Annotated in this window: 87 protein-coding genes and 1 pseudogene (1 of these 88 running past the window's edge); 55 read left to right on the forward strand and 33 right to left on the reverse strand. The window is 44.2% G+C overall.

From position 1 onward, the window contains the following. Positions 1-182: 182 nt before the first annotated feature. From R7P64_RS16970 to vctC, 5 genes are all read left to right on the forward strand, one after another. A complete protein-coding gene (locus tag R7P64_RS16970) occupies positions 183-863 on the forward strand; it encodes a Crp/Fnr family transcriptional regulator (protein WP_042522565.1) in 681 nt (226 codons plus the stop codon). Between the two features lie 163 nt (positions 864-1,026). Further along, entirely contained in the window at positions 1,027-1,935 is a 909-nt protein-coding gene (locus tag R7P64_RS16975; RefSeq protein ID WP_065275234.1) for a siderophore ABC transporter substrate-binding protein, read from the forward strand. Positions 1,936-1,957: 22 nt separating this feature from the next. Beyond that, a complete protein-coding gene (vctD, locus tag R7P64_RS16980) occupies positions 1,958-2,893 on the forward strand; it encodes an iron chelate uptake ABC transporter permease subunit VctD (RefSeq protein ID WP_017820306.1) in 936 nt (311 codons plus the stop codon). Then, positions 2,886-3,836 carry an iron chelate uptake ABC transporter permease subunit VctG gene (gene vctG / locus R7P64_RS16985; RefSeq protein ID WP_005376631.1) on the forward strand — a complete coding sequence of 317 codons (951 nt, stop codon included), beginning with the start codon at positions 2,886-2,888 and terminating at the stop codon, positions 3,834-3,836. The genes vctD and vctG overlap by 8 nt, the downstream gene beginning before the upstream one ends. A 2-nt stretch (positions 3,837-3,838) precedes the next feature. Further along, positions 3,839-4,594: an iron chelate ABC transporter ATP-binding protein VctC gene (gene vctC / locus R7P64_RS16990; RefSeq protein ID WP_017635379.1), complete on the forward strand. Its 756-nt coding sequence runs from the start codon at positions 3,839-3,841 to the stop codon at positions 4,592-4,594. Between the two features lie 42 nt (positions 4,595-4,636). On the opposite strand, the gene cueR is transcribed toward vctC, so the two are convergent. Both cueR and R7P64_RS17000 read right to left on the reverse strand, forming a co-directional pair. Beyond that, positions 4,637-5,023, reverse strand: coding sequence for a Cu(I)-responsive transcriptional regulator (gene cueR, locus R7P64_RS16995; RefSeq protein WP_171343174.1), 387 nt, complete (start codon positions 5,021-5,023; stop codon positions 4,637-4,639). An 87-nt stretch (positions 5,024-5,110) separates the two neighbouring features. Further along, the gene (locus R7P64_RS17000) at positions 5,111-6,079 is read right to left on the reverse strand and encodes a helix-turn-helix domain-containing protein (protein WP_171343175.1); all 969 of its coding nucleotides are present in this window, start codon (positions 6,077-6,079) and stop codon (positions 5,111-5,113) included. 116 nt (positions 6,080-6,195) lie between these two features. Here R7P64_RS17000 and R7P64_RS17005 point away from each other — a divergent pair, with 116 nt between their 5' ends. Together R7P64_RS17005 and R7P64_RS17010 are read left to right on the forward strand one after the other, a co-directional pair. Then, complete coding sequence (locus tag R7P64_RS17005; RefSeq protein WP_005382608.1) at positions 6,196-8,202, forward strand: TonB-dependent siderophore receptor; 2,007 nt, start codon at positions 6,196-6,198, stop codon at positions 8,200-8,202. 41 nt (positions 8,203-8,243) lie between these two features. Continuing rightward, entirely contained in the window at positions 8,244-8,525 is a 282-nt protein-coding gene (locus tag R7P64_RS17010) for a DUF2218 domain-containing protein (RefSeq protein WP_005376622.1), read from the forward strand. 88 nt (positions 8,526-8,613) lie between these two features. Here R7P64_RS17010 and R7P64_RS17015 read toward each other — a convergent pair whose 3' ends face one another. Continuing rightward, positions 8,614-8,865 (reverse strand): YgjV family protein, encoded by a 252-nt coding sequence (locus tag R7P64_RS17015; RefSeq protein WP_005376619.1) that lies wholly within the window; start codon positions 8,863-8,865, stop codon positions 8,614-8,616. An 861-nt stretch (positions 8,866-9,726) separates the two neighbouring features. Between R7P64_RS17015 and R7P64_RS17020 the strand changes: the two genes are divergently transcribed. Continuing rightward, positions 9,727-28,347: a retention module-containing protein gene (locus tag R7P64_RS17020; protein WP_318123739.1), complete on the forward strand. Its 18,621-nt coding sequence runs from the start codon at positions 9,727-9,729 to the stop codon at positions 28,345-28,347. A gap of 184 nt (positions 28,348-28,531) precedes the next feature. Here the strand turns inward: R7P64_RS17020 and R7P64_RS17025 are convergent, their stop codons facing one another. From R7P64_RS17025 to yccS, 3 genes are all read right to left on the reverse strand, one after another. Then, the gene (locus R7P64_RS17025; protein ID WP_318118941.1) at positions 28,532-28,834 is read right to left on the reverse strand and encodes a hypothetical protein; all 303 of its coding nucleotides are present in this window, start codon (positions 28,832-28,834) and stop codon (positions 28,532-28,534) included. An 80-nt stretch (positions 28,835-28,914) separates the two neighbouring features. Then, positions 28,915-29,145, reverse strand: coding sequence for a hypothetical protein (locus tag R7P64_RS17030; RefSeq protein WP_005376575.1), 231 nt, complete (start codon positions 29,143-29,145; stop codon positions 28,915-28,917). Between the two features lie 189 nt (positions 29,146-29,334). Continuing rightward, on the reverse strand, positions 29,335-31,488 hold the full coding sequence (yccS, locus tag R7P64_RS17035; RefSeq protein ID WP_053303489.1) for a YccS family putative transporter: 2,154 nt from the start codon (positions 31,486-31,488) through the stop codon (positions 29,335-29,337). A 324-nt stretch (positions 31,489-31,812) separates the two neighbouring features. On the opposite strand from yccS, the gene helD reads away from it, so the two are divergent. Then, positions 31,813-33,882, forward strand: a complete 2,070-nt coding sequence (gene helD, locus R7P64_RS17040) for a DNA helicase IV (protein WP_213898393.1) — start codon at positions 31,813-31,815, stop codon at positions 33,880-33,882. Positions 33,883-33,959: 77 nt separating this feature from the next. On the opposite strand, the gene R7P64_RS17045 is transcribed toward helD, so the two are convergent. Both R7P64_RS17045 and torT read right to left on the reverse strand, forming a co-directional pair. Next, positions 33,960-34,415: a methylglyoxal synthase gene (locus tag R7P64_RS17045; RefSeq protein ID WP_005376571.1), complete on the reverse strand. Its 456-nt coding sequence runs from the start codon at positions 34,413-34,415 to the stop codon at positions 33,960-33,962. Positions 34,416-34,479: 64 nt separating this feature from the next. Beyond that, complete coding sequence (gene torT, locus R7P64_RS17050) at positions 34,480-35,529, reverse strand: TMAO reductase system periplasmic protein TorT (protein ID WP_080960073.1); 1,050 nt, start codon at positions 35,527-35,529, stop codon at positions 34,480-34,482. A 43-nt stretch (positions 35,530-35,572) separates the two neighbouring features. Between torT and torS the strand changes: the two genes are divergently transcribed. Continuing rightward, complete coding sequence (gene torS / locus R7P64_RS17055; RefSeq protein ID WP_136977175.1) at positions 35,573-38,536, forward strand: TMAO reductase system sensor histidine kinase/response regulator TorS; 2,964 nt, start codon at positions 35,573-35,575, stop codon at positions 38,534-38,536. Between the two features lie 50 nt (positions 38,537-38,586). Here torS and R7P64_RS17060 read toward each other — a convergent pair whose 3' ends face one another. The 3 genes from R7P64_RS17060 to R7P64_RS17070 form a co-directional block, all read right to left on the reverse strand. Beyond that, entirely contained in the window at positions 38,587-38,778 is a 192-nt protein-coding gene (locus R7P64_RS17060) for a hypothetical protein (RefSeq protein ID WP_005376565.1), read from the reverse strand. A gap of 18 nt (positions 38,779-38,796) precedes the next feature. Beyond that, complete coding sequence (locus tag R7P64_RS17065) at positions 38,797-41,151, reverse strand: fatty acid cis/trans isomerase (RefSeq protein WP_170960431.1); 2,355 nt, start codon at positions 41,149-41,151, stop codon at positions 38,797-38,799. 80 nt (positions 41,152-41,231) lie between these two features. Next, positions 41,232-41,618 carry a winged helix-turn-helix domain-containing protein gene (locus tag R7P64_RS17070; RefSeq protein WP_053349174.1) on the reverse strand — a complete coding sequence of 129 codons (387 nt, stop codon included), beginning with the start codon at positions 41,616-41,618 and terminating at the stop codon, positions 41,232-41,234. Between the two features lie 306 nt (positions 41,619-41,924). Between R7P64_RS17070 and R7P64_RS17075 the strand changes: the two are divergent. Then, a pseudogene (locus R7P64_RS17075) lies at positions 41,925-43,456 on the forward strand (arylsulfatase). A gap of 134 nt (positions 43,457-43,590) precedes the next feature. Here the strand turns inward: R7P64_RS17075 and R7P64_RS17080 are convergent. Further along, positions 43,591-44,448 (reverse strand): LysR family transcriptional regulator, encoded by an 858-nt coding sequence (locus R7P64_RS17080; protein WP_025767859.1) that lies wholly within the window; start codon positions 44,446-44,448, stop codon positions 43,591-43,593. A gap of 141 nt (positions 44,449-44,589) precedes the next feature. Here R7P64_RS17080 and R7P64_RS17085 point away from each other — a divergent pair, with 141 nt between their 5' ends. The 11 genes from R7P64_RS17085 (at position 44,590) to yegS (ending at position 56,695) form a co-directional block, all read left to right on the forward strand. Beyond that, positions 44,590-46,116, forward strand: coding sequence for an arylsulfatase (locus R7P64_RS17085; RefSeq protein WP_318123744.1), 1,527 nt, complete (start codon positions 44,590-44,592; stop codon positions 46,114-46,116). Between the two features lie 106 nt (positions 46,117-46,222). Further along, a complete protein-coding gene (locus R7P64_RS17090; RefSeq protein WP_213971544.1) occupies positions 46,223-47,524 on the forward strand; it encodes an anaerobic sulfatase maturase in 1,302 nt (433 codons plus the stop codon). An 85-nt stretch (positions 47,525-47,609) separates the two neighbouring features. Beyond that, a complete protein-coding gene (locus R7P64_RS17095) occupies positions 47,610-48,593 on the forward strand; it encodes an AAA family ATPase (protein WP_033906480.1) in 984 nt (327 codons plus the stop codon). A gap of 12 nt (positions 48,594-48,605) precedes the next feature. Next, positions 48,606-49,568 (forward strand): DUF58 domain-containing protein, encoded by a 963-nt coding sequence (locus R7P64_RS17100; protein ID WP_213971543.1) that lies wholly within the window; start codon positions 48,606-48,608, stop codon positions 49,566-49,568. Further along, on the forward strand, positions 49,569-50,147 hold the full coding sequence (locus R7P64_RS17105; RefSeq protein WP_213971542.1) for a DUF4381 domain-containing protein: 579 nt from the start codon (positions 49,569-49,571) through the stop codon (positions 50,145-50,147). It begins immediately after the preceding gene. Next, a complete protein-coding gene (locus tag R7P64_RS17110) occupies positions 50,140-51,210 on the forward strand; it encodes a VWA domain-containing protein (RefSeq protein ID WP_318122015.1) in 1,071 nt (356 codons plus the stop codon). Before R7P64_RS17105 ends, R7P64_RS17110 begins: the two co-directional genes overlap by 8 nt. Continuing rightward, positions 51,203-52,933 carry a vWA domain-containing protein gene (locus tag R7P64_RS17115; RefSeq protein ID WP_318123746.1) on the forward strand — a complete coding sequence of 577 codons (1,731 nt, stop codon included), beginning with the start codon at positions 51,203-51,205 and terminating at the stop codon, positions 52,931-52,933. The genes R7P64_RS17110 and R7P64_RS17115 overlap by 8 nt, the downstream gene beginning before the upstream one ends. Next, positions 52,930-54,231 (forward strand): BatD family protein, encoded by a 1,302-nt coding sequence (locus R7P64_RS17120; RefSeq protein ID WP_318118955.1) that lies wholly within the window; start codon positions 52,930-52,932, stop codon positions 54,229-54,231. Before R7P64_RS17115 ends, R7P64_RS17120 begins: the two co-directional genes overlap by 4 nt. 49 nt (positions 54,232-54,280) lie before the next feature. Beyond that, positions 54,281-54,706, forward strand: coding sequence for a bifunctional diaminohydroxyphosphoribosylaminopyrimidine deaminase/5-amino-6-(5-phosphoribosylamino)uracil reductase RibD (locus tag R7P64_RS17125; RefSeq protein ID WP_318118956.1), 426 nt, complete (start codon positions 54,281-54,283; stop codon positions 54,704-54,706). A 172-nt stretch (positions 54,707-54,878) separates the two neighbouring features. Continuing rightward, positions 54,879-55,784 carry a LysR family transcriptional regulator gene (locus tag R7P64_RS17130; protein ID WP_005376541.1) on the forward strand — a complete coding sequence of 302 codons (906 nt, stop codon included), beginning with the start codon at positions 54,879-54,881 and terminating at the stop codon, positions 55,782-55,784. Between the two features lie 8 nt (positions 55,785-55,792). Beyond that, complete coding sequence (yegS, locus tag R7P64_RS17135; RefSeq protein ID WP_318118958.1) at positions 55,793-56,695, forward strand: lipid kinase YegS; 903 nt, start codon at positions 55,793-55,795, stop codon at positions 56,693-56,695. An 81-nt stretch (positions 56,696-56,776) separates the two neighbouring features. On the opposite strand, the gene R7P64_RS17140 is transcribed toward yegS, so the two are convergent. The 4 genes from R7P64_RS17140 to R7P64_RS17155 all read right to left on the reverse strand — a co-directional run bounded on the left by R7P64_RS17140 (position 56,777) and on the right by R7P64_RS17155 (position 60,854). After that, entirely contained in the window at positions 56,777-57,112 is a 336-nt protein-coding gene (locus R7P64_RS17140; RefSeq protein WP_042520734.1) for a YgiW/YdeI family stress tolerance OB fold protein, read from the reverse strand. Positions 57,113-57,127: 15 nt separating this feature from the next. After that, the gene (locus R7P64_RS17145; protein WP_005376538.1) at positions 57,128-57,775 is read right to left on the reverse strand and encodes an AcfA family outer membrane beta-barrel protein; all 648 of its coding nucleotides are present in this window, start codon (positions 57,773-57,775) and stop codon (positions 57,128-57,130) included. A gap of 165 nt (positions 57,776-57,940) precedes the next feature. Continuing rightward, positions 57,941-59,554, reverse strand: a complete 1,614-nt coding sequence (locus R7P64_RS17150; RefSeq protein WP_213886108.1) for a VRR-NUC domain-containing protein — start codon at positions 59,552-59,554, stop codon at positions 57,941-57,943. A gap of 67 nt (positions 59,555-59,621) precedes the next feature. Then, entirely contained in the window at positions 59,622-60,854 is a 1,233-nt protein-coding gene (locus R7P64_RS17155; protein WP_213866385.1) for an OFA family MFS transporter, read from the reverse strand. Positions 60,855-61,430: 576 nt separating this feature from the next. Between R7P64_RS17155 and R7P64_RS17160 the strand changes: the two genes are divergently transcribed. Beyond that, entirely contained in the window at positions 61,431-61,787 is a 357-nt protein-coding gene (locus R7P64_RS17160; RefSeq protein ID WP_005376535.1) for a hypothetical protein, read from the forward strand. Between the two features lie 103 nt (positions 61,788-61,890). On the opposite strand, the gene dcuC is transcribed toward R7P64_RS17160, so the two are convergent. Then, positions 61,891-63,258 (reverse strand): anaerobic C4-dicarboxylate transporter DcuC, encoded by a 1,368-nt coding sequence (dcuC, locus tag R7P64_RS17165; protein WP_005376528.1) that lies wholly within the window; start codon positions 63,256-63,258, stop codon positions 61,891-61,893. Between the two features lie 359 nt (positions 63,259-63,617). Continuing rightward, positions 63,618-64,742 (reverse strand): acyl-CoA desaturase, encoded by a 1,125-nt coding sequence (locus R7P64_RS17170; RefSeq protein ID WP_017821552.1) that lies wholly within the window; start codon positions 64,740-64,742, stop codon positions 63,618-63,620. 271 nt (positions 64,743-65,013) lie between these two features. On the opposite strand from R7P64_RS17170, the gene R7P64_RS17175 reads away from it, so the two are divergent. Beyond that, positions 65,014-65,562 carry a GNAT family N-acetyltransferase gene (locus tag R7P64_RS17175; RefSeq protein WP_005376525.1) on the forward strand — a complete coding sequence of 183 codons (549 nt, stop codon included), beginning with the start codon at positions 65,014-65,016 and terminating at the stop codon, positions 65,560-65,562. Between the two features lie 89 nt (positions 65,563-65,651). Here R7P64_RS17175 and R7P64_RS17180 read toward each other — a convergent pair whose 3' ends face one another. Further along, on the reverse strand, positions 65,652-66,269 hold the full coding sequence (locus R7P64_RS17180) for an HAD family hydrolase (protein WP_256896097.1): 618 nt from the start codon (positions 66,267-66,269) through the stop codon (positions 65,652-65,654). A gap of 371 nt (positions 66,270-66,640) precedes the next feature. Between R7P64_RS17180 and R7P64_RS17185 the strand changes: the two genes are divergently transcribed. Further along, positions 66,641-68,686 carry a response regulator gene (locus R7P64_RS17185; RefSeq protein ID WP_262579158.1) on the forward strand — a complete coding sequence of 682 codons (2,046 nt, stop codon included), beginning with the start codon at positions 66,641-66,643 and terminating at the stop codon, positions 68,684-68,686. A gap of 103 nt (positions 68,687-68,789) precedes the next feature. Here R7P64_RS17185 and cqsA read toward each other — a convergent pair whose 3' ends face one another. Both cqsA and ylqF read right to left on the reverse strand, forming a co-directional pair. Then, a complete protein-coding gene (cqsA, locus tag R7P64_RS17190; protein ID WP_237306315.1) occupies positions 68,790-69,971 on the reverse strand; it encodes an alpha-hydroxyketone-type quorum-sensing autoinducer synthase in 1,182 nt (393 codons plus the stop codon). A gap of 337 nt (positions 69,972-70,308) precedes the next feature. Then, positions 70,309-71,253, reverse strand: coding sequence for a ribosome biogenesis GTPase YlqF (ylqF, locus tag R7P64_RS17195; RefSeq protein WP_005376521.1), 945 nt, complete (start codon positions 71,251-71,253; stop codon positions 70,309-70,311). A 447-nt stretch (positions 71,254-71,700) separates the two neighbouring features. Between ylqF and R7P64_RS17200 the strand changes: the two genes are divergently transcribed. The 5 genes from R7P64_RS17200 to R7P64_RS17220 all read left to right on the forward strand — a co-directional run bounded on the left by R7P64_RS17200 (position 71,701) and on the right by R7P64_RS17220 (position 79,530). Then, positions 71,701-75,366 (forward strand): ATP-binding protein, encoded by a 3,666-nt coding sequence (locus tag R7P64_RS17200; RefSeq protein ID WP_262579160.1) that lies wholly within the window; start codon positions 71,701-71,703, stop codon positions 75,364-75,366. Continuing rightward, a complete protein-coding gene (locus R7P64_RS17205; RefSeq protein WP_262579162.1) occupies positions 75,350-76,516 on the forward strand; it encodes an EAL domain-containing protein in 1,167 nt (388 codons plus the stop codon). The genes R7P64_RS17200 and R7P64_RS17205 overlap by 17 nt, the downstream gene beginning before the upstream one ends. Continuing rightward, positions 76,509-77,105: a response regulator transcription factor gene (locus R7P64_RS17210; protein ID WP_017635347.1), complete on the forward strand. Its 597-nt coding sequence runs from the start codon at positions 76,509-76,511 to the stop codon at positions 77,103-77,105. The genes R7P64_RS17205 and R7P64_RS17210 overlap by 8 nt, the downstream gene beginning before the upstream one ends. Positions 77,106-77,114: 9 nt before the next feature. Beyond that, positions 77,115-78,485 (forward strand): GGDEF domain-containing protein, encoded by a 1,371-nt coding sequence (locus R7P64_RS17215; RefSeq protein WP_318123750.1) that lies wholly within the window; start codon positions 77,115-77,117, stop codon positions 78,483-78,485. Positions 78,486-78,642: 157 nt separating this feature from the next. Continuing rightward, the gene (locus tag R7P64_RS17220) at positions 78,643-79,530 is read left to right on the forward strand and encodes a LysR family transcriptional regulator (RefSeq protein ID WP_033906494.1); all 888 of its coding nucleotides are present in this window, start codon (positions 78,643-78,645) and stop codon (positions 79,528-79,530) included. Here R7P64_RS17220 and R7P64_RS17225 read toward each other — a convergent pair. Further along, complete coding sequence (locus R7P64_RS17225; RefSeq protein WP_017821556.1) at positions 79,527-80,135, reverse strand: response regulator transcription factor; 609 nt, start codon at positions 80,133-80,135, stop codon at positions 79,527-79,529. The genes R7P64_RS17220 and R7P64_RS17225 overlap by 4 nt on opposite strands. 684 nt (positions 80,136-80,819) lie before the next feature. Between R7P64_RS17225 and R7P64_RS17230 the strand changes: the two genes are divergently transcribed. Beyond that, positions 80,820-81,800: a chemotaxis protein gene (locus R7P64_RS17230; RefSeq protein ID WP_025998672.1), complete on the forward strand. Its 981-nt coding sequence runs from the start codon at positions 80,820-80,822 to the stop codon at positions 81,798-81,800. A gap of 49 nt (positions 81,801-81,849) precedes the next feature. On the opposite strand, the gene R7P64_RS17235 is transcribed toward R7P64_RS17230, so the two are convergent. Continuing rightward, positions 81,850-82,380 carry a prepilin-type N-terminal cleavage/methylation domain-containing protein gene (locus R7P64_RS17235; RefSeq protein ID WP_054576031.1) on the reverse strand — a complete coding sequence of 177 codons (531 nt, stop codon included), beginning with the start codon at positions 82,378-82,380 and terminating at the stop codon, positions 81,850-81,852. Positions 82,381-82,824: 444 nt separating this feature from the next. Between R7P64_RS17235 and R7P64_RS17240 the strand changes: the two genes are divergently transcribed. From R7P64_RS17240 to R7P64_RS17255, 4 genes are all read left to right on the forward strand, one after another. Next, positions 82,825-83,547: a sulfite exporter TauE/SafE family protein gene (locus R7P64_RS17240; RefSeq protein ID WP_042520743.1), complete on the forward strand. Its 723-nt coding sequence runs from the start codon at positions 82,825-82,827 to the stop codon at positions 83,545-83,547. A gap of 102 nt (positions 83,548-83,649) precedes the next feature. After that, a complete protein-coding gene (rarD, locus tag R7P64_RS17245; protein WP_318118968.1) occupies positions 83,650-84,555 on the forward strand; it encodes an EamA family transporter RarD in 906 nt (301 codons plus the stop codon). A gap of 209 nt (positions 84,556-84,764) precedes the next feature. After that, positions 84,765-85,151 (forward strand): MAPEG family protein, encoded by a 387-nt coding sequence (locus R7P64_RS17250; protein WP_005376510.1) that lies wholly within the window; start codon positions 84,765-84,767, stop codon positions 85,149-85,151. Beyond that, positions 85,145-85,678, forward strand: a complete 534-nt coding sequence (locus R7P64_RS17255; RefSeq protein ID WP_054574616.1) for a hypothetical protein — start codon at positions 85,145-85,147, stop codon at positions 85,676-85,678. The genes R7P64_RS17250 and R7P64_RS17255 overlap by 7 nt, the downstream gene beginning before the upstream one ends. Positions 85,679-85,963: 285 nt before the next feature. On the opposite strand, the gene R7P64_RS17260 is transcribed toward R7P64_RS17255, so the two are convergent. Continuing rightward, complete coding sequence (locus tag R7P64_RS17260) at positions 85,964-87,328, reverse strand: endonuclease/exonuclease/phosphatase family protein (RefSeq protein ID WP_258670321.1); 1,365 nt, start codon at positions 87,326-87,328, stop codon at positions 85,964-85,966. Positions 87,329-87,722: 394 nt separating this feature from the next. Between R7P64_RS17260 and R7P64_RS17265 the strand changes: the two genes are divergently transcribed. Further along, positions 87,723-88,037 (forward strand): DMT family transporter, encoded by a 315-nt coding sequence (locus tag R7P64_RS17265; protein WP_005376506.1) that lies wholly within the window; start codon positions 87,723-87,725, stop codon positions 88,035-88,037. Between the two features lie 79 nt (positions 88,038-88,116). Here R7P64_RS17265 and R7P64_RS17270 read toward each other — a convergent pair whose 3' ends face one another. Then, a complete protein-coding gene (locus R7P64_RS17270) occupies positions 88,117-89,022 on the reverse strand; it encodes a DMT family transporter (RefSeq protein WP_005376505.1) in 906 nt (301 codons plus the stop codon). Between the two features lie 168 nt (positions 89,023-89,190). Here R7P64_RS17270 and R7P64_RS17275 point away from each other — a divergent pair, with 168 nt between their 5' ends. The 3 genes from R7P64_RS17275 to R7P64_RS17285 all read left to right on the forward strand — a co-directional run bounded on the left by R7P64_RS17275 (position 89,191) and on the right by R7P64_RS17285 (position 91,864). After that, positions 89,191-89,649, forward strand: a complete 459-nt coding sequence (locus R7P64_RS17275; protein WP_318118974.1) for an NUDIX hydrolase — start codon at positions 89,191-89,193, stop codon at positions 89,647-89,649. 104 nt (positions 89,650-89,753) lie between these two features. Then, positions 89,754-90,326, forward strand: a complete 573-nt coding sequence (locus tag R7P64_RS17280; RefSeq protein WP_047101443.1) for a GNAT family N-acetyltransferase — start codon at positions 89,754-89,756, stop codon at positions 90,324-90,326. Between the two features lie 125 nt (positions 90,327-90,451). Then, positions 90,452-91,864 (forward strand): coniferyl aldehyde dehydrogenase, encoded by a 1,413-nt coding sequence (locus tag R7P64_RS17285; protein WP_132937213.1) that lies wholly within the window; start codon positions 90,452-90,454, stop codon positions 91,862-91,864. A 175-nt stretch (positions 91,865-92,039) separates the two neighbouring features. Here R7P64_RS17285 and R7P64_RS17290 read toward each other — a convergent pair whose 3' ends face one another. Then, complete coding sequence (locus tag R7P64_RS17290; protein WP_005376501.1) at positions 92,040-92,519, reverse strand: aminoacyl-tRNA deacylase; 480 nt, start codon at positions 92,517-92,519, stop codon at positions 92,040-92,042. Positions 92,520-92,675: 156 nt separating this feature from the next. On the opposite strand from R7P64_RS17290, the gene R7P64_RS17295 reads away from it, so the two are divergent. The 4 genes from R7P64_RS17295 to R7P64_RS17310 all read left to right on the forward strand — a co-directional run bounded on the left by R7P64_RS17295 (position 92,676) and on the right by R7P64_RS17310 (position 97,668). Continuing rightward, the gene (locus tag R7P64_RS17295; protein ID WP_318123753.1) at positions 92,676-94,217 is read left to right on the forward strand and encodes a glutamate synthase-related protein; all 1,542 of its coding nucleotides are present in this window, start codon (positions 92,676-92,678) and stop codon (positions 94,215-94,217) included. A 186-nt stretch (positions 94,218-94,403) separates the two neighbouring features. Next, positions 94,404-96,578 (forward strand): catalase/peroxidase HPI, encoded by a 2,175-nt coding sequence (katG, locus tag R7P64_RS17300; RefSeq protein ID WP_318118978.1) that lies wholly within the window; start codon positions 94,404-94,406, stop codon positions 96,576-96,578. 165 nt (positions 96,579-96,743) lie between these two features. Next, positions 96,744-97,196, forward strand: a complete 453-nt coding sequence (locus R7P64_RS17305; RefSeq protein ID WP_318118980.1) for an antitoxin Xre/MbcA/ParS toxin-binding domain-containing protein — start codon at positions 96,744-96,746, stop codon at positions 97,194-97,196. Position 97,197: 1 nt separating this feature from the next. Next, the gene (locus R7P64_RS17310; RefSeq protein WP_005376497.1) at positions 97,198-97,668 is read left to right on the forward strand and encodes an RES family NAD+ phosphorylase; all 471 of its coding nucleotides are present in this window, start codon (positions 97,198-97,200) and stop codon (positions 97,666-97,668) included. A 79-nt stretch (positions 97,669-97,747) separates the two neighbouring features. Here the strand turns inward: R7P64_RS17310 and R7P64_RS17315 are convergent, their stop codons facing one another. Next, positions 97,748-99,598: an acyltransferase family protein gene (locus R7P64_RS17315; protein WP_318118982.1), complete on the reverse strand. Its 1,851-nt coding sequence runs from the start codon at positions 99,596-99,598 to the stop codon at positions 97,748-97,750. Positions 99,599-99,839: 241 nt separating this feature from the next. Here R7P64_RS17315 and R7P64_RS17320 point away from each other — a divergent pair, with 241 nt between their 5' ends. Further along, positions 99,840-100,115 carry a nitrogenase-stabilizing/protective protein NifW gene (locus tag R7P64_RS17320; RefSeq protein ID WP_017820985.1) on the forward strand — a complete coding sequence of 92 codons (276 nt, stop codon included), beginning with the start codon at positions 99,840-99,842 and terminating at the stop codon, positions 100,113-100,115. A 117-nt stretch (positions 100,116-100,232) separates the two neighbouring features. Here the strand turns inward: R7P64_RS17320 and R7P64_RS17325 are convergent, their stop codons facing one another. Beyond that, positions 100,233-101,333: an alkene reductase gene (locus tag R7P64_RS17325; RefSeq protein ID WP_318118984.1), complete on the reverse strand. Its 1,101-nt coding sequence runs from the start codon at positions 101,331-101,333 to the stop codon at positions 100,233-100,235. A gap of 11 nt (positions 101,334-101,344) precedes the next feature. Further along, the gene (gene gloA / locus R7P64_RS17330) at positions 101,345-101,731 is read right to left on the reverse strand and encodes a lactoylglutathione lyase (protein ID WP_005376490.1); all 387 of its coding nucleotides are present in this window, start codon (positions 101,729-101,731) and stop codon (positions 101,345-101,347) included. A gap of 211 nt (positions 101,732-101,942) precedes the next feature. Here gloA and R7P64_RS17335 point away from each other — a divergent pair, with 211 nt between their 5' ends. After that, entirely contained in the window at positions 101,943-102,371 is a 429-nt protein-coding gene (locus R7P64_RS17335) for a PaaI family thioesterase (protein ID WP_017820983.1), read from the forward strand. A gap of 26 nt (positions 102,372-102,397) precedes the next feature. After that, positions 102,398-102,787: a MazG nucleotide pyrophosphohydrolase domain-containing protein gene (locus R7P64_RS17340; RefSeq protein WP_005376487.1), complete on the forward strand. Its 390-nt coding sequence runs from the start codon at positions 102,398-102,400 to the stop codon at positions 102,785-102,787. 43 nt (positions 102,788-102,830) lie between these two features. On the opposite strand, the gene R7P64_RS17345 is transcribed toward R7P64_RS17340, so the two are convergent. After that, positions 102,831-103,706, reverse strand: coding sequence for a universal stress protein (locus R7P64_RS17345; protein WP_213907689.1), 876 nt, complete (start codon positions 103,704-103,706; stop codon positions 102,831-102,833). A 215-nt stretch (positions 103,707-103,921) separates the two neighbouring features. On the opposite strand from R7P64_RS17345, the gene R7P64_RS17350 reads away from it, so the two are divergent. The 5 genes from R7P64_RS17350 (at position 103,922) to def (ending at position 109,392) form a co-directional block, all read left to right on the forward strand. Next, positions 103,922-105,265 carry a magnesium transporter gene (locus R7P64_RS17350; protein WP_005388752.1) on the forward strand — a complete coding sequence of 448 codons (1,344 nt, stop codon included), beginning with the start codon at positions 103,922-103,924 and terminating at the stop codon, positions 105,263-105,265. 289 nt (positions 105,266-105,554) lie between these two features. Next, a complete protein-coding gene (locus R7P64_RS17355; protein WP_318118987.1) occupies positions 105,555-106,097 on the forward strand; it encodes an AAA family ATPase in 543 nt (180 codons plus the stop codon). Between the two features lie 107 nt (positions 106,098-106,204). Further along, the gene (locus R7P64_RS17360; protein WP_318118989.1) at positions 106,205-107,650 is read left to right on the forward strand and encodes an AGE family epimerase/isomerase; all 1,446 of its coding nucleotides are present in this window, start codon (positions 106,205-106,207) and stop codon (positions 107,648-107,650) included. A gap of 536 nt (positions 107,651-108,186) precedes the next feature. Continuing rightward, positions 108,187-108,651, forward strand: a complete 465-nt coding sequence (locus R7P64_RS17365; RefSeq protein WP_318118991.1) for an ABZJ_00895 family protein — start codon at positions 108,187-108,189, stop codon at positions 108,649-108,651. 234 nt (positions 108,652-108,885) lie between these two features. Next, complete coding sequence (gene def / locus R7P64_RS17370) at positions 108,886-109,392, forward strand: peptide deformylase (RefSeq protein ID WP_318118992.1); 507 nt, start codon at positions 108,886-108,888, stop codon at positions 109,390-109,392. Positions 109,393-109,464: 72 nt separating this feature from the next. On the opposite strand, the gene R7P64_RS17375 is transcribed toward def, so the two are convergent. Further along, on the reverse strand, positions 109,465-109,872 hold the full coding sequence (locus R7P64_RS17375) for a helix-turn-helix domain-containing protein (RefSeq protein WP_031778925.1): 408 nt from the start codon (positions 109,870-109,872) through the stop codon (positions 109,465-109,467). A gap of 84 nt (positions 109,873-109,956) precedes the next feature. Here R7P64_RS17375 and R7P64_RS17380 point away from each other — a divergent pair, with 84 nt between their 5' ends. The 4 genes from R7P64_RS17380 to R7P64_RS17395 all read left to right on the forward strand — a co-directional run bounded on the left by R7P64_RS17380 (position 109,957) and on the right by R7P64_RS17395 (position 113,599). Next, positions 109,957-110,460 (forward strand): DUF2938 domain-containing protein, encoded by a 504-nt coding sequence (locus R7P64_RS17380; protein WP_005376471.1) that lies wholly within the window; start codon positions 109,957-109,959, stop codon positions 110,458-110,460. 226 nt (positions 110,461-110,686) lie between these two features. Further along, complete coding sequence (locus R7P64_RS17385) at positions 110,687-111,715, forward strand: phospholipase A (RefSeq protein ID WP_005376466.1); 1,029 nt, start codon at positions 110,687-110,689, stop codon at positions 111,713-111,715. A gap of 93 nt (positions 111,716-111,808) precedes the next feature. Then, entirely contained in the window at positions 111,809-112,267 is a 459-nt protein-coding gene (locus R7P64_RS17390) for a hypothetical protein (RefSeq protein WP_005388759.1), read from the forward strand. Positions 112,268-112,594: 327 nt separating this feature from the next. Further along, positions 112,595-113,599 carry a metal-dependent hydrolase gene (locus R7P64_RS17395; protein WP_318118993.1) on the forward strand — a complete coding sequence of 335 codons (1,005 nt, stop codon included), beginning with the start codon at positions 112,595-112,597 and terminating at the stop codon, positions 113,597-113,599. Between the two features lie 40 nt (positions 113,600-113,639). On the opposite strand, the gene R7P64_RS17400 is transcribed toward R7P64_RS17395, so the two are convergent. Then, on the reverse strand, positions 113,640-114,032 hold the full coding sequence (locus R7P64_RS17400) for a hypothetical protein (RefSeq protein ID WP_005376463.1): 393 nt from the start codon (positions 114,030-114,032) through the stop codon (positions 113,640-113,642). Between the two features lie 481 nt (positions 114,033-114,513). Continuing rightward, positions 114,514-115,343, reverse strand: the 3' portion of a protein-coding gene (locus R7P64_RS17405; RefSeq protein WP_318123757.1) for an ABC transporter ATP-binding protein/permease. 931 nt of this gene lie beyond the right edge of the window; the window shows 830 of its 1,761 coding nt (coding positions 932-1,761); its start codon lies off the right edge, out of view; it ends in the stop codon at positions 114,514-114,516.

Genomic DNA, 115,343 nt, shown 5'->3' on the forward strand with positions numbered 1-115,343 from the left:
GTTCTTTTAGTTGTTGATTTCATAACACTCTCCAATTTTGGGGGGTGGAAAGTGTCAACCTTATTTAGGACGGCACACAGAATAGATGTAAAGCGACAGGTCACTGTCGCTTTTTTATTTGGAGTTACGGGGTACAATCCACCTTAAATAGTTGTCCGTAACTTTTTCTGAGAGAGCAGAAAATGAAAATCAGCCCTTATCCGACTGGTCGCTTCAAAACATACCTTGAAGAAAAGAGTGCCACCTTTCGCGATTTGATTTATCAATGCCAAATAAATTCGCGTTACTTTGATGCTGGGGAAGCAATTCTCCGCCAAGGTGAGCAACTTCAGTACTTGTATGTTGTGCCAGTAGGTCGAGTCTCGATGAACATATTGGCCGCAAATGGACGACGTTTTCAATTAGGGGAAGCTAACTGCGACTATCATATTTATGGTGAAATGGAGTTCTTCACTCAGACCCCTTGTCAATGGAATGTGATAGCAGATGAACATATGCAGGTTGATGTTATCTGTATCCAAAAACTAACCGAAGCTCTGCAAAATCATCCTGAAATGATGGTGTTCTTCGCTTCAGCATTGGCTGAGGATTATCAAGACTCCATGGATATCTACACTAATCGTTTGTTGCATCCCATTACTTACAACATTGCCTATGATCTTCTCGTCCGTAATCAGACGGATAAGCTCCTTGGTGGCTTTGATAAAGTGAACCAAGAGGCTGAGCGGTTTGGCACCTCAGGCCGAGTCTATCGACGTGCAGTTAAGGACTTGATTGAAAAGGGATTGATTACCAAAACAGACAACGGTTTGGAGATTATTGATGAGCTGGCACTCAAAGCGTTTATTGAAGCGCATGAATGATACGCCCAGGTATTGAAACTAATGGGTTTTATAAGTCTTTGATATATCTAAGTCTTGAGTAAACGTAACTAATGTAAAGTACCTTAAATTTTGTTGAATGCATTAAAGAGTAGCGTTATATTGCGAACGCGTATGATAATAGATCTCATTAAGGCTTAACAAAATGAAAAAATTCGTCGGTGCGGCTATGCTGTCGTTATTTACTGTTTCTCCTTCTTTCGCTGCTAAAGTTGTGATTGACCACTACATGGGTCAAACAGAGCTAGAACAATCCCCAGAGCGTGTGGTTGTGATTGGCTTTGGCCCGCTAGATGCGCTGGACAACTTTGGTATCGATCCCGTTGCAGTATCTAACTCTTCTAATCTTCCTAGTTACCTTTCAAAATACAGCAAAGATAACTACACCTCTGCGGGTAGTTTGTTTGAACCTGATTTTGAAACCATCTACATGCAAAAACCGGATTTGATTTTGGTTGGTCCGCGAGCGTCTGCGAAATATGAAGAGCTGAGTGAAATTGCCCCTACAGTTGTTTTCGCGGCGAAAGAAAACCAAGGCTATTGGGAAGGCACGCAAGCGCAATGGCGCAATATTGGTAAGATCTTCAATATCGAAGAAAAAGTAGAGCAGAAAATTGAAGCGTTAGATACTCAATTCAAAGCAATCCGCGACTACAACCAATCGAACAAAAATGATGCATTAACGATTTTAAGCATGGGTGACAACATCAGCGCGTTTGGTGCCCAGTCGCGATTTGGCGTCATTTATAACGACTTTGGCTTCTTGGAAACGGTTGAGCACGTGAAAACGGGCACTCACGGAGATGTCATTTCTTATGAGTTTATTCGTGAAGCTAACCCGAAAAATATTCTCGTGGTTGACCGAAATTCTCTGACAGGTACGCCGGATAACGATATTCGTAAATCCATGGATAACGACTTAGTCAAAGCGACTGCGGCATATAAAAATCATAAAATCACTTATTTAGATGTGGACGCGTGGTACTTGTCGATGTCTGGTGTGACAGCAACAGAAAAAATGGTCAGTGAGATAAAGCAAACCGTTGAACTGTAATCCAAGATAGCAGAGGTTAACTTTGAAGAAGTTATTGCTAACCCTTGTGGTTTTAAGCACGGTTTCGTTATTTGTTGGGGTGGCAAACATGACACCCCAACAACTCTTTTCAGGTGATGAGAAAGCATTAGAACTTTTCTTTACCAGCCGTATACCACGTTTATTTGCCATATTGCTTGCTGGTGCTGGCTTGAGTATTGCGGGTCTTGTCATGCAGCAAATCAGCCAGAACCGATTTGCTGCACCTTCTACAACTGGTACGATCGAATGTGCCATGTTGGGCTATGTACTGAGCGTGGTTTTCTTTGGTAACGACAATCACCTTTGGCTCGTATTCGGCATCTCGGTATTTGGGACGCTGGCGTTTGTTTTCTTTATTCAGCGCATTCAATTTAAGAGCGTGGTTTTTGTGCCGCTTGTCGGGATTATTTTCGGCAATGTCATCCAATCCATGACTACGTTTATCGCTTACAAATATGATGCACTTCAAAGTCTGAATGCTTGGACAGTCGCAAACTTCGCTAACATCTTGCGTGGTGATTTTGAACTGCTGTACATCGCGGTACCAATGGTTATCCTCAGCTATCTTTTTGCCGCAAGGATCTCCGCCGTAGGTATCGGAAAAGATTTCGCGATTAACTTGGGTTTGAATTATCAGCAGGTTGTGACGATTGGCGTGCTATTGGTGTCCATCATGTCAGCAAGTGTCGTGATGATTGTTGGCCAGTTGCCATTCTTAGGGCTGATTGTACCGAATCTCGTGAGTCACTTTTATGGCGATAACCTCAAAAAGAACATTCCGCTTACGGCCATGTATGGGGCCATTTTAGTGTTGTGTTGCGACTTGGTGAGTCGTTTAATTATTTTCCCTCATGAAATGCCAATCTCTATCGTGATCAGCATATTGGGTGGAGTGGTATTCATCGCTATGTTGTTGCGAGGTAAGCAACATGCGTGATTCAACGAAAATCCTGCTGCTAGGTGGCATTGCGATTCTTTTCGCGTGTCTGTTTATTGGTATTGGGCTAACGGCTGACAACTACCAATATTTTTTGTCTCGTAGAGTTCCTAAAGTATTGGCGATAGTGCTAGCGGGTGTGGCCATTGCTCAGTCTTCACTTGTATTTCAAACCATTACGCACAACCGAATTTTAACGCCAAGTATCATGGGTTTTGATGCGCTGTATGTGTTAACCCAAATTTTGATCGTGTTGATTTTTGGTGGGTTGAGTACCTTAGTTCTTAACTTGTACGTCAATTTCGCGATTGCAGTCATTGTAATGGTGTCGTTTTCGCTACTGCTGTTTGGGTTTTACTTTTCAAAAGGCAGCAAGAACTTGATTACGTTGCTATTGGTCGGCTTGATCTTTGGTCAGCTATTTTCCAATGCGGCGTCATTCTTTTCTTTGCTGATGGACCCAAACACATATGCAATTGTTCAGTCGAAACTGTACGCCAGTTTCAATAATGTCAAAGTGAACTTGGTTTACTTTAGTGCTCCGGCTTTGATGTTTGCATGTTGGTTGTTGTTTAGGATGCATCGCACTTTAGATGTGTTTTGGCTCGACCAAGACAATGCGAAAAGTTTGGGTGTTGATGTACCTAAAGTGACGAGAAATGTGTTTATTATCTCGGCGGTTTTGATTGCTATTTCTACGGCTTTGGTAGGGCCAATCATGTTCTTTGGTTTACTAGTGACCAACTTAAGCCGAGAAATGTTCCGAAGTTACCAACATAAAACGCTATTGGTCGGATGTTCGTTTCTATCCATCAGTTCATTACTTGCTGGGCAATGGATAATCGAAAACGTGTTCAGTTTTGAGACGACGTTGAGTGTCGTAATTAACTTTATCGGCGGTGCGTATTTCTTATACCTGCTGCTGAAAAACAAAGTTGTATAAATATGATAGTAATAGACAAATTAACGAAGGCTTTCGGTTCAAACAAAGTCGTAGACGAGGCCAATACTCAGTTTGAAAAGGGCAAGGTAACATCGATTATCGGTCCAAATGGCGCGGGAAAGAGCACGCTGTTATCTATGGCCTCGCGCTTAACGGAGCGAGATGGCGGTAGTGTTATCATTGATTGCAAGGAAATCGCGGAATGGGACACAAAAGAGCTAGCGAAAAAACTGGCAGTACTTCGCCAAGCTAACTCGATTACAATGCGGTTTACCGTAAAAGAGTTAGTCTCTTTTGGTCGTTTCCCATACTCTAAAGGAAATCTGACTAAAGAAGATCATGAGGTCATAGAACAAGCGATCGACTACTTAGATTTGCAAGATATTCAAGACAAATACTTGGATGAATTAAGTGGTGGTCAGCGACAGCTTGCATTTATTGCTATGGTGATTGCACAAGATACAGATTATGTCTTTCTTGATGAACCTCTTAATAACTTAGATATCAAACACTCTCTTCAGATCATGAAAGTTGTGCAGCAGTTAGCCCATGACATGAATAAAGCCATGGTGGTCGTGATTCATGATATTAATTTCGCGGCGTGTTACTCAGATGTCATATTGGCGCTTAAGAAAGGCAAGGTTGTGGCGAGTGGTGCGGTTGAAGAGGTTATTCAAGCGTCTACGCTAGAGGACATCTACGAAACGCCATTTAACATCATAGAATTGAACGGTAAGCGCATGTGTACTTATCATTAAGCGAGCTAGTTCGTTTTTAACGAGACCAATAGATAGGCGGGCTTACTTGGTGAGCTCGTCTATGATTGGGCATCGGCTCTCTGCATCTCCAGGACAAGAAGAAACCCAACCTTCAAGTTGCGTTTTGATCTCCATGAGGTGTGCAATTTTTTCTTCAACCTCTCTCAGTTTGTCCATGGTTCTTGCTTTTACTTCACTACTTTTGCGGTTGGGGTTATGAGCAAGTTGTACGAACTCTTTGCATTCTTGCAACGAAAAGCCTGCGCTTTTTGCGCGTGATACCAAGTTAAGCTCTTGAATATGATTATCTGAATATTCGCGATAGCCAGAGTCGCTACGCGCTGGTGGAGATATGATCCCTTTGTCTTCATATAATCGAATCGACTTAGATGAAAGCCCTGTGAGCTTCGCGATAGCACCAATATTCATGTTTAACCTCCATAACGTTTAAGGCGAGTATATACCGATGTTGTGGATAAGACACTCCTAAATAACAGTCAGTTACCTAGAGTCCCCTTACTCTTTAATCACTTCATGTGGTGGCACACCAAATGCCTTTTTAAAGGCATAAGTGAAGTTAGAAGGGTGGTGGTATCCGGCTTCATAGGCGGCTTCTGTTATCGTCACTAGGCCACGTTCCAAATGTTGCTTAGCAATCTCAAGACGTCGAAAACGAATGTAGCCGTTTATGGTCATATTAAGTGATTGTTTAAATCGGCGCTGCAGGTTTGAAACACTCATTGAGAATTGGCTCGCCAACTTTTCCAAGCGTAGTTCTTGATCAAGGTGAGTTTCAATATAGCTGACAATATCCTCAATCCGACCATCAATGTGTCGTTCAATACTGCTGTTTTTAGCACTGAAATTCTTAGGAATTTGCTTGGTGGCTTGATGTAATATTTGATAGATCAAGCTTTCGACCTCTAGCTTCTCTTGAAACTCTTGCGGTGTTTCTCTATTTGTTAACGTTTCAGCCAGCTCGCATAGCGTCTGGTTAAGCTCCAACTGTTGAAACGCCTGATGAGAGTTAAAAAAGGCTTGATGACTACAATTTTGCTCAAGGCGGGCCTCTAGCCATTGGGGCTTAACCAATATGTTGATCTTATTAATGAGGTTATCTTTGAGCAGTGAACGACGAAAATTTGCAGGTTTGAGTAAGTTCACCACTACACCCTTAGGGCCGTCGCTCGCGTCTAAATCAAATTGCAAATCGTCGTAGCCAAACGAGAGTCTACCTTCTAAAAGAATAGTGACCAGCAGTGAGGCGTGTGCAGTAGAAACAATATTCGAATCAATAAGTTCTAGACAACGCCCGCCATGAACAAAAATTTGATCATTATACTGATATGATAGGAACTTACCTTCGGCCAGTTGAGTTTGACAAGGTTGGCCTTGCGTGACAATCCATTGTTTCTCTGTCGCCTCTAGTCTTTGGGTTAAAGCTATCTTGGCAATTTTAGTTCGTTTTGTTGTGACTTCCTGCATTTGACACTTCCTCATAACACTTGTGCGATTTCGCATAACCAAATCGCCTTTGTATTTATAAAACTCATGCTTATTATATCTGAGAATTATTATCATTAATATTTAGGAATGAAGTTATGGAAAGCCCTGCTTGTTCACCTATCAAGCTTTCAAGCCTTTGCCTTGCAGTGGGAATGGCGCTATCAACCCCTGTTTTAGCTCAAGATACTGAGTCACATTTTGAAGAGGTCGTTGTATGGGGAACGAAAGTTTCCAGCAACACTGAGTCGATGTTTGCGGACGACATGTCACTGAAGCAAGCGGATCATATGTCTGATTTACTGCGCGATATTCCCGGTGTGGATGTTGGTGGCACACACTCTGTGAATCAACGTATTACGATTCGTGGTTTGAGCGAAACCGATTTGGACATTCGTCTTGACGGTGCTTCTCAGCATGCGAGCATGTTCCATCATATTGGTAACTTGACGTTGAACCCTGACATTCTCAAATCTGCGGACATTCAGGTAGGTAATAACTCTGTGACTCAAAACGGGTTAGGCGGTTCGGTCTACTTTGAAACGAAAGACGCTCGTGACTTACTTCGTTACGATGAAAAGTTTGGTGCGCGTGTTTATGGCGGCTATGCATCCAACGACAACCAACAAGGTTCGTTGACACTGTACGGACTTTTGTCCGAAAACATTGATGCGATGGTCTATGGCCATTACGTTACGCGTGATGATTTTGAAGATGGTGATGGCAATAAAACCTATGGTGCTGCAGGTGATGTTTACAACATTCTGGCTAAGCTGGGGTATGAACTAAATGACATCCATCGTTTTGAGCTCTCTTATGACATGTACCGAGACAGTGGAGATTACAGTCCGCGTCCTGATATGTCTGGTAGTGCAAATAATAGCCTGTCGAGCAAGTTACTTATCCCTACGGATTATGACCGCGATACCGTTACTTTGAGTTACGAGTTGCGAGGCGAACAACACCAAGGAAACGTCACTCTTTATAATACCGAGACAGAAATTAAACGTGACGAAACGGTGATGGCCCCTCGTTGGCCCTCGAACCGTTTATCAAAGAACACCGCCAAAAACCAAAACTTTGGTTTGAATGGCAAATTCCAGTCAGATGTTATGTTAGGTGAGTTTGATAATCGAGTCACTTATGGCTTCGACTACATGGATAAAACGTCTTCGAGTTACTACGGTAGTCGTAAGTTTATGGACGAATCGGCGATTTCAACCGCACTGTTTGTAGAAGATCAGTTCTTCTTCTCTGATGCCTTCTTTATTACCGCAGGTATGCGCTTTGATGATTACAAACGCAAAGCTGAGACAGGAACCAGCAATTATGATGATGTGACTTGGGCTCTAGCTGCAGAGTGGGCGGTGACTCAAGATTGGACGTTGTTTGCGAGTGCACGTTCTCTATTTAAAGGTCCAGAGCTAATGGAAACCTTTATTGCTTACCAAGACGTTGCATTTTTAGAGGATGGGCTAAAGCCAGAAACGGGATTGAACACGCAGGGTGGTGTTCGTTTTGATAAAACCTTTGATAAGCATTTCTTTGGGGCGAATATTACGGTATTCCAAACGGAAATTGATGATTACATTGCAGACCAGTACCAAAACGCGACTCAAACTTACCTGATTTACAACTTAGGTGATGTTGAGATTAAAGGCTTTGAGGCAAGTGCTTCTTATGGTTACGACAAGTTTAACAGCAAACTTTCTTACTCTAAGTCGGACACCAAAAACAAGAATACTGGTGGTCCTGTTGCTGGGGGTAATGGGCGTAGCATTGATATGGGTGATAGCATTGCTCTAACTTTGGATTACCAGTCAGACGCTTTAGAAACGATCTTCGGGTGGAACTCAATGTTTGTTCTAGAGGAAGACAACGTCTTTGATGGTCAGCCAAAGAAAGCAAGTTATGATGTGCATAATCTATACGCTCAATGGGTGCCGTCTGATATTGATGGACTGTCCGTGACCTTTGGTATTGATAATGTATTTGACGAGTTGTACAGCTCTCATGCGTCTCGTTCGGGGACTGCACGTGGCTTCACGCTTGATGACTACGAGCCGGGTCGCAACTTCAAGCTCTCTGCAGCTTATCAATTCTAACAAGGTTCTTCATAGGACGTTTCAAAGTAACGAGTAAGTTCATGATTAAAGAAAGCACCAGAATAGATAGTGAACACGCTGACAAATACTTAGTGACGCTTTGTCGGCATTTTGGACGAAAGGTTCCTGCTACTTGGAATGAAAATAGCGGTTTGGTGACATTTCCGACGGGAAAAGCGGAGTTTAACCTTTGTGCATCTAGCCTAACTATAACCTGTGAGGCGGATTCAGAAGAGAAACTGAATACGGTTAAGGCGATCATTTCATCGCATGTGGACATGTTTTCTCGTCGAGAAACATTAGCACTTAGCTGGGTTCGTTAGCGCTCGTTTAGGGATGCTGTGATAGAAATGGAATATTAAAAGCAAAAGCCCGCAATCTTATGATTTGCGGGCTTTTATTGTTTGAATGCTATTGCGCTTTCTCAGGCTCTAGGCTTTTTTTTTCCTGCTGCATTTTTGCTAGGAAGTAGATGTTAACGCAAGCAATAAAACCGTTAGTTAATACTACAGGCCAAGAATCAATCATTAGTCCGTAAGCGGTAAATAGCGCACAACCAATAAAGTTAAGGATACGAAGCTTAACAATATCTTTCATAGTTAGCGAAATAGCGACCATTATTGAAGCTGCATAACCTAAAATCTCAACCATATTCATGTCCATTTTTTGACCCTCTTAAAATCTGCCGAATTTTGTCGGTACCAATTCTTCTCATCTTGAGATTAATGAGGAAGCTCCATGCCTCGAATGGTCTTTTTTTGTTGTATGGACGCACTATATCAATGGAAAAACCGTGATAAAAGCCTCAAATCAAGGTTAAGAGAAGGTTAGCGATTACGCAAACGTTTAGGACTGGAATTACTGATAATTTTACTTATTGTGTTGATTGATAATAACGATGACATTAATAGCTCAAACACCATTGAAAGTAAGGGAATATTTACATATGATTGAAAATGATAATTATTTTCAAGTGCTGTGTTTATGTATTTTATTATTAGCTTGCTCGTGTTTTTTTTGCTGTATATCAGAACAAAACCGAACTCGTGGTGTGCGGGGATTCATATCGTAAGCCACTTTTGTATCGTTGCATTTTGTCCTGCAATTTATGTTGTTCAATATTTAATCGTTACGTTTTTTTCGTCACCGATATTGATTAAGCTGTCATCACGCTCCGGTGTATACAACATTCTCATTGCTTTTCTTCCATTATTGATCGCAACCGGCAGTCTGGCGTTTAGCTGAATGATTTCATCTCTCTTCTTTTCTTAAAACAACTACACTTAATTAGAATAAGGTATCAATTTCATATAATTATTCGATATCTACGCGTCAGCACATGTGTCACATTTCTGTGACTACGAGTAAGTTTTACTTATGTTGCTCGGTAGTAGGGTATTTATCGATTGTTTAATGATTCAATACTTAGTTTAATCGCATAAAGGTGTGCAGTATGCCGCACTAAATTAATAAGAAATTATCTAAAAAGGTTAATGGGAAACGTAAGCCATTAGCGGAGGTCAGATGAGTACGCACACGGTACCGCAGAGCGCGATTGTAAATGCTGTCAAAGGTGAAGTTTTGGTTTTGGGCCTGGATGGAAACGTTAAGGTCATAAAAGCGGGGGATGAGTTAAGACCTGGCGAGATTATTATCACAGAAAATAATGCTTCTCTCGACGTACAGATAAATAATGAGCTTTATCTGGTCGATGCAAATTGTGTTGCTTGTCTTCCTGTGCCTTCTTCTGAATCACTAGAACCAGTATTGGTACAATCTCCAGTTAATGGCTTGGTGACTTTTGACCCAACGGCTATTGGAAGTGCTGACTTCGACGCCAACGATATTGCCGCTATCCAGCAAGCTATTTTAGACGGAGCTGACCCTACCGCTATCTTAGAAGCAACAGCTGCTGGCGCAGGTGCTGAAGGCTCGGCTAATGCTGGCTACGTGACGGTTGAATATAATAACCCGGAAGTACTCGCGTCTACTTTTTTTGAAACGTCTGCGACTCGCAGCGGAGAAGATGATCGCGACGAAGATGACGGTTTGAATGTCACGATCTTTGCTGATGGTGGGCAGTCACTGCAATCTAGCGTAACAGAAGGCTCAATTTCTCTATCTAGCTACCCGCAAACCATTTCTTCTAGTGTGCTGGTTGAAGCAGGGGATCTCGCACTTGATACTGCTTCATTTGTACCTGAAACGTCCTCATTAGAGTCTTTGTTAACCGAGTTAAATAGTGACATTACCTCTGGTGGTCAGCCAGTAGCGTTCGTTTACGACGAAGCGCAAAATGCCATTATCGGCACTCAAGGTGGTAACGAAGTGCTTCGTATCGAGATCGAAGTGACATCTTTAGGCCGTGATTTAGAGTTAGAGGTCGTTACCACGATTAGCCAGGGTATTGACCATGTTGCGTCTGTTGCTGATGGCCAAGTATCTATCGTCGGTGATCAAATCAATATCGCTTTTGACATTACAGGCGCAGATATTGGTGGTAATAGCATTCAAGCGCCTATCGATTTTACGACAACCGTTATTGATGGCGATGATCCTGCGCCGCAGAACGTTACTTTTGAAAACGTTGAATCTTCTTCTACACCAATTACTGGCACTTTTGTTGATATTGGTAGTGATCAATTGGCAACGGTCACGTTTAATCAAGAAGGACTTAGTCAGTTCGATGGCCTACTGAGTGATAATCAGGCGACAGAAGCGGTACTCTCTGAAGACGGCAGTACTATCACCTTGTCCATTGCGGGCTCGAATGAAACCGTCTTAACCATCAGTTTGAATACTGATGGTACCTACCAATTTGAGCAATTTAAGCCGTTAGAACAAACAAACGGTGAAGATACGATTGAGCTCTCTTTGCCAACCACAATCGTCGATTTCGACCAAGATACGGCAAGCAACACCTTTACGATGACCATCCTCGATGGCGATAATCCAGTGATTGAGAACGTGACGGGCTTGTCTTTAGACGAGGCGGGGGTTGACCAAGGTTCACAGGAAGGCGCGGCAGTAACAAGTGGTACTGGGTCGATCACGACAGCGGTCGGAAGTGACATCATTGATCACTATGAGTTGGAACCTACAGAGTTCAATGTTGGTGGAGAACTCCAATCTCAAGGGCAGGTTGTTCAACTAGAACTAGCGTCCGAGAGTAACGGCGTACGTACTTACGAAGGCTTCATCGAGCTGGATGGTGTGCGTATTACCGTATTTGATGTGGCGATTGATGCACCTGCATTGGGCGAATACCAATTCAACTTGTATGAACAACTTGACCATACGGGTGCTAACGATGACTCGCTCACTTTCTCACTGCCAGTTTACGCGGTAGATGCGGATGGTGACCGCTCCTCTATTACCGAAGGTTCGAACACACCAGAAGCTGCGCAAATTGTCATTCAAGTTCAAGATGACGTTCCTACGATTGATGGCGTTGAGGCACTAGCCGTCGATGAAGACGATTTATCAAGCATCGGCTCCGATCAAAGCGATTCTGTGCTCGCGCAAGGCAGCTTCACGACGACTCAGGGCTCAGACCGTGTTGTAAGTTATCAATTAGAGAGCGGCACTGATCCACTCAATGGGTTGGAATCACAGGGTCGATCTATCTCTCTGACGGAAACAACTAACTTAGATGGCAGCTTTACCTATTCTGCAACGGCAGAAGGGGACGCTATCTTCACCTTACAAGTGAACCCTGACGGTTCTTATTCATTTACCCTTGAAGGTCCAATAGATCATGCTGTGGGTAGCGATAGCTTAACGCTAGACTTCACTATTGTCGCAACGGACTTTGACGGTGACACCAGTGCACTTGTTCTACCGGTTACCATTACTGATGATGTGCCAACCATTAACGACGTTGTTGCTCTTACTGTTGATGAAGATGACTTAAGTTCGGTAGGCTCTGACCAATCACAGCCGACGTTGGTTGAAGGTCAGTTCACGACGACTCAGGGTTCTGATGGCGTCGTACAGTATCAGTTGGATGTAAGCGCTGATCCATTAAATGGCCTGCAATCTCAAGGTCAAACCGTTTCCATTGCCGAAACGCAAAATGCAGATGGCAGTTACACCTACAGTGCAACGGCAAATGGCAGCGCAGTCTTCACATTAATTTTGAATACTGATGGCTCGTACAGTTTTGAGCTGCAAGGTCCAATCGACCATGCGTCAAATAGCGACAGCTTAACCCTTGATTTTAGCGTTATTGCTACCGATTTCGATGGTGACACAAGCCAAATCGTATTGCCTGTTACTATTGTGGATGATAAGCCGACCATTACCGATGTCGATGCGATTACCGTTGATGAAGATGACCTAGGCACGATTGGTTCGGACCAGACTGACCCGATTTCTATTGATGGTAGCTTCACCACCACACAAGGCTCTGACCGAGTGGTAAGTTATCAGCTTGATGCTTCTGCAACACCAGTTGACGGCCTTACATCACAAGGCGTGGCAGTCACACTGACTGAAACCGCAAATGGTGATGGCAGCTTTACTTACGAGGCGACAGCGGGTACTGAAGCGGTCTTTACGCTGACAGTGAATACTGATGGTAGCTATAACTTCACGCTTGAAGGTCCAATCGACCACGCAGTAGATAGTGATGAGTTGACACTGAACTTCCCAATCATCGCAACCGACTTTGATGGCGACACCACAAACGCTACGATCCCTGTGACGATCGTGGACGATAAGCCAGTGATTACTGACGTCGACGCAATCACGGTTGATGAAGATGATCTAGCGTCAATCGGTTCAGACCAAAGCAATCCAATTTCTATTGATGGTAACTTTACCACCACGCAAGGTTCAGACCGAGTGGTGAGCTATCAGTTAGATGGCTCATCAACACCAGTTGACGGTTTAACCTCGCAAGGTTTAGCGGTCACGCTAACAGAAACCGCAAACGGTGACGGCAGTTTCACTTATGAAGCGACAGCGGGTGGCAACCCTGTATTTACTTTGATAGTGAATACTGATGGCTCTTATAACTTCACGCTAGAAGGGCCAATTGATCACGCTGTTGATAGTGATGAGCTGACACTCAACTTCCCAATTATCGCAACCGACTTTGATGGCGACACCGTTACTGAAACCATTCCAGTCATGATTGTTGATGATGTACCGACCATTACAGCGGTGGATGCGTTGAGTGTCGATGAAGATGACCTTAGCGGCGTGGGCTCAGACCAAACTGACGCTGTGTTCGTTGAAGGCGCGTTTACGACCACTCAAGGCTCTGACCGAGTGGTGAGCTATCAACTGGATTCAACCGCTGATCCTGTTGCGGGTCTGACCTCTCAAGGTGAGGCGATTACCTTGGTGGAAACCGCGAATGGTGACGGTAGCTTTACCTATGTGGCGACCGCAGACGGCAATCCTGTCTTCACGTTGAATGTAGCAACAGATGGTACGTACGACTTTACGCTGCAAGGCCCGATTGACCATGCAGCAAACAGCGACAGCCTGACGATTGATTTCCCAATTATTGCCACCGATTTTGATGGTGATACGACTTCGGCAACCATTCCAGTCACGATTACGGATGATGAGCCAATCATCGATAATGTTGTGCCTCTGGCTGTAGACGAAGATGATTTATCAGGTATTGGCTCAGACCAAACTGACGCTGTGTTTGTGGAAGGCGCGTTCACGACCACTCAAGGCTCAGACCGTGTGGTGAGCTACCAACTTGATTCAACTTCGGATCCTGTCGCAGGTTTAACTTCTCAAGGTGAGCCTGTCACTTTGGTAGAGACTGCGAATGCTGATGGCAGCTTTACTTACGTGGCTACCGCGGATGGCAATCCTGTCTTCACCATGAATGTGAATGCTGACGGTACATACAACTTCCGTCTGGAAGGGCCGGTCGATCACGCGTTAAACAGCGATGAATTAGTACTGAACTTCCCAATCATTGCTACAGACTTTGATGGCGATACGACGATTGCGACCATTCCAGTCACGATTACTGATGACGTTCCAACCATCGATAACGTTGTTCCACTCACGGTGGACGAAGATGACCTTGCCTCAATTGGCTCAGACCAGAACGATGATGCGTTTATGTCGGGCTCTTTCACCACAACTGAAGGCTCGGACAGCGTTGTTAAATACCAGCTTGATGCAACCGCAGATCCAGTAGCAGGGTTGACCTCTCATGGGGAGCCTGTCGTGCTTGCTGAAACTGCTAACGGCGACGGCAGTTTTACTTACACAGCCACAGCAGATGGCAATGCCGTATTTGAATTGGTGGTGAAGCCAGACGGCAGCTACACCTTTACTCTGCAGGGCCCACTAGACCATGCGGTGAATAGCGACAGCCTGCAAATCGACTTCCCGATTATCGCAACAGACTTTGATGGCGATACGTCGACAGAAACACTACCTGTCACCATCGTTGATGATAAACCAACCATCACTGACGTAGACGCAATCCGTGTGGATGAAGATGACTTAGCGACGATTGGCTCTGACGGCTCAGATCCAATTTCAATCGATGGCAACTTCACTACAACGCAAGGCTCTGATGGGGTAGTAAGCTACCAATTAGATACTGCTGCAACGCCAGTTGATGGTCTAACATCACAAGGTGTGGCCGTCACGGTGGCTGAAACCGCAAACGGCGACGGTAGCTACACTTATGAAGCGACAGCAGGAACTGAAGCCGTATTTACGCTGACCGTTAATACGGATGGTTCATACAACTTCACGCTGCAAGGTCCAATCGACCATGCGACAGACAGTGATGAGCTGACACTGAACTTCCCAATCATCGCAACGGATTTTGATGGTGATACCACCACAGAAACGATCCCAGTCACCATCGTGGATGATAAACCGACCATTACCGATGTTGATGCGATTACTGTTGATGAAGATGATTTAGGCACGATTGGTTCGGACCAGACTGACCCGATTTCTATTGATGGTAACTTCACCACCACACAAGGCTCTGACCGAGTGGTAAGTTATCAGCTTGATGCTTCTTCAACACCAGTTGACGGCCTTACATCACAAGGCGTGGCAGTCACGCTGACTGAAACCGCAAACGCTGATGGCAGCTTTACCTACCAAGCAACAGCAGGCACTGAGTCGGTCTTTACGCTGACAGTGAACACTGATGGCTCTTATAACTTCACGCTTGAAGGGCCAATCGACCACGCGGTAGATAGCGATGAGCTGACACTCAACTTCCCAATCATCGCAACAGACTTTGATGGCGATACCACAAACGCCACGATCCCTGTGACGATCGTGGACGATAAGCCAGTTATTACTGACGTCGACGCAATCACGGTTGATGAAGATGATCTAGCGTCAATCGGTTCAGACCAAAGCAATCCAATTTCTATTGATGGTAACTTTACCACCACGCAAGGTTCAGACCGAGTGGTGAGCTACCAACTCGATGGCACATCAACACCAGTGGACGGTTTAACCTCGCAAGGTGTGGCTGTCACGCTAACAGAAACTGCAAATGGTGATGGCAGTTTTACCTACGAAGCAACAGCGGGCTCTGAAGCGGTCTTTACGCTGACAGTGAATACTGATGGCTCTTATAACTTCACGCTAGAAGGGCCAATTGATCACGCGGTTGATAGTGACGAGTTGACACTGAACTTCCCAGTTATCGCAACCGACTTTGATGGCGACACCGTTACTGAAACCATTCCAGTTACGATTGTTGATGATGTACCGACCATCACAGCGGTGGATGCGTTAAGTGTCGATGAAGACGACCTTAGCGGTGTGGGCTCAGATCCAGGCGGCGATCTATTCGTAGAAGGGGCGTTTACGACCACTCAAGGCTCTGACCGAGTGGTGAGCTATCAACTGGATTCAACCGCAGATCCTGTTGCGGGCCTGACATCTCAAGGTGAGGCGATTACCTTGGTGGAAACCGCCAACGGTGATGGCAGCTTTACTTATGTGGCGACCGCAGACGGCAATCCGGTATTCACGTTAAACGTAGCAACAGATGGCACTTACGATTTTACGCTGCAAGGCCCGATTGACCATGCAGCTAACAGTGACAGCCTGACGATTGATTTCCCAATTATTGCCACCGATTTTGATGGTGATACGACTTCGGCAACCATTCCAGTCACGATTACGGATGATGCACCAATCATTGATAATGTCGTGCCTCTGGCTGTAGACGAAGATGATTTATCAGGCATTGGCTCAGACCAAACTGACGCTGTGTTTGTTGAAGGCGCGTTTACGACCACTCAAGGTTCAGACCGTGTGGTGAGCTACCAACTTGATTCAACGGCTGATCCTGTTTCAGGTTTAACTTCTCAAGGTGAGCCTGTTACTTTGGTGGAGACTGCGAATGCCGATGGCAGCTTTACTTACGTGGCTACCGCGGATGGCAATCCTGTCTTCACCATGAATGTGAATGCTGACGGTACATATGACTTCCGTCTGGAAGGGCCAATCGATCACGCGTTAAACAGCGATGAGCTAGTACTGAACTTCCCAATCATTGCAACAGACTTTGATGGCGATACGACGACCGCGACCATTCCAGTCACGATTACTGATGACGTTCCAACCATTAATAACGTTGTTCCACTGACAGTAGACGAAGATGATCTCGCTACAATTGGCTCAGACCAAAACGATGATGCGTTTATGTCGGGGTCTTTCAGCACAACTGAAGGCTCAGACAGCGTTGTTAAATACCAGCTTGATGCAACGGCAGATCCAGTAGCAGGGTTGACCTCTCATGGTGAGCCTGTCGTGCTTGCAGAGACAGCAAATGGTGATGGCAGCTTTACTTACACTGCCACAGCAAATGGCAATGACGTATTTGAATTGGTGGTGAAGCCAGACGGCAGCTACACCTTTACTCTGCAGGGTCCACTAGACCATGCGGTGAATAGCGACAGCCTGCAAATCGACTTCCCGATTATCGCAACAGACTTTGATGGCGATACGTCGAAAGAAACACTGCCTGTTACCATCGTTGACGATAAACCAACCATCACTGACGTAGACGTGATCCGTGTGGATGAAGATGACTTAGCGACAATTGGCTCTGACGGCTCAGATCCAATTTCAATCGACGGCAACTTTACTACAACGCAAGGCTCTGATGGGGTAGTGAGCTACCAATTGGATGCGGCTGCAACGCCAGTTGATGGCCTAACATCGCAAGGTGTGGCAGTGACCCTGACTGAAACTGCAAACGGTGATGGTAGCTACACTTATGAAGCGACAGCAGGAACTGAAGCAGTATTTACGCTGACCGTTAATACGGATGGTTCATACAACTTTACGCTGCAAGGTCCAATCGACCATGCGACGGGTAGTGATGAGCTGACACTGAACTTCCCAATCATCGCAACGGATTTTGATGGTGATACCACCACAGAAACGATCCCAGTCACCATCGTGGATGATAAGCCAACTATTACCGATGTCGATGCGATTACCGTTGATGAAGATGATTTAGGCACGATTGGCTCAGATCAAACTGACCCGATTTCAATCGATGGCAACTTCACCACCACACAAGGCTCTGACCGAGTAGTGAGCTATCAGCTTGATGCTTCAGCAACACCAGTGGCTGGACTCACATCACAAGGCGTGGCAGTCACACTGACGGAAACCGCAAATGGTGATGGCAGCTTTACTTACGAGGCGATAGCGGGGAGTGAAGCGGTCTTTACGCTGACCGTGAATACTGATGGTAGCTATAACTTCACGCTTGAAGGTCCAATCGACCACGCAGTAGATAGTGATGAGTTGACACTGAACTTCCCAATCATCGCAACAGACTTTGATGGCGATACCTCTGCTGAGACAATTCCTGTCAAGATCGTTGATGACAAGCCGACACTTGGTGGAATCGAAGCAACAAGTGTGCAAACGGTTGATGAGGATGATATCCCAACAGTCGGATCTGATGGTACACAGTCGAACAGCATTGCCGGTAACTTCATCGCGACTGATGGTTCTGATGGCATTGTCGAGTACAGCGTTTCTGACCTAACGACGCCAGTACAAGGCCTGACCTCTGGTGGTCAATCTCTGGTTATGGTTGAAGTATCAAACGCAGGTGGCGTTTCAGTTTACGAAGCTCGTATTGATGGCACGACGACACCAGTATTCCGTGTAACCCTCGATGCCTCTGATGACAGCTACACGTTCGATTTGCTCGCTCCTCTAGATCATCCAAATGCTGATGGCCAAAATGAACTAATCATCAATTTGCCGATAAACGCGACGGACTTTGATGGAGATGTGTCGAACAACATCACCTTACCAATTACGGTTGTGGATGATGTTCCGACCATTGATGGTTTACTAGCAGGCAGCGAACAAACCGTTGATGAAGATGACCTACCAGCAGGTACGGATGCTGCAAGTACAGAAGATACTGTTATTTCAGGTACTTTTGATATCACCGAAGGTGCTGACCAAGTTGCTTCTATTCAGCTGAGTGACCTGACCACGCCTGTTGCGTCACTGACTTCAGATGGTGAAGCTATCACCTTAGTTCTGTCTTCTAGCGCAAACGGCGTGAACGTATACCAAGGTGTTGCTGGCAATCCTGCTGAAGTGGTTTTCGAACTGACGCTGGATGCAACGAACAACTCCTATGAGTTCGATTTACAGAAGCCGCTTGATCATCCCGATGGTAATCAGCAAAACGAGATTGTTATTAACCTCCCTGTGACGGCGACAGATAATGATGGTGATACTTCACCAGCCTTCACATTGCCAATTACCGTTGTGGATGATGTTCCAGTTGTTACCAATATTGAAAGTCTACGTGTCGACGAAGATGACTTACCTCTTGGTTCTGATGGAACGAAAGAGCCATTAACGGTATCAGGTGAGTTCGAAGTTACTAGCGCAGATGGTATTGATGCTTTCGAATTGGATCTAAGCTCAAATCCTATCCCGAATCTGAAATCGGGTGGAGAAGAGGTAACACTTTCTCAAGACGTTGGTGCTTCAACTGCTGACGCGCTTGTTTACGTGGGACAAACTCCGGGTGGAGTGACTGTCTTCACGTTGACACTTCATCAAGATGGTAAATACGACTTTGAGTTATCTGGTCAGTTAGATCACGCGGTTAACTCTGATGAGATTTTGTTGAATCTACCTGTGAAGATCACGGATGGCGACAACGATATCATCACTGCGACCTTGCCAGTGACGATCGTAGATGACAAGCCAACCATTGATGCTATTAGCTCTGGTAGTACCTTGTCTGTGGATGAGGATGATATTCCGAGCCAAGGTTCGGACGACACGCCAGAATCCAATATCATTGGTGGCAACTTTGACGTTACTGATGGTGCCGACTCTATCGTTAGCTTCCAGTTGGATAGCTTAACGTCGCCTGTTTCTGGACTTACCTCAGGTGGTCAACCGCTTGAGTTGGTTGAGTTTTCAAATTCAAACGGTGTGATTGAGTACCGAGCTTATGTACAAGGTACGACGGACACCGTCTTTAAACTGACGCTAAATGGTTCAGCAGACAGTTATGAATTTGAACTGTTGGGTGCACTTGATCATCCTGCGGGTAACGATGAAAACTCGTTAGTCATCAACTTCCCAGTCAACGCGACCGATTTTGACGGCGATGTGTCCAATAACATCACCTTGCCGATCACAGTAGTGGACGATGTTCCAGCGATTGTGAAAGTGACAGACTCAAGCCAACAAACCGTTGATGAAGATGATCTTGCTGGTGGCTCTGACACGACAAGTAGTGATTCAACGGTATTGAACGGCGGATTTGAGGTCGTTGCTGGTGCAGACAAGATTGTCAGCTACCAAGTTTCAGACCTCGATGCAGTCGTGTCTGGCTTAACGTCGAACGGCAGCAGCATCGAGTTGAATCTAGTAGGCACGAATGGTGGAGTAACCAGTTACGAAGCGGTTATTACTGGCACATCAACTAAGATCTTCACGCTGTCTCTTGATGCGAATAATGACAGCTACCAATTTGAGCTGTTGGGACCAATCGACCATGACGCTGTTCAAGGTGAAAACAACCTTGTCATTGATATTCCAATTACAGTAACAGACTTTGATGGTGACACGTCATCATCACTGAATCTTCCAATTACCGTGGTTGATGACATTCCCGAAATTAAATCAGCAGATGCTTTGGCTGTTGATGAGGATGACCTTGCCAACGGCTCTCAGGCAACCAACAAAGACAGCCTAGAAGCAACGGGCAATTTCGATACGGTGGAAGGGGCAGATACCGTTGTCTCTTACCAGTTAGATCTTACTTCTAACCCGATACCAGGAGTAACTTCAGGTGGTCTTGCGGTGACGTTAGTTCAAACCGCGGTAAGCAACAACAACTTTACTTATCAAGGTCAAACACCTGATGGTAAATCAGTGTTCACGCTAGTTTTGAACGCTGACGGCTCTTACAAGTTTACGCTTGAGGGTGCGCTAGATCACTCAACTCAAGGCGAAGATACACTCATACTTGATCTCCCAGTCTTTGCGACCGATGTCGATGGCGATACGGCCGGTATTAACTTACCAGTGACGATTACCGATGATGTTCCAACCTTGCACGATGCGTCTATTTCACGTGTTGAGGGACAAGGCAGCCGCACGGTTCGTTTATTCCGAGACCCTGTAGAGGGGGATGATGACCTTGGTGCTGACGGCGCACAAGTGACTTCATTCTCGGCTGATGATTCAGGCATTTACTTTAAGCAAAACGGTGTTGATTCTGATTCTGTCGATTTGAACGGCAGCGACCAAGTCGTATTTGTTCACAAGGTTCTTGACGGAGTGGATACTGAAATCGGTCGTTTGGTTGTTCGAACCGATGGCAGTGTGTCATTCCGTCCGAATGACGATCTTGACCATACCGAAACCGACTCGATTGATTTCACCATCAACGTTGTTGCAACCGATGGTGATGGCGATATCGCAGATGCCGATGTGGATATCTCGATAAGAGACCGCAATGCGCAAATTGACACGTCTACCGTTACTGCGTTCGAAGACCAAGGGCGTGATGGTGTCGTTGTGGGCGTTGACTCTGCAAACACTCAGGACAACTTGTCGACGCTGGATGTTAGCCCTGCGAAAGTCGACTTGGTTATCAATTTACATGATATCGACCGTAACGAGAGCTTAGGTGACATCACTATTCGAGATGCTGATACTCACAACGGTACGTTCTACTACCGAGACGGCAGTGGCAACTACATTGAATTAACATCTGTGGGCAATACGGTTGTTCTCGACGCATCAAATGTTGAGCAGTCATTCAATGGTGAGCTTGTCTCGTTAGATAACTTGTACTTCGTACCAGATCGTCATACATCAACCGATGCTTCTGGTATCGATCCTCGTATCCGCGTGGAAATTCTTAACAATGGTACGCCAGATCATACGATTAATGGTCGTTTAGACATTGAAGTTGCTGCCGTCGCAGATATTGCAACGTGGACGGCAAGCAGCGAATTTAACTACTCGGTTGATGAAGATGGAAACAATGTCGCACTTAACATCACGGCTGAAACCCAAGACACTAGTAACCCTGAAGGCATTGTGTACGAGCTTGTCTTTACACAAGGAGAAGGTAACGCAGAGTTAGTCTATTCAGATGGTAGTGCGATACCAAAATCCGGTGGTGTTTATCTGGTGGATGCAAGCCGAATTGATGAAGTTCAAGTTGATCCGATAGATAACTTCTCGGGCGAAATCAGAATTGATGTCACCGCTATTACGACGGAAAACAACAATCCACTGCTTGGGAAAGATACCGCTCGCTCAGAAACCGAAACCATCATTATTGATGTAAACCCAGTTGCGGATAAAGGTAGTTTTACTGTAAATCGAATTAATGTGTTTGAGGATAACGCTCGAACTCAAAATACGGTAGACCCTGTCACTGATCACGACCCACTCCAATTAAGTGAAGTGATCACCATGAAACCATCAGCGGACTTAGATGGTTCTGAAGCGTTATTTGTGCGCATTTCTAACTTCTCAATTGATGGGGTTACTCTGGTGTGGCTGGACTCAGCAAACCCAAGTCAGATAGTAGAAGTGACCGATTCAGGCGGCAATATACTTTATTACGAAGTGCCAGAGTCTGAATTAGCGAACGTCGAAGTTCTTCCTCCGTTGCACAGCAATGATGACTTTACTTTCAATGTCGAAGGCATTGTGAAAGACACAGCATCATTGTCTACCGGTACGACAGAAGATGTGTTGTCACTGGGCAGTAAGACCGTCATCGTTGGTGTAAAAGGTGTTGCTGACATACCAGACACGGTATTAATTGACGCGGGGAACGTTTGGAACCGATTCGTAGACGGAGATGTGGCCGGGATAGAGACGACTATTGAAGAGAATGGTGTTGTAAACCTCAACTTCTCGGTTGTATCAGGTGAAGTTGCCGATAGACCACAGGATGATTCAGAAGCCATTACTGTTATCCTGTCCAACATCCCCGACGGTGTTCGTGTCGTAGATTCAGACGGTTCAAGCGTTGACCTCACCTTTGTTGGCTATGATGGTAACGGTCAACCGATTTACGAAGCAAACATCACTGGGCTGAATTTTAATTCCGGTATTCAAATTATTCCAGAAGCCTCTTCAACCGAAAACATTGCGATTACAGGGACGATCATTGTTACCGAAAATGATGGTCATAGTCGTGTGATTGAAAGAGAGGTAAGGATCAAGGTCGAACCCGTTATTGACGCTCAAGATAACTACGTTGTTCGATCGGAGGGAGATGAAGATACGCGCTTTGACATCGATTGGAAACCGACGCTCGTACAAAGCCCTGATACCGATGAATTCTTTAGTGATGTAACCATCTCTGGATTTCCTCCAGGCAGCACGGTCTATGTAGATGGTGTGGCACAAGCGCTTGTTTCTGGAACACTAACGCTTTCACCGCAAGCTGGTGAATCAGAGCAAGATTTTTCCGCTAGAATCTCTCAAAGTGGCTATGTTCAAGTCCAGTTGGAGCAGGATTCAAGTACTGACTTTGACTTGACCACAACCGTCACTGTGAAAGAGATTGACCATGAATATGTTGACGCTTCGAATCCCGGTGAAGGTATCGCAGAGAAAACCATCAATGGTACGGTGAATGTCCAAGTTAATCCAATCGTTGAGCCAGAGGATAAGACGGGGGCAATAGACGACCAAACCCGTCTGCTTGTCACTGAAAGTGGTGGTGGTGCTACCGATATCGTGAAGTCAGACGATCAAGGTAACATTGACTTTACGATCAACACTTCTATGGGGGGCGAATCTGGTGCTCATATCATTAAATATCAAGAGTTTGATGCGTCTTCAGATGAAGTGGTGACTCAACTTGTTGTTCAATTTCACAATGTGGACCCTGAGATCCTCAACCAATTGGTTATCGTCGGTGCACTAAATGAAGGTGGAGGTCGTTGGACAGTAACTAATGAAGACAACTTCTCAATTAAAGCGCCGTCTGGACTTGATTTAACACCAAACGATGACAGTGACGATGGCGATAACGGTGGTCTCTCTCAAATTGGCTTAACCATTTACGCAGAAGTGAATGATTTGGGCGAAGATTTGGGCAACGAAAAAGATGCGACGGTCATGCGCCAAACGGATGTGACACTTGAATTTCCTACCGTTCTCACACCGCAAATGAGTGTAGCGGCAGAGATTCAGGTGGCTGATGATGTCCAAATTCAAGCGTTGGAAGACAATTCTATTAACCTTGGTGCTCAGTTAACGTCGAAAGTTGATGCGATTAATGCAGATGGCGTGGAGGATGTCTTGACTATTATCGTCGATCCTTCAGCTCCTGGTATTCCTCCTGGTTTGGTGATCACGGGGACGGATATCGACTTTGTCAATGGCAAATACGTGTTCCAAGCCCATATCGATGCGAGTGGAAATATTACTGGCCTTGATGGTTTGACGATGCACTTGGCAGAAGATTACGCAGGTGATTTCGAATTACCAATTCGGTTCGTCACTAAAGACACTGAGTCCGGTGATGAAAAAGAAAATAATGTTCAGTTTCCAGTTCAGGTTTTACCGGTTGCAGACGTTCCGAGTTCAGCCGGGGATCAGCCGTTGGATAGCGATGTCACACCAAATGTAAGAGTAGATATCGTCGGTACTTTCGGCTTGGATGCAAACAAACAACCTGTGACTGATCTAAATAACGACGTTCCCACGGCGGATGGTGTTGGTTACGAAGATGGCTTAATCCAACTTAACTTGAGTGTTGATTTTGCCGATCAATTTAACAACACTCAAGGTGGTCGAGAAACACTAACGAACATCAAGTTAGAGCTTGATGACACAACATTAGGTGAGTTTGTTGATGCCAATGGTAACAGCTTAGGAACCAGTATTGAGTTTAATGAAGCTGAGATTTTAGCTGGTGCGCTTGACAATGTTCTGTTTAAGCCAAAAGAAAATTACCCCGTAGGTGGTGGCCAAAATACCGTCAAGATTAATATCGAGGGAGAAATTACTGATGAAGCTGTGTTTGATCAGTCTATCTTGAATAACTCTGGCGATAATATAGATGTAAGAACTTTCACTGACGATGTCACATTTGAAGTTACGCCAGTCGTTGATGACATTACCATTACAGGTGCCGATCCGACGCAGCCAATCACGGTGATTGGCGACGAAGATACTTTAATTTCGCTTAATCAATCAGGGTCTGGTGTTTCGATCAGCCTGAACGATAATGACGGTTCTGAGAGTTTCGTTTCACTCAAGTTAACGGGGCTTCCTGATGACTTTATCGTTAAATCCAATTCCTCTGATTATGTTGTTAAGAACAACGGTGGGGGCGAATGGAGTATTCAACTAAAAGATCTCACTCAGACGTCCATTGACCTGAGTGACATCCAAATTAAACCGCCAAAACACTTTAGTGGCGAGGCTGAGATAGGTATTACGGTCTTCATTCAAGAGGAGTTGCTACAAGTTCCAACGGAACGAAACAACAACTTTACGCTGATTGTTAATCCTATTGGTGATGATGTTGATGTGAATCCCGATACTTCGGCTGCAGGTAATGAGGGCGAAGACATTGTTATTAATGTAAATGCGTTAGTGGTTGATAACAAAGAGTCCATCGGAGATGGTGCAAACTACCAGGAAAATGATCCAGAGACGCTGAGAGTTGAGGTCTCCAATGTCCCTGATGGGGCGAGTGTTTCATTACCTGATGGGACCGTGTTTACTGACCAAGGCGGCGGCATTTTTGTCTTAGAAATCAATACTCAAGACTTGGATCAAGTGGTGTTTAATTCTGGGGATCGCAACGATAACTCATGGGATGGTTCGCTGCATTTCAAAGTGCAAGCCGTTGATACTGGGCTCGATGGCAGTCAAAGCTTGGGCTCCGCAGAGGAGTTTGATGTCACTGTTGATGTTGAAGCAGTGAACGATCGTCCAGAGTTCGTCAATACCGTGGATGTGGAAACACCAGAAGATACGCCAATGCTGCTTGATGGTTTCAGCATTACCGATATTGATGCCGTACTCGATGATCCGAATGCTGAATATGTACTCAATGTGAACGTCGACAGCGGTATCTTGGAGCTTAATCCAACGCTCATCGCTACTTACAACCTAACCGTGAGCGGTGATGGTACGGACTCCGTTGAACTGAAAGGTACAGTGGCCGATCTAAACAATGCCATTGCAGACGGTCTGATTGAGTTTAATCCAGACCTGAACTTCTTTGGTGACGTTCAGGTGGACGTGACAGTCGATGACCAAGGTAATGAAGGTATCGTAATTGGTGGGGTAGATGACACCCTAAATACCAACAGCAGCAGCTTCAATATTGAAGTAACAGCGGTGAATGATACCCCAGAAACTACGCCAGTGACGCTACCGGATATTGAAGAAGACAGTGGTGTGTTCTCCATCTCTGAAGCGGATCTTATTGCGAATGCGACAGACGTAGAGAACGATAACCTCACGGTCAGCAATGTTCAGTTAACGGATCCGAATTCGGGCAGCATTACTTTCAACAGTGGCACGGGAGAGTGGGAATTTACCCCAGCACCAGATTACAACGGTCCAGTTGAAATCACGTACACCATTACAGATGATGGCACGACAAATGGTGCATCCGATCCTAAATCGGTTAACGGCAGCGCATCGTTCAACGTAACGGAAGTCAATGATGCTCCAACGACGTCTGAAGTGACACTTTCTGATATCGCAGAAGACAGTACGGCGGTTGATATTACCCAAGCTGATTTGTTGGCGAATGCGTCTGATATTGAAAACGACACCTTGATGGTGAGCAATGTCCAGTTGGTTGATCCAAGCAGCGGCACATTGGATTTCGACAACGTAACAGGTACATGGTCATTTACTCCTGCGCCTGGCTACAACGGCAAGGTCGATTTGACCTACGACATTACCGACAACGGTACAACGAACGGTGTTTCAGATCCTCAAACGGTGTCAGGAACGGCGACCTTCGAAGTCACTGAGGTGAACGATGCACCGGTAACATCAGAGGTAACGTTGAGTAGTACCGAAGAAGATGGTGGTTCGGTAACTATTACGGCTACTGAGTTGCTGAGCAACGCAAGTGATCCTGAGTCAGACAACTTGACCGTCGATAATGTTGCGTTAGTGGACCCAACTTCCGGCACGCTGACTCAAGTGAGTGCGACAGAGTGGACGTTTGAACCCGCAGCAGATTTCTTTGGTGACGTTAATTTCACTTATGAAATCACAGATGACGGAACCACTAACGGCGCTCCAGACCCAATTACAATCGCGGGCACAGCAGTGTTGAATGTTGAAGCGACCAATGACGCACCTGAAATCACTGCAACGTCGGTAACGGATACGATCAACGAAGCCAATGGCCAGAAAATAACGGGTATTAGTGTGAGTGACGTCGACTTTGCGGGCGCACAAGCAAATGAAAGCATGACCGTGACTCTTACAGTTACCGAGGGCGACCTTCGTGTCGAGCCGCCAGCAGGTAGTGGTGTGACTGTTGGGGCGGGGATGGCTGGTGAAATCACCCTAATGGGCACACCAGATAATATTAACTCCGTTCTTGGAGCAACAGACGCTTCTGAGGGTGTATTTGTGGATGCAGGAGATGTCAACGCAGCTTCAATCACTTTATCGGTGAAAGTCGAAGACAACGGTGTGTACTTCGAAAATGCATCGGGTTCCGCATTGGAGGCGAATCAAGACTTCACTATCAATGTGACACCTGTAGCTGATGCACCTACATTGAATATCAATCCTCAGTTTAATTACATTCGTCAAATTGCGGCTAGCCAAACCGCGAGCAGTCAAGGTTTAGCGATTGTCGGAATCATGGCGGCGCTTACTGATATTGACGAGGTGCTGTCTTTGGAGCTAACGGGCGTACCAGCTAGTGCTGAGGTAACAAGTGGCGTTTCTCCATCAGGTATTAGCTTCGATGGTACCACTTGGACAGTACCAAGCGATGAAATTGATACGCTAGAAATTGTCGCAACAGATACTAACAGTGGTATTGATGTCGGTTCTTACGATATTTCGCTTACGGCGATATCAACGGAATCTAATGGCGATGAAGCGCAGTCTTCACCTGTCCAAATTAGTTTGGATGTGAGTAGTGATAGCGACGATATTGACCAGTCAACCGCAGTGGACGACAGCTATTTAGTCGGCGGAGACACAGGTACCAACTTGATTGGTGGAGACGGTGACGACGTTATTCTGGGTGGTGATGGTGATGACGTGCTTATCGGTGGCTTAGGTTCAGATATCTTAACGGGTGGAGACGGCAGCGATATCTTCAAGTGGACGGTAGATTCCGTTGATGAAGGGGCAGTGGATACCATTACTGACTTCACTGTTAACGAAGACAGTATCGATTTACGTGAAGTTATCTCTGATCTCAATAACTCAATGATCGACATGGATGATCTGCTTGGTCACATTTCAGCAGACTACGATGCATCGACGGAAAGTGTTTCTCTGAACATTACGACGGATGCAAATGTTCAACAGACTATTGTCGTGGAAAACTTAGGTACTTCAATCGACTTCAACGGTCTCAGCTCCAATGAGATTGTAGAGTCATTGCTGAACAACGGTGTTATTGATAACGGATAAACCTGTATATAACACAAAAATGGGCGGCGCTGATAAGCCGCCCATTTTTTTCGGGAACGCTTGATTTTAAACAGGAGATATTTGAATCGAAATAGAAAGCAAGAACGAAGCAAAGGGGTTATCTTGTTACGACGTTATAGTGATAGTTGGAAATTAAAATAGCGATAATTTGACGTTAAATCGCCTAAACGTGGATGTCTAGCAAGCTGCCAATGATTTCATTGTTTTTCTCTATGACAGACGCGCCAACTCGGTTATAACCAGCGGCTTGTGCGAGGTTGATGAAAGATTCAACTTTTTGAGAGGGAAGGCTAGGTGTTGAGGCTGTTATTGCGACATCCGCAACCGCAGCTAAATCGATGTTGTGATCAGAAAGCTCTTCTTTTACCTTACTTACATTATTGCTAATGCCATGTGCAGCTTTCTCGGCCATTTGTTGTGACATCTGAACGATGTGGTATCCAGATTGAATTCCCGATACAGGCATATCACTACTCCCAACATTATGATAGTGAGAGCATAGGTGGAGTTTATAAAACGTTCAAGTGTTTTATATCAATGACTTGATTAGGCAAACAGTTTGGCAAGCATTTCTCTTTCTTCACCAGATAGAACCGGTTTTTGCGCTTTATTTAGTTTCACGCTGATCTCACCTTGTAATGACTTTAACTGACTTGCCGTTAAATCACTGAGCTTTTGCTTAAGTTCATTAAATTGTTGTGCGTTCATCTCAATACCTTCGTCGTGATTCGGTTTATCCGTCGTTGCCCGAAATTCTTCATCCTTTGGATACAACATATTTATTCAACCAAAATAGATTAGAATTTGATCGATTGCTTTTTGTCCGAATATTGTCAAGGTGTGTTAAGTGATACGTCAGATTTTTCCTAAGAAGGTACATAATTACCCACTTTGGGGTAGATGGAAACGTAAAAAGAAAAAGGGAAGCGATATAGCGCTTCCCTCTTACATATGGTTTGAATGTTACTAACTTACCCTGACGGCAAACTTACTAGCAAGTGAATGAAGCTCTGGGAGCATGCGATAGATAAGATGAAGTTGCTGCAATACCATGCGGGCAGAGCTGTCGTCTTCATCGCGCCATTCGTTTAAGCGTTGCTCGAGTCCAGCATCATCAATATTAGATAGGTCACACTCCTCACAATGCTGGTGAAGCTGTTTATGAAGTACATCCAGATGCTGATGAATACAACGGTGAGCATCTAAAACGAGTTTATGAATTGACTCATCTTCGATGCGAGTTCTGTGCGCGCCTAATGCAGAAATATAGTTCAACATTGCGTGATTTAACGTTAGGAAGCGAAAACTTTCATCAACAGCTGCGCGATATTTGCCAGGCTCCGCCAGCATCGTACTAATCGCAGAAGATAGTGAGGCATCATTATTGTGGGCCTGGCGGCGAGCGATACGGTAACTCAAATTGTCTTTCTTGCCGATTCTATACTGACCAATGATCTGATCGAGATACTGCTTGTTCGCCTCTATCGCATCCGACATAACTTTGTGAAGCCTTCTCGACTGCCAGTCGGGCAAAATAACTAATACAGCTCCTACTGCAAGCACACACCCGATGAGGGTATCTGCTAGTCGAGGAAGGACAACTGCGTAACCTTCACCTAGTTGATTAAATAAGAAGAGGACGAGCAGTGTAATAAAACCAGTCGCGTACCCATAGTTGTTCATCCGGAAGGCGAAAAACATCACACCAGAGATAACGATAAATACTAACTGGCTTTCTTGAGAAGGGAAAAAAGTCAGCAATGGTACACCAATCAACAAACCAGCTAATGTACCTATTACTCGCGCAGTCAATTTTTGGCGAGTGGCACTGTAGTTCGGTTGGCATACGAATAAAGTGGTTAAGAGTATCCAGTAACCTCGGTCGATGTTGAATATTTGAATGATTCCATAGCCAATCGTTAAGGCAATTGACATACGTAATGCATGCCGAAACAGCATCGAATCTTTGTGTAAATTTGCTGATATACGCTGCCACATCGCCTTTAGCGTGTGTGGGTTGGTATCGGCGAGGGTATCTTCTTCTAGGCCTTCTACATCTGGGTTGTTAATGTTATTAAGTTGTTTTTCTACCGTCGCTAAGTTGTTGAATAAATATGTTAACTGCATCAGCAGACGTTTCCAGTGCCCTTGCTTTTGTTCTTCTAGATAAGCAAGAGAGTTCTGTACTTCAGCTAATGCCAGAATAGATTGATCGGTATGGGAGTATTCATTTCCTAGCTGAATGGCTAGTGCAATATCACGACACGCTTGGGCTTGAGACTCCAAAAGATATTTAAAACGAAACAGCACATCAGAACGTTCAAATTCGGTCGCTAAATCCTGATAGCGATAATGGCTAGAACTGACGCGTTCGTGAATGTCTTGAGCGATGAAATAAATATTTAAAAATCGGTCACTAGGCCCATCAATGTGACCCCGTTTCGATCGGTTAAGTAATGTGGTTTTACAAGCGTTTAGTGCCGTAACCGTGGCAGCATTGCATTTTGCAGCTTCAATCCGTAGCGGTTGTGGCGTCAAGTTGGTCGCAGGGTGAAAAAGCTTGGCTTTCGCATCAAGATAATTCGCCATTTGGAAGAACACATTGGCTAGGCTTTGTTGCACAGGTTGAAGGGGCCAAAATATCTGCCAAATCATGGACATGAAGTAATACCAAGCGGCACCGGTTAAAAGCAGTAGTGGCTGAAACCAAATGTTGGTGCTTTCATGTGCGCCAAGCATAGTATAAATAGCGATCAGCAACGAACCAAAAGCAATACTCGCGTACTTAGGACCTATCGCCCCAAGAATGATGAAGCCGAAGGTTGAAATAAATAATCCCAACGCAAAAGCCCAAGGGGTATCGAACAAGATTTCAATTGAAAAAGCAGCAAGCGCAAAACAGAGAAAGGTGAGAATCAGAGCCTTGATGCGTCCAGTGAAACTGTCATCACTTTCAGCCAAAGCAGCAGCAATAACGCCTAATATTAATGGCGTTATCAGCGTGTTTTGCTCGAAGTACCAAGTTGGGATAACCACACCCAGTAAGGTAATGAGGATAAGAACGCTGTAATTTATCGTCTTGTTTGCCCAATATAGCCGAAATTTAGAAGTTGCTTGCACAATGCGCCTTATGTTTCCGATGAAGAACAGGGGGAATACTACCAGACCCACTATAGCGCGTTTATGATTTACTTTAAGAAAAATTCGTGGTTGCTGATAAAATCAGCAGGGATGTCATTGACTTATATTAAAGCTACCATGTCATGTATTTAGGATTGTAAAGCCAGCTTCAAATAACCTCAGCTTTAGGTTATTAAATCGACAGTAATGTGAATTTTATTAAAGAATAGAAGAAGAAGCTTACTTAGGAGCTCGCCGTTGCTACAATTTAGCGCCTTAAAATGATATAAATCGACAACTTCTAAACTAAAAGGCGCACGTTTCATGCAGCTTACTGCCACTAGCAAAGCACAGTTTTTTATTCAAAATGAGTACCATCACGTCGAAATAAAAGAGAACAGTGTTTTATTAAGCTCGATAGGCAGTGAAGAACATATTCCTTTTACGATCTGGAATGGCAAAGTTAGCGTAAAGCGTGGGTTATTATGGAGCTCTTTACAGTTTTTTGCTCATGAACACGAAGGCAAACAACAAAGCTGGCTAGTCCAAGGTTTACCGTGGCCACAATGCCGAAAGTTCGCGCTTGAGGCCGTTCGTCAATATCAAGAGTGGCACAACACTCAGTGCCGAAAACTGGCTGAGTATCTACCTAAGTGGGAAGAAGAGCTTTACAAATTAAAGCACTTGCCTGCTTACTTATCGCATTCTCAAGTGGTCTCCTGGGTTGAAAGTCTTAACCAAGAGTTAAGCGAGATGAAAACCACCCTAGAAGAAGCCAAAATGCGGATGCCGAATCGTATGTCGCAAATAGAGCCTTGGCTCATTGATACCTCTGAGGCGCTTGGTGAACGTAATCGCGATTGGCTAGAAGCAGAACGTCCAAATTGGGAAGTGCTGTTTAATCAAATTGAATCCTCTCCTTTGAATTTATCCCAGCAATATGCGGTATTACTCAACGACGACCACAACTTAGTTCTTGCTGGTGCCGGCTCGGGCAAAACCAGCGTTTTAACCGCACGAGTTGCCTATTTGTTGCAAAGCCATCAAGCTCAAGCAGAAGAGCTTCTCATGTTAGCGTTCGGTCGTGATGCGGCGACTGAAATGAAAGAACGCTTAGTAGATAAAGTGGGCATGGCGGCAGACGGTGTGCGCGTAAACACATTCCATCAGTTGGGTTTGTATATTCTTAAACAAGTCGAAGAGCAACCTGTCGAAATTAGTCCTTTAGCGTTGGACGAAAATCAACGAACAGCATGGTGTGTAGACTGGTTGAAAAAACATTGGATGACACCCACCAACTTTAAACGTTGGCAAAAACATTTAGACAAATGGCCGATTGCGTACCTAAAAGGGGATGATGAGTTAGGAAGCCATTCAGAAAATCCAAAACTGATCGCTTGGCTAGATTCGCAGCTGTCTCATTTAGCGTCGGTAGGGTTGACCAAAAAGCAAGTACAAGAAAAGCTCGTAAACCACCAAGACTATACGCGTTTAAATAGTGAACTCGCCTTATGCTGGCCATGTTTTACAGCGTGGCAAAAAATGCTTAAAGAAAGCAACCAAGTGGATTTCCCAACCATGATCAGTCGTGCGACAGATTATGTGAATAAAGGAAAGTTTGTCTCGCCATGGCGCTTTATTATGGTCGATGAGTATCAAGATATCTCTCCAGATCGTCTGGCATTGATTGAAGCACTGTGTGAATCCACTCAGAAACAAGCAGGTGCCACGTTATTTGCTGTTGGCGACGATTGGCAAGCGATCTATCAGTTTGCAGGAGCGGATGTCGATCTTATCACTGGCTTTAAAGAACGCTTTGCTCACTCTACCGTTCATCACTTAGATACAACTTATCGTTTCAACAATCAGATTGGTGATGTAGCGAATACATTCGTGCAGCAAAACCCATCGCAGTTGCCGAAAACACTAAACAGCCACAAACAACGCAAGCAGAAGAGCGTACATACCGCGCCGAGCAATCAAGTGGAAAAGATCTTGGATCACTTGAATCAACAAGCCAAGCAAACCAAGTCAGTTTTATTGCTAGGACGTAACCATTATCATAAGCCCGATTTGTTCGACGATTGGTTGCGACGTTTCCCTAATCTCGATATTCGCTTTATGACTTGCCATGCGAGTAAAGGACGCGAAGCTGACTTTGTGATTATTCTTTCTGTGGATGAGGGGCAATTCCCCGCTAAGAAGAAGCAAATTCACATTGATGGTGCGTTGACGGAGTCCAAAGACAAATTCCCTTACGCAGAAGAGCGCAGGCTATTTTACGTGGCGATTACACGTGCGAAAGAGAAGGTTTGGATCACGCATACTGGTGCGGGGTCTGCATTCGTTCAAGAGCTCGTTAATGGTGACTATCCCATCGTGACTTCCCGTTAAATGCAACGTTTAGAATGTTAAAAACAGCAAAGGCGATACTTGGTATCGCCTTTGCTTTATTTGGTTGGCATCAAAGCTTACATACGCTCAGCAAGATAGGCTTCGTAATCCGGCACTTCGATGTCTACTTCTTGCTCAAGAAGAGGGGAGTTAAACAGGAACTTAGCGGTGGCTCGGTTCGTTGCTACAGGAATATTCCAAACACTAGCAATACGAAGAAGCGCTTTAACGTCTGGGTCGTGAGGTACGGCATTCAGTGGATCCCAAAAGAAAACGAGAACGTCGATTTTGCCTTCTGAAATGAGAGCGCCTAGTTGTTGATCACCGCCCATCGGACCACTGATCATGCTCTTGATCGCAAGTCCAGTTTCTTTACTTAGCATGTGTCCTGTCGTGCCAGTTGCGTAAAGGAAGTGACTCTGTAGCTTTTCTTTGTTTTCTTTTACCCAGCGAAGTAGCTCAGGTTTGCAGTTGTCGTGAGCAACCAAAGCCACATGTTTATGGGTTGGCATGGTACGAATGGTTTTTTGCATCAAGATGTTTCCGTTTGTATGATTTTAAAATTGTTGTGACTCAATAGAACACGTTTTTGGTCTTTCAATCAACAGCCTTAACACGGAATGTCGGCCTATATTCTGACGGAGATAACGATTCTTCGATCGTGTCATCATGAAGCGTCTTCGGAGTCAGTGGTTTGATGGTTGGTGAGGCATGTTTGTCATACGCTTCACCTCTTAAGTAATGCGTTGCTTGCATCACGGAAAGCCGACCTTGCTGCACCATTTTATCTGTTGGTGCGAAGAGCACTTTGTTACGTAACAGGCCTCGATATACACCATGACTTAAGTACACAGAAACTAAACCGATCTCCTCAGCTTTGCCTGCACTGCGCAGCTCACTGATGGCCGCTTCAATCGCCACTGCACTGCCAACAATGTAATCTATATTTCCCATATCGATCACACGTTGAACCAGGTTACGTTGTAACTCCTTGTCGTTGTCTGCCCAAAATGAGTCAACAATGTTGATATCACTTCCTTGTATCGCTTCATAAAATCCGGCAGTAACGGGTTTCGTACCACCACGAGTTCGCGGCCCCAAAAGTAAGGCAATGTTGGTCTTTCCTGACCCCTTTGGATGACGAGCTGCCAAATATTGACCCGCTTCGTATCCCATCCAATGCCAGTCAACACCGACAGTCCCTTTTAGCAACTCACTTTGTTCTTCATCCAAGTCGAGTTGGTTCACAGTAGCAAAAACGGGAGTATTCCCTACCCAATTTTTAAGTGAATGCTCGTAAGCCTGTGGGTCCACGGTCCCAAGGATAACTGCATCTGCTCCCCATTGGTTACACAGTGCGAGTTGTTGTTCTTGACGGGTTTTGTTTGGGTAGCCGCCCGCTTCAAGAACTCGTAGCTCGACACCTTCTCTTTTCGCTTCGGACACCATTCCATAGTTTACTGACAACCAGTATGAATCCTTTAGGTGAGGGTATATTGCACATATTTTCTCTGCGGCAACCGCTGGCAAAGAAGCAACGAGGGTTAAAGTGGCTGCAGAATGTTTGAAAAATGTGCGAAATGCGTGTTGATTTTTAACCATGAAATGAAGTTCGTTGGCATAGATTAAGTAAACACTGCAAAATATAACGTAATATGTCGCTGAACACGAACATTAAGGTCATGAAAATATGCTGCTAGCAACTGCAAGCATCGGTCGTAAACTTTTGTTGTCTTTCATTGCGATGGCAATACTGGTCATGTTATCGGCACTTATTGGTGTGTCTGGATTTTCTTTGGTTGCCAAAACCGAAAGAAATGTCGTGGATTCTGCGATTCCCGCCATGATTGAGGCGAGGCAAGTCTCTGAGTTGAGTACTCGTATTATTTCGTCTGTACAAATGTTGTCGAACGCAAGAAACGAGCAGGAAAGAAAGGAGTCAGGGCGAGTGCTGTTCGAACAGCTCGAGTCTTTACTCACTCACATCAAGGAGCTCGGCAGTGAGTCGTTCGATTCTCAATTGTTAGAAGCTTTAGAGAATAACGTCCAGAACGTTATCGACAATTTGGCAGAACTCGGTGTTTCGGTTGAAAAAAAGCTGTGGCTTGCAAAAGAGATAGATACTCGTGTTGAAGAAATGCGTCTGCTCAGTGAAGAGCTAGAACAACTAACTCGTACGCAAGTTCAGAATACAAGCACCATTGCTGTTGCTAACGTCACGCATATTTATGACTTATTAGAATCGAATAAAAAATCGCAAGTTTATCAGGCGCTAGATGCACTGGTGGAGGTCGATCTTGATCTGACTGAGCGATTGCATGAACTGCACTTGTTGGCCTTTAAAATGTTGAATCAGATTGAAGAGGCTCGGACATTAACGAATATTGAGCGAATTCAACAGGTTCAAAGTGATTTCGATAGCAACCTCAAAATCATGCAACGCCGTGTACTCGCTGTGGAAGATCCTACGCGCTCTAAGCAAATGAGCCAACTGCTCATAGAGCTTGGTAAGCGTCAGGTCGTATTTTCTATACTGATGCAGCAATACGAGAATAACGAACAGTCACAACAACTGATGCAAAAGACATTAGAGTTGTTCTCAGAGCTGAATGGCACGGTCAACAAATTGGTTGATGATTCAAACAAAACCACTACCGTCGCTGTAGACCAATTGACCAGCACACTGAAATTCGCTCAGTGGTCTTTAACCGTTATTTCAATTGTTGGTTTGATTGTATTGGTGCTGATTTTATGGCGTGTGGTGTACCTTTCTGTTGTGAAGCGGTTAGCTGAATATTCCGCTGCGTTGCTGTCTGTGGCGCAGGGTAACTTAGCGGTTGAGTTGGAAGTGAAAGGCAAAGATGAGTTGGCGCATATGGGGCAGGCCATCATCACGGCTCGTAATACCGCGCAAGCACTAAAAGTGGTAGCAGAGGGTGAAGCTCAAGCCAAGCGAGAGCTTGAGGAGCATAAAGAGCATTTAGAAGAGCTCGTTGAGCAGCGCACTTCGCAGTTAAAACAAGCAAACCGCCGTTTGAATGAAGAGGTTTTGAATCACGCTAAAGCTCGCAAGCAAGCAGAGCAAGCGAGCCGAGCAAAATCGGCATTCTTGGCGACGATGAGCCATGAGATAAGAACGCCAATGAACGGAGTGTTGGGGACAGCACGCTTGTTGATTGACTCAGGCCTCAACCCAATTCAAAAGCGTTATGCGGAAATCATTAATCGTAGTGGTAAAACGTTGCTCGCGATCCTTAATGATGTACTGGATTACTCCAAGATTGAAGCGGGGCATTTAGAAATTCGTCACATGGGCTTTGATTTACACCAAATGGTGGAGGACACTTTCCAGTTAATGAACAGTCGAGCACAAGAGAAGAAGCTGCTGTTCTCCTACCATATTGAAAGTGATGTTAGTCGCTACTGGAAAGGGGATGTCACCAGAATCAGTCAGGTGCTGAACAATCTTGTTGGTAACGCGATTAAGTTCACTGACGAAGGAGAAATTGATATCTACGTTAGCCTGAACCCTGAGGACGAGTCGCAAGTCCTGTTTGAAGTATCAGACACTGGAATAGGAATTGCCAAAAAATACCAGAGAACGTTGTTTGATGCCTTCACGCAAGCTGAAGGTGGGATGAGCCAAACTGGAGGCACGGGGCTTGGACTTGCCATCAGTAAGCGAATCATTGAAGCGATGGGCGGTGTTTTAGAAGTCGATTCCGAAGAGGGAAATGGTAGCCGATTCTGGTTCTCTATTCCGTTAGAGGAAAGCGAACCTGTTGAAACAGGAACCGTGGCAACCGCACGTTGCAAAGTGAAAGCAAAGGTCTTGCTAGTAGAAGATAATGAAGTCAACCGAGTGGTCGCGGAAGGTTTTCTAGAAAGCATGGGGCATCAAGTCGTGATGGCGGAAAACGGCTCACAAGCAGAGCAACTGATCAGCACACAAGATTTTGATATCGCTTTGGTCGACATCAACCTCCCTGATTGTGATGGAACTGAGTTGATCCAACGCTTAAAGCGGATTGAGTGTGATAAGCCGGCCAATAAAGCGCTTGCCGTCACGCCAATGATTGCAGTGTCTGCGCACGTTTTTGCGGAAGAAGTTGAGCGCTATCTAGCCGCTGGTTTTGACGGATACTTGCCTAAGCCATTGGCAAAAGAGGCACTCGCGGCATTGATTCAGGATGCGCTAGACGGAAAGCCGTTGTTGTTGCCACAAAATGCCGACTGTACCCCGTTTGATCAAATTTCGCCTCAAGAACAAGAGCTACAATCAAAGGTCGTTCAAGCACCCCAAAAAAAGGAACCCGATGTGGTTATCATTAATCCGAGCGTGATTGAGTCCGATATGAAAATCTTGGGCAGAGATAAGATGTTGCACATTATTAATCTGTTTAGAGCCACCAGCACCGATGTATTAAGCAAGCTGCAAGCGTCTGCTGAGGACAATGATAGTAAAGAAGTAAAGAACCTTGCCCATAAATTAAAGGGCAGTGCAGGAAGTTTAGGACTAACTGCGCTAATGAACGCTTGCCAAGCAATTGAAGCCGCGGCTCAACCTTTAGATACCTATAATGCGACTAAAGATGATTTAGTTTCTCAAGTGTCTGCATCAATTCAAGCTCTGGATGAGTTAATGGCGAAGTAATCCATCGAGCATTGAAAATAAAAAAACCTCCGGCTTTCCGGAGGTTTTTTCTATTCGGTCATGTCATCTTCCCACTCGAATCGAGTGTCTAGGGCATAAGGGTCATCATCAAAAGGATGTTCCACTTTGCCACGCAAGTATTCGAGTTGATGCTCAAGCATATTGACCGTTTCGTAGTCTCCCTCAGAACAAGCAACGTAAATCTGTTGTTCAAGAGCGGCAATGTTATCTCGGATACCCATGAGAACCCCCTTAAATCATCATCGATTCTCAAAACGATTATAGTCAAGTAATCCAAATTCGATCGGTTGTTTTGTACGGTACCAATTATGTAAACGATCGCTAAATGACCAGAATTTTTCTGAGCTTCTACGAATCGCAAAATTATCCAATAACTTAACGTAATCGGACTCGTTTTGGATGGCACTAAATTGATCGACAAAATCTTTTACTTGGTTTTCGTTGATCGAGAAAAATGCCGCAGGGTAGCTTCCCACAACGCCGCGTACAATGGTCATATCATCGTTAGCAAAGTCACGGTTACTTTCTTCATCAAACAAGCTAGAGATGTTTGTGTGTGCATTGTTGTGAAGTAAGGTGAACAGTTCATCTTCCCCTGATTGACTTCTCACCATAAGCATAGTGATTTGCGGAACGGTTTTTAGGCCTTCACCACGAACGTGGTCAATACGTTTTAGTTGCTTTTCACTACTCGCAGAAAGAGCCGTGTCTTGAATTTCGTAGCGAGGCAGAAGCACATCTGAAACATGTTCGCTCAACAACTCCACCAACTCCGTTTTTGGATCGTCACTCTTATACTGAACGCTGGTTGGTTGGTTAAACGGCTTCACATTTCGTTGTAAAAAGTCACTCAACTGCGGGCTTTGATCTTTATACCAGCTAGATTGCAGTTCATGGCGCATATCGGCGGGTAACAACGAGATAAAGTTACTTTCGCCTTCTAGACGCAAGAAGTCCATAAACATTCGTGTCATGAGCTGATGGCCGAAGTTACCGTAAACGTCAAACCCAGCAACAAGCAAATAGTGGATACGCTCTAGTAACGCGTAGTCAAGAATCCACACTGTTTTAGGCTGCTCACCAACTAACCCTTGAACAACAGAAGCACTATCAAAATGGCGGAATATCGTTAATGCCGCATTATGGTTGGTGCCATTACCATCCCAAATTACATCGGTGGATAGGTTTTCACCTTCTTTAAACCAGTTATTAGTGAACTCAGATTTAGCCTCTAGGTAGCGAGCTTGCTGGCGCGCGTACTTGACCCAGTTGGTAACAGGTAGCGTGTTACTCTCTTGTTCTGCCGGTAGTTTTAGATTATCAGCCTGAGATCGGTAAAACTCATTTACTTCTGGGATGTCTGCTTTATCTGGATCAAGGAAAAACACCCAAAAGCGATCATTGATAACATTCAATGCCAGTTGGCCACGACAAACTGGGCCTTTGATGTATGCCATTATTGTATTTTGCGCATTATCTAGCATGAACTTAAAGCGCGACTTAACTGGAAGGTCGATGAATGATGTCATCGGGTTTGCAGCAACTTCTGGTTCATAACTCGGTAGCTGACTAACCATGTAATCAGCATCAATAAACCAAGTTTTCCAGTTCTCTATGCGTTGCTTGTTTAACGCGAATGGCATGTGAGTTTTATCTACTATGGTCCCTTGCTCTGGAATAATTCGATAAAACACGCGTTCAACCCCTGGATCATCATACGGGCGACGCGTTGAAATACGTTTTACGGGCTGTCCTGGTGGTGTAGCAGAGCGGACGAGCGTGAAGAATCGGGGATCTTCATCGAGTTCCGAAAAGTAGAGATGAGATAAAAACAAATGCTCATATATATACCTAGCCATCAGCTGATTTTTCAAATCAGAGTGGTTAAGTAATGCTTCGTACTTATCTATTTGCGCTTGCTCATTCTCACTAACAGGTTGGTGAACGTTCATTATTGCGCCGTTTTCCAACCAAGTCATGAGTGTGTGGTATTCACTGTTTGATAGATTTGGCATACCAAAAGGCATGCCCCAGGTTGGGTTATCCTTTTCGTATTGCTCGTATTCTTCAATCGTTGGACAGGTTTGCTCTCGGTCTATCGAAAAGTCAAAGCCTTCTAACTGGACTTGGTCAGGCAATGGGTGGCGCTCTTTTTGTTGTAGCAAACGTGCGATAAGGCCTGCATCAATGTTGGCTGCCATGCTTTGATCACGTTCGTTGAGAACCGGATGAAAACCCGCATCGCGCCACTCTTGGGTTGTTTCTGCATCTTCGAATAAGCGTGTTGGTGCTGCGGCTGTGAGTCTTGTTCCTTCATATACCAGTGCTTTACTCGCACCACGGTCAATGCCCTCAACAGAAGAGAGCTTAAGTTGACATGGTGCATCGTAGCACGCGTGGCAGACGACACAGCGGTTATCCATAATGGGTTTAACTTCGCTTTGGAAGAAGTTTGCTTGAGGGGTTTCCACGTCAACAGTGCGTTCACGCACGAGCTGTGGACCAAACAGTTGATCATAGTTAAGACCAGCATAGGTTGCACAGCCGGCAAACAAAGTAGCAATGCAAAGTGTAAAAATTAAGCGCAAATTCATTGAGTTATTTTACGTGATTAGAATTTGCATTAATTAAAGCAAAATAAGCGGTCAATTACCAAAAGTTGGGTCAATTAGCGTTAATTTTTCTGTTGATTGTCTGAGCGCTTGAAAATGTAACCCTGGCGGTGGACTGTCTGAATTCTGTCTGTCGGAACGCCTTCGTGAACTAGACGCTTTCTCATTCTGCTCATGTGCATATCGAGTGCTCGATCATGTTCAGTAAATTCACGTTTTAGTACTGTTTCGTAAAGAAAAGGCTTACTAAGTACTTGATCTTGATGGTGAGTGAGAGTTTGCAGCAGCTTAAATTGAATGCTTGTTAACTGAACAGATTTCTTGTTTGGCAAGTAATTGAGTACCACAGAGTGAGTGCGCTTATCTAGTAATAGCTCCTCATCATTATGGTGAACGCCGTTGTGTTGGCATTGGTAAGTTTTTCCATTTGAAACCTTGGAGTCAAGCACGCGGGCACCTTAATTATTAATGGTAGTAAAACGTATTATCATTAATATTTATATAAAAGCAATCAGGTACTTTATGGGCGCTGTGATATGCGTAGACAATCTTAATATTTGAGATTAACAGTAGTGATGAATGGTGCGATGGCGCTCTGAACTAAAGTGCTATTGGAGTGCGTATTAGCTACAAATAACGGTGTAATGTTAGGCGAAGATAGAAAGAATTCTCATTTAGTAAATTCGCTTATCCGCTATTTGTGAACTATACATTCTGTTGCAGGAAGCACTTTTCTAATACACACAGAGGTTTATATGACAGCGAAATATGGCGTTAAACGCCGATTAGCGATTCTTGCCGCCGCTTTAATCGGTGCGACAAGTAGCAGTATCGCAGCAGAGAAACCAAATATTCTCGTCATTTGGGGTGATGATATTGGCCAGTCCAATCTCAGTGCTTACACGTTTGGCTTGATGGGGTACAAAACACCAAATATAGACAGTATCGCCAAAGAAGGCATGATGTTCACTGACTATTACGGTGAGCAATCTTGTACAGCGGGCCGTTCTACTTTCATTACGGGCCAAACCGTTCTTAGAACAGGTTTGAGTAAAGTGGGGCTTCCAGGTGCTGATCTTGGCTTGAAGGAAGAGGACGCAACCATTGCCGAAATGCTGAAGCCGATGGGCTATATGACAGGGCAATAGGTGATAAAGATGAGCACCTTCCTACTAATCACGGCTTCGATGAATTTTTTGGCAACCTTTATCACTTGAACGCCGAGGAGGAGCCAGAAAACGTCGATTATCCTAAAGATCCTGAGTTTCGTAAAAAGTTCGGTCCGCGCGGCGTTATCCGTTCGTACGCTGATGGCAAAATTGAAGATACAGGACCTCTAACTCGCAAGCGCATGGAAACCGTGGATGAAGAGACGTTAGATGCGGCACTCGACTTTATGGATCGTGCAGTCAAGGCTGAAAAACCTTTCTTTGTCTGGTGGAACGCAACTCGTATGCACTTCCGTACTCATGTGAAAGAAGAGAACTCTGGAAAAACAGGCATCAGCGAGTATGCAGATGGTATGGTCGAGCATGATAATCATGTAGGTCAGCTGCTGAAAAAAGTGGATGATTTGGGTATTAAAGACAACACAATCGTCTTTTACTCCACCGATAATGGCCCACACATGAACTCGTGGCCAGATGCAGGCACAACGCCATTCCGTGGAGAGAAAAATACCAACTGGGAAGGTGCGTACCGAGTTCCTGCGATGGTACGTTGGCCGGGTAAAATTAAAGCTGGCTCTGTTTCGAATGATATCATGCATCACATGGACTGGATGCCAACGTTCGTTGCTGCCGCGGGTGATGACAATATCAAAGAGAAATTGCTCAAAGGTTATAGTGCGAATGGTAAGAAATTCAAAGTTCACCTAGACGGCTATAACTTCCTACCATATTTGACTGGTAAAGAGGATAAGGCCCCACGTGAAGAAATTTTTTACTTCTCAGATGATGGAGACTTAACTGCACTTCGTTATAACAAATGGAAGCTGGTCTTTATGGAGCAACGAGCAAAAGGCACGTTGCGTATTTGGGCTGAACCATTCACCACACTTCGTGTTCCTAAGATCTTCAACTTGCGTATGGATCCTTACGAAGTGGCTGATATCACTTCTAACACTTACTATGATTGGATGCTAGACCGTGCTTACATGCTTGTTCCTGCGCAAGCTTACGTTGGCAGATTCCTTGAAACGTTTAAAGAGTTCCCACCAAGGCAAAAAGCAGCAAGCTTCTCGCTCGATCAAGTGATGGAGAAACTAAAAGAGAACCCAAATAAGTAAGAAAAGCTAAGTGAAGTATCACATATAGAAAGAGGCTCATTAACGTGAGCCTCTTTTTTATCTGTAAAATTCTATCTATTCAGGTTTGTAGAAAGCTTGATGACGAAAACGCCTAACGCTTCAATTGACAAGAGTTATAAACAAATTGGTTCGTAGTGGGCTGCCGTTAAGTTGGCTTTGATTTTTTCACGTAGAGCGATGTGGGCTGGGTTGTTTACCTCTCGCTTATGGTAGACGAACTTGTAAGGGATAGAGCGTATCGAAATGGGGCAGGGCAAAATTTGAAGTTTGAGCGCTTTGCTCCACTTGTTTGCAAAAGATTGAGACACGATCCCTAAACTGTCTCTTTGGGCGACATACAGCGCCATGCCCGCTAGCGAAGATGTGATCAAGTCGACTTTTCTTTCTTGAATTGTTTCCTTTGCTAGTTGCTCGAACCCCGACATGTTGTTCCATTTTCCTGAAAATAAACAGTGAGTTTCCTCATAAAATTGCTCTTTTGTGAGCGTGCCGTGTACACGGGGATGGTTCTCACGACAGATAACCACGGCTTCTTCCTCATAGGCATCTTCAATAATAAACGCTGCATCTTTCGTGATCACCGTATCGATTACTAGATCGACTTTTTGTTGTCTTAACAGCTCAAATAATAGGAATTTTTCGGGTGGTGATTCATAAAAAATAGTGTTCTTTATCGGGTCCATAATGTGCAACAAAATTTCCGAACAACACACTTCAAAATGATTTTTATCAGATATCGCATTGTCAATAATATTAACCGCTTGCTGGAATTGCGGCAGTAATTGATAAGCGGTGGAGGTTAGTGCGATCCCTCGTCCTTTTTTAACGAATAATTGCTTATCTACGACTTGCTCTAAACGCTTTATTGCAGCGCTCACAGCAGGTTGTGTAAGCCCTAATTGTTCCGCGGCTTTTGTATAAGATTGAAACTCCGCAACAACAAGAAAAGTTTGGATCAAATTCAAGTCCATAACGTCACTCATAAATTTAATTTATAGGTTAACTAATTTTGACTGCATTTATCGCCTTAAATTAGTGCTTTATCTTATATCAACAATGGTATTGAAAAGCGAATACCATTTTTTACGCACTAGCGAACTCTTGGAGATAATATGAAAAATGCGACCAAAACGAGCAGTAAAAAACTCGTACTTAACGCATGTACGTTAGCTTTGGGCGCTGCATCTGCAGTTGCACATGCAGCAGACAAACCCAACATTCTTGTCATCTTTGGTGATGATGTTGGTTACTGGAACCTTAGTACCTACAACCAAGGCATGATGGCGTACAACACGCCAAACATCGATAGCATTGCTAAAGAGGGTGCGAAGTTCACTAACTTCTACGCACAGCAAAGCTCGACAGCAGGCCGTTCTGCATTCATCACTGGTCAAATGCCAAAACGTACAGGTCTATCAAAAGTGGGCTTACCAGGCGCTCCGGAAGGTATCTCGGAAAAAGATCCGACGATTGCAACCGTGCTTAAGCAAATGGGTTACGCAACCGGACAATTTGGTAAGAACCATTTAGGTGACCGAGACGAGCATCTTCCTACCAACCACGGTTTTGATGAATTCTTCGGCAACCTATACCACTTGAACGCAGAAGAAGAGCCAGAGAACGTGGGTTACCCTAAAGACCCGGAGTTCAAGAAGAAATTTGGCCCTCGTGGCGTTATCCATTCTTACGCTGACGGCAAAATCGAAGATACCGGTCCACTAACGCGTAAGCGTATGGAAAATGTTGATGGTGAGTTTCTTGATGCCGCAGAGAGCTTCATAGAAAAGCAAGTAAAAGCGGACAAGCCGTTCTTTACTTGGTTTAACACCACTCGCATGCACAACTTCACACATGTTCCTGAAGAATACCAAGGTAAAACAGGTGCCGGTTTCTACGCGGATGGTGTTAAGCAGCACGATGACCAAATCGGTCAGCTACTTAACAAGATCAAAGAGTTAGGTGTGGATGACAGTACAATCATTGTTTACACCACTGACAACGGCCCTATGGTTGATTTGTGGCCGGATGCAGGGATGACACCGTTCCGCTCAGAGAAAAACACTGGCTGGGAAGGGAGTTTCCGTGTGCCAATGTTGATTAAATGGCCTGGAAAAATTGAGGCAGGTAAAACATTCAACGGCATGATGTCATTAGAGGACTTTTTCCCGACACTAGTTGCTGCGGCAGGTGATACCAAAGTTAAAGACGAACTGCTAAAAGGCAAAAAAGTTGGCGATATGGACTACAAAGTTCACCTAGACGGTTACAACCAACTGCCATATTTAACGGGTAAGTCAGACAAATCCGCACGAAATGAGTTCGTTTACTGGAGCGACGACGGCGATCTTGTGGCATTGCGCCAAGGAAAGTACAAGTTCCACTTTATGATTCAAGAGAATGAAACGGGTATGGATGTATGGCGTAAGCCGTTCACTAAACTTCGTGTGCCACTGATCTTTGACTTGAGCATTGATCCATTTGAACGAGGCGATCAAGGCATGGGTTATTCTCGTTGGATGTACGAGCGTTCATTCTTAATGATGCCAGCAATGGATACAGTGAAAGAGGTGATGGGTACATTCAAAGAATTCCCGCCTCGTATGGAAGCAGGTTCGTTCGTACCTAAGTCTTCTAAGTAAATTAAGATTATATAGCGCTTTTTGGAGCGCTATATACCCAAATAGCTTCACTTTTGCTGTACAGCGCTCACGAGGTTATTTGGGTATATGTAATAGTGAGAAACGTATGAGTAAGATTTCCCCTCGCCATTCTACTACTATGCCTATTGTTCCTCTTAAAACGGCGTCTAAAGCGCCGGTTCTGGGCGCGTATGACCGTCGATTCCATGTGATGGCAAAGCCAGGCGGAGCAAAGTGCAACATCGATTGTCAGTACTGCTTTTATCTGCATAAAGAAAATCTACTGCACCAAGAAAAGCAGCCAAAAATGGACGACGCAACACTGGAAGCGTTCGTGAAAAGCTATATCGAAAGTCAGGATGGCGAAGAAATTGTATTCTCATGGCAGGGCGGGGAGCCGACGCTGCTTGGGTTGGACTATTTCCGCAATGTCGTAGCTTTGCAAAAGAAACATCAGCCGAAAGGCGTTCGCATTGAAAACGATCTTCAGACCAACGGCATTTTGCTAAACGATGAGTGGTGTGCGTTTTTAAAAGAGCACAACTTCCTAGTTGGCTTGTCGATTGATGGACCACGAGAGCTGCACGACAAATATCGCAAAACCCGCAGCGGTAAGCCAACGTTTGATCTCGTGATGAAAGCGGTAGATAAGCTCAAAGCGCATGGCGTGAAATTCAACGCGTTGGTCACGGTGAATCGTCACAATGCGAAATACCCGCTCGAAGTATATCGATTTTTAACCCAAGAATTGGGTGTGACTTATATTCAGTTTGCGCCGGTGGTAGAAGCCAACAACTTCCAAACAACCGCGCCGCAGTTTTGGAACGAACAGATGATCCCAACCAAAGGCAGTGATCTGGCTAAACCGGGGCATCCAATGTCGATTGTAACGGATTGGTCAGTCGATCCTGAAGACTGGGGACGCTTTTTAATGGCGACCTTTGAAGAGTGGGTGAATAACGATCTTGGCCGTGTGTTGGTTAATCTGTTTGAAACCGCGGTGGCGCAAGTAATGGGGAAACCGTCTCAGCTTTGCATGACGGCGGAGTTTTGTGGCAAAGGGTTGGCGATTGAGCACAATGGCGACGTGTTCAGTTGCGACCACTATGTGTATCCAGAATACAAACTCGCCAACATTCATGAACACTCACTGAATGAAATGGCCTTCTCTACAAGACAATATACTTTTGGCATGGCAAAACGCGATTCATTGCCGACGTATTGTAAGCAATGCCCTTACTTGCCTTATTGTTGGGGTGAGTGCCCCAAAAACCGTTTGATCAAAACGCCGAATGGTGAGAGTGGTCTAAACTATTTGTGTTCGGGAATCAAAATGTTCTTTGATTATGCGTTACCGATGTTGGTTGGTCTTGCACAACTTCTCCAATCTCAAGAACCGCAAAGATAACATAGTGAATATAACCTTAAGTTATTTCATTTGTTCTTATACTTAACTATCGAAAAGACGGCTTAAACCATTGAAAAGGTATCCTATGAACCACGCACAACAAGCGATAAAAGAACTCATCGAACAAACAGAAAAAAGCGTCATTGGACAAAGCCACGTGGTTCGAGCTTTAGTCATTGGGTTATTAACAAATGGGCATATTCTGCTAGAAGGTTTACCGGGAACGGCAAAAACACGTTCCGTAAAATCGTTGGCGAACTTGTTAAACACCAGTTTTGGTCGAATCCAGTTTACACCGGATCTTTTACCATCTGACGTGACGGGTACTGAGGTTTATCAAGAGCTGGATGGTAAGCCGCAACTCCATTTTCAGTCAGGGCCAATTTTTAACAGCATTGTACTTGCTGATGAGGTCAACCGTGCACCAGCCAAAGTACAAGCGGCACTGCTTGAAGCCATGGCCGAAGGCACAATCACGGTAGGCGATAAAACTCACGTATTGCCAGACTTATTTATGGTGCTTGCAACGCAAAACCCAGTAGAGCAAGAGGGCACGTACCCACTGCCAGAAGCGCAAATGGACCGCTTTATAATGAAGGTTACCGTCGATTATCCAGAAGATGACGCCGAACGTGACATCATTCGTTTGGTGCGCAGTGAAGAATTGGGTGCGGAAACCAGCAGCGAAATTGTTACGCCAAAACACATCGAGCCAGACGTGGTGCTAGAAGCGCGTCGTCAGTTACCAAACATCGTGGTATCAGACCTAGTGGAAAACTACATCGTTGCGTTAGTGATGGCGACTCGTAAGCCAGAGCGTTATGCCGATTCAAACTTAGCAAAATGGATTGAGATTGGCTCTAGTCCTCGTGCTTCCATCGCACTCGACAAATGCGCTCGTGCGTATGCGTGGATGCAAGGACGTGACCATGTGACTCCTGACGATGTGCGTGCCATGGTTCCGTCTGTATTGGGCCACCGTTTTTCTTTGACCTACGATGCACTAGCAGACGGAGTCGATCACCAACGAGTCGTACAAGAGCTGCTAGATTGTGTAGAAATTGGGTAAGTGGGAGGCATTATGGCTAAGCCAACTCTTGCGCCAAAATCACAGGGGATGGATCCTCGTTTGTACTGCGATTACGCTCGTTTAGTACGTCTTCAAGCACAAGCAGAATCATTCAGTTTACTTCCTCACCTAAAGGCGGGTAGCGTTCTCTCTGGCCGACACAATTCGTTGTTTCGCGGTCGTGGATTGAACTTCGAAGAGCTGCGCCATTACCAATTAGGTGATGATATTCGTAACCTTGATTGGAAAGTTACGATGCGTACGGGTAAGCCGCATGTACGCAGTTATACAGAAGAAAAAGATCGCAACGTAATCGTGTGTGTCGACCAGAGAAGCACAATGTTTTTTGCTTCGACGCAAGTAATGAAATCAGTTGTCGCGGCAGAGATCGCAGCGATGTGTGGGTGGCGAGTATTAAAAGATGGCGACCGAGTCGGTTTTGTCATCGCATCCCCGCAGGCGTTGTTTCACAGCAAGGCACAGCGTTCGCAAAACGATCTTCTGGCGCAACTTAAACGTCTCGCTAAAGCCAATAAATCGCTCAATGTGGACTCCCGCAACTCCGAAAAAGTAACGTTCAGTCAATGGATTGAGCTCATTAAACGCATGAAGCTCAAGCAATCCACTTTGATTTTTATCAGCGACTGGAGCGACTGCGAGGAGCACCATCTTGATCACCTTAAACAGCTGCAACAGCACAATGATGTTCTCGCAGTGATGGTTAGTGACCCATTAGAACAAACGTTACCAGACGATTTGGCAAAATCGAAATGGGTGGTTGGTGATGGGCAGTATCAACTCAATTTAGACAGCAAAGCAAAGGTAGAAGCCGCGAGCGCAAAGCTTGAGGCTCGAACCAGCTTACAGCGTCAATCACTCTCTCAACTTATGGCGATGAAACACCTTCCGCACATTGAACTCGATACGACTGGCGAGCACATTAAACAATTTCAAAAACTGGTAGGAGGGCGTTAAATGAGTGGTCTTCCTACGCCTCCGAGTACCTACATACTCAGAGAGTTACATGATGTGGCCGTGCCACCAAGCGTGAGTTGGTATCCGCAAACTATTGGCTGGAAAATTTTAGCGGCGGTTGCGCTCATTGCATTGGTGTATGTCGCGTATCGTTTGGCTCAACAGTGGTGGTGTAACCGCTACCGACAAGAAGCTCTGTTGGCGATTTCGCAAATCAAACCGAGCGACAAAGGCATGCCTAAAGCATTGTTCTCTGTGCTTAAAATTGTGTTGATTCATGTTGATAGCCGTAACGCGAAATTGTTTGATACCGCCTTTTTGCGCAAGCTCGATGCGCTATATCTGCAAACCGGAGATTCTCAAGCAAACTCGCAAGTGGTCTTTAACGATGAGCTTTCAAAGCGTTGGCTACAAAGTATTGTTGACCCAAGCGTTATGCTAACCAACGAAGAGCGAGTAACGCTTATTGCTCGTGCGAAAAACTGGGTGAGTGAACACCGTTGCGATGCTCAAAAAGGCACAACAAAGAAATCACCACTATTGAAACGCAAAGCAAATCAGGGAGGTCAACATGAATGATCTTCTTGTATCGCTAACTGGTTTGTCTGGTTTTGAATTTGCTCACCCACTGTGGTTTCTGATTTTGCCGTTGCCATTGGTGGTATACTACTTGGTGCCTGCATATCGCACTAAGCAAATGGCGATCAAAGTGCCGTTTTTTAGTCAGTTGGTGGAAGCGATTGGCGAGACGCCGTCAGAAGGTGCAAGCCAGTTAACCCCAAGCTGGTGGCAACGAGCAACGTTAATTCTCTCATGGCTTTTGGTGGTGTGTGCGATGGCAAAACCCACCGTGTTAGGCGAGCCTCAAGTTCGCGAGAGTTTAGGGCGCGATGTGATGGTGGTGGTGGATCTTTCGGGCTCCATGGCCGAGCCAGATTTCACCTCACGTACAGGCGAAAAAATTTCTCGTCTTGATGCGGCAAAAGAAGTGCTGTCGGAGTTTGTTCAGTCTCGTAAAGGTGACCGATTAGGCTTGGTGCTTTTTGGTGATGCTGCTTTCGTGCAAACGCCATTTACCGCAGACCAAAAAGTGTGGCTCGAACTGCTTAACCAAACCGATGTGGCAATGGCAGGGCAGAGTACCCATCTTGGTGATGCGATTGGCTTAGCGATTAAAGTTTTTGAGCAAAGCGATAAGTCGCGTAGTGCTTTAGAACAAGACCAAAACCGTGAAAAAGTCGCGATTGTATTAACCGATGGTAACGACACGGGCAGTTTTGTTGAACCGATTGATGCGGCGAAAGTTGCGAAAGCCAAAGGCGTGAGAGTACACGTCATTGCGATGGGCGATCCGGAAACGATAGGTGAAACCGCGTTGGATATGGACACGATTCATCGCATTGCGAAAGAATCCGGCGGTGAAGCGTTTGAAGCACTCAACCGTGATGAACTATCGGCTGCCTACGACGAAATTGGCAAACTGGAACCTCAACTTTACGAAAGCACTACATACCGCCCAAAACAAAGCCTTCATCATTACTTGATGGCGTTAGTGGTCATCATGCATTTGCTCGCGTTCAGCGTCGCAACACTCAAAAGAAGGGCTGTTACACGATCATCATTAGGAGAGGGCGATGTTTGATTCTCTTAGTTGGACGCAATTCTTTACGCAGTTTCATTTTATTCGACCACAGTGGTTACTGGCTTTGGTCCCCATGTTTTTCTTGGTGTGGTTACGCTGGCGAGAAGAAAGCAAGCCAAGCTGGAAGGATATTCTGCCCGAACATTTACGCAATGCTTTGACGATAGGTGAGCGAGGCTGGCGTAAGCAACTGCCGCTTAAGCTCTTGATGCTGATTGTGTTCATCGCCATTGTGATTTGTGCAGGCCCAACGTGGCAACGTGAATCTTCCCCCTTTGGCGAAGATAAAGCCTCTATGCTTGTGGTGCTTGATAACAGTGACTCGATGCTGCAAAAAGATCTCCCACCAAGCCGCCTTGAGCGTTCCAAACAGAAAATACGCGATTTGCTAGCCGCGCGAAAAGGCGGAAAAACGGGTTTAGTCGTGTTCGCGGGCAGTGCTCATGTCGCGATGCCTATAACTCAAGACAGCAAAGTATTTGACCCGTTTTTGGCGGCCATTACGCCAGAAATTATGCCCGTGCAAGGTAAGCTTGCCGAAAAAGCATTGCCGTTAATTGACCAACAATTGCAAGGTCAACCAGGCTCCACTGTTCTGTTGGTGAGTGATGGCGTTAATCCAGCCACGATTGAGCAATACCAAGCGTATTTCTCGGGCAAACCTTATCAACTGTTAATTCTTGCGGCAGGGAATGCTGACATTGTGAGTAACAACCCAATGGATTTGGATTCTCTACAAGAACTGGCTAGTCAGGCTAACGGTCGATTGGTGGAAGTGACCGTCGATAATAGTGATATCGAGCAACTGAATCGATACGTTGAGCGCAATATGCAGCTTAATGGCGAATCTTCAATGCCTTGGAAAGACATGGGGTATCAAATTCTGTTCCCAATCGCGCTGATCATGATGCTGTGGTTTAGAAAAGGGTGGTTAGTGCAGTGGTGCGTGATTGTAATGGTGAGCGGCACGTTATTGATGCCAACAAGTGCATTGGCCGAGAACATTTCAGTTAAAGCCGAGCAGCCACAAGTTGTGCAAAAAGTGACGGCTTTCGACAAGGTGGCGCAATGGTGGTGGGATTTGTGGCTAACGCCAGATCAACAAGGACAGCGTTTGTTCAACCAACAAGCGTATTTAGAAGCTGCAAAACACTTTGTCGATCCATTACGTAAAGGCACGGCGTACTACTACGCTAGCGAGTTTGAGCTCGCGCACAGTGCGTTTTTGGAAATGCAAAACGACCCGTCCGAAGAGGTTCGAGATTACGGTCTTTATAATGCGGCGAGTGCATTGGCGCGTCAGCGTGAATATTTGGCTGCACGTGACTTGTTAAAATCCCTAGCCAACAAGCCAACGTTGAGCGAGAGGCTAAGACCGGATGTTGAGCATAACTTGAAAGTGATTGGTGGTATTGTAGAGGACATCAACCGGATGAGTGAGAGTCAGGCAGGAACAGAGCAAGAAGCATCAACCGAGCTAGGTGATAACCCTCAAACCGCAGAAGGGGCGGATGAAAAAACGTCAGCGGAGTTGATGATTAAAGAGACGTTAAATGCAGACGACATCATAGGTAGCCAAGAATTAGCCGACAAATGGTTAAAGCGAGTCGAAGCGGATCCTAAATACTTCTTAAATGCGAAGTTTCAGATTCAATTGCGTTCAATAGAAACCGGAGAATCAACCTCTACTGCGAGCGAAAATACAGAGGAGGCGGTGCAATGATGAAAAGTCACCGTTTTACGCCCTTTGCTTTACCCTTGTGGGTAGTTATCTGTTTCGGTTTCCTCCTGAGTAGTAGTGTGTTAGCTCAAGATATTCGTGACGTTCAACGAGAGCATGGTGTAGAGTTACAAGCGTGGGTTGGTCAACAACCAACGGCTGGAGAGAAGCGTAAAACACCAAGCTTTAGCGTCAATGAGCAAGTTATTTTAACCATCGAAGTGGCAACGCCGCGTTGGTTTACGGGTGGTACGAGAATTGGCAATATTGAAATGCCCAATGTTATCGCCAAACAGCGTAATCAACTAGCAACCAACTTTACTGAGCAAAAAGAGGGACAAACTTGGTCGCGTCAACGATGGGAAGTGACTTTGTATCCTCAAGCTTCTGGTGATTTTGTGATTCCACCTGTCGCAGTGGGCGTTCAGGTGTCTGCGCCGGACGGCGAGAAGGTGTCAGGCACACTTTACACGCAGCCGATTAAGTTCAAAACCGTCTTGCCATCGGGCCTGCTGAGTGGTGAGACACCTTGGTTTTCTGCAACAGATGTAGAGGTAAAGCAAGAGTGGGATACCTCCACTGAGTCACTCAAAGTTGGGGATGCAATCACGCGTAAAATCACCATTTCGGCTCAAGATTCACTATCTGTATTGCTACCAGACTTGTTGAAAGGAGAATCAACAACCCGTTATCAAGCGTATCCTCAACCCCACCGTTTGACAGATACGCAAACACGTGGTGATTACCAGTCAACACGCACAGAAGAGAGCGTGTACGTGATTCAACAAGGTGGTGAATTAACCCTGCCAGATTATGAGTTCCGTTGGTGGAACAGTAAGACTCAGCAAGTGGAAACGGTGATGTTAGAGGGCAAAACTTTTGCCGCGAAGCACACGTTGAAGTCCTTTATCAGAACGTACTTTGCATGGATTGTTTCCACGCTTGTGTTGCTGGGTTTTGTGATTATTTCATTGGTAGCCATTAAACGTTACTACCGCAACAGACCGACACCAGCATGGCTGACGTTCCACCGTTTGTTAAAGGCTAAACGTTGGTCTGAAGCAAGGACCATATTGTACAAACAATTGCGTTTAAATACGGCCGAGCTAGAAATGACCAAAGCCGATACGAGTGAATCGTGGCAAAAAAGTGCGTCGCGAATGCAAAATGGTGAAAATAGCGCTCATTTACTGAAGTCGATGTGGCGCAAAGTCCAGACCAAACAAAAACGCTTTAAATTCCGTATTCCGCGAGCGTTACCAGAACTGGACAAAGTCATTGGAAGAGATGGCAATGAATAAAACGGGGCGCTAATATAGCGCCTCGTTTTTATTAGATAATAGAGTTCAAATGAGCCAAGAGTTTATGCGCCGCGCATTGGAAGTGTCCAAAAATGCGCTTCCTGAATGTCAACCCAACCCGCCGGTTGGCTGCGTGTTAGTGAAAGACAATCAAATCGTTTCTGAAGGTCATACTCAAGCGATTGGTGGCAGTCACGCGGAAGTGGAAGCGCTGAATGCGTATCAAGGCTCGTTAGAATCGGTGACGGCATACGTTACGCTGGAACCGTGTTCGTTTGTTGGTCGCACGCCAGCTTGCGCGGTGACATTAGTCAAATCCGGCATAAGCAAAGTCGTCGTAGCCATATTGGACCCCGACCCGCGCAACAGTGGTCGAGGTATCGAGATTCTAAAACAAGCAGGTATAGAGGTAGAAACTGGTTTATGCGGCGAGGAAGTCAGCGAGTTTCTTACCCCTTACCTAGGCAAAGCCTAAGTCAAGCTTTACGTTGCACTACGGTGCCAGTTTATGTAGTGAATGAAGTGCGTCAAAATTGAGTTAAAACTCGTTAAAACAAGCGATACCGCCCATTTATTGCACTTGGCTGCGTGAACGATCATGCTGTTAGATTAAAATAGAGAAAGTGACTTTTGAAAAATTTAATAGCATGAAACCGACCGACCTTAATCTTATTCCCATTTTCACTGCCATCTATGAAGAGCGTAACTTGTCTCGGGCGGCGGCGCGTTTAAACATCACCCAGCCTGCGGTGAGTAAAGCGCTTGCAAGGCTACGTGATATCTACGATGACCCATTGTTTCATCGTTGCGTTAAAGGTGTCGAGCCTACCTCGTTTGCGATGGATATTTATCCTGCTCTTCTAGCTTCAGTACAAAATTTCACTTCGACATTATCGGCCTCTAGTGAGTTTGACCCTAAAGTGTCGAATAGAGTGTTTTCTATTGCCTGTGTGTCCGTTGCAAGCTTTGAGTTGCTACCTCAAGTCATGAAACAAATCCGTGTGTCGGCGCCAAATGTTGCATTAGAAGTACATCCGCTTTTTACGGAAGATTTTGAAAGTGATCTGCGGTTACAACGATACGATTTGATCATTGATATCACACCAAGAGCAAGAACGGTGTTAAAACTGGAAACTGTACTTACGGAGCGTTTGGTGGTGGTATGTAGCGAAGCGCATCCACGCCTGAATGACGAGATTACGGCTGAACAATTTTTTGAAGAAGAACACGTAGTGGTTTCGCAGTGGCAGAGTCGTAAGAGCTTGTTAAACGCCGATGACATTGTCGACTTGGATAAGAGAAAGATTAAGTATCGAGCCTCAGGCGTACTAGAAATGCTCCCAATTATTTGTGGTAGTGAATACATTGGTTTAATGCCAGAGTCGATGATCAACTTGTTCAATAACACCTATCATGTTAAATCTTTATCAATGCCATTTGATGAACAAATGTATGAGCTTTGTACAATCTGGCATCCTAGTCGCACAAACGACAGCGCCCATCAGTGGTTGCGTTCACAGATTAAGCAAGCAGGAAAAGTCATCAACCAATAGGAAGTGCAATGAAAAAGACAATACGTGCCATCCTTAACGGAAAAAAAGCTGGGAATCCAGAGTTAAGAGATGCAATCATGAAAATGAGAGACAAAGGCATCGACGTACAGGTGCGTGTGACGTGGGAATCTCAAGACATGCCACGGCTAGTAAAAGAAGCGGTTGCTGAAGGCATTGAACGTATTGTTGTCGCTGGTGGCGATGGGACCGTCAATGAGGCGGCTTCTGCGATTATTCAAATTGACAAAGAAAAACGCCCTGAGTTAGCCATTATTCCCCTTGGTACCGCCAATGACTTTGCTACCTCTATTCAAGTACCTAATTCCATTAAGGCGTCTTTATCTCTTGCTGTTGAGGGGCAGTCCGCTTTGGTCGATTGCGTCAAAGCGAACGATCGCTGCTTTATTAACGTGGCAACAGCAGGGTTTGGCGCAGAAGTTACAGCAGAAACGCCTGTTGAACTCAAAAACTTTCTTGGCGGTGGAGCTTACACGCTAACTGGTGTTGTAAAAGCACTTGGCTTTAAACCATATGACGGAACAATAACGATTGAAGGTGGTGCGTATCAGGGAGAAATGTTGCTCGGTGCGTTTTGTAATGGGCGCCTTGCTGGAGGTGGGCAAGAGTTAGCTCCAAAAGCGATGATTAATGATGGGCTGATGGATCTAACATTGGTGCGCCCATTTTTACCTCATGAGCTGCCTAAAGTAATCGACGAGATCAATAACCCGAGTGAGAAAGGAGAGTTTGTGAAGTACACAAGAGCAAGCTGGTTGGAGATAGACTTCCCGAATCCATTGCCTCTTAATTTAGATGGAGAACCTTATCATTCGAGAACCATTAGATTTGATGTTCAGCCTAAGAGTATACGATTAGTCGTACCGCAAGATTGTCCTTGCTTGACTAGCTAAACGAGCGTTTTCCATGATTATTGCGTAACACAGCCACTAAAATGTGGCTGTGTTATTTGTGTTGAGGTATCAGTCAGCTTCTTAACGTTTTTGAATTGTCTCAACGTCTATCTGCGTAGTTGTCCAATCTGCGTCAACCTCTCCTCGAATCATTACGGTATCTTTTGGTGTCACTTCTTGACCCATCCAATCTTCGTTGTCGATCTCTACTTCGATCTCACCAGTGTTGTCTTTGAACAAGTAAGTCTCGTTACCAAATGATTGAACAATATGCCCGGTTAGCACTACAGCGCTGTCGTCGGTTGCGTTGCGCGCCTCTTTCACCGTATTGATTGCACTGACTTCTGGACCATTAAACGCGGCGAAAACCGAGCTTGAAAGTAGGGCAAGCATGGATGTTAACAATACTCTTTTCATTATCATCTCCTTATATTAGAAGTAATAAGTTGTGCCTACGTTAAAGGATGCAGTGTTCGCGTATCGGTCTAGTTGATATTTTGCGTTTACACCTATGGTGAGCTGCGGGAAAATTCTGTATTCCGCACCCACTGAGAACATTGCGCCTAGCTCGTTGTTTTTCTCCGCGCTATGGAAAAGCGTGTTGGTCATTTCCACATCGTCGTTCGTGACAAGTTCGTATTCTTGATGTTTAGAAACCTTGGCGTTGTATTCCGTGTACGTTAGACCCGCTTTGAATTTTGTTGTCCATTTATCATTTAATGCATAGTTAAACACAGGAGCCAACGACACTTGCTTGGCTTTGATTGACGCATCCCAATCCATTTCATGATGGTAATCTTTGCCATCGATTGACTTGATACCTAGGTTTTTTGAACGACTATCATCAAGGTCAAACTGGCTGTAACCCAGTTCCAATGCCCAGTTGTCATTAAATGCGTAACCGACAAAGCCTGAGAAAATACCGTCTTCAAGCTCAGGGTTGAGTGTTACGTTGTCAGTTGAAAAGTGAGGTTCCAAATCATGGTCAGTGGTGCCTAGTCCATATTCCAGACCTACATAAGGAGCCGCAGATACCGAAACTGAGCAGGTAACAAGTAACGCAAGAAGTGTTTTGTTCATTTTATTTTGCCTCTTCAAATCAACTTAGTGAGTAGAAGCGCATTTTGTGTGAAGAAGCGTGAAGCGATCGTGAAGAAACGAAAAAATGTTTAGAAAAAAGAGCAAGGGGCGATAACCGAGGGGCGGTTTGAGTGAACAAACACCAAGCTCTTTATATAGAGTAAGTTAAGTTGCTGCGACGTAACACACCGCAAACGGGACATTAAGGCGAGTAAACTCTTTGATCCAACGCCATTGGTTATCCTGGAGTTTATCGCCAGGGCCTTTCACTTCAATCCACTCGAACTCGTTTTCTTTAAAAGCAATGAGATCCGGCATCCCATTACGGTAAAGCTTAAGGTCGCTCAATTGTATTTTGAACAGCGCCATCAGCATATTGGTTGGGATAGTGTTGAGTGCTGTTTCGAGTAGCTCTTTACTTATTAAATTCCAATGTACAAATGGATTACTGATGCCAAACTTCTCATCGTATTTTGTCAATAACATCTGGGTGTTGCCCGCTTCTAGTTCGGCAAAAGCGGTGTCTATCAAAGCTTGGCGCTTGGTAACAAAATCCGAGTGATATAAATCTAAAGGACGGTGTTGATAAGCGTTAATGAATACCCCTTCAATAGGAGCAAAAATCGCATCCCAAAAAGTGAGACCAAGTAATGCATTAAGCAGTGCATTTTCGGCGTAAAATACAGTCCAGCCTAAGGACTCAAAATACGCTTTGCTGGCGAGTTCGACTCTCTGTTGAGATAAATCCAGTTCAAGGCGGTATTCCGTACAGGTTGGCTTCGTCACTCTTGGCACTTTCTCGCCTTGTTTTCGTTTTAACCGTTGCTCAAGTTTTTGTGCAACTTCGATCTCAGACACATCGATCGGTGAGTTAAGCATATCTGTGACAATGTCACAAAATAAATCATCATGGTTTAATTTGTCATAGATACGTGCGCGTCGTTCTCGGCTCGGTGTGAGTTGAGTTTGGCCAAATAGATATAGGGCGGTCTCTAGATCATTAAGCCGTTCGTAATCACGTGCTATGTCATTCAACATGTGCTCGCGTTTACGATCTACGTAACGGTGTTTAACGGGCTGAGGCATTGCCTCAATTAATAAGTCGAGATTGGCTTTGTCTTTTCGGTCAAATTGCCAGTACAGGTTGGCCAACTGGCTCAGTTCAATTAAACGGTCTATTTGCTCACGTGAATCAAAGAAACGGCGCACTTTACTCAATTGATATTGCTCGAACTGATGCAAACCTAAGTCATCAAGCACAAACTGACTTAAGTCTTGATGGGTGTTGGCAAAAAACAGAGTGAGCAACACGTCGATCATATGAGCTGAATTGAGTTTGACGATCGTAAACTCAAGCTTCTCTGTACGATCAAATTCCGCATTACTCAAACGTTCGACAAGGGCGTCTTTCTTGAGTGATTTCGGCAGTTCGGGATAAAGCGCAGAGATTTCTGGTTTGGTCAGTAAATTGGCCGCTAACTCTTGATGAGAAAGGGGAGGGGAAAGGGCTACAAACTCATGTTGACTCAATTCTGCCAGTGCTTCATTGATAGAAGGTATTTCTTGATAACTCAGCTTATCACTTCGAAACCAACATCCCTTTCGGCTATATAAACGCACCAAAAGGCACTGGGCGTGTTTGCTCAAAGAATCAAACGAGCAAAGCCATGCGTGTTCTTCCTTGGTTAGTAAATCGCTGTACCAAGTTACTGCGTGATGAGTCAGCTTAAAGAAGTTCTCTAGATAGTAGTCTGGTGCTAGTTCGATAGGGCTTTCCATAAACGACCGATAACAAAAAAGGCTTAACCCATAGGTTAAGCCTTTTTGCTATCAAATCAATTCGCAATTATGCGTTTTTTAGCTGTGCTACTTTCGCTTCAGACAATGGCTTAGTGATGAACGCTAGTACGATACATACTGCCATCATTGCTGAAGAAATTGTGTAAGCCAAGGTGTAGCCGTCGCCATTTGTCATCGAGAAACCAACAACCGCTGCGCCGATTGCACCACCGATACCCCATGCTGTGTAAAGCACGCCGTAGTTAGTGCCGTAGTTTTTCAGACCGTAGAACTCAGCCGTTAGAGTAGGAAATACCGCTAGAAGTGTGCCGTAACCTACCGCTGCGATTGCTGTACCGATGATCAGTGTAAACTCAGAGTCGAACGTCGCGAACAGCACCATGTTTACGCCTTGTAGAACGAACGCGAGTAGAAGCGTACGAACACCGCCGATTTTATCTGCAAGCATACCCGCGGCAACACGACCGCCAGAGTTGAATACAGCAAGAATAGACGCTAGGTAAACCGCGTTTGGCAAGTTTGCTTGAACGCTTGCGATTGTCGTGATGTTACCGATGATCATTAGACCAACAGAAGCTGCAAACGCGTACATGATCCATAGAGAGTAGAACTGTGGCGTTTTCAACATTGCTTTCCAAGTTAAGTCATCTGACTTTTTCACCGCTTTAGGTGCTTGGCCTTCTTTTACTTTAGGCTCCGCAGGTGTGTAGTCTGCTGGTGGGTTGTTGATGGTTGCTGCAAGAGGAACCGCAATCGCTAGGATACCAACACCAAGAATCATAAAGCTAGTTTGAATGCCCATGCTGTCTATTAGCGCAGAAGTTACTGGCGCAAGGTAAATAGCCGCTAGACCAAAACCTGCCGCAATAATGCCGTTAACCATACCTTTCTTCGAAGCGTGGAACCACTTCATCGCAGAAGGTGATAGGCATGCGTAACCAAAGCCGATACCTGCACCTGTGATCACACCGAAGGTAATGTTCAACATTAGTGGAGAGTTCACAAAGCCAGAAGCGATCATGCCCAGACCTGTAAGAACAGTACCTAGGATAAGGATCATTCGAGGGCCCATGCGGTCTTGAAGAATACCTGCAATAAGAAGACAGATAGAGAAAGTGATGGTTGCAGTTGCGTAAGGTGCAGAAGCTTCTGCAGCACTCCAGCCTGATTCAGTTACCAGTGCCTTGTTGAATACACTCCAAGCATACAGGATGCCAAGACAAAGGTTGATACAGAACCCTGCTAACAGGATGCGCATAGCTTTATCAATCTTGCTCATTTTTATTCTCAGTTTTTCCTCTTATTGGCAATGCCGCAAAGAAGGTTGGTTTAAAGATGTTTTTTCTCAAAATTAGTTTGCGTTTTTCAACGTTTAACGCAATGAGCTCGGATTATAACCAATAAATATGTGATTGGAATCTCTTTTTACGGTTACTGATAAAATAATTTGCAACATTAAAAGTGGATGTGAATTCATGGTTTTGTATGTAGTAAGAACGTTGTAAAAAAGTGATATTTTTTGTTCGCTAATAACGAATGATGAGTCAAGACAGAGAGGTTTTACGCTGTTGAGTGCACAGTTCACATTTCAAATAAAAAATTTCAAAATGTTTCCATGTTAACCATCTGTAACAAAAATGGCGAATTTATCATCTAACTGTCGTAAGTATCAGATGCAAAGGGTTTCTTGATTTTTAATTGTTAACCTTTTGTAATAATTGAAGCTGATTAGCTTTTATGTTCATTAAATGAGCAAAAAAGTAACTTGTAATTGCTGATTTTAGGCGCAGAATATAGTGAAAAATGAGTTTTCATTTATGAAGGGATGCTTTTTAGATTTGTTGTGAGGTGACTTATGAAACTGTTCCTATTACTCATGGCTTCGGTATCCGCTGGTATCGCATCAGCAGACCACATCCATTCATTTATGTTGGGCTTATCTATTGCTTCTTTAGCGGTAGGTAGCTGTTATTTCTTCGCATTTCGCAGCTCGCGCTTTCCACAGCTTGCTTTATTCCTACTCATTTGCGGTATGCTTTCTAAGTTGACGATAACCGTAGTCGGTGTGATGTGGGGAATGTCCGCGGAATTAATCACGTCTCCAATCGTATTCGCACTTTCATATTTATTCTTTTCGCTTGCCGTTACCTACTTATGGTTTAGCTACAGAGAGAGCATCACTAAGATTCCTGACCGATTTAAGTCAGCGTAAATCAACACATTAGAATAAAAAAAACGCCAGCACATTTGCTGGCGTTTTTAATTAAACGTAATTTTGTTCGGATATTGCTTTTAGTTTGATCGTGGCAATACCGTTAGGCACTCATTGGAACAAGCACCATAGTACCAATAATCACCGTGATAAGGCCTGCTAGAACTGGAACGGATGTGCGTTTTACAACCTCAAACGGGCTGATGTTTGCCATACCTGATGTCGCAACGATTACGCCAGATACTGGTGAGATAGTACGGCCTAGGTTTGATGCTTGAAGCATCGGGATAATTAGGAAAGCAGGGTTTAATCCCATTTTCGCAGCCAAAGATGGTGCTAACTCCACGAACGCATAAAAAGGCGCGTTACCCGAACCCGTTGCAATTGCTGCTGCAACTGTCAATGCAGTTAGAATAAGCATTAAAGCAACGCCGCCTGCACCAGCATTATCTGCTAGATGAAGTAGGTTATCGATAGCTCCGATAGACATCAGACCTTGTGCAAAAACCCCTGCGGCAACCAAAAGCATCACAACGCCTTTGAACGCGTCAGCCATGCCTGCGTAACAAGAATCTAAATCTTCTAGTGATTTCTTACCATCGAACTTATTTACAACATAATGGATCAGAGCTCCAAGGAAAATCGAACCAACCACAATAGTGTAGATGTCTAGACTAAGTCCTGGAATGGTACGACCGTTGAATAGGAAAACGCCGATGATAGGTAGAAAAGGAAGAGCTGCATAAAACGCTGGTGCGTCAGCTTTGATCTCTGATACATCAATTTTTTCCATTGGTGTATTTTCTTTCTTATCTAAGTATTTGTTCCAGAAGAACGCTGCCGCTGCCATGACGATGATTGCGCAAATAGAAACAGGCAACACAGTTTGTACCGCAAACACATCAAGCTCTAAACCAGACTTTTCTGCTGCGATAACAACATCACCAGAAGTAGGAGAAAGGATGATTGCCGCTGGAGAGGCACACACTGCAACGGCTGCTGGACGAGAAATGCCCATCGCGACCATCATTGGGAATAATGTCGCCATTAATAGTACGCCAAGGCCTGTTGCAGAACTTACCGCAAGAGACATTAAACACGCCACAATGTAAGCCGCTACCAAAAGGACGTAAGGAGACTTGATGACAGAAAGCGGTTTAGAGAACTGTTTCACTACCACGTTGTTCGCGCCGATATGAGTCATGTATGACGCAAAACCACAAAGCAGCATGATTTGCATACCAAGACCGCCACCGCGGTATTGAAGCATGTATTTCACGTATTCAAGCGCATCTGTCACCATGTTACCAGTTGAGGTGATTTTTGACGGCAGCACGTCGTGCCCCAAAACGCCAGTCATAAGAAGTAAAGCAATACCAGCGGTCAGTAACACGCCCGCAGCTTTATAGCCTTTGACAATAAAGTAACCCACCGCAATGGTAACCACTAAGCCAATTAAGAGCTCTAACATAGGGATCTCCGAATGTTATGTAAAAAAGAAAGAAACTGTTTCAGTTTATGACAAGGAATTTACAGAATTCTTAGCTGTGGCACGAGACAAATATGAGGCTTGCATGATCTGAGACAAATAATAATTTAATAAATAATTTCGTTAGATTGTATTGTTGGAATTTGGTTTTCTAAGTGTTATGTGCTGGTTTGAAGCTATTTATAGGAAGGAAAATATGACTAGGAAAGTGAATGAATAATGAGTGAATTGATTCACAATAGGAAAAAGACTTTACTCAATAAGCAATTATTGGAAAACACTCTTCACAACAAAAAAGCTTCGCCGAAGCGAAGCTAAGTAATCGTAAGAATGAGGATAAACTATGCGTATCGACGAACCATAAGGTTCCAACTACGTTGCTGCCGTTCGAACTCTGCTTTAATTTGCTGGTACTTCATTTTCGTTACAGAACATTCGTATTTTTTTACCACACTGGCAGTTTTGGCACCGAGTACTTCTTTGCGCATCTCGTAGTATTCCTGCATGTGATGAACTAGAGTATCAAACTCGTGCTGTAGTTGATCGAGGATCGTTTGCGTGTTCGGTTTCGATTCTAGCTTTTCTCTTGCTTTCTTCAAAAGTTGACTCGCACGGGCTTTTTCAATTCTAAATGTAGGCGTTGTGCGCAACTTAGATGTGAGTCCTAGCCAAGAACATGACTTTATCAACCACTTCGTTGGGTCGTAATGCCACCAATACACGCCATTGCGATAGTCATTCTCGAAAATATGATGGAAATTATGGTAACCCTCTCCAAATGTGAAAAAGGCGAGTACACCATTATCGCGAGCAGTGTTTTTGTCTGTGAAAGTTTGCTTACCCCAAATATGTGCGAGGGAGTTAATGAAAAAAGTCGTATGGTGACTCATAAAGAGTCGAGCCGCACCAACGACCAATAACATCCCCCAGATATCACCGTAGATCAGTCCGAGCATGACTGGGAAACCAATATTAGTCAGTAGGGCAAGTGGAACATAATACTTATGCTGCCACATGACGATTTTGTCGCGCTTTAGGTCACGGCAGTTTGTATATTCGTTTTCCTTTGACTTATTGTAATCACGTAACATCCACCCAATGTGAGAATACCAAAAACCCCGCTTGGCTGAGTACGGATCTTTATCGTTATTGTCGACATGTTTGTGATGCACACGATGATCAGAAGACCAATGTAATGCACTATTTTGCAAAGAAAATGCTCCTCCAATCGCAAAAATGGCGCGCAAAATAGGATGAGCTTCGTATGTTTTGTGGCTCCAGAGACGATGATAGCCTGCTGTAATAGAAAGGTTAGTAAAACTAAATGCAATCACTCCCCAAATTAGATGTTCCCAACCCAGCCCAAAATGATATGCATACCAAGGCATTACAATAAAAGTCAGAACAAAACTGGCAGAAAATATTAATGTATTCAACCAGATAACAGGTGGTTTGTTTTGAGTCACAGGTGTATCCCTAACTTTGAGCTAACAACTGTTCGCCAGAATATCAGCGTACACATGTAAGTCAAATTAAAGTTAGACAAATGTGACTATTCCTTTGGGTGTAGATTAAGGAACTTGATGGGATATTTTGCTTTTAATTGAATAATGAGTAGTATTAAAAAATGAGCTCTGGCTTAAGGTGTATAAAATCTGCCAAGAAACAAGTGTTATAAAGGTGGAATATACCGAGACTCTATAAAGAAGCAAAAATGTAAGAAAATAGGAATACGTAATGGATTTACGATTAGCGGAATATAAGGACTACGAGCGCATTGCGCATCTTCATGCGGATAGCTGGAAGCGTCATTACCGTGGCATTCTTAGTGATAACTATCTTGAGAAAGAAGCGATTGACGACAAACTACTGATTTGGCAAACCCGTTTGACCAACCCACCATTCAATCAGCACATTGTCTTGGCGGAGGAGGGAGGTTTGCTACTTGGCTTTGTTTGTGTGTTCGGCAACCATGATTTCGAGCGTGGAACCTTTATTGACGCATTGCATGTTGATGACAGTTACCGTGGTCGTGGGATTGGTAAGCAGCTATTACTTGCTGTCGCCGAATGGCAACAGCAGTACTTTAAAGACACAGGTCTTTATTTAGAAGTTGTGTCGCAAAACATTTCTGCGATTGAATTCTATCGCCACATTGGTGGACAAGAGGATCAAGAGCGAACTTGGCGCGCACCTGATGGCAAAGAGGTGTTAGAAAAAGTATTCCGTTGGAAGAACGCCCAGTCATTAGTTAGTGGGATTGAGGAAAACGTGATTTACTCCTAACCTAGCGTTCTAAAACATTAGATAAGAGCAGTCTCAACACTGCTCTTTTTTGTTTATGCACCCTAAGGTTATGTTTTATTACAAGCTTTCTAGAAGTTAACCCCCATGGCTTTTAGTTCGAGCTCACATTGCTGAGCATTTTCAAACTGAATAGCAGCCATGCCAACTGCTCGGGCACCTTCAACATTGTAAGGCATGTCATCAAGAAATACTGTCTCTTCGGGGTTAAGCTGATACTTTGAAAGTAGAGTTTGGTAGATCTCCGCTTGTGGTTTTAGTAATTGAACTTCAGAAGAGATGATTGCTCCATCAAACAGTGGCCAAAACTCATAGGTAGTACGAAGATATTCCACAATTTCGTTGATGTTGTCTGTGAGCGCATATACGCCATATCCGGCACTTTTTACTCGTTTTAACAGCTCTATACTGCCGTAAAGTAGTATTTGAGTGTGTTTTACATAATAAAAGAAGCGGTCCATTTCTTCCGTCGTTACTTGGTGTTCACGTTGATAACGCTGTTTTGCTTCCCTTTCGGAGATCGTCCCTTTATTTAAATCTTTCCAGATTTGTGATGAAAATAGCATCTGAGCCATTTTCTCTGACTCTACGGAACCACCAAATGTTAAGCGAACGATTTCTACTGGAGACCAGCGTACCAATACATTACCTACATCAAAAATGACATTTTTTATCTGGAAAGAATTCATGACACACCCCAAGCCAATTGTTTGTCACCGCGGTATATGCGGTGAGTGCTGTTTTTAAATCGTTGGAAAGCCGTGCCAAAGGCGCGACTTAAGTTTCTAGAACAAAATGAGATTAACATCCAATTGGATACAGAGCGATTATCGCAAAATTACACTAAACTATATGCAACTTTGTTTATTTGGTTGTAAATCAAGTGCAGCTGTCTTAAAAGATTGAAACTAAAGATAAGTATTGCGAGCTGTTTACGTCATTTCGCGCTGCTTATAAATGATGATTAATATATAATTAGTTAATAATAAAATAATAAAATGATAAAAGTGAATCAAAATCACATTGTTGTGCGTCAGGCGGAGTAAGCAAAACAGATTATATGGACTCGATACGTAAGGTTTATCAATATGCAGAACCAAACCTAACTCTCGTTGGCTGGATGGGGTTTCTTGGCTTTCCGCTGTACTACTTTGTCTGGGAGTTTGCCTTTCCACAGGCTTATGAAAATTTACCTCTTAGATTGTTTTGCTCGTTATTGTTTTTCGGCATCATTTTTAGAAACCGCTTATCATCGACTTGGAGAGATTATGTTCCTATTTACTACCAAGTGACGATAACGCTGTGCTTACCGTTTTTCTTTTTTTATATGTTACTGATGAATGACTGGTCCAATGTATGGGTTATGTCGTTTATGTCTGCAATTTTCTTACACATTTTACTGGTTCATGTTACTAGGGTCATGTTTGCTCAAACCTTTGCTGGGATAGGTTTAGCAACATTCTTCGCTTGGCTTGCAAAAGGGTTCCATCTTGACTTGACCATGGATTGGACTCATGTGCCAATCTTTCTGTTTATTTATGTCTTCGGTAATTTGTTCTATTTTCGTAACCAAGTTGAACATGAAGCGAAAGTCTCGCTGGCAAAATCATTCGGGGCAGGGATTGCACATGAAATGCGTAACCCGTTGAGTGGGCTTTGCACTTCAATAGATGTTATCCAGTCGATCTTGCCCAACATGAAAGAGGCAGGAAAAGAGCAGTACGTCATGAGTGTAGAGGATGTCACCTTATTACGTGAAGTGAGTCAGGATGCAATGAACATTATCCAATCGGGTAATGAAACCATCGATTTATTGCTAACTTCGATTGATGAAAATCGAGTTTCTCGTTCTAGCTTCAAAAAATATTCAGTTCACTCGGTCGTTGAACAGGCAATTGAAAGCTTCAGTTATAAACGTGCCACTGATCGATTTGCCATATCGCTGGATGCGAGAAGTGAGTTTGAGTTTCTAGGTAGTGATACGTTACTTAAATACGTTATGTATAACCTCTTCAAGAATGCCTTCCATCACCGTAAATCTGAAGATTTTCACATACATATATCCATGATAAGTTCAGAACGCTTTAATCAAATTGTTGTAACCGATAATGGTGCTGGCATTGCTCCTGATGTTCTACGCAATATCTTTCAAGACTTTTACACCACTGGCAAATCAGGAAGTTATGGTTTGGGTCTACCGTTTTGTAAAAAAGTCATGCGTTCATTTGGGGGGAACATTGAGTGTCAATCTCAGTTAGGGGAGTGGTCTCAATTTACATTAACTTTCCCACTAACGACATCTGATACCGTTACTGAAATAAAAAACGATCTGACTAAACTCAAAACCATTCTAACGGTGACTAGCCAAGATATCTTGGTGTCTAAAGTAACAGATATTAGCCGTTTTATGGGCTTTGATTCAACGATTTTAGATGCCAACCAAGTACTCAAAAAGAAAGAGTACGAGTTCGAATTCGATCTGATTTTTATCGATCTTGAGAGCTTAGAGCCAAGAGCAAACCAGTTGGATAGATTAGAATCTCTCTTGTCTTTCACTGAAGCACGCATCGTTTATCTTTTTGAGCATCATCCGACTCAGAGAGCACGTAAGGCTGCATATGAACCTATTTGGATCGAAACGCAAGCCTGGTTATTGAATACTAAACCAACTATTGAGCGTCTCTTATATGATTCAAGCTATGTATCGACACCAACGGCCTCGGTGACGTTAGATAGTTCAAATAAGCGCACAATTATGGTCGTGGATGATAATGAATCTTTGCGTAAATTCACGGCAATGTTACTTGAAAAGCAAGGCTTTGAAGTGATTCAGAAAGAAGACGGGCAGCAGGCTCTGGATACACTAGAGCAAGAAGATGTTGATCTCATTCTGATGGATATCGAAATGCCAATTATGGATGGTGTAGAAGCGTCTAGGCGAATTAGAAGCTCGGATAAAAACTATGCGTCGGTACCTATTATTGCACATACAGGGGATAGTTCACCTGTCACGTTGGACAAAATTGGGTCTTCGGGTATGTCTGACTTCATCGTAAAACCGGCGGATAAAAATCGCTTGTTCGATAAAATCGCAAACTGGATCTAATCATTCGCGACTTGTTTTCTTGAGGCGAGTTGCTCACAACGAATAACACGAATAAAGAGCTCAGCAAAACTGTTGAGCTCTTTAGTTTTATCTACACATTAACTTACACAAACTCTAAGTCAGGGTGTGCGAATGCTTGTTGGCAGACAGTGAGTACATGATCAACTTCAGCAGCTGTCATGTCGGCATTGACTGAAAAACGGATGATGTTTTTGTTCCTTCCAGTTGCAGGGCGGCAAAACACTGCGCCGTAAACATTTCGCTCTTCGAGAAAATCGCGGACTCGCTCAGTGTTTCTCTCGTTGCCGCATTCTAATGAGATAATTTGTGATTCACTGCGAATAGTAAATCCAATGCGTTTTAAACCAACGGCTAAAGACTTGGCTCTTTCAAACAGAATATCTCGCTTATCATCTGATTTTCTTATGACGTCCAGTGTTTTCTCTAGCCGAATGATCTCTTGCGGTAATACAGTAGAACTAAATATTGCAGGGTACGCCACAAACGGAAGCGTCTTCGCCAGTTTTTCTGGGCCTAAAATCGCGCCAGCACGATAAGCAAATGTCTTGGCAAGACTAACGGTAATAAAATCTACCTTATGAGTTAAGCCAAGACCCTGCAGTATCCCCGCACCTTGTGGACCGTGTGTACCTAAAGAGTGTGATTCATCTACAACCAGGCCGCAGTCAAACTCCTGTGCTATTTCGTAGATATCACGTAGAGGAGCGATGGTCCCGATAGTGCTGTAAACCGAATCCACAACAATGATCCCTGAACCGTGACGTGAAATCTGCTTTCTTAGGTGACTGGTGTTGTTATGCATGAACGGATGAATTTGTGCTCCGGCAATACGTGCGCCTTCCCACAAAGACATATGTGCAAAGAAATCAATGTACACAGGTATGTTCGGTGCACAAATAGTCTGCAATAAACCGAGATTCGCAGCCCAACCAGATTGAGAAAGTAGACAACTAGGCATACCAACGAAACTGGCTAGTTGCGTTTCAAATACAGGTTTCGATTCATCGTCTTGTAAGAAAATCGCGGACATCACGACGTTGTCATCGTGCTGGGAAATCGCATCACGATGCGCACTTTGAATCTCCTTGTTATGAGACAGTGCAAGGTAATCATTGCTTTGCAGGACAACGGCATTACACGGTGGGCGTTTACCAAGAACAAGGTGTTTTTTGTTCTCATTCGGTTCGATTAGATCTTGAATATAAAAATCTAGGCGTTCCTCGATAAAGGAGGGAAGTGGTTTGCTTTGTATAGTTTCACTCATAATAAATCTCTTCTTCATATGGAAAAACGCCAGCGCTGACACTTATTCATATTGCGGATTTTGGGGAGAGTGTCACTAACCAGGTTGCATAAGTTTGCAGACCCTTGCAAACTCGACATTTGAGGGTTGGATGGTGGCTGTAACTCTATAGGGGCCCGGGGTCTAAACTAGTTTGTGCTTAAAGTTTATACGGCGATTTTGCGGTGTTTTTTCGTGCTTCATATCTGGGATTTTGGATGAGGAATATAAAGTTTGAAAAGTGAAAAAAATGGGCGCATTAGATAACAAAAAAGGCGCGAAAATCGCGCCTTGAAACATGAGTAGATAAGAGACAAGCTTATCGCTTATTACGTAAATAGCGCTTACGACGCTCTTCTTTACGCTTCGCTTTCTCTTCTTCTTTACGGGCGGTTTCAATCTCGACTTCAATCAGCTCTTGAGTGATCATTTCTGGGCGTTCTAATGTAATTTGGCCCAAAGTGCCTTGGCGAAGTTCGTGTAATAAGATCTCTGATACTTTGTGCAAGTCAACACGTCCACCTGCACGTAGTGCACCGCGGCGACGACCAATTTCTTCCATGATCTCGATGTCTGATTCTGGAAGCTCTTCAATTTGATAACGCTCTTTAAGCTTGTCTGCATAATGAGCTGCTAGGTATTCAATGGTATAGAATGCGACTTCGTCATATTCCATCGCTGTATCTTTTACCGCGCCAGTAGCCGCAAGGCGGAAGCCACTGTGTGGATTTTCCACTTTTGGCCATAAAATTCCTGGAGTATCAGATAATACGATGCCATTTTGCAGGTTGATACGTTGTTGACGACGTGTAACCGCGGGTTGGTTACCTGTTACAGCGATTGTTCGACCTGCGAGGGTGTTAATGATCGTCGACTTTCCAACGTTTGGGATGCCCATGATCATGGTGCGAATGTTTTTACCAATTTCTTCTCGGTGTGGGGCAAGTTTGCGACAAAGCTCCATGATTCGATGCACTTCTTGTGGTTCAGAAGTCGTGATCGCCATTGCTTTTACATGTTGCTCTTGCTCCAAGTGCTCAATCCACAGTTGAGTTAACTCTGGATCGGCCAAATCACGTTTGTTCAAAACTTTAACGACAGGTTTGTCACCACGGATTTGAGAAATCAAAGGGTTTTCACTACTGAAAGGAATACGAGCATCCAGTACTTCGATGATCACATCCACTTGAGGGATTGCTTCTTCGATCTCTTTACGTGCTTTGTGCATGTGGCCAGGAAACCACTGGATTGAGTTATTAACCATTTGAATTTAATACCTTAATTTTTCTAATGCTCCAGCGGTTGTAAAAGTAGCAATGTGAATCTTGAGTGACACAATACTAGAACGCATTTTCTAAAACTGTGTTTACTTCAAGCTGCTCGAAACCGCGGAGTTGAGCTTTCTTTCATGTTAATACGCCAGTTTATCATGGAATGATGATGAATCATTCAAGATGAAAGTAAAAAGCTATGGCGTGCAAACCTAAAAGCACACATCCCTTATGTATACCGACTCGCAGTGAATATCCGTCTGGGTGAGAGACCGAACGCAAACGCTGTGTAGTCAAAGGTGGATTGTGTTGTCAGATTGTTCTGACGAATTTTGGTTTTTTACTTTTATATCAGAGTGTTATTTTTATTTCACTATTGAGCTAAGTTTGACTTTTATCTGACAAAAACTAGTCTGAGCTTCCATTCAGAGGAAGCAGTCATGCTCAGTATTCTTAGAAGTATTACGGTATCGTCCGTCGCCTTAATTTTTTTAGCGAGTTCTTTTTGCTCAACTGCCAAACAGAGTCCTAAACCGAAGGTCATCGTTGGTGTTATTGCGCAAGACGAAGCTAAAGACTCGTTTGACGGTAGCGTTGGTCCTTCGTACGGAATTAGTCTTGAGTATTTGTCTAACATTACTAAAGCTTTGGATTATGAGTTAGAACTTCGGACTTACAAGCATATTCCGTCTTTACTTGCGGATGTCGAAAGCAAGAAGATTGATGGTGCGGTTGGATTTAGTAAAACAGCAGCAAGAGAAAAGCGTTTCTTGTTTTCGATGCCTTTCTTTTCGAGCACTATCGCTGTTTGGTATCGGAATGCCACTTACCGAGATAGTGATGCGCGTGATCTTAAATGGGTGTGTGTTGAGGGCAGTGTGTATTGTGACAACCTCACTGAACGTGGTATCGATAAGATACATTATGTTAAAACACGTTTAGAGGCGTTTAATGAAGTTAAGCGAGGTAAAGCGAACGCGCTGATTTACACTTATGTTGGTATTACCCAATATTTGGATTTGAATGACATTGTAAAAGGGGTTGTCGATATTCCCAGTTGGTTGAAAAACGAAGAGGTGAGTTTTATCGCTTCGTTGGACAAACAGAGTCTGATCGATGACATCAACAAAATCCTTCAGTGGGAGCAAAATGGAAAAAACATTCGCTCCGTCGCCTCGAAAAATCCTTACCATATCAGTGATAAGTTATTGGTAGATTACCGACGTAATCATCAAAACAAACTAGTGATAACTTACAGCAGCAGTGACGAAGCTTATCCGTTTCTCTACCGAGATTCGCAAACGGGCGAGTTAGATGGCTTCTTTCCAGATTTTGTCGACTTATTGCAGTCTCGTACTGGCTTGAGCTTTAAGTATGTGAAGCCGACGTCGAGCCTTTCTAATGGATTAACGGCATTTGATGCCGATATAGTCCCCATCTCTTATGTGGGTGAGCTACCTAAGTCAGATTGGTTGTTCACTAAACCATTCATGCACAGTAATTACGTGGCTATCCAAACGGAGCAGAGCAAGCGCGATAAATCTGCACTGAAAGAAGCGGGTATTCTGCTCACTTTGAAAAAGCAAGGGTTAGTTCATTTGGGCACTTGGCAACAAGGCCAAGTTGATCATTATGATGATTTGAAAAAGCTGCTTACCGATTTGAAATCGGGCGTTTTGGATGTGGCTTACATTCCTGACGACATCGTTCACAACATGATTGCACAAGATCAAGTCGATGGCTTGGTGATCAATGCGGAGGACGTTTTGACGTTCTCTAATGCATTTTCGGTTGCAAACCACAATACACAACTTCAACACATGTTGAACAGCATCATCGAAACCATTGATTCTAACGAGATCGAAAAACTGCTGCGTTCTCACCGAAGCTTCAAACTGACTTATGGCTATGACGCGGAGCAGATCGCTACATTTGTTGTTGCTGGTTCATTCATATTCTGTCTCATGTTAATTGCGGCGTATTTCATCTTATCTCACATGCGACTTAAAGTGAGGTTAGCCGAATTTAATGCTGACAATGAGGAAGCGGAAAAGCAATGGCTGATGGACATCATCAAAGAGATCAATAGCTTGGTTTTTATCCATAGTGAAAATAACCATATGGAGATGAGCAATTGTGCCAACTACAACAGTAAACAGTGCCAACAATGTAAGTTGAAAAGTGATTCTGCGCACGCTCCTCTGGTGAATAATTTTGATGAACTAACCACTGTTATTGCTGGAAAGCGTATCTCAGAAGAGGTTGCCTCGTCGGGCTGTGAACTTGATATTAAACATGTATATCGAGAACGCAAAGTCATCGCTTCTCCTAGCGGTAAGAACAAGTTTGTACTGACTGTTATTCAAGATATTACCCAGCAAAAAGAACGTGAGCAGGCGTTAATCGATGCGCAAAAAGAAGCGCAAACCGCGGTACGTGCGCGCGAAAACTTTTTGGCAACCATGAGTCACGAATTAAGAACGCCATTGTCGGCAGCACACGGCATCCTCGATTTGCTAAATCGCCAAGTGACGGCAGATTCAAATCGCGAGTTAATTGCCCAAGCCATACGCTCGCTCAATCATTTGAATACGCTAGTAGACGAAGTACTGGATTATTCAAAGTTAGAGGCAGGGCACTTAACCGTCGCCCCAGTTAAGACCGACTTGCTTAAAACCTTGTGCGATGTGTTTCGAAGCTTTGAACCACGAGCGCTTGCGAAAGGTTTGGATTACAAAGTGACAATCAAACCATTTTCGAATGCTTTCATTGAAATCGACGCGCTGCGATTGGTGCAAATTACCACCAATCTGCTCTCCAATGCGGTGAAATTCACTGCCGAAGGAGAGGTTGGAATCAGTGTCATTCTTCATGAAAAGCAGCTTATTTTGAAAGTGGCGGATTCAGGTATCGGCATGACGGATGACCAACTCGAAGGCATTCTCAATCCTTTTGTTCAAGCGGATGACACTATTACGCGTAAATATGGCGGTACTGGATTGGGGCTAAGCATTGTTGACCGATTGATCGACTGCATGGGCGGCGTGCTCTACATCGATTCACAATTTGGCTTGGGCACGACGATTACTGTCAGACTGCCAATTGAGCATTGCGACTCTGAGCCAGACGTTTGTTTGAACTGGACGTATAGCGAGAGCTTACCACTTAATATTCGCCAGTGGTGTGACGCGTGGAAAATGCGTCCAGCGACGTTAAAAACAATGGTGGCGAACCTTCACCCTATACACGACAGCGATGCCAGTTTTAATGGCCTAATGCTGCGTGACGAACAAAGGGTACTTGGCAGTCTTACGCTAAGAGAGATTCAATATCCAGATACATTGTTCAATTTGCTCAGCCAAACGCAGCAAGAAACCAAGCTTAGTGACGTAAATCAAGAAGTGGTTTCTTGGGTTCTCGGCACGGTACTGGTCGCAGAAGATAATCCCATTAACCAAAGTGTGATAGCAATGCAGCTTCATGAACTTGGAATCGAACCTGTCATTGTGAATAACGGCCGCGAAGCATGGGAATACATCAACCAAGATGAAAACATTGTGTTGCTGCTGACCGATTTTCATATGCCAGAAATGGATGGCTATGAGCTTGTTAGGCACGTGAAAAACTCCGAATTTAAAGCAATTCCAATCATCGGTGTGACAGCAGAAGATGCTCGTCTTGCCATTGAGCGCACACAGGATATCGGCATTGATGATGTGCTCTACAAGCCCTATGACCTTAATCAATTAAAAACCGTTTTGATTCCATTTATTGGCGAAAAAGAGAGGGGTAGGCTGCCCGGCTGGATTAAACGGTTCAAAGCACAGGACGCAAAAGAGATTGCGCGCGTGTTTAGTAAATCAATGTCTACAGATATAAAAAACTTAAACGCCGCATCGACTGAGCGAGACAAAAAACGGGTCATTCATGGCATCAAAGGAGCGGTTGGGGCGATAGGGGTAAGCATGCTGACTGAGCTTTGCATTGAGGCAGAACGAGTTACTGCTGCGGAGTTTGACAGGCGAACAGCGGAGCTAATTTTACGAATCGAGCAGGAGATCGAAAACATAAACTATTGGGTAGAGACAAATGAATACACAATTTAATGTGATGGTGATTGATGACCATCCGCTACAAACCACAATACTTACGCAAATATTGGATCGCTATTGCGCGCAAGTCATCCCTTTTAACTGTGTGGATGCCGCTATTCAGAGTGTGCAGGAACAATATTTTGACGTGATTTTTTGTGATATCCAAATGCCCGGAAAAGACGGCATCGATATGATGGAAATGCTCGATAAAGTCCAGTACCAGGGGCAAGTTGTACTGGTCAGTGCAATGGAATTGACCATTATTTCTGCGGTAAGAGCCATGTGCGAGGGATTTAGCTTTGAAGTATTAGGGAAGCTGCCCAAGCCATACGATGAAAATGAAGTCGTTGATTTGTTGGGTAAAATAAGAGATGAAAAAGCGAAACAAGTCAGCTTTGCTCAACCGATTGAAGTGGAAGATCAAGAATTCCTGTTTGCTCTGGCTGAAGGGCGCGTGAAAAATTATTACCAGCCTTTAGTCGATGTGCAAAGTGGGGAAGTGCTTGGGTATGAAGCGCTCGCGCGTTGGAATCATCCTATTTATGGTGTGTTACCCCCTCATTATTTTTTGCCAATTGTAGAGCGTTGCCGCCTTTCAGGAGAGTTGTTTCAAGCTGTATTGAGTAATGTTATCTATGACATGAAACACCGCGGATTGACGCAAAACGTATCCATCAATGTAGACCATGAAAATTTAGAAGATACGGCGTTCTCTCATTACTTTTTACAGCAATGTTTAGAGAGCGAGATTGACCCATCACAAATCACCATTGAAATTACAGAGCGAGATACATTTCAGACTAGCGCGTCCCTGTACAAGAATTTACTCAAGTTGAGGATGAACGGTGTCACTGTCTCAATAGATGATTTTGGCACGGGTTCATCAACGTTTGAAAAACTGGCTCAACTGCCATTCAACGAATTAAAAATCGATCGTTCGTTTGTACAAGGTGTCGAATGCGACATCAAAAAACGCAACATCGTTGTTGCTATTTGCGCGTTAGCGAAAAGTTTGAATATACGACTGGTCGCGGAAGGTATTGAAGACGAAGTCACACTGCAAGCGATACGTGAGTATGGGATTGATCTTTGCCAAGGCTTCTACATTGATAAACCCATGCCACTAGAAGTCATAACCATACTAAATGAAAGATATGAATAAATTGAATTACTTGATCTTTGACGATCATCCTCTCGTTTGTGTTGCAATCAAGTCGTTGTTGGAAGAGTTAGGGAAAACAAATGGGGTATTTACTGCAACATCAGCGAAGATGGCATTACAAATATTGAAAAAGGAAGAAATTCAACTGTTGATCTTAGATGTGAACTTGGCAGATTGCGATGGGTTTGATTTCTACAAACGTATCAAATCCCATGGTTATGAAGGCAAAGTCATTTTCTTCTCCGCTGAAACTAGCCAAATGTACAGCCAAATGGCTTTTCGTTCTGGCGCTGATGGCTATGTGTGTAAATCGGAAAATCACGACATTCTTAAAGACGCGATAGAAGCGGTAGAGAAGGGGTATACCTTCTTCAAATTTAAGCAAGTTGTTAACAGCGTTCGAGAAATGCCACAACTTTCAAGCAGAGAAAGTGCAGTAATGAAGTATTTACTACAAGGAAAGTCCAATAGAGAAATCGCTTCAGTGCTATCAATAAGTGACAAAACAGTCAGCACATACAAACGCCGTCTATTGGATAAATTTAACGTAAAGAACATTGTTGAGCTAACAAGAGTGGCGGGGGCGTAAGACCGCATCATGACACTTAAAAGTATCGCGTTGTCTCTTTTCATCGCAACATTACTATTCGTCACTTCTGTCACAATGATTGGTGCGGTGTTAATTTCTTATGAAGTAAAGCAGTTCAACACTTACGCGAATAATTTAGCCAAAATAAAACAAAAAGTAATTCTCATGGGGCTATTGACGGAAGCGCAGCTCGAGCAATACAAAGGCATGAGCGTGAGTGAAGTAGAAGCGCAAACAGAGCTGAGCTTTCAAGATGCGATTTACTCCCTGTCACCTTATGCAAAACTCAATTACGTTGAAGCTGTTGCACGGAAATCGCTTCATCAGGCTGAAGCGTATTTATCAAATGCGTTCAATCGACAAAATGCCGTTATGTATTTTCGTTCTTATACTGGAAACAAACTCATCTTAGAGAGACCGATTGAAGCGCTAGAGGGAGTGAAAGCCACATTTGATGTTGATTGGTGTAAAAGTAACTATTCTTGTGTGTTAGCCGCGTGGAAAGAGCAACTAACGGACCGGGTATTGTTTTCCCTACCATTTAAAACGACATACTCCGATGACATGGCGATAAGCATCATGAGTCCGGTTTACTTTCAAGGTGAGTTAGTGGGAGAGTTCTCGGAACAATTATACCTCTCGCCGCTTTATAATGATGGGAAAGCGGTGGATGTTCAAATAGCGAATGGGAACAAACAAATGGTGATTTATTTCGCTGGCTACCCCTTTCCATCATTCGCGTACACCCAATCATATGTCGCAGACAACAACAATCTTATCGTTTACATGTACCCATTCAGTAAAATTGTATTGGATTACGTGTTCTTGTTTATCATCTTCTTTTTCGTAACCTTAGCGTATTACAACAAAGCTTATGAATCTAAAGAGAGCAAACTTCGCCTCGCGAAAGCACTGACGAACGTGACGAAAGATGATTTAACGGGATTGTTTAACCGCAGAGTTTTTCAAGATAGCGAGTTCAAACGTCGTTTGGAAACCGCGCCATATTCCGTCATTGCAATAGATGGCGATAGGATCAAGCGAATCAATGACCATTACGGTCACCATGTAGGGGACGAAGTTATTGGGGTTATTGCTGGTGCTATGTCTAAAGTGTTTCGAAATAGTGATTATCTAGTTCGAACTGGTGGTGATGAGTTTGTTGCGATTCTGCCAGGTTGCAGTATCAGCCAATCTTCAATATTGGCGAAGAAGCTTCGTAGTGTCGTTAAAGATAACCGACTAAAGACCTTGGATATCGAGGTTAGTGTGAGTACTGGTATCGCGGCGAATGAGTTACACGAAACGCTTCAGGACGTTATTGTACGTGCAGATGAAGATCTCTATGAGATGAAAAAACACAGACAAAAGTCCCATTAAGCAGGTCTAGTATTGACTAAATGTTAAGTTACGGAACATAACCATGACATAACTGTTTGATTAATTTGACCAAACAGAATGAGTGGTCTTTTATATTAGAGCAGTCAACAAATAGTGATTGCTCTATTTATTCTCGACCTTACATCTGGTGTCGCACGTGAACAAAGATCTCGACTTAAACTTACTTAAAATACTTGTCTTACTGGATAAGCACCGTCAGCTCAAGCCCGTTGCGAAAGCGATGGGGAAGAGCGAAGCGTCAATTAGCAAATACCTTGCCCGATTGCGACTCCAGCTAAACGATGAATTGTTTATTCGGCATCCTCACCACATGGAACCGACGGACTATTTAAAACGTCAATTACCTAAAATTTCCGATGCACTCGAGAAGCTTGAAACTTGTCTAATTAGAGATGAGTTTGAACCGGAAAATTACGAAAAAGACATCACCATTTGTTTACCGCAAACCGCTCAATACTCATTTGGGCATTTACTTGCAATGGATTTAATGGTGCTGTTTCCCAAGGCGCACATTTCGATAGCAACGATTACAGAGTATACGATAGAAGAGATAATCCTAGGCAAAGTGGATGCGCAATTACATTACTTCAACGAGGATGTTCCGAAATCTGTTTATCAGAAGTTCATCGGCTATGCGCCTGCTGTGGTAGTTGTCCCTGAAGAGCTGGGAATTACCACTCTGGAAGAAGCGGCCAAACTTCCCTTTATCATGTTAGAGATTATCGGTTGGAAAGAGAAAGAGCAGCTCGTTAAGCGTGCAATGGAAAGCCACGGTATGGTCATCAACCGTATTGCGGCTCTAGACAACGTAAGCAGCGTATTGAAGCTAATTAAGCAAAAAAGCGCCGCAACCGTGCTACTTGAATATCAGGCGCCAATTGATGGATATAAATTTATAAGAGTGCCAGAGCATTTTTACCCAGATGGCTGGCCAAAAGTGGTTGTACAGGTGAAGCAAAGCTTAAGACATGATGCAATGCACCAGTTGTTAATCGGTGCTATTGCAAAATACATGAGCGCTTAGCGGCAAAACTCAATGTTTTCTGACTGAGGAATAGTATGCAGAAGTTCAATCAACGTGTCCGCATGGTACTTTTTCAGAATACGCGTTTTGTAGGTGCTGATTGTTTTAGCGCTGAGTGAAAGTTGTTCAGAAATCTTCTTATTTGAGTAGCCTTGTACAAGATAATGGAACACCATGGCTTCGCGATTTGAAAGTGTTACGTTACCCGACGATGGTGTGTGAGTCGACTTAAACATTGAGTAACCGCGTGAAACACTCACAATTGCGTCGATAATGGTCTCTCTTGTTTCATGTTTGCTTAAGAAGCCGTTTGCGCCCATTTCGTACGCTGCTTTAGAAAGACTCGAGTAGTCGCGTGAAGAAACAAATAACAGTCGGCCACGATATCCCGTCGCTAAAATGTTTTTGGCTAAACGCATACCATCGCGGTCGCCAAGCACTACGTCTAGAATAATCAAATCAATCTTTTGGCCTCGAACAAGATCCATCACTTCCGCACTGTCAGTGGTTTGAATCACTTCAGCTGCGTTGATTACGGATTCAACTAGAGAAGCAAGTGCTTCGCTATACAATGGTTGAGCGTCGATAATAAGAACATTATTCAAAGTTAACCTCACCTAATACATCAACTAGTGTGCTGTCAGGCGACAGCGCAATTGGATGAATAGGATTGTAGGAAAAACCTTGCTAAGAGGAAGGAAAATGACTCTTTCCAAAAGTGAAAATCAGTGTCTTGATTATGGGAATAGCGATGTCAGGTATTGAAATACCTAGTGATAGGATGATTACTTAAAACTTACGCTGACAGAAAACTAACAAACTGAAAGTATTCTTTCAGTGTTCTATGCCTTCAGATTTTCTTGTGATGTTTCTAGCGCTTCGATTTAAACCCGTGTGTTAGCAAGCGCAGTTTTATACCAAGCCACTTGAAGAGAGCTTGTTCTACACCAGGCATGAGCACGGTAGCCAACTTTGCACTGATATCTGTTGGATAGGTTTGGCTATTGACGCTGAACATCACTTCAAATTATTTCTAAACTTTTCATTGACTCGGCCGCTAAAAGTGGAGGTGTTAATTCGCACTTTGGCCACTCATAATGTCGTGTTCAAAAATGAGACAATTTTACATGGTTTGGTATGGAAATGTGCGTTAGCCGTCCTTTTGATGGTTTACAAATTTTGTTGTAACGACTAAAAAGGACTTTTGGATTTTTAGCCAGAGAATGGCTTCTCATGGCGTTTGCATCAAACTTTTTCTGATGCGTATTTTTGGTTGGATAATTGGCTTTATGAGTAACGTAACCAGCACCATTTTGACAGAAAGTGGTACCAATGAGCTTGAAATCATCGAGTTTCATTTAGAAAAAACATTGCCAGATGGCAGCACAAAAACTTGTTATTACGGCATTAACGTTGCGAAAGTACGAGAAGTGATTCGCGTGCCAGAAACAACCGATTATCCAAACGCACAACCTCATATGATTGGTGTGTTCTCATCCAGAGATGTACTGACGCCTTTAGTGGATTTAGCTGGTTGGTTAGGTGTGCCAACACGACAAGATCTGGAGCGCAAGTTTGTAATCGTTACGGATTTCAACAAAATGACCAATGGCTTCTTAATTGACAGCATTTCGCGTATTCATCGTATCTCTTGGAATGATGTGGAATCACCAAGTCAGTTTTTGGAAGCGGGCGAACAAGACTGTGTAGTGGCCGTTGTCCGTAAAGAAGGCAACCTGATCATGATTCTCGACTTTGAAAAAATCATCGCAGACATCAACCCAGAACTGAGTATGGAAAAGTACGATGTGAAAGGGGACAAGTCGGTGGATCTCAACCAGAGAATGGTCGGTAAGCGTAATGCTAAAACGATCATGGTGGTGGATGACTCAGCATTTATTCGCTCTTTGATCCAAGATACATTAGCTTCTTCAGGCTACAATGTGATCACATGTAAAGACGGTGGTGAGGCGCATGAGAAGTTGATGAGCTTGATCGAGGTTGCGAAAGAAGAAAACTTGCCAGTTAAAGAGCTATTAGATGCGGTGGTTACGGACGTAGAAATGCCTCGAATGGATGGTATGCACTTAGTGAAGAGACTACGCGATACCGAAGCGTTTCATGAAATGCCGATCATTATGTTCTCGTCATTGATGAGTGAGGATAACCGAGCGAAAGCACTATCTCTTGGCGCAAATGATACGATTACCAAGCCAGAGATTGGCCGCATGGTGAATATGATGGATAAATACGTGTTTAACTTTGCGTAAAAAACCGATCAGATGAAACAAATAAGGCTGCCGATTGGCAGCCTTATTTTTATTGAGGGCAGGGAAGAATATCTAAGGTGTAATTCTCGTTTGGAGTCTGCGGTGGCCCATATAAAATTCCGCATTGTGTAAGGCTAGCTCTTTTTTCGTCGGCTGCAGCAATGACCATTTCGCGAGTTGTTGAACCAGCCGGGTGATGAAATGTTTTCCAATCCGAGTCTTCTTCGTTCAGTCCTTGCACGAGTAACTTCATCGATTCGCTATCAGAATCAGGATATCCATATAAAAAAACACAGCGCTTTGAACCACCAATATTACAGCCGTCAAATGGTAAATCTGCCATTAAAGCACTGTCTACGAAGTTTGAAACGTAAGGCTTGCTTTCCAATCCCGCAATCGCCATTTTCCCATAACCGACGCCTAATGCTGACGCAATAGCGCCTTTCATTCCTTCCAAACGAGCTTCACGTGCATCACTTTGAAGGTTTAAAAAGCGTGGCGCGGCAGTGACAGCAAGAATACCGAGCACGACAATAACTACGACTAACTCTATTAGAGTAAATCCCGTTTGTTTTTTCATATTATTTTCACAGCAAGTTAAAGGTAGAAAAATACTGACCGTACACTTGTTTATTGTGTAAATAAGTACGGTAATGATAAATCGATCAGTAGTATAAAGAGGTGAGTTGTAAAGTGCTATACCGACGCCGCACTAATTGACTGAATCCATTAAATGCAATGGAGAATTCACGGGTTTAATTCTGCTAGATTTTAAGAGGTCATTAATTCCGCTGAAGAAATGCTGCGTGAACAGGCGAGCATGAATCCTCTTCGATGTAAGCAAACATGTACATCAGCGGAATGAAATACAAAATGCAAATAAGGGCGAACCGCACAAATGGATTGTCTTTTTATTCACTTTGATGAATGCTACGCGGAATTCATATCGCAGTATGCCTGAGGTATTCATCATGCGAATGTGCTTTGGTTTTGTGTTTATTTTTCAAATATAAGAATAATCTAAATGGAATTCGATTCGATAAACTTTCTTGCAATAGGTTTGATATTTCTTGGCTCTTATGTCCAGACCGCAATCGGTTTTGGCTTGGCTATTGTTGCCGCACCTTTACTGATTCTTTGGGCGCCAGAATATGTTCCTGCGCCAATCTGTTTAGTCGCGTTATTTATTTCGTTGATGAATGCGATGAAGCACCGCAGTAGTGTTGAAATCGGCGGCTTAAAGATGGCGTTGATTGGGCGAGTGCCGGGATCAATTGCTGGTGGCTTGCTACTCTTTTTTGTATCTACACAAACTCTCACGCTTTGGATTGGTTTGTTGGTGCTGTTTGCAGTCGTGGTGAGTGTTTTACCGTTTCGGGTTGAGCCTACGCCTTCGCGTATGACATGTGCTGGTTTCTTTTCTGGGTTGTTTGGTACCAGTTCTGCGATTGGAGGTCCTCCGATGGCGTTATTGTTGCAGCATCAAGAAGCGAATCAGTTACGCGGTAATTTATCGGCTTTTTTTGTTTTCAGTTCGATTATTTCACTAATAGTACAAATCCCAGTGGGCTTCTTCACATTGCATCATTTGGTCATTACTATTCCTCTATTACCTGCTGCGGCGCTTGGTTACTGGCTAGCAATGAAAACTACCCAGTCGTTACCAAAAGAAAAGATTCGGTTTGGGGCACTTATGTTGTGTTTTGTGAGTGGCTTTACCGCCGTCGTACAAGCGTTGAGCCAATAATGCCATCTGCATCATAAAGTCACTGCGGGATTGCATTCCTTTTTATGTATGGCGGACTTGTTTACTTACGCCAAATTGGTCGTTTAGATGGGCGATAGTTTTATGAATAACACTCGTTATGGCACTTTTATGGCAGCATTCTCCTTTGTGATCTGGGGATTGCTACCAATTTATTATCGTTATTTACCAAATGCTTCTATGGATGAGTTGCTAGCATGGCGAATCATTGGGTCTGTACCTGTCGGGTTTCTAATTGTACTTGGGATAACCCATCGAGGGCTGAATTGGAAAGAAATCTGGCTTGATAAAAAATCCTTGTGGTACACGTTTGTGGCGAGCAGTTTGATGTGTATTTCTTGGAGTGCGTTCACTTGGGCTTTGACCCATCATCGGGTCATCGATGCCAGCTTAGGCTTCTTTATTGGACCATTAGTATCTGTTGCACTGGGCGTATTTATTCTTGGGGATAAGCTCTCAATAGGCAAGCTTATTGCAATAGTGTTGGCAACAATTGGTGTTATGTATCAAGTGATTCACTATGGTCAGCTACCCGTTATCGCACTAACGATGGGGTTGTTCTTTGCTTTGTATGGGCTGTACAAGAAGAAGATAAATTATGACTGGAGTACAACCTTGTTTGTTGAGGCGTTGTTACTGACTCCAGTTGCACTCGCATATTTGCTCTATAAACAATGGGCAACTGGTGAACTGGCTTCGGGCACAGATACCACAACATTGCTTTTGTATTTTGGCAGTGCACCTATCACACTTTTACCACTCGTATTTTATTCTATCGCAATACGTATAACTAATTTATCAACCGTCGGTCTAATGCAATACATCGAACCAAGCTTGCAGTTTGTGTTGGCAGTTATGTTTTTTGGCGAGTTGTTTGACGAAGTGAAAGCGGTGACCTTTGCATTTATTTGGGCAGGGCTGTTGTTCACAATTTTTGAAAGTATTATCAAAGGGCATCGGCGCAAAAAGCTGGTCAAACACCCCTTATAGTGGTTTCAATATTCTCACATATTAGCTTCTTTATTCTTATGCCCTCCATTCGAGGGCATTTTTAATGTCATGAAGCATTGGCTTTCGTTTTTTGCCCGAATAGAAATCATAACTTGAGATTATTTGACGCATTATCATAATGATACCGCTATAGTTATAGCCAAGTGACACGCTTATATAAGTGAAAACCAGATCAAGAAGGACGACATATGATCACTGCTCTGTATGCCAACATTCTCGCAATACTCATTATTTGGTTGGCTGTTCAAGTAATTAAGCAACGTCGCTTAAATCAAATTGCTTATGCCGATGGTGGGGTAGAGGCTCTACAAATTGCTCGTAGTGCCCAGAGTAATGCGACAGAATATATCCCCATCACCCTGATTTTAATGGCACTTTTAGAATTTAATAGTGCTTACCCAACATGGATACATCTCACCGGTATTATTTTTGTAATTGGTCGAGTTATTCATGCTAAAGGCATATTGAAAAAAGACTTGAAAAAGCGCATTAGAGGGATGCAGGTGACATTTCTGGTGATACTTTCATTGGTTGTGTTAAATATGATTTACCTGCCATACGATAAGTTATGGTAAGTCTGCGACGTTACATTCCACCACCTTGGGTACTCGTTCTGATTGGATTAGTACTGAATATTGGCGCGATCATCGTTACTAGCTTAGTCCTTGATAAGTTGGGTAAACAGCAATCGCAGCTCGCAGAGCAAACAGCAAAAAACTTGTATTCCATCCAACTCGCATGGAACAGTGTGGAAACCCTAGAAAGGAAAAGAGAAGCTTTACTGCTGCATGTGCACATAAGTCAGAGCGTAGCGATACCTTTAGAGCTAGAAGAGGTATTAGCAGGGCATTTATCTTCTTGGGTTCTCAACGAGTCGGATGAAATAAAAATTGATCAACTTCCTCAACTGATGTCAAAGATAAATCAGGCACAAGCTTCGTATAGAGACCGCATCGATAATTACTACATTGAGAATGTAGAGCTCAATGAGGTAATGGCAAAGCAGGATGAAAAGATCGCTTGGTACAAGAATATCGGACTCTTCTTGCAAGTATTCGGACTTGCGTTAATCCTTGCTCGCGACTTAGCTAGGAAACAATAAAAGCAAGAGCTAAAGATCAGGTTTATTGCGAAATGCCAATGGTAGTTTGCAAATTGCAATTTATTCGGTGAGCAAACAGTAGCTATTGGTTAAGTTTTAATGAAAGTGATTAAATAACAACCTGTTTTTGTGCACTGAAAAGTTGGCACGCCTCATGCTTTAGTATGAGTGACCCTTTCTAAGCCGAGGGTCACCTAGCCAACTGACGTTGTTAGTGAACCATCTTGTTCACAAATATATACAGCCAATCACGACTCCTTGTGGTTGGCTTTTTTTTTATGCAGTCTAGAACTGTGTTTTAATCCAGATCATGCGATGGTCGGAAGATACATCCTTACCATCACCATACTTACCGATACGTGCATCGTTAAATAGTTTACGGCCTTCTTCATAAGACGCTGACCAGTACACACCAGAGTCTATTACATTCAAATTTGCTGAAGGCAAGGCATAGTCTACCCCTAAGCCAAACGTTGAAGTGATGCGATTCGGATATGGGTGAGTTGAACTGCGGTCAACAGCGTGTTCAGCTGCACCAAAGCTTGTTGGGTAAAGCTCACCATTCATCACGGTTTGATTAACCAATGGATCGTTGTGCAGCTCTTGCATTACAGAGCTAATACCGTCACCAGACACTGGATCAAGGTTTTGATCACCCATCATTACGAATTTAGCGCCGTTCGTTAAGCCACCTGTTTTACCCGCATCGTCGTAAAAATAGTCTTTGCCTTGAATGTAATGATGCCAAAACTCCACTTCTGCTGCGTTTTGCGCTTTGTTTTTACCGGTGTCGAATACTGGTGGAGTAGGATGAGACATCAACAAGTGTACAACTTCTTCGCCGTTGCGAGTTGGAATGATGATTGGTGCGTCAACGTGGTTTTTCGAAGATAGACGCACTTGATCCCATTCTTCCGCTGAGTACCATTCATCACCACACTTCATGCCGTCTGGAATCTTTTGCGAACCATCGCAGATAGTAATGGTTGGAATTTTCGCACCTTCCATATCTTTCCATTTAAATGCTTGGAATGTACGTGTGTTTGCTGTGTCAATTTTATACTTAGACATAAGGGCAAATGCATATTGACCATGGTACATGCCAAAGCCCCATGCATCACCTGGCATTTGACCTGCGGTTCCGTTGTTGTCGAGATCAAACTCACTCAACAACCCTGTATTAGTTGAGTAAGATTCAGCATAAGGGTATTCAATAGGCTCAAGGTTTGCTTCACCGCCCGCGCCATTGATGCTTTGCGCGACAGACAGGTAGTTCTTCTGGAATCCTTCAATGGCTGCTTTGTTTTCGCCTGTTCCGTCGTTGTTGTATTCCGCCATCATAAGAATATCAGGACGATTCTTTTGAATGATTGCTGCAACGTTACGAATTTGAATGACTTTTTCCGCAGTGGTTTTGTCTTCGGCTGCGATTGAACCGTCTAAATAAGAGGTGACCAACGCAGTTTGCTGCGTTGGTTCAATTTGCATTTCATCTACCAAAGTTTCGAAGGTAGCGCGGTCAAAAGAGAGGTTGTAAGTCGCTATTTTTACTTCTTTAGGCTGAACATTGACGTATTCAGTATCGTCATTACATCCAGATAGTAGAGCGGCGCCAACAAGGATAGCGATAGAGGTTTTGATTGCTTTCATGGGTACGTCATACCTTATAATTAATTCGGCTGAATATTAAAGTCATCAGTCATTGTTTTAAGCGATATTAGTCACACAAACGTTTTCATATTTACATGTTCAATTAGTTTTTGTGTGATTTGTGCAATAAATGCAACACTTTCAACACCAGAAGGTTATATGTAAATTGTTAAAAAACGGTGTCGTTATTGATGCGAAATAGAGAGTCCGCCACCGTTAAAAAGAAAAGCGTAGAATTTAAGCGTACATGAGATGTTTGAGTTGTATGCTTATCGCCGTGTTTTATTTTTTATGTTTAAATTTCTGTATATAATAAGCAGTCAATCAGAAGTGAGGACGACCTCACCGCTCTATCTTTTCTCGGGGACGACCCCATCTCGTTGGGAAATGTGACATGGCTTGGGGAATTCTCTTCATTGCGGGCTTGTGTGAAATCGCATGGGCTGTCGGTCTTAAATATTCACAAGGGTTTACCAAATTCGGTGCTTCGGCATTCACTATTGTCTTTATGTTATTGAGCTTTTGGTTGCTTGGCATTGCGTTAAGAACCTTGCCTTTAGGCATTGCTTATGGCGTATGGGTAGGGATTGGCGCAATAGGCACGGCAGTCGTGAGTATTTATCTGTTCAATGAGCCAGCAACACTTATCAAAGCCTTAAGCTTGCTAATGATTGTCGCTGGTATCGCAGGGTTAAAAATATCAGCTTAACGTTAGGCTAAACACAAAACAGCCAGAGTCACTCTGGCTGTTTTTCTAAATGTCGTGTTTACGGTTCTGGGTAGGTATATCAAGCGTTGCGCTTAATAAAAGGTAACCGTAAGTGATGACCAAACGCATTAATTAATGCGCCTGTAACAATCAGACCGCCACCGACGTACGTCCAAATGATCGGAACCTCGCCAAAGAAAATGATGCCTAACAACACAGAAAATACGATCTGGATATACGAATAAGCGGAGGCTTTACCCGCTTGTTGAGTTTGCATCGCTTTGGTTAACCCCAATTGCCCAATTTGGGTAAAGACACCAACTAGAACCAACATGAAAGTCAGATATAGATCGGGCATTACAAAATCGTCGCCAATCAGTAAGAGTGAAGCGGGGAGAGCAACCAACGGGAAATAGAAAATGATCACTGAGCTGTCTTCTGTCTGACTCAGTTTTCTGACAATGACGTAGGCAATTGAGCTACCAAATGCGCCTAAGATCGCAATCATGACGCTAAACATTGGTAAAGCGCTATCTGAGCCTTGCCCCGTTTCTGGGCTTACCATGATATAGATGCCGAGTAAGCACAACGCAATACAAAGGAAAGTTGACGGCTGGATGCGCTCTTTCAAGAAAAATACGGCGAGTAGTGCAGTAAACACCGGATGAATATATTGGAATATCGTCGCTTCTGCCAAAGGTAAGGTGGTCACTGAATAATATACACACATCAGAGCCATCGTGCCCACAGCACCGCGTGCAAATAGTAATGGCTTATTATTGCCCCATACAGAAATTCGTTTTCGCTTTACATCGAAATAACTAATGATAAGTGAAACGAGCGCTCTTGCTGCAACGATTTCAAAAACGGGGATACCGTAGTTGCCGACGTGCTTTACTGTAGCCGACATCAGAGCAAAGCCGAACGCGGAAAGCACCATAAAGCGCACACCGATGGGAATCATAGTGTTGAATGAATTGGACATTTTACTGCTCATTTGTTGCGACAGATCTCACTTTAGCATACTTAGTTAGCGATTAAATCCTCTCAACTCAAACACTTCTGTCGACAATATGAATAAACAGTAGAATACGTAGCAATTAATCTGCCTCTCTCAGCGTAACAATAAAAACTCGATATTTAAGGAGCTTACATGATCCCGATAAAAGCAACGCATGTTTCAGGCGTTGTCATTTCAAAAATTGATGGCATAGAAAAAATGCTGTTACTTAAACGCGTAAAAGGTGGCTATTGGTGCCATGTTGCAGGTGGTATCGAAGCGGGTGAAGCCGGGTGGCAAACCATTTTAAGAGAGTTAAAAGAAGAGACACTAATTGACCAAGTTGAGTTACATACAGCAGACTTTCTAGAGCAGTTCTACGAAGCAAAAAATAACCGTATCATGGTTATCCCATGTTTTGTGCTATTTTGTCCGCCTAACCAATCAGTTGTTCTTAACGAAGAGCATACAGAGTATCGCTGGTGTACGCTTGAAGAAGCTAAGCAGCTGGCTCCGTTTGCCAATCAGCATCACCTATATGAACATGTATGGAAACATTATGTAGATGTGGCATCACTAACGCCATTTACGCTGATCGATCGAAAGGGCTAAATGAACGGCAACGGCTTTGATTAGTTTTTATAGAGAGGTTTGTTCTCATAAAATGAAGCGTTAGGATTTGCGCTGAGCGTTCACAATAAAAAGGAATAACATCTATGGATGAAGTCACATGCCAAGAGACGTATCAAGGAAATCACTTACAGAAGCGTTTTTCCGTCTCGCAAAGGGTCTCAATTGAGCCCCTCAACACGAAACACGCGTCCGCTTTACTAGAGGTTGTGAACACTCACCGAGAGAGCCTTGAGGGTTATCTACCTTGGACGGATTCTGTCACGAATCATAGAGAGGCCGTTAACTACATTTCCCAGCGAGTGAACAGTAACGCGCTGGATTCCCACTGGTGTGCAATTTATTTTGATGAGCAGCTTACGGGTGTTATTGGCATTAAAGGTGTGGATTCACATACGCGTGTTACTGAAATTGGCTACTGGCTTGCCAACAATGGGCGAGGCCATCGTGTGATTGATCAAGTGCTCGCAGTATTGATCCCTTTTTTGAAGCAGAAAGGGCACGCACAATTCATTCAGTTCCATTGTATGGAAGATAACATCGCTAGCATCAATATTGCTGAGCGTGCAGGCGCCACATTAAAAGAATACGTTGATCATGAGTTCGATATGCTTGACCGCTCTCAACGACTAGGCATTTATGAACTACGTTTGATGTAGTATCCACCCCAGAAATATTTTAATCAGAGTTCGAACTCTAACTTCACGAGCGCTACAATAGTAACATTGTTGCGCTCGTGTTAACTTGGGGCGTCATTGGCAGAAACTAGGCTAGGAGAAGCATCATGAACGCAATCACAGAGGTTGAAGTAGATAACTTGTTACAGCAAAGCCTCGGACGCTTAAAAGCGGCATATGCAGCCGAGCCTTATCCTAGTTTGGATGAACGTAAACAGCGCCTCGTTTTGTTAAAAAAATCGCTGCTTGAGAACAAACAAGCTTTGGTTGAAGCGTTAAGTGACGATTTTGGCTATCGCTCAGAATTTGATACCGCCATGACCGACGTTTTGCCAACGGTCTCGCATATTAATTATACCCTCAAACGACTAAAAAAATGGTGCAAACCCAGCAAGCGCGAATCCGGCTTATTGCTCGCACCTTCTAAAGTCACCGTTCAGTATCAACCGTTAGGTGTCGTCGGGATCATTTCACCGTGGAACTTTCCTGTGATTTTGAGCCTTGCGCCTTTAGTGACAGCATTGGCTGCTGGCAACCGCGTGATGATGAAGCTCAGCGAATTTACGCCAAAAACCAATAAAGTCATCGTTGATATTTGCCGTGGGTTGTCTGAGTATGTCGAAGTTTTTGAGGGTGAAGCAGACGTCGCACAAGCATTCAGCCAACTGCCATTCGATCACCTTTTGTTCACGGGTTCTACGAGTGTTGGTCGCGCAGTGGCAAAAGCGGCAGCGGAAAACCTTACCCCGGTGACGTTAGAGTTGGGTGGAAAGTCCCCGGTGATCATTGCAAAAGATGCAGACATGAAGAAAGCCGTTGATGCTATCTTGTTTGGTAAATGCATTAATGCAGGCCAGATTTGTGTCGCGCCTGACTACGCATTTGTACCGCAAGAACGTGTCGAAGAGTTCATTTCGCTATTCTTAAAACGTTTTGAAAAGCTCTATTTAAAATCCAACAAGAATCAAAAGCTGACCCATATTGTCAACCAACGACAATATGATCGTTTGACTGCGCTACTTGAGGATGCAAAAGCGCAAGGTGCTAACCTTCACACTGTTGAGGCGTCGCCCCAAGAGGAACGACTTCTGTATCCTCATTTGGTCACGGATGTGTCGCCGAATATGCGAATCATGCAAGAGGAGATCTTCGGGCCATTTCTACCTGTTAAGCCCTACAATGCCGTTGATGAAGCGATTGACTACATTAATCAGCACCAAAGACCACTTGCGCTGTATGTTATGTCGGACGACAAATCGACTATCAAACATATTGTACGCAACACCCACAGTGGTGGCGTCGGCGTTAATGATACGGTTTTACATGTTGGCGCTGAAGATGCGCCTTTTGGTGGCGTTGGTGAATCGGGTATTGGGCATTATCACGGAGAGGAAGGATTCAGAACTTTTAGTCATGCGAAAACCATTCTTCACACACCGAAATGGTTGCCAAGAACGAGCGTATTAATGCGCCGTAGGGCTATGGCGATAAAAGCGATCCAAAAGATCTTTGTTCGATAATAATTATGATTTGATTGATAAAAAACCGCCCGAATAGGCGGTTTTTTGTTTCTATATGCTCTGAAACGCTGGGCACCAAAGTCCGAGAAACTTCCATCGCGTGCTACCAACAAAACAAAGAAAGGCTCTTGTTGAAAGAGCCTTGTTCAGGAAGTGTCGAGAGATCTTGGCAAGTTTAATGCAGAACTTCACTGCTGAATCTTAGATATCTACAGTCGTTCATCAGTTCTTTAAACGCCTTTCGGTCCAGCTTAATCAGAGTTTCATGATCGCCAGCTTCAAGGTAGACATGTTCCAAGTTTGCTAGTCTTTCATCGCAAACTGTCGACATGTGGTAAGGGCTACCAATCGGTGGAATAGCGCCGTGTTCACAATCGGTGAAGAGTCGGTAAACCATACGCTCTTTCACCAAGTGGAAGGTGGCATTAAATTCGTCGTTTAATCGCGACAAACTGATTTTGTTGTTGGCAGGTAAGACCGCCATCATATGACGCCCTTCATGATCCTCTAGAATCACACCTTTTGCGATATTCATTAAAGGCACACCTGCTGCAACACCACTTTGTAGCGAGCTATGACTGTGGCTGTGATTCACGGTTTGAAAGTGAATGTTATGCTCAGTCAAATATTCATCTAATCGGGTTGCAATCGTCATATAGCCTCCACGTGTATGAGACCCATAAAAAGTATAGGTTAGTCGGGCGACAATCGCGCATTTTACTCGGCGACACTGACGCTCTTTACGCTCCTGTTCTACGCTTATTGCAAGCCAGCGAGAAAGCATGGTTAACAATAATAAATAGGGGGCAACATGAGCAAGCCAATCATCGCTGATAACAAGCCGATCAAAGTAGAGTTGAAAGCTGGGCAAGAATACTACTTCTGCCGATGTGGGCGTTCTAAAAATCAACCTTACTGCGATGGGTCTCATTCGGGAACCGGCTTAAAGCTAATGAGCTTTAGTGCGGAAAAAGACGAAGATGCCTATCTCTGCCAATGTAAGCATACCGCCAATGCTCCTTTTTGTGATGGTACACACAAGCGATTTACCGCAGAGCAAGTCGGTAAAGAGGGACCGGAACAAAAGCGAGAGAAAAGAGACAAACCAACGGCGTCTGCTACTCAAGAAGAACCAACCCTCGAGTTTATCCACCAATTAGCGAGAGAAGGACTCTCTAAACTCGGTCATCATGGTCCGATGGCTGCAATGGGGGTTCCTAGGCATTTGCTACCACATTGGGATGCTATACAAATCATGGTGGCGCAAATGGCGACACAACCGTTGTTGGAAGACATTCCTGTGTCTACCGAGTTGATTGTGGGACCAAACGCGCGTAAGCCGCTCAGACTCGCCATTCCTTTGTTGGTGTCGGACATGAGTTTTGGCGCACTTTCTGAAGAGGCGAAAATTGCACTAGCAAAAGGTGCAGAGTTGGCAGGGACTGGGATTTGCTCTGGTGAGGGTGGCATGTTACCGGAAGAGCAAGCCGCCAATTCACGGTATTTCTATGAGCTTGCTAGTGCTCAATTTGGCTACGACGAATCTAAGCTTCTTAATGTTCAGGCGTTTCACTTCAAAGGCGGGCAAGGAGCAAAAACGGGCACGGGTGGTCATCTGCCTGCAAATAAAAATGTAGGTAAGATCTCTCAGGTGAGAGGCATCCCCGAGGGACAACCAGCGATATCACCACCAACGTTCAAAGATCTTCACACTACTCACGATTTCAGAAAGTTTGCTGACAGAGTTCGTGGCATCACAGGCGGTATTCCAATTGGATTTAAACTCAGTGCCAACCATATTGAGCAAGACATTCAGTTTGCGCTTGATGCTGGGACTGATTATATCATCTTAGATGGTCGCGGTGGTGGCACGGGTGCGGCGCCAACTATGTTCCGTGATCATATTAGTGTACCCACCATCCCTGCATTAGCTCGTGCACGTAAGTACTTAGATGAAAAAGGCGTAAGTGACCGTGTCACATTAATCATCACCGGTGGGTTGCGAGTTCCTACGGATTTTGTCAAAGCGTTGGCACTTGGAGCAGACGGAGTAGCGATAGCAAACAGTGCGATGCAATCGATCGGTTGTGTCGCGGCTCGCATCTGCAACACCAATAATTGCCCGGCAGGCATTGCGACACAAAATGCCGATTTGAGGCAGCGTCTCGACGTTGAAAAGTCATCCCAGCAACTGAAAAATTTCTTCGAATCCTCGGTCGAGCTCATGAAAGTCATGGCGAGGGCGTGTGGTCATCACGCTCTGAATGAATTTAGTCATCATGATTTAGCGACCTGGGATCACAACATGGCGAGGCTGTCTGGGATTAAGTATTCAGGTATGGACTTAAACTGATCTCTATCCATATTTTCTGCATATAGGTACATGTTTGATAACAATTATTTATTTGCTGAAATGTTTGAAATTTTGACTTGGCGTTAACTAAAAAAACAGTGTATGAACTACGCTGTTTGAGGTGGATATTCGATTTATTGAATAACAAAGAGTGGTTACCACAACCACGACACGAAGGAGCATTATATGAGCAAAGCAAACGGCGGTTCGGTAGGTAAATGTCCAGTTATGCATGGTGGGCAAACATCTACAGATAAGTCGGTGATGGATTGGTGGCCGAATGCCTTGAACTTAGACATCCTGCATCAACACGACTCCAAAACCAACCCATTTGGTCAGGACTTTTATTACGAAGAAGAACTGAAAAAGCTAGATGTCGAAGCACTTAAAAAAGATTTAAAAGATTTAATGACTGATAGCCAAGACTGGTGGCCTGCCGACTGGGGACACTACGGTGGTTTAATGATCCGAATGGCATGGCATGCAGCGGGCAGTTATCGTATTGCGGATGGCCGTGGCGGTGCTGCTACAGGCAACCAACGCTTTGCTCCTCTCAACTCTTGGCCAGATAACGCCAACCTCGATAAGGCTCGACGCCTTTTATGGCCAATCAAGAAAAAATATGGCAACAAACTAAGTTGGGCAGACCTGATTGTCCTTGCCGGTAACATGGCGTACGAATCCATGGGTTTTAAGACCTTTGGCTTTGCGTTTGGACGAGAGGACATTTGGCACCCAGAAAAAGACACTTACTGGGGCTCTGAGCAAGAATGGTTAGCCACAAGTGACGCTGATAACAGCCGCTACTCTGGTGAGCGAGATTTAGAAAACCCGCTTGCTGCGGTAATGATGGGTCTTATCTATGTGAACCCTGAAGGGGTAGACGGTAACCCAGATCCTCTCAAAACAGCACATGACATGCGAGTGACCTTTGCGCGAATGGCAATGAACGATGAAGAAACCGTCGCGCTCACAGCTGGTGGTCACACGGTGGGTAAGTGTCATGGTAATGGTGATGCCGCAAACCTTGGCCCAGAGCCCGAAGCAGCAGATGTTCATGAGCAAGGTCTTGGCTGGATTAATCACAAAACACGTGGTATTGGCCGTGACACGGTAACTAGTGGTATTGAAGGTGCTTGGACAACACACCCTACACAATGGGATTACGGATACTTCCACCTACTATTTAAGTATGACTGGGAACTGAAAAAGAGCCCAGCCGGCGCATGGCAATGGGAGCCAATCGACATTGAAGAAGAAGACAAGCCTGTCGATGTTGAAGACGGTTCTAAGCGCTACAATCCAATCATGACCGACGCCGATATGGCGCTCAAAATGGACCCTGAATATCGTAAGATTGCAGAAAAGTTCCAAAATGACCCTGCGTACTTTGATGACGTTTTTGCTCGTGCCTGGTTTAAGTTGACACACCGCGATCTAGGACCAAAATCATGTTATTTCGGCCCTGATGTGCCAAGCGAAGATCTTATTTGGCAAGACCCAACGCCCGCAGGTAAGACAGACTACGATGTTGATTTAGTAAAAACAAAAATCGAAGCAAGTGGCCTATCCATTAGTGAGTTAGTAAGTACGGCGTGGGATAGTGCGCGTACTTACCGTGGCTCTGACCGCCGAGGCGGTGCAAATGGCGCGAGAATTCGCTTGGCTCCGCAAAAAGATTGGCAAGGGAACGAACCTGAACGTCTAAGACGTGTTCTTGCGGTGTTAGAAAAAATAGCAGCAGAAGAGGGCTGTAGTGTTGCAGATGCTATCGTGCTTGCTGGTAACGTAGGTATTGAACTGGCTGCGCGTGCCGCAGGTCATGATGTTTCCGTACCATTCGCGCCAGGCCGAGGTGATGCCACCCAAGAGATGACGGATGTGGAATCGTTCGAAGTACTTGAGCCTGTTGCTGACGGTTTCCGAAATTGGTTGAAGAAAGACTACGCGGTTAAGCCAGAAGAGCTTTTATTAGATCGTGCTCAGCTTATGGGGCTAACGGCGCCAGAAATGACGGTACTTATCGGTGGTATGCGCGTTCTAGGCAGTAACTACGGCGGTGGAAAAGAGGGCGTATTTACTGACCGAGTAGGCACTTTGTCGAATGATTTCTTCGTGAACCTTACTGACATGGCATATACGTGGAAACCAGTGAGTGCTAATCAATATGAAATCCGTGATCGTAAAACCGACGCTGTGAAGTGGACGGCTACTCGAGTGGATCTTGTCTTTGGTTCAAACTCGATCCTGCGTTCGTATGCGGAAGTGTATGCGCAAGATGATAATCAGGAAAAATTCATCCATGACTTCATCGCCGCATGGACGAAAGTCATGAACGCGGATCGTTTTGACTTGCAATAAGTGAAACGATGCCCGTCGGTAAATGGGTTGATGAATAAGTAAGAGAGGCGGGCGAAAAGCTCGCCTTTTTCTTTACCTATCTTTTTACTTTGATTGTTACTTTGATTGAAAGTTAAGCTCATTTGAACCATAATAACTGGACCATATGAACCATAGGAGCTTGATATGGCAACTGCAGCATTAAAAAGCTTCAAACCGAAACAACCTCATAAAGCCAATTTCTGGTTTATGTTGGGTATTGAAGACGCTGAAACAGGTCGCACTGATGCGGTTCACAAAGGCTTTGAGCCAAAGGTGTATCGCAATATTGTTGAGCGTGTGAAGCTTTCTCAGAGTGAGTTTCAAAACGTCACATTGATACCTGTCAGCACGGTCAAGCGTCGTCTAAAAAACGATGAACGCTTCAATACGCAAGAAAGTGATGCAATCTATCGATTAGCGATGTTATTGAAACTCGCGACAGAACTGTTTGACGACGAAGAGCGCGCGTTAAAATGGATGAGAGAGAATGTGTATGGCTTAGGTGGAAAACGTCCACTTGATATGGTCTCGACCACGGTGGATTTTGAAACCGTAAAAGATTTGATCGGCCGTTTAGAGCACGGGGTATTCTCGTAATATGAAGCTCTATCGTCTCACACAAAAGAAATTTGCTGACACGCCATTCAGCCCCGTTGGCGCAAAGTTATTTGGAGGGCGATGGAACTCAAAAGGAACCGAAGCCCTCTACTTCTCTGAATCGGAATCCCTTTGCTCGTTGGAAGTATTTGTTCACGTAAACAACGATCCTGCTATCACCAAACTTTACGATTTATATCGTATTGAAATGCCAGAATACCTCATCGCCACCTTAGATGAAGAAGATCTCCCTGTGACGTGGCGAGCAATACCGGCGAGCGAGTCTACGCAGTACATTGGTGACCAGTTTCTCAATGATCCTCATCCTGAGTTTGCCGCGCTGCAAGTGCCTTCAACGATTTCACCTCGTGATAAAAACTACGTGGTGAACCCAAATCATCCCAAAATGAAAGAGATCATCAAGAAAGCCGAAAAGCTCGATTTCGCGTTTGATCCGCGCATTTTCAAATAGACGCCTAGCTTTGTCTTGCTTTAAAGCATTCAGCGCTTACCTGAGATAAGCGCTGAAGCATAAAAGTTTATTTCCTTGGTTATTGTCGGTCGTAAGTGAACTGTTGCGCTTCATTTGTAGTGTTGAGGTAATGCCCAAGCACCAACTCAGCACCTTTGTAAGATAAATGGCTGTCATCCGTATACATCGCATTGTTTGCTCCAACTCTCATTCGACATACGCCATTTCTGCAAATGGCATCGGTCAAGTCGACAAACTCAACGTGCTCAAATTGCTCAAAGTAGTTCACTAACTTCGCCACGTTTTGAGGGTGATGTTGTTTGGGAGAAAAGTCGCAGGCAGACTCTTCTGTCTCGCCAAACAAACGCGCTTTCCAAAGGCATTCTCCTACCGCAAACGGTGCAGAAGGGGTTGGACCAAAAACGACCACTTCCTTTCCTTTCAGTTCATTCAATAATTTGGTTAATGATGCTTCATAATCGGCTTGTGAAAGCTCTTTATTGAAATTAGAAGAGATAACAACGCGACGAATGGAAGGGGTACTTAGAATGGTATCGACAGCCTCATTAAAGAACTGTCGGCAAGGAACTGAGCCAGCGCCTTTGATGGTGTCGACATAACCGACCGCACAGGAATCTTGAGTAAGTTGTACCACGCCAGTTGGTGTTACTTCGGATAGACGCTTCACGTAAACCATGCTGTGACTATTGCCTAACACAGCGATGGCGGGCTGCGGCGCAGACGAGCACACATCGTTAACGTTGGTGTTGCCGTTGCAATCTAAACCATAACCGTTGTTAACGCGCATGGCCTCGAAAAATACGCTTCTTTCTGGAAAACCACCGTTTTGATGACCGATAACGCCGAACGTTAGCAAGGGCAACGTCAACAACACAATAACCGCGGACACAGTGCGCATGCTCATGGCTTTTCGGCTACGGAACGGCTTTTCAATAAAGCGCCAAGTGAAGTAAGACAGTACAAAAAGAGCGATAACGTAAAGCGGGATATTGACGTCTTGTGTTGTGTCCAACATGTAGCGGTAAAAGACAAATAATGGAATGTGCCACAAGTATAAGCTGTAGCTGATTAAGCCGACGAACACGACCCACTTTAGGCTCAGTAATCTACCGCAGACATTGTCTTTAGAGGCAAACAAAATCACCAACGCGCTACCGATGACCGGCACCAGCAGCGTAATGCCCGCGCCATCTTGCGATTTTTCAAACAAAAGCGCGGAAGCCAATATCAAAACGATGCCAATGGTTGCTAGCGTATCGTTAGATTGAACTTGGACTTTTCTCATCACTAATGCGAGTAATGAACCGGTTGCCAGCTCCCAAGCGCGAGAGAAGATCATGTAAAAAGCGAAATCAGGATCGTTGCTCGCGTAGACAATAGTCATCAAACTCAGCGCAAATACCACGATGAAAAAAGTTAGGTAAAACGCGTTTTTGCCACGAGCGAGTAGCATGAGTAGCAAAGGAATGACAATGTAGTATTGTTCTTCAACGCCCAAGCTCCATGTGTGGAACAGCGGGTTGGCTTGATCTTCTAAACCGAAGTAATTGTGGCCTTTCAAATACAGAAGAATGTTGGATGAAGAGAGAATGGAAGACACTGCAAATTGACCAACGTCTTTGTGTGCTTGCGGCAAAAATAGCCACCAAGACATCAAATAGCTGACGGCGATCACCACCAGTAAGAGGGGGAGTATGCGACGAATGCGTCGCTCATAAAAATCACCGAGGCTGAACTTCTGGTTTTCTAAGTCGTTAATCACGATGGTAGTGATCAAATAGCCGCTGATCACAAAAAATACGTCGACGCCAATAAAGCCACCAGCGAATTGCTCAACTCCTGCATGAAACAAAATCACCAACGTGACAGCAATCGCCCTTAATCCGTCTACTTCTGCTCTGTAAGTCATATCGTGTTGCTCCAACATTCCGTTTAATGAAGTAGAGCAAAATATGAACCAGAAATAATGATTATTTAAATCAGTGCCTTAAAGTGATTGTCAAAATGAAAATGCTAGGTGGGTTAACGAATTCCCAAATTGAATTTCAATATGGAAACCCCATAAAGAATGATCTTAAGAAGCGCTAAATCAAAGAACGTAAAGCGCGAGGCACTTAGACTTCATTGAAAATGATTACGCTAAAGAAACGATGACAGAGAATACGATTCAGGAAAAAATTGCCAGCTTTACTTGTATCGAAGAGGCTTTGAATTACTTCGACATCGAGTTTGATAGCCGATTTATCGAAAACAATCGAACCGAGTTGGTTAAGAGGTTTCACGGCTACTTAATCCTCACTAAACCGGATGATTGGTTTTCAGGTCGTCGTGCTTTAAAGAATGCTTACTGTAAAGTACAACGCAGTTTGCTCAGTAAAACGACGCGCTCTGCGTGCCGAGGTTGTACATCTTGTCAAAGACGTTAATTCTGGTGGCTTGCCTAAAAAGAACCCTGCATCTTGGTGTCACAGGGGGAAGAGCAAGGTTCTTTTGGTTTCGCTATTGGTTTGTCGCGAGTTACGAATCAGCTTTACGTAGATGAATTAACCCGCGTGGTACGCAGGGTAGTCCACTAAGCCTTTTTCACCGCCGCCGAACAATGTGGCAGGGTCATGTTCTGCCAGTGGATAGCCATGCTTGATGCGGCTTGGTAAGTCGGGGTTTGCAACAAACGGACGGCCAAAGCCAATCATGTCAGCTAAACCACTTTCGATCGCGTGTTGCGCCTTTTCATCGTTGTAACGACCGGCATAAATCAGTGTACCTTTGTACGCCTCACGAACTGCGGTTTTAAAGTTGTGCGGAGTGTCTGGCGCGTCGTCCCAATCCACTTCTGCAATGTGAATGTAAACCACATTGAGTTTATCAAGCAGCGCTGCAGCGGCGGTGTAGGTTTCGACTGGCGTACTATCAACGGTGCCATTTAACGAAGTGAATGGCGCAAGACGAACACCAACACGCTCAGCGCCAATGGCTTGCGTCATCGCTTCTATCACTTCACCAAGAAAACGCAGACGGTTTCCAATAGAGCCACCGTATTCATCGGTGCGGTTATTCGCTTCAGAATCGATAAACTGGTTAACCAAGTAGCCATTCGCTGCATGAAGCTCGATACCATCGAATCCGGCTTCTATCGCGTTTAGTGCGGCTTGGCGGTACTCTTCAATAACGTTCTTGATGTCTTGTTTGGTCATTTCACGTGGCTCAACCACGTCGACAAAACCCGGTTCGTCTGTGCCGTTATCGACAAATACTTTCACGTTTTCTGCTTTTAGCGCAGAAGAAGAAATAGGTTGCTCACCGCCAATGTTATCAGGGTGAGTCACGCGACCAACGTGCCACAATTGCGCGAAGATAGTGCCGCCATTCTCGTGCACCGCATGAGTTACCCTTTTCCAGCCAGCAATTTGCTCTGGGCTGTAAATGCCTGGTGTCCATGCATAGCCTTGACCCATTGGCGAAATTTGTGTGCCTTCAGCAACGATTAGGCCCGCTTCAGCACGTTGAGCATAGTAGGTCGCCATCATGTCGTTAGCGATATTACCTGGTTGAGAAGCACGAGAGCGCGTCATCGGAGGCATAACGATACGGTTTTTTAATGAGAGAGAGCCAAGTTGAATGGGTTGAAATAATGCGTCTGTCATAGGAAACCTCGTTATTTTTGAGTTTGGATGAGTTCGATTTGGTAACCATCGGGATCTTTAATGAACGCGATGTGAGTTTCTCCGCCTTTCATTGGACCTGGCTCGCGAGTAACGTTGCCACCAAGCGCTTTAATTTTTTCGCAAGCGGCGTAAATATCTTCAGACCCCAGTGCCATGTGTCCGAATGCGTTACCCAAGTCGTAACTGTCGGTATCCCAGTTATAAGTTAGCTCGATGGTCGCGCCATCTGGTTGATCAGGGTTACCAACAAACACCAGTGAGTAACGGTATTCTTGGTTTTCAAAACGATCCAAAACACTCATTCCCAGAACTTTTGTATAAAATTCGATAGATTTGTCTAGGTCAGCTACACGGATCATCGTGTGGAGAAACTTCATAAGTCGCCTTTTCATAACGTTGCGTAATCACTATGCAAACCATATCGCCACTCTAAATAAACTGGAAATTATCGTTAATTATTAAAATGATTATTTAGTGTTATGAAAAGCGAGGTTGCTGGCCCTGCAACATGCAAACAAAGATTACTCGCCGTTTCTTTTTAATTGTTGGCATATGCTAATTACTCTTTTGAGAAACCGAGTAACTATCATGTCCACAAACAGCTACTGTCATTACACTCACGAGTCTCATCATCAATGTGCGGTTTGTTCTTCAATTAATGTGAATCCGAACTCTTTGGCCGTGAACTACCAATACCTAGCCGATGGTTCTGTTGTCGGAGAGTTTCACGTTTTACCGCGTCATCAAGGTTACACAGACCTGTTGCATGGTGGTATTGCCAGTTCGCTTCTCGATGGTGCAATGACGCATTGTTTGTTATCTAGAGACATTCAAGCCCTTACGGCGCAGTTGGATGTGCGCTACCATGCACCTATTCAGTTAGATGATCGAGTCACGATTACTGCACACTGTGAAGGTGAACGACGCGGTATATATCAACTGGTGGCTCAATTACGGGTCAATAGCGAAGTTAGAGTGACGGCTAAAGGGAAGTTTATTCGTCCTAAAAAGGCATAAATAAAAACGTGTTCTACGGAGAGGCAATGAAGAAATTTGATGAGCTGTATGCAATTGCGACGAGAAAATCTCAATATGACCAAACCAATACTTGGTTTAAAGGCGTAGAGACTTATCTGGAGGCCATTGGCAAAGAAGTTGATGAAGTCCGCGAAGAGATTCGTGAGGATCGCCTTTGTCATTTGGAAGACGAGTTAGGCGATGTGTTGTGGAACTATCTTAACGTATTAAAGGCGCTGGAAAGAGAAAAGGGTATAGATCCTGAGAAAGTACTCGAAAGAGCCTGCAACAAATACGATCAGCGTGTATCTGCGATTGAGTCGGGACGCAGTTGGGATGAGATAAAACAGCAGCAGAAACAAGCCTTGAACGCAGAGCATGAAGCCGCGCAGTTAGAAGATGTAAAGAGCCAATAACTGCGCTTGGTATTGAAAGGGTTGGTTAATAGGGAATACCTAGTCAGCCCTTGGAACTGTTGACCAACAGTAGGTCACAAGGTGGTTGATCAAGTAACGTGTCTACAGTGCTGCCAGACCAAAATTGAGATGACATGCTTCGTTTACATGCTCCCATAATCAAAATCGACGCTTGTGATTGCTTAACTGCTTTTGGTAACGCCGTTTCAGGGTTTCCTTCCGGTAATAGTAATGGAACTCGCGTTAACTTTTGCGCACTAATAAAATCTGTAATGCCTGCTTTTTGATTGCTTAATATCTCTGCACGATAGCGAGAGAGGTATGGTGCGACGTATCGGCAGTAAACGAGCGTCATTTTCCCGCTTAAGGTTTGTTCTAATTTTGAGCCTCGCGAGACGATGGCTTTATCTACTATCGACTTTTCATCCCCTCGATGAAGTGGGTCGATTGCACAAAGCATGTTGGCGTGAGAAGGCCATGACCGCTCACTCAGTAGCAACAAGTCGCAATCTTGTTGTGCTAGTTCTGTGAGCATCGTTTGAATCTCGTGTTTGTTAAAGTGTCCCACGAGCAGTAAGTCAGTGTGGTCAACAAGTCGTTTCGCAACTTGCTCAACCCAATGGCTCCCTTTGAAATGCTCGTAAGAGAGCGTTGGTGTTTCAAGCTCTTCTTCTTCACAAAGTTCGAAAATTAATGCGTTGAACTTTAAGGTCCAAGCTTCAAACTCAGCTTGTCTTTTTTCTATATGGTCAGAGTTGAAACTGAGAAAATGAGCGAATGCGTGATCTTCACTTCGGCGATGGTCTTCCACTAAAACTACAATAGGCTGGGCCAGCGCTGTCGAAAATTGAATCACTTTACGAAGCACCTTACGACTTGGTAAGGCGGCCTGCTGAGTCAGAAAAAATACAGGTGCCATTGATTACTCCATTATCAAACAAGGCGAATGAGCCTGACACACATTCAAGTCTATACCATGAACTGATGCAGAGGCGTTTTGTTTCTGCGAGCGAAATATAAATTCCGCAATTAAGTCAACTATCGCCTAGAATTTTAACATCAAGAATTCATGCCTTCGGATAGCACATATCGTCAATGCGGCGAATGTGGTAGTGAAAGCTATAGGTAAAAGTAATGATAGATTCCAACCAATTGCAAATTAACCGCAAAGTGCCACATTTGCTTGCTGAGATCATTAAAGCGATAGAATCGACCGAAGACTTGAGCTTTTTGAAAGACTATCAAGAAGCACAGATTGCGAACATTTTGGAGTCGGTCAACATTGCTTACCGTAAACGTGTCATAGAAGCAGTGCCGCCTGAGAAGTATTGGACGGTATTAAATTTGCTCCGATACGACACCGCCAAGCACATTCATCAATCACTCAATAAAGACTTACAACATGAACGCTTGACGTACATAACGGATTCAGAACTGATCATCTTTGCGGACTTTCTACCGACCGAGTTTGTAGATGAATACCTTATTGATCAAAGTGAAGAGTCTGTCGCGCATATCCAACAAGCATTGTCGTATGAAGACAACAAAGTTGGACGTTATGCCGAGCCTCACTTTCTGGTCGCAAACCCTAAAAACAGCGTAGGAGGCATCAAAACCGAGCTGCTAAAACGCGGGCAAAGTCCAGTGCGGTTGATTATTGTGCGTGATGCAAGTGGTGTGATTGGTACGATAGAGCCGCAAACCCTGTTGCTGCACGAGAATCATATCAAACTTACCGACTTGACCGTAGTTACGCCAATCCTAGAAGATATTCAAACGATTCAAAGTGTCAGCAAACAAGTCTCGATTGATGGTGGAGCACATTGGTTTCCTATCATGGCTGGTGGCAAAATTATGGGCGTCTTGTCGATGGCGACCATCGCGATTACGTTGCGCGAACTCAGCCTACAAGCTGTAGTGGCAGAAAACGTACGAAGCGAAGAAGATTTGTTCACACCATTAAGCGTGGCGACAAGGCTAAGAGCACTTTGGCTAGTGATTAACTTGCTGACCGCTTTTGTTGCCTCTGCCATCATTGGTATTTTTGATAATGTGGTCGAGCAAGTCGTTGCGCTTGCTATTTTAATGCCTGTCGTGGCGAGCATGGGCGGCATCGCGGGTAGCCAAACCTTAGCGGTGGCCATTCGAGGTATCGCACTAAACCACTTGCACCAAAGTAACTTGAAGCTATTGGTGAATAAGGAATTAAAAATCGCCACCATTAATGGTTTAATTATGGGATTGGTGATCGCGGGTGTCGTTTACATGGTGTTTGACTCTTGGCCATTGGCACTTATTATTTGCTGTGCCATTTTCCTCAATAGTTTGGCGGCCGCGGCATCGGGTACGTTGATACCATTCACGTTGAAAAAGTTTAACATTGACCCCGCCGTGGCTGGCTCGGTAGTATTGACGACCGTTACCGATGTCGTTGGTTTCTTTGCGTTCTTAGGCTTAGGTGCCATTTTCTTGATATAGATATCCAATTGACGCGTTAACTAGCAGAACCAATCGCACCATTTCCCAACCCAGTATTTTGGGCGAGCTTGCTTCACTCAGCATTCCTCCGTTTTCCATAACCGATGAACACGTCGTTTCGGTTCTTACTTTGTATATCTCTTCACTGCCCAGTTCTATTCCCCAAATTTCCCACTACCGATCTCGCTTAACGCTGGCGTGCCAAATGCCAATTTCAAACGCCAGATGATGCCCATTTTCTTGGCTGTACACGCATTACTTCACTCAAACAAAAAATAAGGAAACAATTTTGAATAAACTCATCGTATTCACTGGTGGTCCCGGTGCAGGGAAAACTTCGGTAATCGAACAGCTAAAAACACAAGGCTTTATCTGCGCGCCAGAAACCGGTCGTCACGTGATACAAACGCAGGTTGCCAATCACGGTTCAGCATTACCTTGGAATGACAAACAAGCTTTTCGAGACGAAATGATGAAGGCAGAAGTGAGCAATTACCGAGCTTTCAATGTCCGCCAAGGGGACGTATTTTTTGATCGCAGTATTGTGGACGTATATGGCTACAGCAAGTTGGAACAACTGCCAATCTCGCATGAGCTCATCACGCATTGCCAGACGCTTCGTTATCATCCTCAAGTATTCATTTTTCCACCGTGGGCATCGATATTCAGTAACGATGAAGAGCGAAAACAAGATTTTTCTGAAGCGGTCGCCACATATCAACAGATGGTCGATGCATACCACAAGTTTGGTTATCAATTGATCGAAGTGCCCAAAATATCAGTCGAAGACAGAGTAGCGTTTATTCTCGGCTCAGTTATCGAACAAGGCTGAAAGATGATTGATGCAAACAAATGCGTAAGGCGATTGTGAGCACGACAACAATATGCGTAAAGGGAGTTATTTATACTGGATAAAATTCAATAACTTAATTGAGTGTTATGTCTTTTAAATATCTTACCTTATTGCTCGCAACGACGAGCATGAGCAGCTTTGCTGATGTAGGCCTGCCTTCGGGGGATGATTGGTTAAACCATGTGACGAATGGCCTAGCCCCATATTGGATGATGGAAAGCGCGCATGGGCAACCTGCGGGGAATTTTCCGACATTTCGTTGTGATAACGGTGTCATTCTCGACCCACAAAAGCCGTGTGAAGAATTAAACAAAGGGTGGATTAGCCCGCACTTCGATCGCGAATACACCCGCATGAAATCGCGCCAAACTTACGCTTATGGCGTGCTTTTTCATCTTACGGGTGACAAGCAAGCATTAGAGCTGGCAAAGAAAGGGGCTTATTACCTGATTGATCACCTACAAGATGAGAAAAACGGCGGCTTTGTGAGCTTTACGCGTAGTGGAAAACCGGGGATGGAGTGGCAACAACGAACTTCTCAAGACCAAGCTTACGCCTTGGTGGGGTTGGCGATGTACTACTACTTGACGCAAGATCCAAAGGTTGAACAAGCACTTATCGACCAGCAAGCGTTTATATTTAAACAATACCGACGAAGCGATGATCGCGGTCTGGCGTGGGTTTTGAAAGATGGTGATGGGGAAAGTGCGAAGCAGCAAGAGCTAGTCGCTCAACTTGACCAGATCAATGGCTATCTGTTGTTAACGGCGCCACTTTTACCAGCGCCAACGCAAGCCAAGTGGAAGCAAGATCTGCAATGGCTGACGCAAGTGATGCTAGATAACTACCACTCCGGCAAAGAGCAGCGTTTTTATGGCGCGATACACCATAAAGCGGTAATGATGCCGGATGCGAAACACAATGATTTTGGACACACCATCAAAGCATATTGGATGACGTATCTCACTGGTCAGTTGTTGGAGAATTCCAACTGGACAGAGTTTGGTTTCAAAGGAATGAAACACACGCTTAAGCAAGCGCAATATCAGCAAAACTTTGAGCAAGTCAAAGCGCTTTTCTCACCAGAATGGCAGAGTAAATGGACGCAAGAGAGCATTCCTGCTTGGCAATCAAGACCATATAAGCATTATAGCTCGTCTTGGGAATGGGCAGAGCTCGATCAAGCGGCGATGACAGTTTCCCTTGTTGATGGTTCGATGAAAGAAACGCTTCAATACACGTTACCCACTTTTATGGATGTATGGGTGGATCATCAATATGGAGGCGTCGGTCTGAGCCCTAAATCAACCAAAGCGTTCCATTGGGGAAATGGTTACCACCAGTTTGAACATGCGTTGGTCGGGTATTTGTACGCGCAACAAATGGCAAAACAGCCTGCCAAGCTTTACTACGCGCGACCAGCAGAGAGCAAAATGCCACTTAATCCGTATTACTTTAGCGCAGAGGTAAAATCGTTGTCGTCACAAAGTGATGGAGTCACCATCGCGACATTCACCAATATTCGACCTTAGGTTGGTCGATGGTGATGTGTTGGTTAAAGTCCGCGTAAAAGCCAATAAAACCCTCCGACAGCAAGTGCGACTATTAGCTATCTAGGCCTGTCACTAGATAAGCTTCAAGCAGTAATTGTGTAGGTAATGACCCCTGGGCGCTTATAAAAAGCCGTCAGAACCAACTGGTTTTGACGGCTTTTTATTCTATGACAGGTAGAGGCTTCAATTTTCAGCGCGATAGGTCTATGAAAACTTAAGTGAGATTCCAATCACGTCGCATGATCCCACTAGTGTCATTGGAAATAAATGAATTGTTTCTGATACATAGAACGTATTAACATGGTTGCACTGGGCCCATATGAGTAAATTCATTGAACATACAATTTGAGAGAGGGTTTAGTTTTAAAAAATAACAGTTAGTTGGAATCTAGGTTAAATGAAAATAAAACTATTTAAAAAGCTACAAGTTGTATTTCTTGTGGTGTTGTTTCTCTAGGTTGTCCAAGCGGAAGCATGATCTAAAACGCTTATTTTATTCAAATAAATGGAAAGAAATGAAAGTGGAATTAAAAAATAACTATTCAGAATCAGAAATAAACCAGCCACCATCGGTACTTCTTGTTACGTCTCTGTTGTGTCTGGCGTCCGTTTGTTGGGCTGCATTGCTGTTGGCCATTGAATATATTGTTGGGATAGAAATGAGTGGTACAGGCTTTCTTAGCACGTTAATCCCAGCCATGAGTGTTGGTTATTACTTCGGCTACAAGACTGGAGATGTAATGCCATCAAAAACAAGATGGTATGCTGTTTTACTGTGGACTTTAGCAAGTTTGGTAGTGTTCTCTCTTATCTTAATGTCGTTAGATATTTCTCCGTTTTATTTATTATCTGAGCTCGGTGGGGTAAGTATTTTTATTGCTATCATAATGCTAATAACGATTGGCATCGCCTACTTAATTTTAAAAAGTGGTGAGAAAATGGCGATTAGAGTGTTACTCAAAGCCGAGGAAAGTCAGTAGATAAAATACAACAAACGATTCAATTAGGATCATGACAAGACGCCAGCCATAATGTGCTGGCGTTTTAGTTTCCTGTTTGTAGGATTTTTTGTTTAAAAGGCAAACCCATTTATTGTGTTGTCGTTTGAGTTAATGGTTTATGCCTTGTGCGCAAGATAGCTTAGCAGGTTTATGTATCGAGAAACGTGTGTATAATTCGCCACGAATTACGATTTATAGATATGAAAGGTAAGTATGGCAGTCCTCGAAATTCTCTCCATTCCAGACCCAAGGCTTAAAGTAAAAGCAGAAAAAGTCACTGATGTATCGACAATACAAACGTTGATCGACGATATGCTAGAAACACTTTACGCAACGGGCAATGGTATCGGTTTAGCTTCAACCCAAGTGGGCAGAAAAGAGGCGGTTGTTGTCATCGATATCTCTGACGAACGCAATGATCCTTTAATCTTGGTTAACCCAGGAGTTGTGAGCGGAGAAAACAAAGCACTTGGTCAAGAAGGGTGCCTATCTGTTCCTGAGTACTACGCAGATGTAGAGCGTTACACGTCAGTTGTTGTTTCTGCACTAGACCGTGATGGCAACCCGATTACAATCGAGAGCGATGAGTTCTTGGCGATTGTGATGCAGCACGAAATTGATCACCTATCTGGTAACTTGTTCATTGATTACCTCTCACCATTAAAGCAAAAAATGGCGATGAAAAAAGTGAAGAAGTACGTAAAAGCGAAAGCTAAGTAATATGAGAGGAAGTAACCCTCCATGTCGAGTTACTTCCTTTTAAATCAAGAATAGGACGGTAGGGAGAGCGGTTTATCTCTGCTTTTGGGGGACATAACGCTTTACGACCTTCATAAGCTTCTGAAATGAAGAACAGTCCATATGTGACTCATGAGGGCAGGTGGCGACATGGTTGAGGCTGTCTCGCACCGCTTTCAAACGTTTTATTTGCTCATCAATCTCAAGTGCCTTTTTCGTTAGTAAGTCACGATCGATATATGGCTTTGAAACTTCTGATTGATTCAACATTTCTGCCATTTCGTTAAGCGATATTCCAGCGATACGCCCCAAACTAATTAAATTGAGTGTATTGAGTACCTCTGGTGAATATTGGCGTCTCAATCCATTCCTTCCTATCGAGCGAATTAACCCCAGCTGTTCGTAGTACCTGAGCGTTGAAGTCGGCAATCCTGATTTTCTAACCACTTCTGCAATATCCATATTATTCCCCATTGACTTCAAGTTGGCTTTAAGTTGTAGCATGCAACTAAGACCTTAACAAATCAAAAACTTGAGGAGAGAAAAATGCTGCTTTTAATGGGATTGCAAGCGGTGCTAATAGGGATTGGTGCCACTTTGATAATGGATTTATGGGCATGGTTACAAAGGAGAGTGTTTGGTATTCCTTCATTAAACTATGCGTTGGTTGCGCGCTGGGTTTTGTACATGCCCCAAGGAAAGCTTATGCATGCGCCAATTATGGCGTCAGAGGCGATGCCGGGAGAAAAGTCACTTGGCTGGTTTTTGCATTATGCCATCGGCGTTACTTTCGCTTTGGCTCACGTTACTGTTTTTGGTCATCATTGGTTGGTAGAGCCCAGTCTAATGCCCAGCTTAATTACAGGCGTGGTAACGTTGATCTTCCCATTTTTGGTCATTCAACCTTGTCTAGGATTTGGTTTTGCTGCGAGTAAAACCCCAACACCTTGGAAAGCCCGTTTTCTTAGCACATTGGCGCATTTGGGTTATGGTTTGGGTTTATTCATTGCCGGGTTTGCAATCAAAGTTACGAGCCAGTATTTTGCATAGATAAAATGAGCATCATGCAAACGAGTGGTTTTTATCTATGATGCTCAACTCTTGGTTGTTTTTTGCGCTTTGATCATAGTTGACCGATATGTCTAAAGTCTGTTGCATTTATCCAAGACGTAAAGTCGGCGGACATTTAACATTGCCTTAACGTCAGAATGGCAAGCGGTTTACCAAGAAAAACTAAAATTATCTGGTTTGACATAAAGAATATTAAGGGTTTCAGATGGCTTCAAAAGTGGCAGGGATATCAATACTGAGTTTATTGGCAGCGCCAGTTGCGATGGGAGAAACAGCCAGTGCTTATGATTTATGTTTGCTAGACAAAATAAAGCAAAGCAAAGGTGAAGAAACCATAAAGAGCATTCGCGCGCAGTGTGAGCTTGACACAGTAACCAGCACAGTGCCCGCTGATCCAGAAATTGAAGAGCCTGAAGAACTTCAGGAAAGTTTGGTCGACAAGCGTTTGGAATCAGAACGAGAAAACGCGTTCGAACCGTTTAGTCTGGTCGCGCATCGCGTTAACTATATTCTTCCGTTTACGTACAGTGATCGAGTAAATAAACGCGCGTATGCCGACACCAAATACGGCGATGAACTGCGTAAGGAAGAGGCGGAGTTCCAAATCAGTTTTAAAGTACCAATGAACTATGATGACTTGTTATTTGATGGCGATGGTCTGTTTTTTGGAATGACTCTTAAATCATTTTGGCAGGTATACACGGGTGCAGCATCTCGTCCATTCCGTGAAACCAATTATCGTCCAGAGCTTTTTTACTACACCCCAACAGACTGGAAACCACTTGATGGTTCGACTTGGTTAGGTTTTGGTATTGAACATGAGTCTAACGGTCAGAGACAGGAGCTATCGCGCAGTTGGAACCGTGTCTACGCCAACGTAACCTTTGCAAAAGACAATTTTGCGGTTTCTATCCAGCCTTGGTGGCGTATACCTGAAGATGAAAAGACATCGCCTAATGATCCCAAAGGTGATGATAACCCGGATATCGAAGACTATATGGGACACTTTGAGCTATCGAGTGCTTACAAGTGGAATGGTTACGAGTTTACCTTTTTAGGTCGCCAGAACTTTCAAACACATAAGGGTTTTGCAGAACTGGGTGTGTCATTTCCGATTTGGGGCAAAGTTCAGGGGTACGCACAATACTCAGCGGGTTATGGTAAGAGCTTGATCGACTATGATCATAATCAGCAGCGGATTGGTGTTGGTATTGCAATCAACGGTGTTTTGTAGTTTTTCGTAGATGGATAGAAATTAACACTGGCAATTGAAATTTCAATATTTAGAATGCGAGGCTGAAATTGATTTCTAACCTAGAGTGATTTTATGCTTCGTGATTACACCTTCGATTGTCTTGTAACTATGCCTCGCCATGAGCTGGAAGAGTTTAGTGCTCGTATGATCAGTAAAATGGTGCCAGAAGACGTGATGAATGAGCTGTTCACTTTTGATCAAGAAGAAGTGGATAGTGAAGACCGCATGTTGTCTGCACGTCTTGATGCAATGCTACGCATGACAGCAATCGCACTGAGTGAAATTCAACAAGCGTTTGATGACTCAGACAACGCAAAGCAAAATAGCGAGCGAATGACGCGATTGGTGCTTTGGCATTTCTACGCGATCTCATTCCGTTTGGAAGAGGCCATCACGCTAGAAACACACTGTGCTCTAGTGGAAAAACTAATCGAAAATGCACCTTCGGATGTTTTTGCGTGGGTAAAAACATTGACGGAGCTGCTGCACACTTACGCTGAAATCAACGCGAAAGAGAATCCTCAAGACTAAACACCTGTCGTTTATCGTTCAGTAAATTTGAAACAAGGCGAGCCATTTGGTTCGCCTTGTTTTTTCGCGTCAGATAAACCTTCGGGTTTGAAATAACAAACAAGCCTAGACTCAGATTTGTTCGTTCACTAGCGAACGGCGTGATTCCTTCTTACACTAAATCAAGGTGTTTGTTGCTAAACAAGCAAATGCATGACTAAGTCGTGTATTGTTTTCCACTTAAATGCGATAATTTATGTCGAAGAACCTTCTGGTTTTTAAATTGGAGCCGACTATTGAGCGTGTACGCTTTCCAGCTGAGCTTCAGCTATCTAAAGGAAGTGAACGATGGATCCGTTAACGCAAGGTTTATTGGGTGCAGCTTTGCCACTGGCGGTGAGCAACAAGCGAAACCTTGCAGTTGTTGGCGTGTTGGGCGTGGTCTCTGGGATGGCTCCGGATTTAGATGTGCTAATCCGTTCTTCAACTGATCCTTTGCTGTATTTGGAATACCATCGCCAATTTACTCACTCGCTCTTGTTTATCCCGTTTGGTAGTTTCATTTGTGCTTTGTTGTTGTATCCATTGTTCGCAAAAAAGCGAGGACTAAGCTTCCGGCAGAGTTGGTTTTACTGCGCGCTTGGTTATAGTACCCATGCGTTATTAGACGCATGCACCAGTTATGGCACACAGCTTCTATGGCCGATAAGCAACACGCGTTATGCTTGGAACACTATTTCGGTAATCGACCCCGCGTTCACACTCCCTATTTTAATATTGCTTTTGTTTGTTGCACTGAAGCGAAGCCCAAACTATGCCCGCATTGCATTTTTATGGTGCCTGGCTTACCTAAGTCTTGGAACGATACAACGAGATAGAGCAGAAGTAGCTGGTTGGGAAATCGTCAAAGAGCGACAACACAACGCTATACAATTAAAAGCCAAACCAAGTTTCAGCAATCTTTTGGTTTGGAAACTAATTTATGAAACGGAAGAGAGCTACTATGTAGATGCCGTAAGGGTGGGGCGTTCAATAAAAATTTACCCTGGCGAATCAACTCCAAAGTTAAATATAAAAGAGCAATTTCCGTGGCTAAACCCGCAATCGCAACAAGCAAGAGACATCGAACGTTTCCGTTGGTTTTCAAACGGTTTTGTAGCGACGGATCCGAATAATGAAATGCGAATTGTTGATATGCGTTATTCCATCGTACCAAACCAAATTAATGCGTTATGGGGCATCAATCTATCCCCAAAAGCCAGCGCAGACGCGCACGTTGAATACAGTGCTCATCGAGGAAGTACTGCAGAAGATCGCCAAGTTTTTTTCAACATGCTTACGGATTTTGAGTGATGGTTTTACTTTGGATGTCGATGCGGTTTCGTAATAACTATTACGCAGACTGAAAGTCCTTTACTAGGGTCGGCTTGCTAGCGAAGAAAATTTTGCCAAACAGGGACTTGTACTTCCAGCCAAGAGACAAAAGTCGTTTAGCTAAGTTCTTGTTTTCAATGATTGCAACCTCAACACCTTGGTAGTGGTATGGATTGCTTTTGATGTAGTCGATAAATGCAGTAAGCACGCCTTGCCCGCGAACGGAGGGTGCAAAGTTGACTGCTACAATAGAAAAGCGTTGGCTACCTGCTGGGCAACGGACTAAACAGTGCCCAAGAGGATGAGTAATAGTCTCAGAAAATTCAGGAAAAGGGCGAGACTCAAGCTCTTGAGAAAGCGCATCGTATCGCTGACATAGATAAGAAAATAGTTGTTTCGCTTCGCTGTTCATATCGGTGCCGCTTTTGTGTTGCTTGGTTTAAAGGCATTGATGTCTCAAATATTGTAACCATAGATAGCAACACAAAACGCGGTAAACTTTTTCAGTAATGATTTCCTATTTTTGAAACCTGAATTGTTACAAATGAAGCTAATTGGGTTTTATATGGTAGTTGTGAACGAGTGTTTCTAGTTGAAGGGAGAATACGCTGGTTACTGGAATTCCTTTGTTAAAAGACGAGCTGCTTGGTTTAATGCCGCTCGTTTAACTGCGAGTGGTATCTTTTGTATTTCGTCACCTTGTACAGCGACGATGGGACATGATGTGGGATCTTCTATCCTAGCTCTTCATGGTCTAAATTATCTCATTAACCACTCAGAGCTAGATTCTTAGTCTCGCCAAGGCTCGCTGGACTGACACAAAAACATCGTTAAACTCCTGTTATTAAATTATTTGGTCCGCCTTTGCTTACTTTTGAACGCTTAACTAGGCGTTACTCCAAGTGCTTAAATTGCAATGCCACAAGTCGCTGATACAACTCACAGCTTTGCATTAATGATTGGTGGTTACCAACATCGACTAACTCGCCATTGTCCAGCACCGCAATTTTATCCGCATGTTGGATAGTAGAAAGGCGATGAGCAATGATCAGCGTTGTGCGTCCTTTCATCAGTGCTTCAAGTGCTTGCTGAACGTGATGTTCACTTTCACTATCAAGGGCGCTGGTGGCTTCATCCAGCAGTAAGATTTTTGGATCTTTTAGAATCGCGCGAGCAATCGCAATGCGCTGCTTTTGACCGCCTGATAGCCTAACGCCGCGCTCACCTAAAAAGCTGTAATAGCCTTCGGGAAGCTTCTCAATAAACTCATGGGCATGGGCTTTTTTGGCGGCTTCGATGACTTGTTCATCTGTGGCTTCTGGATTGCCGTAACGAATATTGTGAAACACATCATGGCTAAACAGCGCTGGTTGTTGAGGTACGAGTGCCATTTGGCGTCGAAGCTCGTTTGGGTCGAACTGTCGAATGTCTTCGCCACCAAACAACACTTGCCCCTGTTGTGGGTCGTAAAAGCGTTGCAGCAGTTCGAATAGCGTTGTTTTACCTGCGCCAGAAGGGCCAACCAACGCCAATACTTTGCCTTGTTCAGCGGTTAAATTTAATCCTTTGACAGCAGGTTGATTTGGGCGAGAAGGGTAGTTGAAATTCAGCGACTTAAAGCTAACTTCAGCAGATATGTCTGAACGGACAGGCAAATGGTTGTTTGGTGCTTTAATATCGCTTTCTACTTGAAGGATCTCAATCAGTCGCTCGGTAGCGCCTG

Origin of the sequence: Vibrio sp. 2304 (assembly GCF_033339475.1) — a bacterium.
Classification (GTDB): domain Bacteria; phylum Pseudomonadota; class Gammaproteobacteria; order Enterobacterales; family Vibrionaceae; genus Vibrio; species Vibrio alginolyticus.

Coding starts and splice junctions, on each gene's coding strand:
- R7P64_RS16970 (WP_042522565.1), top strand. CDS start 183: ATGAAAATCAGCCCTTATCCGACTGGTCGCTTCAAAACATACCTTGAA.
- R7P64_RS16975 (WP_065275234.1), top strand. CDS start 1,027: ATGAAAAAATTCGTCGGTGCGGCTATGCTGTCGTTATTTACTGTTTCT.
- vctG (WP_005376631.1), top strand. CDS start 2,886: ATGCGTGATTCAACGAAAATCCTGCTGCTAGGTGGCATTGCGATTCTT.
- vctC (WP_017635379.1), top strand. CDS start 3,839: ATGATAGTAATAGACAAATTAACGAAGGCTTTCGGTTCAAACAAAGTC.
- cueR (WP_171343174.1), bottom strand. CDS start 5,023: ATGAATATTGGTGCTATCGCGAAGCTCACAGGGCTTTCATCTAAGTCG.
- R7P64_RS17000 (WP_171343175.1), bottom strand. CDS start 6,079: ATGCAGGAAGTCACAACAAAACGAACTAAAATTGCCAAGATAGCTTTA.
- R7P64_RS17005 (WP_005382608.1), top strand. CDS start 6,196: ATGGAAAGCCCTGCTTGTTCACCTATCAAGCTTTCAAGCCTTTGCCTT.
- R7P64_RS17010 (WP_005376622.1), top strand. CDS start 8,244: ATGATTAAAGAAAGCACCAGAATAGATAGTGAACACGCTGACAAATAC.
- R7P64_RS17015 (WP_005376619.1), bottom strand. CDS start 8,865: ATGGACATGAATATGGTTGAGATTTTAGGTTATGCAGCTTCAATAATG.
- R7P64_RS17020 (WP_318123739.1), top strand. CDS start 9,727: ATGAGTACGCACACGGTACCGCAGAGCGCGATTGTAAATGCTGTCAAA.
- R7P64_RS17025 (WP_318118941.1), bottom strand. CDS start 28,834: ATGCCTGTATCGGGAATTCAATCTGGATACCACATCGTTCAGATGTCA.
- R7P64_RS17030 (WP_005376575.1), bottom strand. CDS start 29,145: ATGTTGTATCCAAAGGATGAAGAATTTCGGGCAACGACGGATAAACCG.
- helD (WP_213898393.1), top strand. CDS start 31,813: ATGCAGCTTACTGCCACTAGCAAAGCACAGTTTTTTATTCAAAATGAG.
- R7P64_RS17045 (WP_005376571.1), bottom strand. CDS start 34,415: ATGCAAAAAACCATTCGTACCATGCCAACCCATAAACATGTGGCTTTG.
- torS (WP_136977175.1), top strand. CDS start 35,573: ATGCTGCTAGCAACTGCAAGCATCGGTCGTAAACTTTTGTTGTCTTTC.
- R7P64_RS17060 (WP_005376565.1), bottom strand. CDS start 38,778: ATGGGTATCCGAGATAACATTGCCGCTCTTGAACAACAGATTTACGTT.
- R7P64_RS17065 (WP_170960431.1), bottom strand. CDS start 41,151: ATGAATTTGCGCTTAATTTTTACACTTTGCATTGCTACTTTGTTTGCC.
- R7P64_RS17080 (WP_025767859.1), bottom strand. CDS start 44,448: ATGGACTTGAATTTGATCCAAACTTTTCTTGTTGTTGCGGAGTTTCAA.
- R7P64_RS17085 (WP_318123744.1), top strand. CDS start 44,590: ATGAAAAATGCGACCAAAACGAGCAGTAAAAAACTCGTACTTAACGCA.
- R7P64_RS17090 (WP_213971544.1), top strand. CDS start 46,223: ATGAGTAAGATTTCCCCTCGCCATTCTACTACTATGCCTATTGTTCCT.
- R7P64_RS17095 (WP_033906480.1), top strand. CDS start 47,610: ATGAACCACGCACAACAAGCGATAAAAGAACTCATCGAACAAACAGAA.
- R7P64_RS17100 (WP_213971543.1), top strand. CDS start 48,606: ATGGCTAAGCCAACTCTTGCGCCAAAATCACAGGGGATGGATCCTCGT.
- R7P64_RS17105 (WP_213971542.1), top strand. CDS start 49,569: ATGAGTGGTCTTCCTACGCCTCCGAGTACCTACATACTCAGAGAGTTA.
- R7P64_RS17110 (WP_318122015.1), top strand. CDS start 50,140: ATGAATGATCTTCTTGTATCGCTAACTGGTTTGTCTGGTTTTGAATTT.
- R7P64_RS17115 (WP_318123746.1), top strand. CDS start 51,203: ATGTTTGATTCTCTTAGTTGGACGCAATTCTTTACGCAGTTTCATTTT.
- R7P64_RS17120 (WP_318118955.1), top strand. CDS start 52,930: ATGATGAAAAGTCACCGTTTTACGCCCTTTGCTTTACCCTTGTGGGTA.
- R7P64_RS17125 (WP_318118956.1), top strand. CDS start 54,281: ATGAGCCAAGAGTTTATGCGCCGCGCATTGGAAGTGTCCAAAAATGCG.
- R7P64_RS17130 (WP_005376541.1), top strand. CDS start 54,879: ATGAAACCGACCGACCTTAATCTTATTCCCATTTTCACTGCCATCTAT.
- yegS (WP_318118958.1), top strand. CDS start 55,793: ATGAAAAAGACAATACGTGCCATCCTTAACGGAAAAAAAGCTGGGAAT.
- R7P64_RS17140 (WP_042520734.1), bottom strand. CDS start 57,112: ATGAAAAGAGTATTGTTAACATCCATGCTTGCCCTACTTTCAAGCTCG.
- R7P64_RS17145 (WP_005376538.1), bottom strand. CDS start 57,775: ATGAACAAAACACTTCTTGCGTTACTTGTTACCTGCTCAGTTTCGGTA.
- R7P64_RS17150 (WP_213886108.1), bottom strand. CDS start 59,554: ATGGAAAGCCCTATCGAACTAGCACCAGACTACTATCTAGAGAACTTC.
- R7P64_RS17155 (WP_213866385.1), bottom strand. CDS start 60,854: ATGAGCAAGATTGATAAAGCTATGCGCATCCTGTTAGCAGGGTTCTGT.
- R7P64_RS17160 (WP_005376535.1), top strand. CDS start 61,431: ATGAAACTGTTCCTATTACTCATGGCTTCGGTATCCGCTGGTATCGCA.
- dcuC (WP_005376528.1), bottom strand. CDS start 63,258: ATGTTAGAGCTCTTAATTGGCTTAGTGGTTACCATTGCGGTGGGTTAC.
- R7P64_RS17175 (WP_005376525.1), top strand. CDS start 65,014: ATGGATTTACGATTAGCGGAATATAAGGACTACGAGCGCATTGCGCAT.
- R7P64_RS17180 (WP_256896097.1), bottom strand. CDS start 66,269: ATGAATTCTTTCCAGATAAAAAATGTCATTTTTGATGTAGGTAATGTA.
- R7P64_RS17185 (WP_262579158.1), top strand. CDS start 66,641: ATGGACTCGATACGTAAGGTTTATCAATATGCAGAACCAAACCTAACT.
- cqsA (WP_237306315.1), bottom strand. CDS start 69,971: ATGAGTGAAACTATACAAAGCAAACCACTTCCCTCCTTTATCGAGGAA.
- ylqF (WP_005376521.1), bottom strand. CDS start 71,253: ATGGTTAATAACTCAATCCAGTGGTTTCCTGGCCACATGCACAAAGCA.
- R7P64_RS17200 (WP_262579160.1), top strand. CDS start 71,701: ATGCTCAGTATTCTTAGAAGTATTACGGTATCGTCCGTCGCCTTAATT.
- R7P64_RS17205 (WP_262579162.1), top strand. CDS start 75,350: ATGAATACACAATTTAATGTGATGGTGATTGATGACCATCCGCTACAA.
- R7P64_RS17210 (WP_017635347.1), top strand. CDS start 76,509: ATGAATAAATTGAATTACTTGATCTTTGACGATCATCCTCTCGTTTGT.
- R7P64_RS17215 (WP_318123750.1), top strand. CDS start 77,115: ATGACACTTAAAAGTATCGCGTTGTCTCTTTTCATCGCAACATTACTA.
- R7P64_RS17230 (WP_025998672.1), top strand. CDS start 80,820: ATGAGTAACGTAACCAGCACCATTTTGACAGAAAGTGGTACCAATGAG.
- R7P64_RS17235 (WP_054576031.1), bottom strand. CDS start 82,380: ATGAAAAAACAAACGGGATTTACTCTAATAGAGTTAGTCGTAGTTATT.
- R7P64_RS17240 (WP_042520743.1), top strand. CDS start 82,825: ATGGAATTCGATTCGATAAACTTTCTTGCAATAGGTTTGATATTTCTT.
- rarD (WP_318118968.1), top strand. CDS start 83,650: ATGAATAACACTCGTTATGGCACTTTTATGGCAGCATTCTCCTTTGTG.
- R7P64_RS17250 (WP_005376510.1), top strand. CDS start 84,765: ATGATCACTGCTCTGTATGCCAACATTCTCGCAATACTCATTATTTGG.
- R7P64_RS17255 (WP_054574616.1), top strand. CDS start 85,145: ATGGTAAGTCTGCGACGTTACATTCCACCACCTTGGGTACTCGTTCTG.
- R7P64_RS17260 (WP_258670321.1), bottom strand. CDS start 87,328: ATGAAAGCAATCAAAACCTCTATCGCTATCCTTGTTGGCGCCGCTCTA.
- R7P64_RS17265 (WP_005376506.1), top strand. CDS start 87,723: ATGGCTTGGGGAATTCTCTTCATTGCGGGCTTGTGTGAAATCGCATGG.
- R7P64_RS17270 (WP_005376505.1), bottom strand. CDS start 89,022: ATGTCCAATTCATTCAACACTATGATTCCCATCGGTGTGCGCTTTATG.
- R7P64_RS17275 (WP_318118974.1), top strand. CDS start 89,191: ATGATCCCGATAAAAGCAACGCATGTTTCAGGCGTTGTCATTTCAAAA.
- R7P64_RS17280 (WP_047101443.1), top strand. CDS start 89,754: ATGGATGAAGTCACATGCCAAGAGACGTATCAAGGAAATCACTTACAG.
- R7P64_RS17285 (WP_132937213.1), top strand. CDS start 90,452: ATGAACGCAATCACAGAGGTTGAAGTAGATAACTTGTTACAGCAAAGC.
- R7P64_RS17290 (WP_005376501.1), bottom strand. CDS start 92,519: ATGACGATTGCAACCCGATTAGATGAATATTTGACTGAGCATAACATT.
- R7P64_RS17295 (WP_318123753.1), top strand. CDS start 92,676: ATGAGCAAGCCAATCATCGCTGATAACAAGCCGATCAAAGTAGAGTTG.
- katG (WP_318118978.1), top strand. CDS start 94,404: ATGAGCAAAGCAAACGGCGGTTCGGTAGGTAAATGTCCAGTTATGCAT.
- R7P64_RS17305 (WP_318118980.1), top strand. CDS start 96,744: ATGGCAACTGCAGCATTAAAAAGCTTCAAACCGAAACAACCTCATAAA.
- R7P64_RS17310 (WP_005376497.1), top strand. CDS start 97,198: ATGAAGCTCTATCGTCTCACACAAAAGAAATTTGCTGACACGCCATTC.
- R7P64_RS17315 (WP_318118982.1), bottom strand. CDS start 99,598: ATGACTTACAGAGCAGAAGTAGACGGATTAAGGGCGATTGCTGTCACG.
- R7P64_RS17320 (WP_017820985.1), top strand. CDS start 99,840: ATGACAGAGAATACGATTCAGGAAAAAATTGCCAGCTTTACTTGTATC.
- R7P64_RS17325 (WP_318118984.1), bottom strand. CDS start 101,333: ATGACAGACGCATTATTTCAACCCATTCAACTTGGCTCTCTCTCATTA.
- gloA (WP_005376490.1), bottom strand. CDS start 101,731: ATGAAGTTTCTCCACACGATGATCCGTGTAGCTGACCTAGACAAATCT.
- R7P64_RS17335 (WP_017820983.1), top strand. CDS start 101,943: ATGTCCACAAACAGCTACTGTCATTACACTCACGAGTCTCATCATCAA.
- R7P64_RS17340 (WP_005376487.1), top strand. CDS start 102,398: ATGAAGAAATTTGATGAGCTGTATGCAATTGCGACGAGAAAATCTCAA.
- R7P64_RS17345 (WP_213907689.1), bottom strand. CDS start 103,706: ATGGCACCTGTATTTTTTCTGACTCAGCAGGCCGCCTTACCAAGTCGT.
- R7P64_RS17350 (WP_005388752.1), top strand. CDS start 103,922: ATGATAGATTCCAACCAATTGCAAATTAACCGCAAAGTGCCACATTTG.
- R7P64_RS17360 (WP_318118989.1), top strand. CDS start 106,205: ATGTCTTTTAAATATCTTACCTTATTGCTCGCAACGACGAGCATGAGC.
- R7P64_RS17365 (WP_318118991.1), top strand. CDS start 108,187: ATGAAAGTGGAATTAAAAAATAACTATTCAGAATCAGAAATAAACCAG.
- def (WP_318118992.1), top strand. CDS start 108,886: ATGGCAGTCCTCGAAATTCTCTCCATTCCAGACCCAAGGCTTAAAGTA.
- R7P64_RS17375 (WP_031778925.1), bottom strand. CDS start 109,872: ATGGATATTGCAGAAGTGGTTAGAAAATCAGGATTGCCGACTTCAACG.
- R7P64_RS17380 (WP_005376471.1), top strand. CDS start 109,957: ATGCTGCTTTTAATGGGATTGCAAGCGGTGCTAATAGGGATTGGTGCC.
- R7P64_RS17385 (WP_005376466.1), top strand. CDS start 110,687: ATGGCTTCAAAAGTGGCAGGGATATCAATACTGAGTTTATTGGCAGCG.
- R7P64_RS17390 (WP_005388759.1), top strand. CDS start 111,809: ATGCTTCGTGATTACACCTTCGATTGTCTTGTAACTATGCCTCGCCAT.
- R7P64_RS17395 (WP_318118993.1), top strand. CDS start 112,595: ATGGATCCGTTAACGCAAGGTTTATTGGGTGCAGCTTTGCCACTGGCG.
- R7P64_RS17400 (WP_005376463.1), bottom strand. CDS start 114,032: ATGAACAGCGAAGCGAAACAACTATTTTCTTATCTATGTCAGCGATAC.